This is a genomic window from Streptomyces sp. NPDC058401 (genome assembly GCF_042722885.1).
Classification (GTDB): Bacteria; Actinomycetota; Actinomycetes; order Streptomycetales; family Streptomycetaceae; genus Streptomyces.
Genome location: NZ_JBHXKA010000015.1, coordinates 1 through 98,984, shown reverse-complemented (window position 1 = coordinate 98,984; position 98,984 = coordinate 1). Strand labels below are relative to the sequence as shown.

The window sequence follows — 98,984 nt, the reverse complement described above, 5'->3', positions numbered from 1 at the left end:
AGGAGGGCCCTGCGGGGGCTGTCCCCTACCCGCCCTTCCCCCGTTCCCCGGAGCTTCGCCCCGGACCCGATGCGGGTGCGGCGCCGTAGCCGGGGGCCAGCCCCCGGACCCCCGCGCCTCAAACGCCGGCGGGGCTGAAAATGCAGCCGCTCAGCGCCCCAGCGGCCACGCAACCGTGGCGGGCGCGTGATCCGAGGCACCCGCGTACGTGGCGCACGCGTCCGTGAGGGTTTCCAGCAGGGTCAGCGGATCGACGAGCGGATGCTCCATCCCGCGGAGCCAGCTCACCGCGAGGTCCCCCGGCAGGGCGGCCGGCGGCACCAGGACGTAGCTGCCCCGGCAGTGCCAGCGCAGCCCCGGGTGCTCGTCCATCGTCTCGGGGTGGCAGTCCAGTTCGCAGGGCCACCACTCGTCCTCGTCCTCGGGCGTTCCCCGGGTGGCGGTGAAGAAGAGCATCCGGGCCTGGTCGCCCGTACCGCCGGATTCGGCGACCGGGCCGACCTCGATGCCGGCGGCCAGCAGGCGTTCCAGCGCGCTGTGCCCGGCTTCCAGGGGGACGTCGAGTACGTCGTGGACCATGCCCGTCGCGGTGATGAAGTTGGCCGCGGGCTGGTCGCGGGCCCAGCGTTCGACCTGGGCGCGGTCCGTCGTGGACTGCGTCTGCCAGGCGAAGGAGATGGGGTGTCGCGCGGGCGTCGGACAGCCGATCCGGTCGCACGAACACCGGTAGCCGGCCGGATGTGCGGCGGGCGAGATCGGCATGCCCGCCGCGGCGACGGCCAGCAGCAGGGCTTCACGTTCTTGTGCGGGGTCCGCGGCGTCGGGTTTGGGCTTGCGGCGCAGCCACTGGGAAATCCTGCTCTGCTCGCCGCGTTTGACGCGGCCCGACTCAGACCCCATCTATCCCCTCACCTACAGCGTTGCCCCGGCAGACCCTCACATGTTCCCACCATCCTGGGCGCCGGGTGACCGCACCCCCCGACCAGGACTCCCACATAACCATAGAAATCGGCCATATGTTCTCGGCCATCAGGGGGTCATGACTTATCCCACCCGGCCCCTGCCCCCGCTCCTGCCCCGCCCAGCACCGCGTCCACCAGCGCATCCGCGTACGCGTGCGTCAGCGGCGCCGTGCGCATCAGCCAGCGGTAGGTCAGAGGTCCGACGAGCATTTCGACGGTCAGCCGCAGATCGGTGTCCGGCGGGAGCTGCCCGGCCTCGCGGGCCGACCGCAACCGTTCCTCGTACAGCGCGAGCTGGGGCTCCAGCAGCTGCTCGGTGAAGCGCGCCCCCAGCTCGGGGTCGGTGGCGCCGGCCGCCGTCAGGGCCCGCGCGGGGGCCGCGTACCGCTCGTCGGCGAACTCGTCCACCGTCGCCCGCAGTACGTACTTCAGGTCGGCGGCCAGGTTTCCGGTGTCGGGGAAGCCGGTCCACGCCCCCTCGGACTGCGCGTCCCCGGCGAGCGCGAGCGAGGCGTCGAGCAGGACGGCGGCCTTCGAAGGCCACCAGCGGTAGATCGTCTGCTTGCCGACTCCGGCGCGGGCGGCGATGGCCTCGATGGTCAGCTTGTTGTAGCCGACCTCCCCCACCAGGGCGAGCGCCGCGTCCAGGATGGCCCGCCGCGAGCGGTCGCTGCGGCGCGTGGCGTCCGGGGACCGGGGCGCGGAGACGGGACCCGAACCGGTGCCGGGGTCGGTGCCGGGGTCGGATCCGGGATCGGGGAGGGGGCTGGAGCTCATTTCGGCAACTTATCAACCACGAACCGCTCGTCTTTCAGCCGTTCAGGAAACCACCCAATCAGTTCACTGCGCCGTCCCCGCCGAGGAGAGACGATTCTCTCCTCATCACCGTGAGGAGCCTTCGTTGCGCAGAGACGCCACACCCCGGCGCTACCTGATGTGCCCACCCGCGCACTTCAAGGTCACGTACTCCATCAACCCGTGGATGGACCCCACGAAACCGGTGGACCTGCCCCTGGCCATGGCCCAGTGGGAGGACCTCCGCGACCGCTACCTGGCCCTCGGCCACACCGTCGAGACCCTCGTCCCCGACCGGGGACTGCCCGACATGGTCTTCGCGGCGAACGGCGCCCTCGTCGTCGACGGCAGGGTGCTGGGCGCGCGGTTCGCCTACCCCGAGCGGGCCGCCGAGGCGGAGATCCACCTCGACTGGTTCCGCGGGCACGGCTTCCAGGACGTCCACGAGCCGTCCCACGTCAACGAGGGCGAGGGCGACTTCGCCGTCACCGCCACCTACCTCCTGGCCGGGCGGGGCTTCCGCTCCAGCCCGCTCTCGCACGACGAGGCCCAGGAGTTCTTCGGCCGCCCGGTCATCGGTCTCGACCTGGTCGACCCGCGCTACTACCACCTGGACACGGCCCTGTCCGTGCTCGACGGCGACGAGATCATGTACTACCCGGAGGCCTTCTCCGAGGGCAGCCGGGCGGTCCTGCGCCGGCTCTTCCCCGACGCGCTGATCGCGCGGGCCGAGGACGCGGCGGCCCTCGGGCTCAACGCGGTCTCGGACGGCCGGCACGTGCTGCTCCCGCAGGAGGCGACCGGACTCCTCGCACCCCTGCGGGCGCGCGGGTTCGAGCCGGTCCCGATGGACCTGGGGGAGCTGCTCAAGGGCGGCGGCAGCGTGAAGTGCTGCACGCAGGAGCTGAGGCCCTAGCCGGCCCGGCCGACGGCGGGTTCCGACGGGCCTGGACCCCCTGCGGGTTCAGGCCCCCGGGACATCAGTCCCCCTGCGGGGGCGGCCACTCCTGGCCCCAGTCGACGTTCCGCGCGGCCTTGTACAGGTCGCCGTGGCGCTTGGTCACGTTGACCTTGGTCTGTCCCTCGGCCTCGGGTCCGCACAGTTCCAGCAGGACCAGCCCCTTGCGGATCTGCGGCCTGCGCGTGATCCGGGAGGCGGCCGGCTCCACCGGGAAGCGGGTGGCGGCCACGTAGCTGAACTTCTCGTCCTCGTAGGAGAGGGAGCCGCCCTTGACCTGGCGGTGCAGGGAGGACCGGCTGACCCGGGCCGAGAAGTGGCACCAGTCCTTGCCGACCTCGATGGGGCAGGTCCCGTCGTGCGGGCACGGGGCGGCGACGTGCAGCCCGGCCTCGATCAGCTGGTCGCGGGCCTCGCGGACGCGCAGGTACCCCTCCGGAGTGCCCGGCTCGACCACCACCACGGCCTGACCGGCCCGCGCCGCCTCGGCGACCACCTCGCGGCGGGCCTCCGGGGTCAGTTCGCCCAGCACGTACGAGACCGTCACCAGGTCCGCGGCGGACAGCGCCATCCCCGCCCCGATGATGCTCTGGCGCCACTCGGCGGCCCGCAGCGTGGCGGAGGAGGAGGCCGCGGCCAGCTCCTTGCCGAGCACCAGGGCCGGATCCGCCCAGTCCAGTACCGCCGTCTCGCGCGGCCCGCCCCAGGTGGCGTCCGCCGCCCAGGCCGCCGCGCCGGTGCCGCCGCCCACGTCCACGTGCGAGGCCGGGGCCCAGCCCGGGGCCGCTTCGGCGAGCCCGTCCAGGGCGGACCGTACGGCCTCGAAGGTGGCGGGCATCCGGTAGGCCGCGTACGCGGCCACGTCGGAGCGGTTGCGCAGGACGGGGGTGTTGGTGGGGATGGTCCCGCGGTAGTTGGCGATCAGCCGCTCCACGGCGGCCGTGGCCTGCTTCTGCGGGAGGCCTGCGAGCAGCCCGGTGAGGGCGCTGCGCAGGGTTTCGGCGGTGGTGGTGGCGGTGTCGTTCACCCGCCAAGTTTACGGGGCCGGGGCAGGGCCGGTGCCGGGCCGGTGCCGGGCGCGGGCAGCAGCCCCGGCCCGGCACCGGACGGGTCAGGCCGCCGGCTGCCGTGTCTTCGCCGAGCCGGCGCTCCACGGGCGGCACAGGACGACGAAGCAGAGGACCGCCAGGAAGGAGCAGGTCGCCTGGACCAGGGCCATCGGTACCGCCGTGTCCTCGCCCGCGATGCCGACCAGGGGAGAGGCCACGGCCCCGACCAGGAAGGAGGAGGTGCCGAGCAGGGCGGAGGCCGAGCCGGCCGCGTGCGGGGCGCGCATCAGGGCCTGCGCGTTGGTGTTCGGCATCACCAGGCCCATCGCGGACATCAGGACGAACAGCCCGGCGCAGATCGCGAAGAGCCCGACCTCGCCGAAGACCCCGGCGGTCATGAGGAGCAGGGCGACCGAGGCCGCCGTGATGACCGCGAGCCCGTACCCCAGGACCTTGTCCAGGCTGACCCGGCCGACCAGCAGCTTGCCGTTGATCTGGCCCACCGCGATCAGGCCGAGGGAGTTGACGCCGAACAGCAGGCTGAAGGTCTGGGCCGAAGCACCGTAGATCTCCTGCACGACGAACGGCGAGGCGGAGATGTACGCGAACAGCGCCGCGAAGGCGAAGCCGCCGGCGAGCGTGTACCCGGCGAAGACCCGGTCGGCGAACAGTCCGCGCATGGTCCGCAGTGCGGCGCCGACGCCGCCGGTCTGGCGCCGCTCGGGCGGCAGGGTCTCGCCGAGCCTGCGCCAGACCAGGAGGGTCAGCAGGGCGCCCACGACGGTGAGGACGAGGAACACCCCGCGCCAGTCGGCGAAGCGCAGCACCTGGCCGCCGATGAGCGGGGCGATGATCGGCGCCACGCCGGATATGAGCATCAGGGTGGAGAAGAACCGGGCCATCTCGACCCCGTCGTACAGATCGCGCACGACGGCCCGCGCGATGACGATCGCGGCCGCGCCGGCCAGGCCCTGGAGCAGCCGGAAGGCGATCAGCAGCTCGACGGTCGGGGCGAAGGCGCAGATGGCGGTGGCGAGGACGTAGACGACCATGCCGATGAGGAGGGGGCGCCGGCGGCCCCACTTGTCGCTCATCGGGCCGATCACCAGCTGGCCGAGGGCCATGCCGGCGAGGCAGGCGGTGAGGGTGAGCTGGACCGTCGCGGCCGGGCTGTTCAGGGCCGTGGTCACCGTCGGCAGGGCCGGCAGGTACATGTCCATGGACAGCGGGGGCAGTGCGGTGAGCCCGCCGAGGATGAAGGTGACGAGCAGTCCCGTCCGGCGGGCGGCCGTCAGGGGAGGGGCGGTGGTGAGGGGGGAGGGATTCGTCGTCGACGAGTCCTTCGAGGGCGCTGTCGCGTGGCCTCGCTCCGGCATACGGAACTCCAGTCTTCTTATCGTGACTTCACACCCCCTGATGGGCCCATGTTCTCAGCAATCGGAACATCCCGGGACCGGTGCGCGGTGTGACGTAGCCTGCGGCCCCATGAACGCACGCGTGAAGAAGATCGCCGTAGTGACCGGGGCCGGCTCGGGAATCGGCCGCTCCGTGGCCCTGGCCCTGGCCGCCGCCGGATGGTCGGTGGCCGTTGCGGGCCGCCGGACCGGGCCCCTGGAGGAGACCGCCGCGGCCGCGCGGGCCGCCGCCGCCGGAGCCGACGTGCTCTGCGTCCCGGCCGACGTGAGCGATCCGGACGACGTGGCCGCGCTGTTCGAGACGGTGCGCGAGCGCTACGGGCGGGTCGACCTGCTCTTCAACAACGCCGGCACCTTCGGCCCGGCCGGAGTCCCGCTGGAGGACATCTCCTACGAGGCCTGGCGCTCTGTGGTCGACGTCAACCTGACCGGCTCCTTCCTCTGCGCACAGGCGGCCTTCCGGGTCATGAAGGCCCAGGACCCGCAGGGCGGCCGCATCATCAACAACGGCTCCATCTCCGCCCACGTACCCCGGCCGAACTCGATCGCGTACACCGCGACCAAGCACGCCATGACCGGCCTGACGAAGTCGCTGTCGCTGGACGGACGCCCGTACGGGATCGCGTGCGGGCAGATCGACATCGGCAACGCGGCCACCGAGATGACCGAGCGGATGCAGACCGGGATCATGCAGGCCAACGGACAGCTCGCGGTGGAGCCCGTCATGGACGCGGCCGACGTGGCGCGCACCGTGCTGCACATGGCGGAGCTCCCGCTCGGGGCGAACGTGCAGTTCGCGACGGTGATGGCGACCGCGATGCCGTACATCGGGCGCGGCTGACCCCTTTGGCACCGTCCCGGGGTCCGGCCCCGGGGCCCGTCCCCGGGCCCGTCCCTGTCCCGACCTGCGAATACGCCCCGGATTCGGGAATGCGGGCCCGAGGAGCGCCGTTGAGCCGATCATGACTGACGTACTGCGCTACACCGCCTTCTCCGAAGACCCGGCCGGCGGCAACCCCGCCGGTGTCGTCCTCGACGCCGCGGGCCTCGACGAGGCCGCCATGCTGAAGATCGCCGCCGAACTGGGCTACAGCGAGACGGCCTTCCTCACCGCCCCGCCCGAGGGTCTCGGCGGGGAGCCGGGGCGGGCCTTCTCCGTGCGCTACTTCAGCCCGAAGGTCGAGGTCCCGTTCTGCGGGCACGCCACCGTGGCCACCGCCGTCGCGCTCGGCGAGCGGGTCGGCCCCGGCGAGCTGCTGTTCGCGACCCGGGCGGGCACCGTGCCGGTGTCGGTGACCCGCGAGGGCGGCGGCCTGCGCGCCACGCTGACCAGCGTGGAGCCGCACACCGAGGACCTGGACCCGGCCGACCTCGCCGAGGCCCTGGCCGCGCTGGGCTGGCCGGCCGCCGACCTGGACCCGGCGTTCCCGCCGCGGATCGCCTACGCCGGAGCCCGCCACCTGGTGCTGGGCGCCGCCACCCGGGCCCGGCTCGCGGACCTCGACTACGACTTCGCCCGGCTGGAGGCTCTGATGCGGCGCCTCGACCTGGTCACCGCGCAGCTCGTGTTCCGGGCGGGCCCGGCGCGGTTCCACGTGCGCAACCCCTTCCCGGTCGGCGGCGTCGTCGAGGACCCGGCCACCGGCGCGGCCGCGGCCGCCTTCGGGGCGTACGCGCGCGAGCTCGGCCTGGTCCCGGCCGACGCCGTCCTGACCCTCCACCAGGGCGAGGACATGGGCCGCCCCGGCGTCCTGACGGTCGAGCTCCGGTCCGGGGACTCCCGGGTCCGGGTGGGCGGCGCGGGGGCGCTGATCATCTAGTGCGGACCGAAGCGCGGATCGAGACGTACGAGCCGTACGAGGCCCTGCCCGCCGGGCTCGCCGCGCAGGTGGCGGCCCTGGAGGCGCAGGCCTGGCCCGGGTCGTCCCCCGGGCACGACCCGGCGCTCGCCCCGCGCGCGGTGCTGCTCCTGGACGCCGACGGGCGGGTCGCCGCCTGCCTGGCGATCCTCCACCAGCAGATCCGGCTCGCGGACGGGCACACGTACCGCGCGGCCGGGCTGAGCGGCGTGGTCACCCGGGCCGACCTGCGGGGCCGCGGCCACGGGGGCCGGCTGGTCGCGGCGGCCCGCGCCCTGCTCGACGCCGATCCGGCGGTGGACCTCGCGCTGTTCAGCTGCGACCCGGAGCTGGTCCCGTTCTACGAGGCGGCCGGCTTCGAGGTGCTGCCCGGCACGGTCCTGGTCGGCGGCACCCCCGCGGAGCCCCTCGCCACGGACGCCCCTGGCCTCGGCAAGACGGTGCTGGGGGCGTTCTCCGCCCGCACCGCCCACGCCGGAGGGCCCGGGGACGACGAAGGCCGCGCGGACCGGGTCCGCGCGGCCTTCACCGGCATCCGCGTCCCCCTCTACCCGGGGACGATCGACAGGCTGTGGTGATGCGACAGGCTGTGGTGACTCGACAGCCTGGGGTGAGTCAGGAGTTGCTCGGCTCCGGCTTCGGCTCCGGCGTGGTGGTCTTGGCCCGGGACGGGGCCAGGAACAGGACGAGCACCGGGACCAGGTAGAGGGCCCACACGATGAGCTGGAGCACGGTCGGGTCCGGCTGGAAGTTGAAGGTGCCCTTGAGCAGGGTCCCGTACCAGCTGTCCGGCGGGATCGTCTCGCTGATGTCGAAGGCCTTGCTGGTCAGCCCCGGCAGGAAGTCCGCCTCCTGGAGGTCGTGGACGCCGTACGCGAGCACGCCCGCGGCGACCACGACCAGCATGGCGCCGGTCCACGTGAAGAACTTCGACAGGTTGATCTGCAGAGCGCCCCGGTAGAACAGCCAGCCCAGGACGATCGACGACCCGATGCCGAGCAGCACGCCGATCAGCGGGCCCGCGCCGTTCCCGGCCGCGTGCACCGAGCGCCACACGAACAGCGAGGTCTCCAGGCCCTCCCGGCCGACGGCCAGGAACGCCGTGGTCACCAGCGCGCCGGTGCCCATCGCGAGGGCCGCGTCGAGCTTGCCCTGGAGCTCGGACTTCATGTTGCGCGCGGTGCGCTTCATCCAGAAGACCATCCAGGTGACCAGGCCCACGGAGACGATCGACAGGGTGCCGCCGATCGCCTCCTGAGCCTTGAAGGTCAGTTCCTGCGTGCCGAACTCCAGGCCCGCGCCGAAGGCCAGGGACAGGGCGGCGGCCAGGCCGACGCCCAGCCACAGCGGCGCCAGCTTGTCCTGGTTCTTGGTCTTGACCAGGTAGGCGATGAGGATGCAGACGACGAGGCTGGCTTCCAGCCCCTCGCGCAGTCCGATCAGATAGTTGCTGAACACTTCGGTTCTCCTCGTCCCCTACGCGAACAGCGTCCGGCCCCACCAGTCGTCCTTGTCACGGACGCCCGGCGGGACGGCGAAGACGGCCGAACCCACGTGCTGGATGTATTCGTTGAGGACGTCGGACTTCGCCAGCTTGCGCTGGATCGGTACGAAGCCCTTGCGCACGTCGCGCTGGTAGGCGAGGAAGAACAGGCCCGCGTCGAGGCGGCCCAGCCCGTCCGTGCCGTCGGTGAAGGAGTAGCCGCGGCGCAGGATCGTCGCACCGTCGTTGGAGTCCGGGTGCGCGAGGCGCACGTGCGCCTCCGGCTTCATCGCCTTCAGGAACGGCTCGTCGCGCTCCTTGGACTTGCCGACGGGGGCGCCCTCGCCCTTGTCGCGGCCGAAGATGTCCTCCTGCTCGCCCAGGGACGTGCGGTCCCACGTCTCGATGTTCATCCGGATCCGGCGCGCCACGAGGTACGAGCCTCCGGTCAGCCAGTCGCTGCCGTCGCCGGCGCCGACCCACACGTGCTTGTCCAGGGCCGCCTTGTCGGTGCCCGCGATGTTCCGGGTGCCGTCCTTGAAGCCCATCATGTTGCGCGGGGTCTGCTCGTCGGGCGTGGTCGACGAGGTCTTGCCGAAGCCCAGCTGCGACCAGCGCACCGCCGTCTTGCCGAAGCCGATGCGGGCGAGCTGGCGGATGGCGTGCACCGCGACCTGCGGGTCGTCGGCGCAGGCCTGGACGCACAGGTCGCCGCCCGAGCGGGCCGCGTCGAGGTTGTCGCCGGGGAAGAGCTCCAGGTCGATCAGGGCGCCCGGGCGCTTGCCCTCCAGGCCGAAGCGGCCCTTGGCGAACAGGCCCGGCCCGAAACCGATCGTCAGGGTGAGGCGGGAGGCCTTCAGGCCCAGCGCCTCGCCCGTGTCGTCCGGCGGCGCCTCCGGGAGGCCGCCGTAGCCGCCCTCGCCGACCGGCCGGCCGGCCGTCATCAGGCGGGCCGCCTCGGTCCAGTCCTTGAGGAGCTGGACGAGCTCGGCGCGGTCCTTCGTCTTCACGTCGAAGGCGGCGAAGTGCAGGCGGTCCTGGACGGCACTGGCGATGCCGGCCTGGTGCTCACCGTGGAACGGCACGGCCGCGCCGGCCGAGGCCGCCGGAGCCATGTCGGAGCCGGAGTTCAGGGCGACGGCCGTACCGCCGGCCGCCGCGGCGCCGAGCGCGAGGCCCGCGCCGCCCCAGCCGAGGACGGTCCGGCGCGAGGGCGCACCGGAAACCGCCTGCTCCGACGCGCCGTCGAGCGCGCCCTGTGCCGCGTCCTGCGACGCGGGCTCCTGCCCGGACACCGGCTCGCTCATGTGAGGTCTCCCGCCTGCTCTGCTGTTCCGGACTTACTTCGCGGCCGCGGCGGCGAGCTTCGAGAGCGGCTCGGCCAGCGCGTTGACGCCGTCGGACAGCTCCTTGCGCTCGGCCTCGCCGACCTTGTCGTACGAGGTGAACTCGTAGGCGGCCTTGTTCGGGCGGTACTTCTCCAGCAGGTTGGTCAGCGCCGTGAACTGCTTCTCCAGCTCGGTGGTGAGCGCGGGGTCCGTCTTCGAGGTGATCGGCTTGAGCAGCTCGAACGCCTTCTCCGCACCCTCGACGTTGGCCTTGAAGTCGACCAGGTCGGTGTGGCTGTAGCGCTCTTCCTCACCCGTCACCTTGCCGGTGGCGACCTCGTCGAGGAGCTCCTTGGCGCCGTTCGCCATCGAGGTGGGGGTGATCTCCGCCTGGCCGACCTTCTTCTGCCACACGGTCAGGTCGGCCATCAGGGTCTCGGCGAGCTTCTTGTCCGCGTCGTCGATCTTGTTGCCCTCGAAGAGGGACTTCTCCAGCTTGTGCCAGCCGGTCCAGTCCTTCTCCGGGTCCTGGCCGGCCTCCAGGCCGTCCTCGCGGACGTCGACCTTCGGGTCGATGTCACCGAAGGACTCGGCGACCGGCTCGGTGCGCTCCCAGCCGATGCGCGAGGGGGCGTACGCCTTCTTCGCGGCCTCGACGTCGCCGGCCTTGACCGCGTCCGCGAAGGCCTGCGCCTTGGGGATGGTCTCGTCGGCCTGCTCCTGCACGTACTTGCGGTACGCGGCGACCGCGGCGTCGGCCTCGGGGCTGCGCTTCTCGGTGCCGCCCGCGCCGGTGGCCTTGACCTGCTGGCGGATGCCGTCGCCCTTCATGCCGGGCTTGCAGGCGATCTCGTAGTCGCCCGCCTTGAGCTCGGCGGTGATGGTGGCCTTGGTGCCGGGGCCGATGTTCTCGCGCTCGGCGACGATGCGGTCGTCGGGGAACAGGACGTAGAGCTCGGTGACCTTGGAGCCCTTGTTCTCGACCTCGAAGGCGACCTTGCCCGCGGGGAACTCCTTCGCGGAGACCTCGCAGGCGGAGTCGGAGGCCGCCACCTTGATGGTGCCGTCGCCGGACGCGTCGCTCTTCTCGGAGCAGCCGGTGACCGCGGTGAGGGCGGCCACGACGGCGGCCGCGGTGACGACGGTGAGGCGGACGGGGCGCATAGGGGGCTCCTGGCAGTCTGGCGTTCGGCAGACGGCCGCCCCGATCGGGTGTGAGCGGCCGGTGAGGCGGACCTAACTTAACCGAGGCTTACCTGACCCATACCCGCACGTCCAGTGATTCAGCCCACACATCCCGGGGTCGGACACGGGGCCGTCACGGGTGCCCCACGCCACCCCCATGACCGGGTCAAGCCGAGGTCAAACCCGGGTGGGCGTTCCGTACGGCGGAACGGTCCGCTGCGGGCCGCTCCGGTCCGCCGCCCCGAACGGGGACCACGAGCGGCGCCCCGGTGCGCGGGTGCGGGAGCACCTCCACCGGCTGGCGGTAGACCCGGCTCAGCAGGCCGTCCTCGAACACCTCCGCCGGCGGGCCGTCCACCGCGATCCGCCCGTCGTGCAGCACCGCGACCCGGTCCGCGTACGCCGCGGCCAGGCCCAGGTCGTGCAGGACCACCACGACCCCGTCCCCGGCCGCCGCCCGGTCCCGGCAGATCCGCAGCACCAGCTCCTGGTGGCGCAGGTCCAGGGCCGCCGTCGGCTCGTCGAGCAGCAGCAGCGGGGCCCCCTGGGCCAGCACGCGGGCCAGCGCGACCCGGGCCCGCTCACCGCCGGAGAGCCCCGAGAACGGGCGGGCCGCGAAGTCCGTCACCTCGGTGGCGGCCATGGCGCCGGCCACCGCCTCCTCGTCGTCTTCGGCCGGTCCGGTGCCCGCCCAGGGGGCCCGGCCCATCCGTACGACGTCCTCCACGGGAAAGGGGAAGGCCAGTTCGGCCGACTGGGGGAGCACCGCCCGGCGCAGGGCCAGCTCGGGAGCGGTCCAGCCGCCCACCGGGCGCCCGTCGATCCGCACGTCACCGGAGGTGGCCGGCAGATCCCCGGACAGGGCCGCCAGCAGGGTGGACTTGCCCGCGCCGTTCGGCCCGACCAGGGCCAGCACCTCCCCGGCGCGCACGGTCAGCCCGATCCCGGCGAGCACCTCGCGCCCGCCGAGCCGCAGGCGCAGGTCCGTGACCTCGGCGAGCGGGGCGCCGGGGGCCGGCCGGGCGGGAACGGTGCGCTTGTTCCCGCGGAATGCGGCGAGGCCGGAACGCAGCCGGACGCTCATGCCCAGCCTCCTTGCTTGCGACGGGTGCGGCGCAGCAGCCAGAAGAAGAACGGGCTGCCGAGGAGGGCGGTCAGGACGCCGAGCGGCAGCTCGGCGGGCTGGGCGAGGGTCCGGGCGGCCAGGTCGCCGGCCACCAGCACCACGGCTCCGGCGAGCGCGCTGCCGGGCACCAGGAAGCGGTGCCCCGGACCGTTGGCCATGCGCAGCAGGTGCGGTACGAGCAGCCCGACGAAGGTGATGATCCCGGCCACGGCGACCGCCGCCGCGGTGAGCAGCGCGACGACCAGGATCAGCGCGAGCCGCAGCCGCTCCACGTCGACCCCGAGGTGGCGGGCGGGGCGCTCGCCGAGGGACAGCAGGTCCAGCTTGCCCGCGTAGAAGGGGGCGACGAGCAGGCCGGCGAGGGCGCAGGGCAGGACGGCCAGCACCTTGGGCCAGGTGGCCTGGGCGAGGGAGCCGAGCTGCCAGAAGGTGATCTGGTTGACCTGGCCGCTGTCCGCGAAGAAGACGAACAGGCCGATCAGGGCGCCCGCGAAGGCGTTGACGGCGATGCCGGTCAGGATGAGGGTGACGACCTCGGTCTTGCCTCCGTTGCGGGAGAGCAGGTAGACGGCGCCGACGGTGATCAGCCCCGCGATGAACGCGCAGGCGGTGATGGTCCAGTTGCCGAAGAAGCTCAGGCCCAGCCCGATCGCGGCGACCGCGCCGACGGCCGCGCCCGCCGAGATCCCGATGACCCCGGGCTCGGCGAGGGGGTTGCCGAACACCCCCTGCATCAGCGCCCCGGCGCAGCCGAGGCTGGCCCCGACGAGCAGGGCGAGCACCACGCGCGGCAGCCGTACGTTCCACAGCACGCTCTCCCCGACCCGGTCGAGGGCGGCGCCCCCGAGGCCGAGGCGGTGCTGCACCGACCCGATGACCTCCCCGAGCGGGATCTCGTAGGCCCCCACTCCGGCGGAGACCAGCGCGAGCAGTACGAGTACGGCGGCCAGCGCACCGGTGAGCCAGGCGGAACCCCACCGCCGCCGGGGCGGTGCACCGGCGGCGGTGGGGGCGGCCCGGGGCGCCGCCCGCTCGGGAGCGGGAAGGGGGTCCGCTCCGGGCGGCGTCCCGGGGGCTTCGTAGGAGAGGGGCACGTCAGGAGGCCTTGCCGTAGAGCTGGGTGATGAGGGAGGCCAGCACCTGGTCGGTGCGCGGACCGTAGTTGAGCAGGACCCCGTCGTCGACGGCGACCACCCGCCGGTCCATCCCCGCCGGGGTCTGGGCCACCCCCGGGATCTTGACCAGCCCGTCCACACCGCCGACGGACTCCAGGCCCTTGGACATGACGAGGATGGCATCGGGTGCGGCGGCCGCCAGGGCCTCGCTGGTGATCGGGGTGAAGTCCTTGCCGAGCCCCGACTCCGGTCCCGTGTCCACCGCGCCGGCCGCCTCCAGGAGGGAGCCGGCGCCGGAGTCGGAGCCGCCCATCAGGTATACGGAGGCGGTGCCGCGCAGGTAGAGGAAGGCCACGCGCGGCTTCTTGCCCGAGGCGGGCAGGGTCTTGCGGGCGGCGGCGATGCGGTCGGCGGTGCGCTGGTTGAGCTGCGCACCGGCCTCCTTGACGCCCAGCGCGGCGGCGACCGTGCCGGTCCGCTTCGCCACGTCGTCCAGGGACTTGGCCGGGGCCACCACCAGCAGCGGGATGCCCGCGTCGCGGATCTGCTGGATCGCCTCGGCGGGGCCGGAGGTGGTCTCGGCCAGCACCAGGGTCGGGCGCAGCGACAGCACGCTCTCGGCGGAGACCTCGTGGCCCCGCGTCACCACCGGGAGGTCCGCGGCCTGTTCGAAGGTGGCGGTGATGTCCTTGGCGACGACCTTGGGGCCGAGCCCGAGGGTGTACACGATCTCGCTGAGGCCGCCCGTCAGCGGGATCACCCGGTCCGCGGAGGTGACGGTGACGGGGACGCCGTCCGCCGAGGCCACGGTCGCCGGGAGCGCGGGCACGGGCGCCTGGGCGAGCGGCTCCACCCGGTCCGGGAGGGCCGGGGCACCGGCTCCGGCGGTGGGGGAGGAGGGGGCGGCCGTACCTCCGCAGGCGCTCACGCCGAGGGCCAGGACCACGGAGGTCAGGGCGACGGCGAAGCGGGACATGCGGGTTGACGCGGCGGGCGTAGGCACGAAGGCACCGTCCTGATCGTCCGACTGGAGCGGGAGTGGCGGGAGTGGCGGGAAGCGGGAGTGGCTGGAAACGCGTCCCGGTTCAAGGTTCAAGTTCCGGGTGCCGGGGGGTTTCCCGCCTGGCCGGATGTAGCTTAGGTTAGCCTAACCTCGCTCGCTAGACCCTGGAGGGGACATTCATGTCCGCTGGACCTGCCCGTGCTTCCGCCGTCGCCTTGCTGGCGACCCTGGCGGCCCTGCTGGGAGCCCTGCTCCCGGCGACCGCCGCCCAGGCGGCGGGCCGCACCGTGGAGGGCGGCCGACTCGACTGGGGCATTAAATCCTCCTTCCAGAGTTACGTCACGGGTCCCATCGCGAAAGGCGCGTTCAAGCTGAAGAACGGGGCCGCCACCGCAGGCGGCAGCCTGTTCCGCTTCCACTCCGCCAGCGGCTCCTACGACCCGGACAGCGGCTCCCTGGAAGCCTCCTTCAGTGGCGGCGTCACCTTCCAGGGCCATCAGAAGGCCGACGGCACGTACGAGCTCGACATGAGCGTCAGCCGCCCCACCGTCAAGATCAGCGGCGGCAGCGGCACCCTCTACGTGGACGTCTCCAGCAAGGCCAAGGAGGGCGGCGCGGTCACCACCGCCTCCCAAGTCCCCTTCGCCAAGCTGGGCCTGGGCGGGATCAACATGAAGGGCGGCGGCAGCCCCATCGCCCTCGCCAACATCCCGGCCACCCTCACCGACCAGGGCGCCAAGGCCTTCGCCGGCTACTACGCGGCGGGCGCGGCGCTCGACCCGGTCTCGCTCTCCGTGGACGTCAAGGCCGCGCCGGCCGAGCAGCCCGCCCCGTCCGCCCCGGGCACCCCGGCCGCGGAGACCCCGCAGGCCTCCCCGACCCCGCAGGCCGCCGGGGCGTTCACCGACGCCGCCGTCGACTGGGGCGTACGGCGGACCTTCCGCGAGTACGTCTCCGGCTCCATCGGCCAGGGCAAGTGGGAGCTCGCCGAAGGCGCCCAGGACGGCGGCGCACTGTTCCGCTTCCCGCAGGGCAAGGGCGCGTACGACGGAGCGAAGGGCACCCTCGACGCCGCCTTCGCCGGCTCCGTCCACTTCACCGGGGCCCACCTCGACCTGAAGCTGGCGAAGATCACGGCCAAGGTGGAGAACGGCAAGGGCGTGCTGTCCGCGGACGTCACCACCGGCACGGACACCAAGCCCGCGGTCCCGCTCGTGGAGTTCGATGCCAAGGGCCTCAAGACCGAAGGCGGCCTCGCCACCCTCACCGAAGCCCCGGCCACCCTCACCGAGGGCGGAGCCCAGGCCTTCAACTCCATGTACAAGACCGGCACGGAGATGGACCCCGTCTCCCTCGCGGTCGCCCTCGACACCACCGCGAAGCTCCCTGCCCTCCCGAACCTCGGCTCCACGGCCACCCCCGCCACCCCGCCGGCCCCGGCCCCGGCCCCGGCCGCCGCCGCGAAGGCGGACGAGTCCTCGAACGCCGGGCTGTACGCCGCCCTCGCGGTAGCCGTCCTCATCCTCGCGGGCGGAGCTACCTACCTGGCCCTCCGCAACCGCAACAAGGCCGCGACGGCGGACGCCGGAGCCACGGCGGCGGCTCCGGGCACCGGAACTCCGGCTGGGACGGCGGGCACCGGAACCCCGGCCGCAGCTCCGGCTCCGGGCACCGGAACTCCGGCTACGACGCCGGGCGCCGGAACTCTGGCTGCGACGCCGGGCGCTGGAACCCCGGCCGCAGCTCCGGCTCCGGGCACCGGAACTCCGGCTGCGACGCCGGGCGCTGGAACCCCGGCCGCAGCGCCGGGCACCGAAGCCCCGGCCGCCGGGACGCCCGACTCCCCGGACTCCTCCGGGGGCGACGGGGCCGCTCCGCGCGCCTGACCGGCCGGCCGGCTGACCGGCTGACCGGAGCCCCCGAACCCGCACCGACCGTACGGCCCTTCCGCCGGGCCCCGTAGAGCCCGCACCCGCCGGGCCCCGCACCACCCCGCCGTGTGCGGGCCCGGGTCCGCCCGAACCGCCCGGCCCGCACGCCCCGTACCGCCTCATCCGCACGCCCCGCAGGGACCCGCACGCCCCGTACCGCCTCACGCTCAAGCCCCGCAGGGCCCCTCAGGGGCCCGACCCGCCAGGGCTCGGCTTCGCCGTGCCTTCACGCGCCCCCGCGCCGCCCCCGCCATCACCCCCTTCACCTCCGTCACCCCCGTTTCAGGAGACCCAGTCATGTCATCGATCCGCCGCCCCATCGCCCTCTCCGCCGCCGTGGCCACCGCCGCCGCGATAGCCGCCACCGCGTTCGTCCTGCCCGCCACCGCGGCGGGCAGCGCGGCGGGCAGCGGGCCGGCCGCCGCCGCGGCGCAGGGCGCCCCCGCGACGATCCCGGTCCTCGGCGGCACCCTCGACTGGGGCGTCCTGGAGAGCTACCGCACGTACGTCACGACCATCGCCCAGGGCCGGATCACCGTCGCGGACGGCGCGAAGAAGACCGCCAAGGGCTTCACCTTCGGCTCTGCCACCGGCCAGTACGACCCGGCCACCCACCTGGTGACCGCCGCCTTCAAGGGCAGCGTCACCTTCACGTCGGCGGCGCACCACTTCGAGGTGAAGCTCGCGAACCTGCGCATCGACACCGGCAAGAAGCTGCTGATCATCGACGTCACCCGGGACGGCGTCCTCACCAAGGACGTCGGCTTCGCGAAGGTCGCCTTCGGCGGGCCGGCGATGACCGACCTGGGCACCACGCTGACCGCCGACGCCGCGAAGCTCCTCGGCTCGGACAACTACAAGGACAAGCCGGGCGACCCGCTGACCGCCGTACTGGAGTTCCCGCCGCCGCCCTCCCACAGCCCCTCCCCGTCCGCCTCGGCCTCCGCCTCCGCTTCCCCCTCGCAGAGCGCGTCCCCGTCGGCCTCGGCCTCGGCGTCCCCCTCCCCGTCGAAGCCGGCCTCCCCCTCGCCCTCCGCCTCCACCAGCTCCCCGGCGACCGGCGGCCCGCAGCAGATCCTCGGCGGCAAGCTGGCCTGGGGCATCAAGGAGTCCTTCCGCCAGTACGTCCAGGGCGCGGGCGGCACCGTCACCCCCACCGACGGCGCGGTCGCGAACGGCGACAGCTTCGCCTTCGGCGGCGGCAAGGGCACCCTCGACACCAAGGCGCGGAAGCTGAACGCCACCTTCGCGGGCAACCTCCGCTTCCAGTACGCGGCCCACGGCATCGACATGACCTTCGGCAACGTCCGCATCAACGCCGAGGGCGGCAAGGGAACCCTGATCCTGGACGTGAAGACGGCCGCCGGGACCAAGGCGAACATCCCCTTCGCCACGCTCGACCTCTCGAAGGCCGAGTACAAGACCAAGAACGGCGTGCTCACCCTGAACGCCGTGCGCACCGCGCTCACGGCCGAGGGCTCCGCGGCCTTCGCCAACGACACCACCGGCTCCATGTACCCGGTGGGCACCCGGGCGGACGACGTCAACCTGACCGTCTCCGTGGACAAGGACGCCGTCCTGCCCACGACCCCGGCCGGCACCGGCGGCACCGGCACCACCGGCGGCACCGGCACCACCGGAGGCGGCGGCACGGTCGGCGGCGGCCTCGCCGCGACCGGCTCCGAGATCCCGGCGGGCGCGCTGCTCGGTTCCTCCGCCGCGATCGTCGCCGCGGGCGCGGGCGCCGTGTTCGTCGCGCGCAGGCGCCGCACGGCCCAGAGCTGACCCGTGCTTCAATTCCCGCGTGAACGATCTCGACGTCCTGAGGGTCTTCTGCGCGGGTGACGGCAGCCACGGCAACGTGCTGGGCGTCGTACGCGACGGCCGGTCCTGCCCCGACGACGCGTCGCGGCAGGCGCTGGCCGCCGAACTCGGCTACAGCGAGACGGTGTTCGTCGACGATCCCGAGCGCGGGATCGTCGACATCCGCACCCCCGGCACCCGGATGTCCTTCGCCGGGCACCCGCTGGTCGGTGTGGCGTGGCTGCTCGACATCGAGGAGCTGCAGCCGCCGGTGGGCGCCGTATGGGCGCGCGACGACGGGGAGTTCACCTGGATCACCGCCCGCCCCGAGTGGGTCGAGGGCAAGCACACCGAGCAGTACGCGGACGCCGCCGCGGTCGAAGCGCTGCCCGGCCCGCCCCCGGGCGAGGGCTGGCTGTACGCCTGGGCCTGGGAGGACGAGGCGGCGGGCCGCATCCGGGCCCGCGGCTTCCCGCGCCGCCCCGACGGCGCGATCACCGAGGACGAGGCCACCGGCTCGGCGGCGATCGTCCTGACGGCCGAACTGAACCGCGCCCTGAACATCACCCAGGGCGCTGGCTCCCAGATCCTCACGGCCCCCGGCCCGGACGGCACGGTAGAAGTAGGCGGCCGAGTCCGCTTCGAGTAATCCAGCCCCGCCTGCGCCACACCCAGCCGGGCCTGCGCCACATCCAGCCGGGCTTGCGCCACATCCAGCCCGGCCTGCGCCACATCCAGCCGGGCCTGCGCCACATCCAGCCCCGCCGGAGCCAAATCCAGCCCCGCCGGCGTTTGAGGCGCGGGGTCTGGGGCGGAGCCCCAGAAGCCCAGGCCGCAGCCGCCGTCCCCCTTTGTGCCCGGGGGCGCACCGCAGAAGGGGGGGCGGGCCCGATGGGCCCACCCCCCTTCCCCGTTCAGCCCGCCGCAGGCGTCACGCGCTGAGCGGGAACTGCTCGCCCAGCTCGCGGAAGACCGCGCCGTTGAAGTCGAAGGCGCGCTTGCACTCGTCGATGATGCGCTGCTTCTCCAGGTCGTCCGCGGAGATCGTGTCCAGCAGCTCGCGGTAGGTCCGCTTGAAGGCGGCCGGGTTGGAGATGTCAGCGAAGACGTAGAAGCGCACGCCGTCGCCCTTGCGCTCGAAGCCCCAGGTCCGCTCCGCCTTGTCGCGGATGATCTGGCCGCCGGAGAGGTCGCCCAGGTAGCGGGTGTAGTGGTGGGCCACGTACCCGCCCGGCCAGGTGGCGGCGCATTCGGCCACGCGGTCCGCGTAGGCCTCGGTGGCGGGCAGCGCGATCAGGGACTCGCGCCATTCGGGGCCGCGCAGGTGGGCCAGGTCCCGCTCGATCTCGGCGACGCGCATCAGCTCGGGCTGTATGAACGGGCCGGCGACGGCATCGTCCTTGAGGGCCTCGGCTGCGTCCTCCAGGGCCTTGTAAACGAACCACAGCTGTTCGGTGTAGCGCGTGTAGGCGTCCACGCCGAGCCGGCCGCCGAGCAGGTCGCTCATGAAGGTCGAGGTCTCCGCCTCGGTGTGCTGCTCGTGCGAGGCGACACGGATGACGGTGGAGAAGGCGTCCAAGACGGACCTCCGAGGAATCGGAAGAAAAGGGGGAGCCGGGCGTGGCGGCCGTGCCGCCACACCCGATCCTCCTACTTAGGCTTACCTAAGTCAATGTGTTCCCGACGCCTTGTCGGTAAAAACCTCCGCGGACTGTTCTCCCGGGGTCAGGGCAGCGTCAGGATCTCCGCCCCGGTGTCCGTGACCACCAGTGTGTGCTCGAACTGCGCGGTGCGCTTGCGGTCCTTCGTGACCACCGTCCAGCCGTCCTCCCACATGTCGTACTCGTGGGTGCCCAGGGTCAGCATCGGCTCGATGGTGAAGGTCATCCCGGGCTCGATGACGGTGGTGGCGTGCGGGCTGTCGTAGTGCGGGACGATCAGGCCGGAGTGGAAGGACGAGTTGATCCCGTGACCGGTGAAGTCCCGGACGACGCCGTACCCGAAGCGCTTCGCGTACGACTCGATGACCCGGCCGATGATGTTGATCTGCCGGCCCGGCCGGACGGCCTTGATGGCCCGGTTCAGGGACTCGCGGGTGCGCTCCACGAGCAGCCGCGACTCCTCGTCCACGTCCCCGCACAGGTACGTGGCGTTGTTGTCGCCGTGCACCCCGCCGATGTACGCGGTCACGTCGAGGTTGACGATGTCGCCGTCCCGCAGGACGGTCGAGTCGGGGATCCCGTGACAGATCACCTCGTTGAGCGAGGAACAGAGGGACTTGGGGAAACCGCGGTAGCCCAGCGTCGAGGGGTAGGCACCGTGGTCGCACATGTACTCGTGGGCGACCCGGTCCAGCTCGTCGGTGGTCACCCCCGGCGCGATCAGCTTGGCGGCCTCTTCCATCGCCTGGGCGGCGATCCGGCCGGCGATGCGCATGGCCGCGATGGTCTCGGGCGTCTGCACCTCCGGTCCGGTGTACGGAGTGGGCGCGGGCTTGCCCACGTACTCGGGCCGGCGGATGTTTCCGGGAACGGAACGGACGGGAGTGAGCTCGCCTGGTACGAGCAGCGACTGGCCAGACATACGAGCGAGTGTATCGAGCGGGTATGGGGCAGCATGGCGACAGAGAGAGGAGCCTGACGATGGCCCTGTTCAAGAAGCGCCAGGTGGGCAAACCCGGCGAGTGGTACTACTGCCTGGTCCACAAGAAGGTCGAGGAAGGCCCCGAGTGCCCGGCGAAGGACCGTTTCGGCCCCTACGCCACGCCCGAGGAGGCCACCCACGCCATGGAGACGGCGCAGGAGCGCAACCTCGAATGGCAGAACGACCCCAAATGGAACGACAAGACGCGCGAGACGGAAGAGGGCACCGAGACGCCCTAGCCGACCGGGACCCCCTGCCTACCAGCGGCTGGGCGGCGGCGCGGCCAGCTGGTCGGCCAGCCGCGCCAGCCGGTCCCGGAACCGCTTCGGCCCGCGCTGCACCGGCAGGCTGTTCTCCCCGGCCGCCGCGCTGACCAGGTGCTGCACCGTGTCCAGGTCCAGCTCGGCGGCCCCGTCCGGTACGGACAGGACCTCGTGCGCGAGCGTCTTCAGATCCGCGTCCCCGCCGTCCAGGGACAGTACGGTCGCCCCCGCGCGCCGGGCGTCGTGCACCCGCTCCAGCAGCCCGTCCCCGGGCTGCTCCGGAGCCACCACCAGCAGGGTGTGACCGCGCCGGGCCGCCTCCAGCCGGCTCAGGCCGACCGACAGGTGCGGGGCGTCACCGGGCAGCACCTGGTGGCGTACGAGCGTGGGCGCCAGCTCCGCCAGCCCCGACCAGGCGGCCTCGTCGACCAGGTGCGCCGCCAGGTGCCAGGGCTCGTACTGCTCGGTCCCGACCAGCAGCAGGTTCCCGCCGGCCGGAACCACCGACCGCCGCAGCGTCCCGGCGAACCGGCGCGCGGCGCCGGGCCACTCCGTACCGGCGAGCACCTCGCGCAGCAGCGCGACTCTCACGGCGTCCATATCGGCATCCTGCCGCATGGAAGGGACAAACGGGAGCCGTTCCCCCCATCTCCCGCCCGACCGCCACCCCACCCCCCGCCCACTTCGGCATCTCCGGCCTACTTCGGCATCTCGCGGCGTCCGTGCATTCGACTCTGACGATCTCGCGGCTACCCTCGCCCCCATGACCTCCACAGACAGCACGCAGCAGCCCGCCAAGGCCCCCGCCAAGGACCCGTGGGATCTTCCCGACGTCTCCGGCCTCGTCGTCGGCGTCCTCGGCGGCACCGGCGACCAGGGCCGCGGCCTGGCCTACCGGCTCGCCCGCGCCGGGCAGAAGGTGATCATCGGATCCCGTGCCGCCGACCGCGCGCGGACCGCCGCCGACGAGCTCGGCCTCGGGGTGGAGGGCGCGGACAACGCCGAATGCGCGCGCCGCAGCGACATCGTGATCATCGCGGTGCCGTGGGAGGGCCACGCCAAGACCCTGGAATCGCTGCGCGAGGACCTCGCCGGCAAGCTCGTGGTCGACTGCGTCAACCCGCTCGGCTTCGACAAGCAGGGCGCGTACGCCCTCCAGGTCGAAGAGGGCAGCGCGGCGCAGCAGGCCGCCGCCCTCCTGCCGGACTCCCGCGTCACGGCGGCCTTCCACCACCTGTCGGCGGTCCTCCTCCAGGACGAGTCGATCGAGGAGATCGACACCGACGTGATGGTCCTCGGCGAGGTCCGCGCCGACACCGACATCGTGCAGGCCCTCGCCGCCCGGATCCCCGGCATGCGCGGAGTCTTCGCGGGCCGCCTGCGCAACGCCCACCAGGTCGAATCCCTGGTGGCCAACCTCATCTCCACCAACCGCCGCTACAAGGCCCACGCGGGCCTGCGCATCACGGACGTCTGACCCACAGGCCCCGAGGGGCCACCCACCACGGCCCCCGGGGCCACCCGGACCCGACGGCCCGGGTGGCCCCGGGGCACCCTCAGCCGCGCCGCCCGGCGCGCCCCTCGACCGGGCCCAGCTGCGCCACCACACCGTGGTAGAAGCGCTCCACGGCATCGTCCACGCTGCGGATGAACCCGGACTCCGTGTTCCCCCGCGTGCTCCCCATCCCCTTGAGCAGCGACAGCCGGAAACCGACGACGGCCGAGCCGTCCGCGGGCAGCAGGTCACCCGGCTCGGGCCGCAGCCGCTCCAGCGTCCCGCGCGGCCCGCTCCCCGGCCCCGCCCCGGCACCCGGACCCGCCTCCAGGAGACTCTCCACGTGCAGGTCCGCCGGAGCCCCGTCGAGCAGCTTCAGCAGCCGCTTCACCGTGACCAGCGGGTACGCGCCCTCCGGGGCCGGCACGTCGACGGACGTCCGCACCTTGGAGGTCCTGAGGTCGGCGCTCACCGCGATGACACTGCTGGCCCCGTCGACGCGCAGCTCCGCGTACAGCTTCCCGTCCGCGCACAGCCGCTCCGCCGCCGCCACCCGCCGCGCCTGCGGATCACTGCCCCGCCGGGCCCGCTGCACGGGCAGCGCCTTCTGCCCGAGCTCCCCGCCCAGCCGCAGGCAGACCTGGCGGACGAGCCGCTCCCAGCTCTCCACCACCTCCACGGTCCGGGCGTCCCCGAGACCGAGGGTCTCGTCCTCGATGCCCTTGCGCACGGGCACCCAGGCCGCGCCCATGTTCTGAAACCCGTGACACCCGGACTGCTCGTGCCGCAGGTACTCCAGGAGCTCCTGGAGGAGCCAGGCGTGCGCGGCGTTGCCCACGCCCTCGTGCCGGATCAGCAGCTGCGCCTGGTGGGCGACCTCGGCCCAGGACAGGTGCCAGAGGCTGACCTTGTGCTTGCGCCGGCCGTCGACCTTCACCTCCACCATGGGGCGGCCCTCCAGGGCCACGTCGTTGGAGAGGGTGATCACGGCCTCGTAGCCGCGGCGCGCGGCGATGTCCATGTACGCCTGGACCTGCTCCGCCTTGAGCGGGTTGCCGTTCGTCTTCGTCTCCACGAGCGCCGTCCACAGCTTGCCCGCGCGCTCCACCCGGATCACCCCGTCGGGGCGCCGCGGAGTGTCCCCGTGGGGGAGGGAGACCTCGGTGAAGGTCTGCATCCGGCCGGCGGGCGCGCCGAACCCCGCGGTGAGGCGGCGGCCGAACTCCGGAACCTGCGCCATCACCGACAGCAGGACCGAGGTGGCGCGCACCTCCCGCTCCCGGTCGCTCTTGAGCGAGGGGACGGGGAACAGGCGGGCCTGGCTCCAGGACTCGTTCTCGGCGAGGGACTTCTTGGCCACCTTGGGCAGGGTGACCTTCTTCCTCGTCGTACGGGGACCCCGGCCGCGGGTCTGCGCCGGTACGGCGCCGGGGACGGCGGCCTCGGCGAGCGGTGCGGGGGCCGGTTCGGCCGCGGGTTCGGTCGCCGGTTCGGCCGCGGGTTCGGCGGACGGGTCCTGCGCCGGGGCGGCGGCTTCCACCGGCGCCCTTCCCTCCGCGAGCCCGTTCTCCCCGGCTGCCCCTGTCCCTGCGGCTGCCCCCGCGGCCTCGGCTTCCGCTGCCTCGGCTTCCGCTGCCTCGGCTTCCGCGGTCGCCTCGGTCTGCTCCGCTTCCTCGGAGTCCTCCAGTACCGGGATGCCGAAGTCCGTGGCCAGTCCCGCGAGGCCGGTCTCGTACCCCTGGCCGACCGCACGGAACTTCCACTCCTCGCCCCGCCGGTACAGCTCGCCGAAGATGAAGGCGGTCTCCACGCCCGCGTCGTCGATGGAGTAGCCGACCAGCGGTTCCCCGGAGCGGTCCGCGACCGTCATCCGCAGGTCGTCGAGGTCTCCGAAGCGGGCGCCGGCGTACCGGCTGGCCGCCACGACGATCCGTACGACCCCCTCCGGGACCGCCGTCAGGTCCAGGCCGATGCGGTCCTCGTCGCCGTTGTCGGCCGGTACCTTGCCCAGCAGCTGCACGCTTCCGTCGGCGGCCGCCGGGTTGTTGTAGAAGTAGAAGTCGTTCTCGTCGCGGACCTTGCCGTTCTCGTCCAGCAGCAGCACCGAGACGTCGGCGTCGCCGTCCCCCGAAGCGCTGCTCCAGCCCAGGCTCACGACGACCGCCCCGGCGTCCTCGCTGAGGGCGGTCAGGCTGACGTTCGCGCCCTTCGGGATCTCCTGCATGTCTTCCCCCCGGTCCTTCCGCACCCCCGTGCGCGGTGCGTCTCGGGCGAACCGTAGCGGTGGGAGGAGGAAAAGATCACGGGATGGCGGAAATCAGCAGGACGGGAGCACGCCGGGGCATGGGGGACACTGGAGGGGCTTGAACCGCTCAGTGTCTTCGAGGAGCCCCCGCCATGCCCCGCCTTGCCGTGTTCGCCGTCGTCCTCTGCGTCCTCGCCGTGGCCGCCGCCGTGGTCTCCTTCGTCGAGGGCAGCCTGCTCGGGATCGTGTGGGTGCTGATGGCCGGCATCACGTCGAACATGGCGTGGTTCTACGTGCGCAAGGCGAAGGTCGAGAAGGCCGCGGCAGCGGCCCGCAACGCGGGCTGAGCCCTCTCTCAGGACGCCGTGCAGAAGCCGTTGGTGTCCTGCCAGAACTGGTAGAGGTCGCGGCCGCAGTAGGCCTCCATCTCGCCCACGCCCAGCGCGGACAGCACGCTGTACACCGCGTCGAAGAAGAACGCGTTGATCTCCGGGATCCACAGCAGCGCGAAGACCGCCAGCAGCCCGAACGGCGCCAGCGGCGCCACCTCGCGGCGGACCCGGTGGGAGAGCCAGGGCTCGATGATGCCGTAGCCGTCCAGGCCCGGGACCGGCAGGAAGTTCAGGATCGCCGCCGAGACCTGGAGCAGCGCCAGGAAGCCGAGCGCGAAGCGGAACGGGATCGGGACCCCGTCCAGGGCGTTCAGCCAGAACGGGGCCGTGCAGACGGCCGCGAACGCGACGTTCGTCAGTGGGCCGGCCGCCGAGATCAGGCTGTGCCGCCACCGGCCCTCGATCCGGTCGCGCTCGATGTACACCGCGCCGCCGGGCAGGCCCAGACCGCCCATGATCACGAAGAGGACGGGCAGGACGATGCTGAGCAGCGCGTGCGTGTACTTGAGGGGATTCAGCGTCAGGTAGCCCTTCGCCCCGACGCTGAGATCGCCGCTGTGCAGGGCGGTGCGGGCGTGCGCGTACTCGTGCAGGCACAGGGAGACGATCCACGCCGCCGTGACGAAGAGGAAGACGGCCAGCCCGGTGCTGGTCGAGTACCCCGTCCACACGGCCCACCCCGTCACCGCCATGACGGCGAAGATGCCGAGGAACACGGGACTGATCCGCCGGTCACCCCGGTCGTGCGTGTGGTGCCGGCTGCGGTTCTGACTGCCCTGGGGACCCATACGGCGAACCTATCCCGGAGGCGGCGCCCGGGGGAGCTCCGGGCCGGAGACAATGGGCCGGTGCGTTACGCGATGCTCGGCACCACCCAGGCCATCCGCGACGACGGGAGCGCGGTTCCCGTCGGCGGAGCGCGGCTGCGCGCGCTCCTGACCGCGCTCGCGCTGCGGCCGGGGCGGGCGGTGCCGGCGGCCGCGCTCATCGAAGAGGTGTGGGACGGCGACCCGCCCGCGGACGGGCCCGCGGCGCTCCAGGCGCTGGTGGGCCGGCTGCGCAGGGCCCTGGGGCGCGAGGCGGTGGGCTCCGGGGAAGGCGGCTACTGGCTCGTCGCCGCCCGCGACGACATCGACCTGTACCGCTTCGAGCGGCTGACGCGGGCGGCGGCGCAGGCCTCCCCGGCGGAGGCGGCCGCCCTGTACGACGAGGCCCTCGCTCTGTGGCGGGGCGAGCCGCTGAGCTCCCTGCCCGGTTCCGGGCCGGAGGCCGCCCGCTGGGAGGCCCTACGGCTGGACGCGCGCCGGGGCCGCCTGGACGCGGCGCTGGCGCTGGGGGAGGCGGAGCGGGTCCTGCCGGAGCTGACGGCACTGTGCGCGGGGCTGCCGCTGGACGAACCCCTGCAGGCCCTCCGCATCCGCGCCCTGCGCGACGCGGGCCGCCCGGCGGAGGCACTGGCGGCCTACGAGGCGGTCCGCCGTGACCTGTCCACCCGCCTGGGCACCACCCCGGGCCCCACCCTGCGCACCCTCCACACAGCCCTCCTGAGCCCCCTTCCGCCCACCGCCCCGCGCCCCCACCCCGCCGGGGCGCCGACGGGCGCGGAGAACCCGGCCGGCTCCGACGCCCGCGCAACGACCCCACCGGGCGGCTCCGCCGAGCCGCACCCCGCGGTGCAGCACGTCCCCGGGACCACGGCTGCGGTCCCGTCCGGCCCCGACGGGGCGGCCTCCGGCCCCCCGGCCGGGCTCGGCGGGCCGGACTCCGGCCACCCCGCGGCCCCCGGTGGGCCCGCAGTGGCCGCGCCGGGCGGGTCCGGTGCTCCGGCCGGGACCACGCCGCGCCGGGAGACCCCGGACGGGTCCGACGCCCCGGCCGCGACCGTGTCGGGCGGGGCCGGCGCGCCCGAAGAGGCCATGCCGGGCTCCGCCCCTGCCCCCGCCGGGCCGCACCCCGCCGCGCAGCACGCCCCGGGGAACCCCGCTGTGATCCCGTCCGGCCCCGACCGGGCGTACTCCGGCCACGCGGCCGGCCCCGAGGGGCTTGGCTCCGGCCACCCTGCGGGGCCCGGCGGGCCGGGCTCAAGCCACCCCGCCGGCCCCGACGCACCGGCCTCCGGCCACCCCGCGGCCCCCGGCGGGCCCGGTCCTGCCGGGCAGCCCCGGCCCGCGGACCCGTACGGGGCGGGGGCCGTGGCGGAGTACCCGGCCGGACCGGGCCCGGGTGCGGGCAATCTGCGGATGCGGCTGACCACCTTCGTCGGGCGGGAGGAGGACATCCGGGTCATCGGCGACGACCTCGCCCGGTCGCGGCTCGTCACCCTGCTCGGACCCGGCGGCGCCGGCAAGACCCGGCTGTCGCAGGAGGCCGCCGAGGCCCACGCACGCCCCGCCGCGGCGGGCTCCGCACGCACCGCCGGACCCGGCCGGTCCGCCTGGGCCGACGGGGTGTGGTTCGTGGAGCTGGCCCCAGTGGACGACCCGGAGGACGTCACCGAGGCCGTGCTCCTCGCGCTCGGGGCCCGGGAGACCAAGCTGCGCGGCGGCTCCGCCGAGGAGATGCGGGTGCTCACCGAGCGCGGGGACCGCCCCCTCGACCGCCTCGCGGAGCACTGCGCACGGCGCCGGATGCTGCTCATCCTGGACAACTGCGAGCACGTCGTCGACGCCGCGGCCCGCCTCGCCGAGGAGGTGCTCGCGCGCTGCCCCGGCGTACAGATCCTGGCGACCAGCCGCGAACCGCTCGGCGTGCCCGGGGAGACCCTGCGCCCGGTGGACCCGCTGCCCGACCCCGTGGCGCTCCGGCTGCTCGACGACCGCGGGGCCGCTGCCCGGGCCGGGTTCACCGTGGACGAGGACCCGGCCGCCGCCGTGGAGATCTGCCGCCGGCTCGACGGGATGCCGCTCGCCATCGAACTGGCCGCCGCCCGGCTGCGGCTGCTCACCCCCCGCCAGATCGCCGACCGGCTGGACGACCGGTTCAGGCTGCTGACCGGCGGCTCGCGCACCCATCTGCCCCGCCAGCAGACCCTGCGCGCGGTGGTCGACTGGTCCTGGGACCTCCTCGACGAGCCCGAACGGGCCGTCCTGCGCCGGCTGTCGGTCTTCGCGGGCGGCTGCGACCTCGATGCCGCCGAGGCCGTCTGCGCCGACGCCGCCGAGGGGCTGGACGCCGCCGACCTCCTCGGCTCGCTCGTCGACAAGTCCCTCGTCGTCGCCGCCCCGGACGCCGCCGGCATGCGCTACCGCCTCCTGGAGACCGTCGCCGAGTACGCCTCCGAGCGGCTCGCCGAGGCCGGCGACGACCGCGCCGCCACCGAGCGGCGCCACCTCACCCACTACCGCGAACTCGCCCGCACCACCGAGCCGCTGCTCCGCGGCCACGGCCAGCGCGCGGCCGCCGACCGGATCGTCACCGAGTACGAGAACCTCCGTACGGCCATGCGCCGCGCCGTCGCACTCCAGGACGTGGGCGAAGTGCTCTGCCTGCTGCACTCCCTCGTCTGGTACTGGCAGATGCACGACCTGCGCACGGAGCTGCGGCACTGGTCCGCGGCCGCCGCGGCGCTGGGTCCCGACCCCTTCGCCGCCCCCGTCGTACCCGCCGAGCCCGTCTACGAGCGGGTCGTCGACGCGCCCCCGCCGTACGAGGGCGAACTGCTCACCGAGGCCTGGCGCGGCATCCGGATCATGTGCCTGGCCGCCCAGGACCAGACCGACGTCAGCTGGTCCAGCCCGGAGATCCGCACCACGGTCGACGGCATGCTCGCCGCCTACCGCCCCGGCCTGCCGCAGACCTGCGTGGCCCCCGGGGTCCTGTGGATCTACGCCGTGATGATCGCGGGGGACCCGGTCCTGCTCCGTGAGGTCATCGAGGAGACCGTCGAGACCGCCCGCGGGCTCGGCTACCGCTGGGAGCTGGCCTCCTCCCTCCAGCTGCGCGCCAACGTGCTGGCCAACCGCGCCGACTGGGCCGGCGACGCCGCCCGCGACGCCGAGGAGAGCCTGGCCGTCTTCCGGGATCTCGGCGACGACTGGGGCTGCGCCGAGGCGCTCTCCGCCCGCGCCGAGGCCCGGGAGAAGCACGGCGAGTACGCACTGGCCGCCGAGGACTTCCGCGCCGCCATCGAGCACGCCCGGCGGCTCGGGGCGAAGGCCCAGGTCACGGTCCTGCAAGTGCGGATGGCCGGGACCCTCGTCGAGGACGGCCACATCGAGGAGGCGGAGCGGCTGCTCACCGAACTGCTCCCCACGATCCAGCACGTCGGCAACGAGGCCAGGCCCGCCGCCCGGATGTTCCTCGCCGGGGTGTACGGCCGCACCGGCCGGACCGGGGAGGCCCGGGCGCAGCTCCAGTCCCTGCGCGAGGAGTTCTCCTTCGGCGCGTACGCCGTCTTCGACGGGTTCGTGCTCGGCACGATGGCCTGGCTGGACAACCAGGAGGGCAAGTACGAGAACGCGCTCGTGCTGATCCGGCAGGCCATGGAAGCCGTCGTGGACCCGCTCGCCCTGCTGATGGCCCCCCAGCTCCCGGCCGTCTACCTGCTCACCGCGGCCCTCTCGCACGCCGGACTCGGCGGCCCGCAGCGGTCGTACGAGGCCGCGCGGCTGATCGGCGCCTACCGCGCCCAGCTGCCGCCCCGGCACTTCCCGGTCACCACCGAGCGCGCGGACCTGGAGCAGGCCGAGGGCCTGGCCCGGGCCGCGCTCGGCGACGCCGCGTACGAGGCGGCGTACGCCGAAGGCGGCGGCCTCACCCTGGAGGAGGCCACCGCCCTCGTCTGATCCGGCCGCAGGCTCTCACGGCCCGCCCGGGACGCGATCCGGAGCGGACCGGTCCGCGGATCAGGTCTTCTGGCGGAACTTCCGCACGGCGAGCGGCATCGTCACCAGCGTGATGCCGACCGACCAGGCCAGCGTGATCCACACGGAGTTGCCGAGCGGGGTCCCGTTGATCAGGGCGCGGGCCGCGTCGGCCAGGTTGGACAGCGGGTTGACGTCGGTGAAGCTCTGCAGCCAGCCGGGCATCGTCGTCGGCGGGGCGAAGATCGAGCTGCCGAACTGCAGCGGCATCAGGACCAGCATCGCCACGCCCTGGACCGCCTGGGGGGTCTTCATGGTGAGACCCAGCAGGATGAAGATCCACATCAGCGAGGAACCGAAGATCGCCGACAGCCCGATGGACAGGAACAGGTCGAGCACCGAGGACTTGATGGACAGGCCGAGCAGGAAGCCCATGCCGAGCAGGATCGCGATGGCCACCATCATGCGGCCGAGCTCGACCACGATCTTGGCGATGAGCACGGAGGAGCGGGCGATGGGCATGGACCGGAAGCGGTCCATCACGCCCTTCTTGAAGTCGTCGTTGACTCCGGTGCCCACTCCCATGGCGATGTTCATGCCCATCATCGCCATCAGGCCCGGGACCACGTAGTTGACGTACTCGCCCTGGTTGCCCTTGCCGGAGATCGCGCCGCCGAAGACGAAGACGAACAGCAGCGTGAAGATGATCGGCATGAACAGGACGTCGAACATCGACTCCGGGTCCTGCTTGATCTGCAGGACGTTGCGCCGGGCCAGGGCGCCGATGTGGCGCAGGTTGCCCCGCAGGCCGATCCGGCCCTCGTCCACGGGGACGGGCCCGCCGGCCGGGGCGGCCGCGGTGGGGCTGGGCTTCGTCGTGGTTACGGTGCTCATGCCGCGACCTCCTCGGTCTGCTGGTTGGGGATGGAGTCCTGGACGGTGGGCTTCTGTCCGGTGATGGACAGGAACACCTCGTCCAGGCTGGGCAGGTAGGTGCTGATGTCGGAGATGCCGTACCCGCGGGCGGCCAGCAGGCCCACCACCGCGGTCAGCTGCTCGTCGGCCAGGATCGGCACCAGCAGGGCGCCCTCGTCCGGGACGGCCTGGGAACCGGCCACCCCGTCCAGACCGGCCTCGGCCAGGGCGCGGGCCATGCCCGGGAGCTCGGACGGGTCGGTGGGGCGGATCCGCAGGGTCCGGCCGCCGACGCGGGCCTTCAGCTCGTCGACCTTGCCGTTGGCGATGACCTTGCCCTTGTCGATGACCGTCAGCTCGCTGGCGAGCTGCTCGGCCTCCTCCATGTACTGGGTGGTGAGCAGGACGGTGGCCCCCTCGGCGACCATCCGCTGCACCTCGTCCCACACCTCGTTGCGGGTGCGGGGGTCCAGACCGGTGGTCGGCTCGTCCAGGTACAGCACGGCCGGGCTGCCGATCATGGAGGCGGCCAGGTCGAGCCGGCGCCGCATGCCGCCCGAGTAGGTCATCACGGCCTTCTTGGCGGCGTCCGTGAGGGAGAACCGCTCCAGCAGCTCGTCCGCGCGGCTGCGGGAGTCCTTGCGGGACAGGTCCAGCAGCCGGCCGATCATGTAGAGGTTCTCCCAGCCGGAGAGCTTCTCGTCGACCGAGGCGTACTGGCCGGTCAGGCCTATGGTGCGGCGCAGCTGCCGCGGCTGGCGGACCACGTCGAAGCCGGCGACCCGGGCGGTGCCGGCGTCGGGGGTGATCAGGGTGGAGAGGATGCGGACCAGGGTGGTCTTGCCCGCGCCGTTGGGGCCGAGGACCCCGAGGACGGTTCCCTCGCGGACGTCCAGGTCCACGCCGTCGAGGGCTTTGGTCTCGCCGTAGTGCTTGACCAGCCCCCGGACCTCTACGGCGTTCGAGCCGTTCAGGGGATTCTTGTCGTTTCGCGTCATGTCCACCATGGGACCAGACACCACTGACAAAGCGCCGACAATTAACCGACAGCCCGCCCACAGAGCACCGACAGAACATCGGAGGCCGCGGGCAGGCTGCCGTCAGCCCACCGGACGGACTAGTGGAAAGCGTGCTGCTCCTGCGGGAACGTTCCGCCGACCACGTCCTCGGCGAAGGCCTTCGCCGCGTCGCCCATGGTCGCCCGCAGGTTCGCGTACTGCTTGACGAACTTCGGCATCTTGCCGCCGGTCAGCCCCATCATGTCCGTCCACACCAGCACCTGCGCGTCGCACTCCGAGCCCGCGCCGATGCCGACCGTCGGAATCTGCAGGGACCGGGTGACCTCGGCGGCCAGCTCGGCCGGGACCAGCTCCAGCACCACCGCGAAGGCGCCCGCGTCCTGCGCCGCCTTCGCATCGCGCAGCAGCCGGTGCGCCGCCTCGTCGCCGCGGCCCTGCACCCGGTAGCCCATGGCGTTCACGGACTGCGGGGTCAGGCCCAGGTGGGACATGACGGGGATGCCCGACTGCACGATCAGCTCGGTCTGGGCCAGCGAACGCTCGCCGCCCTCCAGCTTCACCGCGCCGACCCCGGCCTCCTTGACGAGCCGGGTGGCACTGCGCAGCGCTTGTACGGGGCCCTCCTGGTAGGAGCCGAAGGGCAGGTCGCCGATGATCAGGGCCCGGCTGGTGCCGCGTACGACGGCCGCCGACAGCAGGGTCATCTCGTCCATCGTCACCGGGACGGTGGTCTCGTAGCCGAGGTGACAGTTGCCCATCGAATCGCCGACGAGCATGACCGGGATGCCGGCCTCGTCGAACACGCCCGCCGTCATGGCGTCGTAGGCGGTGAGCATGGGCCACTTCTCGCCGCGTTCCTTGGCGAGGGTGAGGTCGCGGACGGTGATGCGCCGGGTGCCCGAGCCTCCGTACAGCGTGGCGGAGGCGGCTTCGCGGGCAGGCGAAACGGCATGCGTCATTGCAACTGCTCCTTGATGTTCATCTCGAGGCGCCCTTACGGCGTCCCCGGACTCACACCCATGGTGGCACTCCCGGGGCCCGGGCGGGAAGTGCCACGGGGCCCGGTTCGCGGCGGCGGGCGCACCACGACCCAATGTGCGCGTTTGGTGACAAGCGGAACCCGGGCCGCTCGCCCGTTCGTCCTCCCGGATGTACGGCCGGGGCAACGGCCGGGGCAATCGGCGCGGAACGCTCCGTGCATCGCCTAGGGTCAAGAGGCGGGGACGGAGCGCGAGCATGGCAGTGAGGGCAGCGGCATGGCACAGGCGTACATGACGGAGACGGGGAGCGACGGCTCGGAGCCCGAGCCCTCCCGAGCTGGTCTCCGGCGCCGGCTGACCGAGCTGCGACGCGATCCGGGCATCTGGCGCCGCGGGATCGTCCTCGCCGCGTTCGCCGTGCTGGTCTCGGGCGTCATGATCTTCCACGCCGAGCTGCCCAACGACATCGGCAACCTCGGCAGCCTCACCGAGACCTTCCTGCCCTGGCTGGGCCTGGCCGTCCCGGTCCTGTTCGCCGCCGCGCTCTTCCGCAAGTCCGCGACCGCACTCATCGCGATACTGCTGACCGCCGCGGTCTGGGTGAACCTCTTCGGCGGACTGGTCACCGACAAGGCGCACGCCGGCGGCAACCTCACGGTCGCCACCCACAACGTCGACGCCGACAACACCGACCCCGGCGGCACCGCCGCCTCCGTCGCCAAGGCCGGAGCCGACGTCCTGGCCCTGACCGAGCTCAAGGGCAGCGCCGTCCCCGTCTACGAGAAGGCCCTCGCGGGCACCTACAAGTACCACTCGGTCGAGGGGACCGTCGGACTCTGGAGCAAGTACCCGCTGGTCGCCAGCCAGCCCGTCGACATCAAGATGGGCTGGACCCGGGCCATGCGCGCCACGGTCAAGACCCCCTACGGAGAGGTGGCCGCCTTCGTCGCCCACCTCCCCTCGGTCCGCGTCAAGCTCAACGCCGGCTTCACCGCCAACCAGCGCGACAACAGCGCCGACGCCCTCGGCGCCGCACTCGCCGCCGAACCGCTGCGCCGGGTCATCCTGCTCGGCGACCTCAACGGAACGGTCAACGACCGGGCCCTGTCCGAGGTCACCTCGCAGCTGCGTTCCACCCAGGGCGCGTCCGGCGACGGCTTCGGCTTCAGCTGGCCCGCGCAGTTCCCGATGGCCCGCATCGACCAGATCCTGGTCCGCGGCGTCACCCCCGAAGCCTCCTGGACCCTGCCCCGCACGGGCAGCGACCACCTCCCGATCGCGGCCCGGGTCACCGTCAGGCCGTAGGGCCGCAGGGCCGCAGGGTCCTAGGGTGCGACGGTGATGATGGTGTCGAGGATCGATCGCGACGCCTGGAGGTCTTCGATGGCGCGGGTGATCCGCTCGCCCTCCCGGCGCAATCGGGCGAGCAGGTCCGGGCAGGTGGGTACGAGGCGCTCGTCGTCCGCCCGGATGCACGGCAGGACCTGGGCGATCAGGGCGGTCGTAAGGCCCGCCGCCAGCAGGCAGCGAATGCGGCGCACCGTCTCGACGTCCGCCTCGGCGTAGAGGCGGTAGCCGCTGGGCAGCCTGTCGGGCGTCAGGAGTCCCTGCTGTTCGTAGTAGCGCAGCAGCCGCTCATGCACCCCGGTGCGCCGCACCATCTCCTTCATGCCGCATGCCGCATGCCGCATGCCTCATTCCCGCGCCCCTTGCCCATGCCGCGACTTGTCGCGGCCGCCGTCGCGGCCGGGCAGGACTCGTTCGCCGTCCTCGGGGAGTCCCTCGGCAGCGCCGTGGCCGTCCGGATCGCCACCCGGCACCCCCACCGTGTCCGCGCCCTCGTGCTCACCGCCGGATTCGCCGCCGCCGACCCCGTCCTTGCGCTCGCCGCCCGGCTGATCACATCCCTGGCGGCCGCGGGTCAGTGGGAGGACGTGGCACGGTTCGCCGTCCTGTCCTGCATGTCCCCGGCGGAGCTGGCGGACCTCGAACCGGCCGCCCTCGACGAACCGGTCGCCCGGACCCTGGCCGCGCTGGCGCCGGGCATGCCGGACCACTTCGACCTGGTGTCCCGCGTGGACGTCCGGGACGACCTGGCGAAGGTGTCCGCCCCCACCCTGGTGGTGGCGCCGACCGGTGACCGGCTGGTGCTGCCCGAGAGCTCGCACCGTCTCGCGGCCGGCATCCCGGGCGCCCGGCTGCTCGAACTGCCCGGCGCCGCCCACGTCCTGAACCCGGCGGACCGGGCGACCTGGCTCCGCCACGTGCGCGCGTTCCTCGCCGCGGGCGTCACGCCTGCTCGCGCCAGCCGTTCGTGATGGGCAGGCGCCGGTCCTTGCCGAAGCCCTTCGCGGAGATCTTCGTGCCCGGCGGGTACTGCCGGCGCTTGTACTCGGCGGTGTCCACCATCCGCAGGGTCTTCGCGACGAGCTCGGGGTCGTAGCCCGCCGCGACGATCGACTCCAGGCCCTGGTCGCGGTCCACGTACAGGGCCAGGATCCCGTCCAGCACGGGGTAGTCGGGCAGCGAGTCCGTGTCCACCTGCCCGGGGCGCAGTTCGGCGCTCGGCGGCTTGACGATGGAGTTCTCCGGGATCGGCGGGGTCTCGTCGCGCTCGGCCGCCGCCCGGTTGCGGTACTCGGCGAGGCGGAAGACGTCCGTCTTGTAGACGTCCTTGATCGGACCGTAGGCGCCCACCGAGTCCCCGTACAGGGTGGAGTAGCCGACGGCCAGCTCCGACTTGTTGCCCGGGGCCAGCACGATGTGGCCCTCCTGGTTGGAGAGCGCCATCAGCAGGGTGCCGCGCAGCCGGGACTGGAGGTTCTCCTCGGCGAGCCCGGTCAGGCCCAGCGCTCCCATGTACGCGTCGAACATCGGCTCGATCGACACGGTCCGGAAGTTCAGGCCGGTCCGTGCCGCCAGCTCGGCCGCGTCGCCCCGGGAGTGCTCCGAGGAGTACTTGGACGGCATCGAGACGCCGTACACGTTCTGCGCGCCGATCGCGTCGCAGGCGATCGCGGCGACCAGCGCGGAGTCGATGCCGCCGGAGAGGCCGATCAGGACCGACCGGAAGCCGTTCTTGCGGACGTACGCGCGCAGACCCACGACCAGCGCGTCGTAGACCTCCTCGTCGTCGTCCAGCCGGTCGGCGTAGCCGCCCGTCACGACCGGCTCGTACGGCTCCACCGGATCCTCGGTGAGGATCACGCGGTCGATGCGCAGGCCGTCGTCCACGATGCCCTCGACGGGGTCGTCCGAGGCCGCGGGCAGGTCCAGGTCGACCAGGACGCAGCCCTCGGAGAACTGCGGGGCGCGCGCGATGACCTCGCCGGCGGAGTCGACGACGATCGAGTCCCCGTCGAAGACGAGCTCGTCCTGGCCGCCGATCATCGCCAGGTAGGCGAGGGTGCAGCCGGCCTCCTGGGCGCGCTTCTGCACCAGCTCCAGGCGGAGGTCGTCCTTGGCGCGCTCGTACGGGGAGGCGTTGACCGAGATCAGCAGCCCGGCCCCGGCGGAGCGGGTCGCGGGGACGCGCCCGCCGTCCTGCCAGAGGTCCTCGCAGATGGCCAGGGCCACGTCCACGCCCCGTACCCGGATCACCGGCTGGGTGTCGCCCGGCACGAAGTACCGGAACTCGTCGAAGACGCCGTAGTTGGGGAGGTGGTGCTTGGCGAAGCGCAGGACGACCTGCCCGCCGTACAGCACGGCGGCCGCGTTCTCCGGGGACCCCGCCGGGCGGCCGAGCCGGGGCGCGGCCTTCTCCGTACGGTCGAGGTAGCCGACGACGACCGGGAGGTCCCCGAACCCTTCGGCCGCCAGGCGCCGGGCGAGGTCGAGCAGCGCCGCGCGGGAGGCCTCGACGAAGGAGCCGCGCAGGGCGAGGTCCTCGACGGGGTACCCGGTCAGCACCATCTCCGGAAACGCCACCAGGTGGGCGCCCTGTTCGGCGGAGTGCCGGGTCCAGTGGACGACCGAGTCGGCGTTGGCGGCGATGTTGCCGACCTGCGAGTCGATCTGATTCAGAGCGAGGCGTAGTTGAGGCACGCGGCCCAGTCTAATCGTCTTTCTGACGCGATGTCCTGGGAGTCGCCGAGCTGCCGAGTCACCGTGTCGCCGCGTCCCCGAGTCACCGCGTCGCCGGTTCAGCCGATGGGGCCGTTCCAGATCGCGTCCTCGCGCTCGACGTCGGGAGCGATCTCGAAGTGCAGGCTCTTGGTGCCCTCGGGCACCAGGAAGGCGAAGGTGCCGGTCATCGATTCCCCGGCCATGACGGAGCCCTTGAACATCTTCGGCACGGAGCTGTCGAAGGCCATCTCGGCCTCGGTGCCCTGGTCGTCGCGGGCGTGCGGCAGGGCCAGGCTGACGTCGAGCGCGGCCCCGGAGTTGTTGACGATCTTGACCGTCACCTTGACCGCGTTGCCGTTGCGGGCCTCGGCCGGGTAGGCCGTCGAGGACGGCTTGTACGGGACCGCGCTCTGCACGGTGACCTGGACCCCGTCCTCGTAGGTGTAGGGCTTGCCCCAGGCGAGGGCCGAGGTCCGGCCCGGGATGTCGGAGGGCGAGGGCTTGGGGGTCGGGCTCGCCGGGGCGCTCGGGGTTTCCGAGCCGTAGCCGTAGTCCTCGTCGTACTCGTAGTCCCCGGAGCGGCTGTCGGCGATGTTCCGGTCGATCTTGTCGATGACGGCCGTGGTGATGAACCAGCCGCCGACGGAAGCGCCGATGCCGAGGATGCCGAGGACGGTGCCGATCGCGGCCATTGTGGCGCGCGGGGCGCCGCGGCGGGACTTGAGGACGGCCGCGATGCCGATGCCGGCGCCGGTCACCGCGAGGAGGGCGCCGGCCCAGAAGAAGAAGGGGACGAGGCCGACGAAGATGCCGAACAGCCCGAGGAGCAGGGCGGCGAGGGCCAGGCCGTTCGTGGCGGGCGGGGGCGCCGGGAACCCGGACGCCTGCGGGCCGCCGGGGTAGCCGCCGGGGTGACCGGCGGCGGGCGTCGCCCAGGGGTTGCCGGGGGTGGGGGCGCCGGGGGCAGGGGCGCCCGGGGCGCCGTACGGGGCTCCCCACGTGTGCGCCGGGGGAGCGGCCGGGGCCGCCGGGCCGGGGGCGACCGGAGCGAAGGCGCCGGGGGCGGGGGCCGCGGGGGCGGCGTCCGCGGGCTGCGCGGGGTCCTCGGTCAGGGCCGGGGCCGGGGTGAGGGGCTGGGGCGGCGTCAGGGCCGGGGGCTTGTCGAAGGACGGAGCCTGGGGCTTGTCGAGGGACAGGGGTTCGGGCTTGTCCGGGGCCGGGGCCGCGGGCTTGTCGAGCGACAGGGGCTGCGCGGGCGCCGGTATGGATGCCGCCTCGGGTACGGGGGCGCCCGCGGGTTCCGTCGGCGGGCCGGACGGGGTGCTGGGCGGGTTCGGCGGGGTGCTCATACCGGCGGGGAGTCCTTCAGGTCGCAATCGGCGCGTGACGATCACCAGCCTGTCATGGAATTCGAGCCCGCCGCCGGGCATTTCAGCCCCCTCCAGGCCCCCTCGGTCGGGCCCTCGGCGCGCGGAACGCGGCGCGCCGAGGGCCCGGTCAGGGGCGGGATCCGGCTAGCGCAGGTAGCCCAGAACGGTCATCATCCCGGCCTCCGAGTGGTACACGTTGTGGCAATGCACCATCCACAGACCGGGATTGTCGGCGTCGAAGTCCACCGTCAGCTTCCCGTTCGGGAGCACCACCGCGGTGTCCTTGCGGGCCCCGCCCGGCCGGCCGCCGAGGGCGAAGGTGTGCCCGTGCACGTGGAGCGGATGCCACATCGTTGTGGAGTTGTTGAACTCCAGCCGGACCCTTTCTCCCGCTTTCACCGGGTGCCGCTGGTCCGGGGTGTACGGCTTCCCGTCGAAGGCCCAGTCGTACTTCGCCATGCCGCCGGTCAGCTCGATCCGCACGGTGCGGTCCGGCTCGCGCGCCGCCAGGGCCACCGGCCGCGCCGCCTTCAGGACGTCCGCCGTCAGCGGCTGCCCGGACAGCTCGGCGGGCCGGGTCGCGGCGGTCGGGGCCGCGCCCGCACCGGTGCGCAGCACCGCGAGCGCCGAGGCCGCGTCCCCCTTGCCCTCGGCGAGCGCGGTCAGCGGGAACACCCCGTCGCCCGCCGTCACCAGGACGTCGTAGCGCTCGCCCATGCCCAGCAGCAGCGAGCGGGCGGCCGCGTGCTCGACGGGGAATCCGTCGGTGTGGGTGACCGTGAACTCGTGGCCGCCCAGGGCGATCCGGAAGGCGGTGTCCCCGCCCGCGTTGATGATCCGGAGCCGGATCCGGTCGCCCGGGCGGGCGGTGAAGACCGAGGGGTCCTCGGAGGTGCGGCCGTTGACCAGGTAGTGCGGGTACGCGACATCGCCCGGGTCCTTGCCGAGGACCTCGCTGACTCCGCCCATGAGGACCCGGGAGGAGCCGCCGCCGCTCGGGGCGGGTGCGGGTGCGGGCGTGGCTGTGGCGCCGGAGCCGGAGCCGGCGCCGGAGCTGTGGCCGGAGCCGTGGCCTGAATGGCCGCCGCCCGGGTTCGTGTCCATGCCCTTGCGGAGTTCGCCGAGCACGGCGTCGGGGGTGGAGCCGTCCACGCCGTCGACCCAGTCGTCGAGTACGACCACCCACTCCTTGTCGTAGGAGAGGGGCTCCTTGGGGTCCTCGACGATCAGCGGCGCGTACAGGCCGCGGTCCTGTTGGACCCCGGAGTGCGGGTGGAACCAGTACGTCCCGGGGTGCGGGACGGCGAACTCGTACGTGAACGAGCCGCCCGGGGGGATGTCCCGCTGGGTCAGCCCCGGTACCCCGTCCATGTCGTTGCGCAGCGCCAGGCCGTGCCAGTGCAGGGAGGTGGCCTCGGGGAGGTTGTTGGCCAGGGTCAGGGCGAGCCGGCCGCCCGCGGTGACCCGGACCTCCTGGCCCGGGAGCTTGTCCCCGTACGCCCACGAGCGGACGGAGCGGCCGGCGCCGAGGTCGAGCGGGGTGGCGGTGGCCGTCAGCCGGACCTCGGTGAGCGGGCCGGTGGCCTTGCGGGCGGCCTCGGCGGCCCGTACTTCGGCGCCGGCCGGGTCCACGTAGCCGCCGGGGGCGGGGGAGGCGGCCCCCTTGCCCGTGGAGCCCGCGCCGTGATCCATGCCGGCCATGCCGGAGCCCGAGCAGGCGGCGAGCAGCCCGGACCCGGCGAGCGCGGCGCCGGCGCCGAGCACGGCGCGGCGGGAGGGGGAGGGCGAGGGTGAGGGTGAGGGCGAGGAAGGGGAATCGGAATCGGAAGTGGAAGCGGAAGTGCGCGGGAAGGAAGAGCGCATGGCGGAACACCTCGTGATGGTGTGAGGCAGGCAGGTGGGCACCGTCTGCCGCCGCCCCGGAGGCATGCGGGGGCGACGACGGAGCCCGGCCTATACGCGCAGTACCGCCAGCAGGGTGAGGAGTTCGCGGGGCGGTGGCGGGTCCGGACCGCCGGACCGGCCCGCGGCGCGTGCCGCACCCCCGAGCGGCGCGGCACGGCGCGGGCCGGCCAGTCCGGCTCCGAGTACCAGCAGGGTGAGGGCGCCGAGCACGGCGAGACACACGGACATGGGGTCCATGCCGGTGTGCGGGGGGCGCGGGGCCTCGGCGGTGGTGCGGGCCGGGGCGCCGGCGGGTTCGGCGTGTGTGACCGCCGCGCCGTGCTCCTCCCCGGACGGCGTATGGCCGGCCCGGGGAACGAAACGGACCGACGGTACGTCGTCCATGGCGTGGGCCGGCGTCGGATGGCCCAGCGTGTGCATGCCCGCGATGCCCAGCAGCAGCGCGGCGAACAGCAGCAGCCGGGGCCACCGGACTGCTGGTCGCTGCGGGCGCGAGGCGGGGCGGGTCATGGGCGGAACCCTACCCGGGGTGGGTATCCGATCGCAGGACCGGCCCGGCCGCATTTAGGATTAGTCGCACTATGTCAACAAAAGACCCGCCCTCGTATTCGCCGAATCCGCTGGTTCCCCGGACCCCCGAGGACGACCCGCTCAAGCACCTGAAACCGGTGAAGTCCCGGAGATCCTGGAAGTCCGTGAACAGCCTCTCCGCCGCGACGGGTTCCGCCCCCGCGTCCCGGGCCGGTGCCCGCGCCGTGGCGCTCCTCGTCGGGCTCGGCGCGGCCGCCTACACCGCGTGGGTCCTCGAAGTCGTCCTCTCCACGGGCCTCAACCCCATCGAGACGTACGTCAGCGAGCTCGCCGCCCAGGACCAGCCGCTCGGCGGCCTGTTCCGGGCCACCGACTTCACCGCCGGGCTCCTCGTCTTCTTCGGCGGCCTCCTGGCCCTGGTCCGCCTCGCGAGACGCGTCGAACCCCGCCGCCTCTGGTCCGTCGCCGGCTGGTCCGGGATCACCCTCTTCGGCGCCGCCACCGCGGCGGACGCCTGGCTGCCGCTGAGCTGCACGCCGACCGTGGACCCCGAATGTGCGGCGCGGGAGACCGCCGGACTGGTCCCCGCCACCCATCAGGCCCACGCCGTCAGCAGCAGTCTGGCCATGACGGGCGCGCTCGTCGGGATCGTGGCCCTCACGCTCGCAGCCAGCCGCTACGGCCGGCTCGCCCCGCTCGCACGGTTCGGGCCCGCGCTCGTCGTGCTCGAACTGCTCGCCACCGCCTGGACCCTGGTCTCCATCGCCCTGTTCACCGCCGGGCACGGCACCTGGGCGCTCGGCGCCGGGCAGCGGCTCCAGGTGCTGTTCGTGGCCGTCTGGCTGGGCCTGCTCGCGTACTCCGTCCACCGGGAACGCCGGACGTGAGCGGCCCGGCCGCCGGGGCCGCTCCCGGGACCGTCGCCGGGGCCGCCGCCGTGACCGCCGCCGGGAGGTTCGTACGCCTCCCCGCCCCCGACGGGGAGGCCCTCCACGTCCTCGTGGAGGGCTCCGGACCCCCGGTCGTCCTCAGCGCGGGGCTCGCCATGGCCTGGTTCGACTGGGACCCGGTGGCGGAGCTGCTCGTCGCCGCCGGCCGTACCGTCGTGCGCTTCGACCGTCCCGGGCACGGGCTGAGCGCCCCCGCCGTGCGCCCGCCGTCCGCCGCCGGGGAGGCGCACCGGATAGCCGGGCTGCTGGACGCGCTCGGTCTGGGCGCCGAACCCGTCACCGTGGCCGGGCACTCCATCGCCGGGTTCCACGCCGAAGCCTTCGCCCGGCTGTACCCGGGGCGCACCGCCGCCCTGGTGCTGGTCGACTCCAGCGTGGAGGAGCGGCCCCGCACCGCCCTGCCCGCCGGGGTGCGCACCGGCGCCGCCCGGGTGCTCGGCCGGGCCGTGACCGCCGTCGGGCTGCCGGCCGCGCTGGGCCCCTGGACCCGGCGGACCGCCGTACGGGCATCCCGCGCCGGCGGCGCGGACCCGGCCCCGCGGGACCTCGTACGCCGCTGCTACCGGACCGGCCGGGTCTGGCGCGGGGCCCTGCTGGAGAACTCCCGTTACCCCGACACGGCCGCCGAGGTGCTGGCCCTGCGCGCGGCGCTGCCGCTGACCGTGCCCGCCACCGTCCTGGCCGGCCACGACCCCGGCGCGCGCCGCCCCGACCTGCGCTGGCTGGGCCGCCAGGCGGCGCTGGCCGACGTACTGGGAGCCCGGTTCGAGGTCGCGGAGCCGGCCGGGCACCTGGTCATGCTGGACCGCCCGCACCAGGTGGCGCGGGCGGTCCTGTACGCGCAGGCCTAAGCCGTGGGCCTATCCGCGGGCGTAGACCTTCTCGGCCCACCCGGCTATCTGCTCGTCCGACAGGTGCTTGGCCAGGTCGGCCTCGCTGATCATCCCGACCAGCCGCTTGTTGTCGATGACGGGAAGCCGGCGGATCTGGTGGCTCTGCATCTCCTCCAGCACCTCGGAGACGTCCGCGCCCGCGTCGATCCAGCGCGGGGTGCCCTGGGCCATGTCGCCGGCCGTGATCTTCGACGGGTCGTGCCCCTTGGCCACACAGCCGATGACGATGTCGCGGTCGGTCAGGATGCCGCAGAGCCGTTCGTTGGAATCGCTGATGGGCAGTGCACCCACATTGAGCCGGCTCATCAGCTGAGCGGCCCGGTCCAGGGTCTCGGTGGCGGGGATCCACTGGGCCCCGCGGTGCATGATCTCTCCGGCGGTGGTCATCGCGTCAACCTCCTGAGCACGCCGTAACGGCCGGACGCGGGTGCGCCCGCCTCGGCGTCCCCATCCTCATTCGCCCGTTCGGCCCACGCGACCCGGCGGGGGCGGGAGGGGGCCGTACGGGTGACCTCCATCCAGCCCCTCCGGCGTTTGAGGAGCGGGGGTCCGGGGGCGGAGCCCCAGGCGGCGGCGCCGCACCCGGACGACGGGTCAACCCGCGGCCGGCGGCTCCGCTCCGCGCTGCTTCAGCATGTCGGCCATCAGCTGGAGCTCCGACTGCTGGGCCTCCACCATGCCCTGGGCCAGCGCCCGCTCGGCCGGGTTCCCGCACGCGTCGGCGCACCCCTGGGCCATGGCGACGCCGCCCTTGTGGTGGTCGGTCATCAGCTGCAGGTAGAGCACCTCGGCGTCCCGGCCCTCGGCGGAGCCGAGCCGGGCCAGGTCCTCCTTGGTGGCCATGCCGGGCATCAGCGCGCCGGGCTTGGTGACGGCCCCGCCCATGGCATGGCCCTCCATCCCGTGCCCGTCGCCGCCGCCCGACCCCATCCAGGACATCGGCGGCTCGTCGGCCACCACCTTCGGCAGGCCCCACATGTCCAGCCAGCCCAGCAGCATGCCGCGCTGGTTGGCCTGGGTGTTGGCGATGTCGTAGGCGAGGACGCGTACCGGCTCGTCCTTCGTGCGGTCCCGCACGATGAAGGACATCTCGACCGCCTGCTGGTGGTGCACCGCCATGTCCCGGGCGAAGCCCGCGTCGGCGGAGTAGAGCCCCGGCGTACGGGAGGCCTCGGGAGCGGAATCGGCTCCCCCCGCGGTGGCGACCGTGGCCCCCACCGCGAAGAGCAGCGCGAGGCCCACGGCCGAGCCCGCGGCCCAGTACGTACGGGCCACGGAACCCCTGCCGGCCGTACGGGTCACTTGTCGGCCAGCCCGTTCGTGCAGGCCGCGCCCGGCTCGGGGGTCTGCGTGCCCTGCACGTACTTGGTGAGGAACGCCGCCACCCGGGCGTCGTCCGCGCTGTCCACGGTCAGCTGCTTGCCCCACGCGCTGAGCATGATCGCGCCGGACTGCTCCTTGACGGGGCTCATCAGCGTGTACGGGCGCTTGGCCACCGAGGCGGCGAGCTTCTCGACGTCGGCCGGGGCGGCCTTCTCGTTGTACGTCACCCACACGGCGCCGTGCTCCAGCGAGTGGACGGCGTTGATCTCGGGGATCGGGTTCTTGTAGACGTCGCCGTTGCAGTTCATCCAGCGGGGGTTGTGGTCCCCGCCGACCGGCGGGTTCATCTCGTACTTCACCGGGGTCTCGACGTGGTTGCGGCCGAGCTTCTTGGCGTCCCAGGTCTGCTCACCGGCGACGGGCGCCTTGGCGAGGGCCTTCTTGGCTTCCGCATCGTTCTGCTGGTCGATCATCACCCACGCGCCGAAGCCGATGAGGCCGGTGACGATGGCGGCCGACGCGGTGATCGCGATGGCCTTGTTCCGCCGGTCGCGCGACTGGTCGGCGCGGCGCATCTCGGCTATCCGCGCCTGGCGGGAGCTGTTGGTTTCGGACTTCCTGCTGGCCATGGCCCTGAATCCTTTGTGCTGAGGGGGGTGGAGGGGAGAACGCGCTGCCTGAGCGCCGTCGAACCGGACCGGTCAGGTCCGCAGCACCTGCAGGGCGTACAGGTCGGGGCCGCGCGCGAGCGCCGAGGGAGGCCGGATCCCCGCCGCCGGCCCGGGGCGCACGGCGGGCGCCGGCTCCGCGCCCGCCACCGGGACCGCGGGCGGCGCCGGGGGCAGGAGCCCCGGGGGAACGTGCGAGAGCGGGGAGCAGCCGGGCCGGTCGTACGGCGCCACGCAGACGGCGCGCTGCGCCCCGGCCGCGTGGGCGGTGTGCCCGGCGCGCGCGCCCGGCCCCGCGGCGGCCGGAGGCTCGGCCCCGGCGGCCCGGCACAGGAACGCCGTACCGGCCAGCACCCCGAAGGCCATCAGGAGGACGGCACGCCGGAGCAGCGGACGTCTCCGACGTCCCTGCTCGTCATGCGCATGGCCCCCCATGGGCGCCGATGGTAATGCTCATGACCGGCCCAAGGTCAGTGCGGGGGTGCCACCGGCTTGGCGGGGTGCGTAATCTGGCGGAAACCACCGCTGGCGATACTGGGGCGGCCCGACTGTGCCCACGCCCCCGCGGCAGTGGTGCACAGGCCGCCTGAACTGCGAGGATGAAGCCATGGACAAGCAGCAGGAATTCGTCCTCCGGACGCTCGAGGAGCGCGACATCCGCTTCGTGCGCCTGTGGTTCACCGACGTGCTGGGCTTCCTGAAGTCCGTGGCGGTCGCGCCGGCGGAGCTGGAACAGGCCTTTGACGAGGGCATCGGGTTCGACGGCTCGGCGATCGAGGGATTCGCGCGGGTCTACGAGTCCGACATGATCGCGAAGCCGGACCCGAGCACCTTCCAGATACTGCCGTGGCGCGCGGAGGCCCCCGGAACGGCGCGGATGTTCTGCGACATCCTGATGCCGGACGGCTCGCCCTCCTACGCGGACCCGCGGTACGTCCTCAAGCGCATCCTGAACAAGACCTCCGACCTGGGCTTCACCTTCTACACCCACCCGGAGATCGAGTTCTTCCTGCTGAAGGACAAGCCGCTGGACGGCACCCGGCCCACCCCGGCCGACAACTCGGGCTACTTCGACCACACCCCGCAGAACGTCGGCATGGACTTCCGCCGCCAGGCGATCACGATGCTCGAATCCATGGGCATCTCGGTCGAGTTCAGCCACCACGAGGGTGCCCCCGGCCAGCAGGAGATCGACCTGCGCTACGCCGACGCCCTCTCGACGGCCGACAACATCATGACCTTCCGCCTGGTCATGAAGCAGGTCGCCCTGGAACAGGGCGTCCAGGCCACCTTCATGCCGAAGCCCTTCTCGGAGTACCCCGGTTCGGGCATGCACACCCACCTCTCCCTCTTCGAGGGCGACCGCAACGCCTTCTACGAGTCGGGCGCCGAGTACCAGCTCTCCAAGGTCGGCCGCTCCTTCATCGCGGGCCTGCTCAAGCACGCGGCGGAAACCGCCGCGGTGACCAACCAGTGGGTCAACTCCTACAAGCGCATCTGGGGCGGCTCCTCGCGCACCGCCGGCTCCGGCGGCGAGGCCCCCTCGTACATCTGCTGGGGCCACAACAACCGCTCGGCCCTGATCCGCGTCCCGATGTACAAGCCGGGCAAGACGGGCTCCTCCCGCGTGGAGGTCCGCTCGATCGACTCGGGCGCCAACCCGTACCTCACCTACGCCGTCCTCCTGGCCGCGGGCCTCAAGGGCATCGAGGAGGGCTACGAACTCCCGGCCGGCGCCGACGACGACGTCTGGGCCCTCTCCGACGCGGAACGCCGCGCGATGGGCATCGAACCCCTCCCGCAGAACCTCGGCGAGGCCATCGCCCTGATGGAACGCAGCGAACTGGTAGCCGAAACCCTCGGCGAGCACGTCTTCGACTTCTTCCTCCGCAACAAGAAGCAGGAGTGGGAGGAATACCGCTCGGAGGTAACGGCCTTCGAACTCCGCAAGATGATGCCGGTCCTGTAGTCCCCGGTACCCGCACCACACACGCCTCCGGGCCGCCGGTCACCGACCGGCGGCCCGGAGGTGTTTGCGGACCTCTGGGGCGGTTGCAGGCGGGGGATCCGCCGTGCCGGGCCGTTCGGCTCGGCGACCGAGTGCTTTGTGTGGGCGCCGCGGGACGAACGCGGCCCGGTGGGGGAGCCCTGAGGCATGGACGAAGGCGGGAACGGATCAGGCGGAGGGAAGTTCGCCCGGCGGGTGGCGTGGTGGGTCGGCGTGCTGGCCGGGCTCGCGGGCATCGCCGCACTCGTGGTGACCCTGACCGACAAGGATGATTTCACCGTGGCGGAATGGTCCCGCGAAGCCGGCGCGGCCTGCGACGTGCTGGAGGGGGAGGTGACGGAGAACCACCGCGTGGCGCAGGAGCTCCTCGCCAAGGTGGAACCCGACGGCCCGGGGGACAAGAGGGACCAGGTGGCGGCGGACGCCTGGACCGCCCTCGCCGGCAGCGAGCGGAAGATCACCGGGGAGATGGGCAGGATCCAGATGCCCGCCAAGCACCAGGACGACGTGCGGAACCTGCTCGACGCGATGAACGACGTCAGCGACGAGGACTACGGCATCGCCGCCGACCTCCGCCGGCTGACGTTCTCCTCGAAGAGCTTCGAGGAGTTCGCGAAGAAGCGAAACGCGTACGTGGCGCAGGTCCTCGGCCACTTGAACCTGCTCGGAGTCGCCCACTGCCTGCCGGGGGAGTGACTACGCCGGCCGTACCGCCGGATGCCAGACCGTGCGGGTGGGGGTCGGGAGGGAGGTGGCTACGTGGAGTTCGGCGTCCAGGCCCAGGACCGTCATCGTCAGGGCGCCGCCCGGTTCCTGGATGCCGGCCGGGGCGCCTGCGTAGAGCATGCGGGACTCCGTCCAGGCTGGGGGGCCGCCGAGGCCCGTGGTGCTGATGGTGCCCGAGTCGGCGCGGCCCGATATGAGGCGGCCCGCCACGCCGACCGCGCCGTAGCCGGCCCGGCCGCCGGCCTCGGTGACGCTGGAGACCGCCGGCTTCGCGGCGCCGGGCGCCGCGGTGACCATGGCGGTGCGTACGACCCCGGAGTCGGGGCGGCGGAAGTAGAGGCGGACGCCCGCCGCCTCCGGGGTGGCGGTGAGGGGGACGGTGGTGGCCGGGAGGCCGGTCGGGAAGGGGCCGGCCAGCGGGGCGCCCGGGGCGGGCTGGATCCAGGCCAGTACCGACTGGGTGGTGGCTGCGTAGACGTGGCGGCGTCCGGCGGAGTCGGTGGCCGACACCGGGTCGGACTGGAGGTCGGCGCCCCCCAGGTGCTGCCAGCCGCCGAAGGCGCCCGAGGGCTCCTGGGTGCGGGCGAGCAGGGCGCGGCGGGAGTCGCGGACGTACACCGTCAGCCGCCCGTCGGGGTCGCTGACGGCCGAGGGTGCGCTGATCGAGGAGGTGCCGGGCTCGTCGCCGGGCTCCGGGGTGCCGAGGGAGACCCACGCCCCGAACGGGCCGCCGGGCACGGACTGGGCGGCGTAGACGATCTCGCGCCGGTACTCCTGCGGCCGGTCGCCGAAGAGGGTGCGGGTGGCGAGGACGGCGACGCGCCCGTCGGGGAGGCGGGCGGTGGTCGCGCCGGGGTCGATGCCGGTGCCCGGGAGTATGGCCGGGCCCTGCCAGGCGGCGCCGGGGCCGGTGCCGGCCCCGCGGTTCCAGACGGCCATCTGGCCGTCGAGGACGGCGAAGGCGTACAGCCGGCCGGTCGTGCCCTGCACCAGCCAGGAGGAGTGGTCGCCGCGCGCGTACCGCAGTGACTGGGCCCAGTTGCGGCCGCTCGGGCTGCCGGCCACCTTGCGGTCGCCGCAACCGGAGGGCGAGCCGCAGTAGTTCTGCTTGTCGTGCCACGCGTACGTCTTCAGGAAGCCGATCTTCGTCTCGGCCGTCTGCGGGTCCAGCGTGTGCGGCAGGGTGCTGTTGTGGTAGCCGAGGTAGTTCTGCACCGTGAAGCGGGGCCGCTGCCCGACCGGGACCCGCGCGGCGTACGAGGCGGCCCCGGCCTGCGCGAACCGCGCCGCGTACATGTGGTCCTGATGGTCGGTGAGCCGCCCGGTGTCGAGGTACCGGCCCGGCGACGGGTCCTGCATGCGTATCGTCGTCGGCTTGTACTGCTCCAGGATCCCCGATATCGCCGCTATCACCTGGTCCTTGGTGTACGTGGACGGCTGCGTGACCGGGGTGCCCGCGGTGAGCTGCGGGGCGAGCGCCGGTATCCGGCCGTTCCACAGGCCGCGCAGGCTGTCCGGGGTGTCGGCGACGGGGGCGCGGGCCTCGCGCATCTGCAGCCAGACCAGGTTGATCTGCGGGTTCGCGAGGAGGACGTCGAGCTCGGCGTGGCCGCCGCCCGCGGTGGGGATGACCGTACGGCGCCACGGGCTGGTGCGGTCGCCGGTGGCCATCTGCGCGTAGGCGGAGCGTATGCCGTTCTGCCGGGCCTCCGCGTAGTGGCCGCGGTCGGCGGGCTGCTGCGGGTCCTTGGCCGCACCGCCGTTGGCCTCGTTGCGGCCGTCGGCCTCGCCGGCGGTGAGGTAGAGGGTGGTGAGCGGGGTGCCGGACGCCAGGGAGCGGCTGAGGTCCGGGTTCATGAAGAACAGGTCGTCGTCCGGGTGGGCGACGATCTGGACGACCGACCCGGCGGTGGCGCTCACCGGGACGACGGCCGAGGAGTCGGTTCCCGGGACGGCCTCGGCCGCGGTCTGCTGGCCGGAGGCGACGGCGAGCGCGCCGGTGACCCCGATGGTCAGCATCGGGACCACGGTCGCGAGGAGGAAGCGTCGGCGGGATACGGGCATCGGCTGCGCCTTGGGGTCGTTCCGGCAGGAAGAACCGGGTGAAACTGTCGGTCGGTCAGTGAGAGGTCGATCCGGGCAAGTTGGTTCACCCGTTTCGCCGATGAGTTCAGATGTGTGGAAATGGCAGCCCGCGTACGCCCCTTGTGGGCGGTTCGTACGTGTCCGCGGTCACAGGGTGGAGGGGAGGCGGGCCGCCGCCCCGCCGCGCGCACCAAAAAACGCCCCCGTGGGGGGCGTTGATGGGTGGCGCAGGTTCGGTGCAGACGCTTACCGGGCCGTCACGGCGAGCCGTTCGGCGGGCCCACCGGCTGCCACGGGGCCAGGTGTGCGTTCGGGTCGTCCGCCGACGAGGTCACGTACAGGCGTCCGTCCAGCCCCATGACCGCCAGGTCCACCGTGCTCCTGCCGTTCATCGTCGAGGAGGGCGCCCCGACGAACATCAGCGGAGACGTCGCCCACGGCCGGCCCGGGCCGAGGTCCGAGCCCAGCTGTCCGCCCGCCGCCCGCCCGGCCAGCAGGTGGCCGCTCGCCGTCACCGAGCCGAAGCCCGACAGCCCGGCCAGGTCGGTGAGTCCGCTCACCTTCAGCCCGCCCTCGCCCGTGAACAGGGCGGTACCGACCCCGCCCGAGTCCGGCTTGCGGAACCACAGCCGTACGCCCTCCTCCCGGCTCTGCGCCGTGATCGGCAGCGCCGGCGCGGGCAGTCCGGTCGCCGTGGCGGGGCCGAGCGGGGCGCCGGCCTTGGGCTGGGCCCAGCCCAGCACGCTCTTGGTGGTCGCGGCCAGGACGATGCGCCGGCCCCCGGCGTCGGTCGCGGCGACCGGGCTGCCGTGCAGGTCGGAGCCGCCGTAGGAGTCCCACGGCCCCCAGGTGCCGGTCGGCGACTGCACCCGCCCGCGCAGGGTGTACGCGCCGTCGCGCACGTAGACCGCGAGCTGCCCGGAGCCGTCGACGGCCACCGCGGGCGCGCTGATGTCGGAGGTCCAGTTCTCGTCGGAGGTCTCCGGTGTACCGAGGGCCGTCCACTCCCCGAACTCCTGGGCGCCGGGCGCCCGCTGCACGGTGTAGACGATCTCGCGCCGGTAGTCGGCGGGCCGGGCGCCGAAGGAGGTGCGGGTGCCGAAGGCGGCGATCCGGCCGTCGCCCAGGGTCACGGTGGAGATGCCCTGGTCCATGATCGTGCCGGCGGCGCCGGGGAGCAGCCGGGGGCCGCTCCAGGCGCCGAGCAGGCCGTCGCGGTGCCAGAGGGCGAGCTGCCCGTCGAGCACCTTGAACGCCCACAGTCCGTGCTCCTTGTCGGAGGTCAGCCAGGAGGTGGCGGTGCCGCGGGCGTAGTTGATGGAGGAGGTCCAGTGGTTGCCGGACGGGTGGCCGGCGACCTTCAGGTCCCCGCAGCCGGCGGCGCTGCCGCAGTGGTTCAGCCGGTCGGTCCAGGCGTAGGTGTCCAGGATGTCCAGCTTGGCCCGGGCCTCGTCCGGGCCGAGGGCGCTGGGGAGCGAGCCGTTGAAGTAGCCGAGGTAGTTCTGCACGGAGAAGTGCGGACGGTCCTTGACCTCCTTCGCGTAGGCGCCGAGCGCGACCTGGACGAAGCGGGCCCCGTAGAAGTGGTCCTGGTGGTCCGTGTAGTGCCTGTTGGCGGGGAACCGGCCGGGCGTCGGGTCCTGGGAGCGGACGGTGGTCGGCCCGTACCGCGTCAGGAGGCCGACGAGGGTCCGTACGACCTGGTCCTTGGTGTACGTGAACTGCTGCTTGACCGGGGATCCGGAGGCGATCATCGACTCCAGCCGGGGAACCTTGCCGTCCCAGAGGCCGTGCAGGCTGTCGGGCCGGTCCGCCCACACGTTGCCGGCCTCGCGCATCTGCAGCCAGACGAGGTTGACCTGCGGCTTCGCCGTGAGGACGTCCACCTCGGCGTGGCCGCCGCCCGCGGTGGGCACGACCGTGCGCCGCCAGGGGCTGTCCCGGTCGCCGGTGGCCATCTTCGCGTAGGCGGCGCGGATGCCGTTCTGGCGGGCCTCGGCGTAGGCGGGCTTGTCGGGCGGGGTGGTGGCCACCTGGGCGTCGTCCGCGTTGATCCCGTCGGCCTCGCCGGAGGTGAGGTACACCGAGGTGACGGGGTGGCCCGCCGCTATCGAATAGCGCAGGTCCGGGTTCATGAAGTAGAGGTCGTCGTCGGGGTGCGCCACGATCTGGAGCACGCGGCCGGGGTCCGCGGGGGCCGCCGGGTCGACGGCCGCGGAGGCGGCGCCCACCGCCTTGCCGTCGCCGGCGGTGTGGTGGGCGAGGGCCTCGACCGCCTCGTTGCCCCGCAGCAGCAGCATCCCCCCGGCGGCGGCCGCCGCACAGAAGCCGACGGCCTTGACGACCCGCCCCCGCCGCCTGCGGGCCACCGCCCGGGCCCGCCGCGCCCGGCGCCCGGCGGGGCCTGCGCCCCGACTGTCGGATCCGGCGGGGCCTTCGCCCCGGCTGCCGTCCCCGGCGGGGCCTTCGCCCCGGCTGCCGGAGGGGCTTTGGTCCCGGCCGGCCGAGGGGCCGCCTCCAGGGCCGCTACCAGGGCCGTCGTTCCGCCGGGCTGATGGTTCGTCGGGCGGGAGTTCGGGGTCGGACACGGGGCTCCTCCTGGCCGGTGTGCGGGGAGCGGGCCCCATTGCGGGACAAGTGTGCCAAAAATCTGACAATCAGTCCCATTGGGCATGCGGTGAGTCGAACGCCTGCTCCGGCTAGGCTCTCCCCGGGCGGAAGCGCGGACCCTGCCGGAGGCGACACCCGCCGCAGGCGGCACCCCGCGAAACCGCCCGGCCAGGGCAGAGGCAACGGCAGGCCGACGTACGCGGGAGGCGGCGGGATGACAGTCCCGGGACGCAGGAGCAGTACCTTCAGCCGGCTGGTGCGCAGCGGGTTCACCGACCCCTCGGCCGCCGCCCGGCTGCTCGACACCGATGCGCTGGCCGCCGTACGCACCGATCCGGTGCTCCTCGACGCCCTCGGGGCCACCGCCGATCCCGACCTCGCCCTCCTCGGGCTGGTCCGGATCGCCGAGGCGCAGGCCCCCGAAGAGCTGCCCGTCCTCCTGGACACCCTGGTCAGCGCCAAACCCCTGCGCGACCGGCTCCTCGGCGTCCTCGGCGCCTCCGAGGCCCTCGGCGACCACCTCGCCCGGCACCCCCGGGACTGGCAGGCCCTCGTCACCTACGAGGCGGCCGATCTGCACCCCGGGCTGCCCGAGTTCGAGCAGGGCCTGGCCGGTGCCCACGACCCCGTCGCCCTGCGCATCGCCTACCGCCGCTGCCTGCTCTCCATCGCCGCCCGCGACGTGTGCGGGACCATAGACGTGGCCCAGACCGCCGCCGAGCTCGCCGACCTGGCCACCGCCACCCTCCGCGCGGCCCTGCGCATCGCGAGCGCCGCCGCCCCCGAGGACGCGGCCGTCTGCCGGCTCGCCGTCATCGCCATGGGCAAGTGCGGCGGCAACGAGCTGAACTACGTCTCCGACGTCGACGTCATCTTCGTCGGCGACGCGGCCCCCGGCGCCGACGAGGGCAAGGCCGTCCAGGCCGCCACCCGGCTCGCCTCCCACCTCATGCGGATCTGCTCCGAGACCACCGTCGAAGGCACCATCTGGCCCGTCGACGCCAACCTCCGGCCCGAGGGCAGAAACGGTCCGCTGGTCCGCACCCTCGCCTCCCACCTCGCCTACTACCAGCGCTGGGCCAAGACCTGGGAGTTCCAGGCCCTCCTCAAGGCCCGCGCCGTCGCGGGCGACGAGACGCTCGGCGCCGAGTACATCGCCGCCATAACTCCCCTCGTCTGGCAGGCCGCCGAGCGCGAGAACTTCGTCCCCGATGTCCAGAAGATGCGCCGCCGCGTCGTCGACAACATCCCCGCCGCCCAGGTCGAGCGCGAGCTCAAGCTCGGCCCCGGAGGCCTGCGCGACGTCGAGTTCGCCGTCCAGCTGCTCCAGCTCGTGCACGGCCGATCCGACGCCACCCTGCACTCCGGCACCACCCTCGACGCGCTCACCGCCCTCGCCGCCGGCGGCTACGTCGGGCGCACCGACGCCGCCCAACTGCACGACGCGTACCGCTTCCTGCGGGCCATGGAGCACCGCATCCAGCTCTACCGGCTGCGCCGCACCCACCTCGTCCCCGAGGACGAGGCCGACCTGCGCCGCCTGGGCCGCTCGCTGGGCCTGCGCACCGAACCGGTCGCCGAACTCAACAAGGCCTGGCGCCGGCACGCCTCCGTCGTGCGCCGCCTGCACGAGAAGATCTTCTACCGGCCGCTCCTCGACGCCGTGGCCCAGCTCGCCCCCGGCGAGACCCGGCTCTCCCCGCGCGCCGCCGGCCAGCGCCTCGAAGCCCTCGGGTACGCCGATCCGGCCGCCGCCCTGCGCCACCTCGAAGCCCTGGCCTCCGGAGTCACCCGCGCCGCCGCCATCCAGCGCACCCTGCTGCCCGTGCTCCTCGGCTGGTTCGCCGACTCCGCCGACCCGGACGCCGGCCTGCTGAACTTCCGCAAGGTCTCCGACGCCCTCGGCCGGACCCCCTGGTACCTGCGCCTCCTGCGCGACGAGGGCGCCGCCGCGGAGAACCTCGCCCGGGTGCTCTCCGCCGGACGCCTCGCCCCCGACCTCCTCCTGCGCGCACCCGAGGCGGTGGCCCTCCTCGGCGACCCCGAAGGCCTGGTTCCCCGTACCCACGAGGCCCTGGAACAGGAGGTGCTGGCCGCCGTCGGCCGCGCCGAGAACCCGGAAGCGGCGGTGGCCGCCGCCCGCGGAGTACGCCGCCGCGAGCTGTTCCGCACCACCGCCGCCGACATCATCGGCTCCTACGGTACGGAGGACAGCCCGGCCGAGGAGGACCACGGAGCCCTGGTCGACCGGGTCGGCCGCGCCGTCTCCGAACTCACCGCCGCCACCGTCGCCGGAGCCCTGCGCGCCGCCGTCCAGGGCCACTGGGGCGACACCCTGCCCACCCGCTTCGCGGTCATCGGCGTCGGCCGCTTCGGCGGTCACGAGCTCGGCTACGGGTCCGACGCCGACGTGCTGTTCGTCCACGAGCCGCGCGAGGGCGTCGACGAACAGGAGGCCGCCAAGGCCGCCCACAACGTCATCGCCGAGATGCGCAGGCTCCTCCAGCTCCCGACCGCGGACCCGCCGCTGCTCATCGACGCGGACCTGCGGCCCGAAGGCCGCTCCGGCCCCCTGGTCCGCACCCTGCCCTCCTACGCCGCCTACTACCGGCGCTGGGCCCTGACCTGGGAGTCCCAGGCCCTGCTGCGCGCCGAACCGGTGGCGGGCGACCTCGAACTCGGCCGCCGCTTCATCGAGCTGATCGACCCGCTGCGCTACCCGGTGGAAGGCCTCGGCGAGGACGCCGTGCGCGAGATCCGCAGGCTGAAGGCCCGGATGGAATCCGAACGCCTGCCCAGGGGCGCCGACCCGACCCTGCACACCAAGCTGGGCCGCGGCGGCCTCAGCGACGTCGAGTGGACCGTCCAGCTGATCCAGATGCGGCACGCCTGGGCCGAACCGGGCCTGCGCACGACCCGGACCCGCGAGGCCCTGGCCGCCGCGCACGCGGCCGGACTGATCCCGACCGAGGAGGCACAGATCCTGGACGAGGCCTGGGTCCTGGCCACCCGGGTGCGCAATGCCGTGATGCTGGTCCGCGGCCGCGCGGGCGACACCTTCCCCTCGGAGGCCCGGGAACTGGCCGCGGTAGGCCGCTACCTGGGCTACGCGGAGGGCACGGTCGGCGACATGCTGGACGACTACCGCCGCATCACCCGCCGCGCGCGGGGCGTGGTGGACGAGCTGTTCTACGCGGGGTAGCCGGACGCGGTCGGGCGTGCGCGGGCGTGCGCTACACGCCCACCGGAACGTCAACTGCCAGGTGTAACAGCCCTGTTGCTCATGTCACGTTTCGCCGCCCTCCGGCCAGGGGATTCGGCCCCCTCGGAGCGGGCTGAAACCGTAGCGGAATCCCATGGATCACCCGATTTCCACCCATCTCGCATAGCGGGATTCCGTAGAGCGCGTGAACGGCGATCCGTAGCGTCCCTGATACCAGAGCCCACGCCCGGAGCGGAATTGAATCACCCGTTTCGTCGCCATTGGCGCCTCGGTGGGTGTGGGGTTCCATGCACGTCCATGGGAAGCACGGGGGAGAGTCAAGATGAAGGTACTTGTGGTCAGCCCGCCGAATTCCAACACCGTTCTGGACGGTGTTTCCTGCACGGTCACCCGGCCCGAGGAGCACACCGACTGGTCCGATTTCCCCAACCTCGGGATCCTCACCCTGGCCTCCGCGCTGCGATCCGTCCCCGGCGTCGATCCGGTGTACATCGACGGGACCGTGATGCCCTGGCCGGAAGTGCTCGCCTACGTCGAGGACAACGCCGGCGACATCCTCGCGCTGTGCGTCAGCGCGCTCACCGCCACCTATGAGGCCGGACTGCACTTATGCGCCGCCGCCAAGCGCGTGAACAGCCGGATCGTCACGATCGTGGGCAACGACCACGTGACGGCGCTTCCCCGCGAGTGCCTGTCCTCGCAACGAGGGGTGATCGACTACGCGTTCATCGGGAACGAGGTCGTCGGCAGCCTCGTCGATCTCATAGCCACCCTCGGCAGCGGCGGTGCGGTGGCGGGTGGCGTCTATCCCGGCCTCGCCAGTTTCGACGGTACGGACATGACGGTGCAGCCGCAGCGGAGCGAGCCCGTCTACACCCGGATCGACTACTCGCTGATCGACGCCGTCTTCGATCACTCGTCTTTGTACGACGGCAATTTCGGCAACCGGGTCGTGCCGACCTTCGAGCACTTGACGGGCCGCAGGGTGACCGCGGGAATGCCCGTCGAGATCGGCCGGGGCTGCATCAAGTTCGCCCGGAACGACGCCTGTTCCTTCTGCTCGATCCAGTTCGGCGGCATGTGGCGCAACTCCGTCCCCGACGGGGAATCGGCGTGGGAAGTGATCCGCGCGGCGCACGCGTCCGGCTACGACTACCTCTACCTGACCGCCGACGAACTGCCCCTCACCTTCGGCAGGCTGCTGCGGGAGATGGTCGCCTCACCGCCCGGATGGTGGGCGGACCTCTCCGAAGACGACCGCCCCGTGATGGTGGGCTACGCCCGGGCGGACGGCCTGTCCGACGAGCGGCACGCCGCCAACCTGCGTGCGCTCGGCGTACGTCAGCTCATGGTCGGGCTCGACGCGGGGACCCCGGTCTCCCTGCAGGCGATGCGCAAACCCCTGGTGTCGATCCGCGAGAACGACTCCCGGTTCCGCGCCGAGAAGATGTTCGACCACAACGTGAAGGCGCTCCAGTCGGCCAAGAACAACGGCCTCCTCCTCAAAGTCGGCTTCGTCATCGGTCATCTGGGCATGGACGTCGCGCTGATGCGGGAGAACATCGACTCCATGAAGGCGCTGCTGGCCTCCGGGGCCGGCGCCATCGCCTCCCTCGACGTCGAAGTGCTGTCCCCCGAGCCGGGATCCCTGGACTTCAAGATGCTGCTCGACCCGGTGCTGGCCCGCGCGAACGCCGACGAGCTCGAACTGTCGATGCCCAGCCGGCAGGAGCACGAGCTGCGTGCCAGGAAGTGGCGGGGCAAGGACATCATCGACAGGGAGGAGGCGATGGCGGACTACGTGGAGTCGGTGATGCCGGGCCTCACCCTGGACGACCTCGCCGGGGCCAGGGCCGAAGTGCGCGACTACGGAAAACAGCTCGGCGTCACCGTCGGCGGCTGACGGCAGAGGCGCCCCGGCGATGACTCTCACCCTGCTGACGGGATTCGCAGGACTCTGCCTGATCCTGGCGATCACGCCGGGGCCGGACACATTCCTGATCCTCAGGTACAGCCTCTCCGGAGCCCGCTACGGCGTCGCCGCCGCGTTCGGATCGGGCATCGGCTCGCTGTTGTGGGCCGCGATCGTGGCGCTCGGCCTGGGCGCCGTCCTCGAAAGGTCGGCATCCGCCTTCTTCGTGGTCAAGGTGATCGGCGGCCTGTACCTGCTCTACCTCGGAGTCACCGGATTCATCGAGTTCGTCCGCGGCGACGAGGTCTCCGCCGCCGCTCCGCCACGAGACGGCCCACCGCCGCCACGAGACGGCCCACCGCCTCCACGCGGCACCCGGGCGGCCCTGAACTCCGGACTGTTCTCGTGCATGTTGAATCCGAAGGTGGGGCTGTTCTTCCTCGCCGTCGTACCGCAGTTCCTGCCCGCCGACGCCGTCGGCTTCGGCTCGATCATGGTCCTCGGCATCATCGACGGCGTGGTCGCGGTCGGCTGGCTGGTGCTCCTGGCCAAGGTGGCGGCCAAGGCGGTCGGATGGCTGCAGAAGCCGAAGGTCACCCGCACGATGGGATGGATCAGCTCGGGCATCCTGGCGCTGTTGGGCGTCGGCACCCTGGTGACGGCGGGCATGTGACCTACCGTCAGCGACACCTGGTCGAGCACGCCCGCTTCCTGTGAGGCACGTCGTTGCGCCTCGCGGATTTCAGTCGGTGCTGCGTGCCGAGGCCACGGCCTCGGCGACCGTCAGGGCCATCGGGGTCGTGGGGCGGCCGATCAGGCGGGAGAGGTCGCCGGAGGTGCCGGCGAGGCGGCCGCGCTCGATGGCGAGGTCCACGTCGACCAGGATCTCGGCGAACGGCGCCGGGACGCCCGCGCCGGTGAGGACGGCCTGGTGGGCCTCGGGGGTCACCGGGTTGTACGCGATCTCCCGCCCGGTGGCCTCGGCCACCGCCGCCGCGAACTCCGCGAAGGACCAGGCCGCATCGCCGCTCAGCTCGTACGCCCGGCCGAGGTGGCCCTCCCCGGTCAGTACGGCCGCGGCCGCCGCCGCGTAGTCGGCCCGCGCCGCCGAGGCCACCCGGCCCTCGCCCGCGTTGGACAGGACGGCCCCGTGCGCGAGCACCGGCGCCAGGTTGCCCGCGTGGTTCTCGGTGTACCAGCCGTTGCGCAGGAAGGTGTACGGCAGACCGGAGGCGAGGATCAGCTCCTCGGTCGCCCGGTGCTCGGCGGCCAGCGCGAAGTCCGCCTCGGGACCGCCCAGGATGCCGGTGTACGCGAACTGCGCCACTCCGGCCTCCTTCGCCGCGTCGATCGCGGCGGCGTGCTGGGGCACCCGCTGTCCGACCTCGCTGCCGGAGATCATCAGGACCCGGTCGCCGGAGCGGAAGGCCCCGGCCAGGGTCCCGGGCACGTTGTAGTCGGCGAGGCGCAGTTCGATGCCCCGGGCGGCGAGCGGGGCGGCCTTCTCCTCGTCGCGGACGACGGCGGCGATCTCCCCGGCGGGGACGCCCCGGGCGAGCAGCTCGTCGATGACGAGACGGCCGAGGGCTCCGGTGGCTCCGGTGACGACGATGCTCATGGCGGTTCACTCCTGGTGCGGTGCTTGTTCCTGCTCCCGTTTTCCGGGCTGTGCACTCACCGTACGGCGGACACTAACCAAACGACAGTACCCACTTTGAAGTAAGGTACTGGCATGGGAGTAAGTGAGATGCGCGAGAAGTGGACCCGGGCCGAGGCGATGTGCCCGCACCGGCTCGTCCTGGAGCACGTCACCAGCCGCTGGGGCGTCCTCGTGCTGGACGCCCTGCTCGACCGCTCGTACCGCTTCAGCGAACTGCGCCGGGAGATCGGATCGGTCGCCAAGGTCAGCGAGAAGATGCTGACGCAGACCCTCCAGACGCTGGAGCGCGACGGCTTCGTACACCGCGACGCCAAGCCCGTCATCCCGCCCCGCGTCGACTACTCGCTCACCCCGCTGGGCCGCGAGGCCGCCGAGCGGGTCCGCGCCCTCGCCCACTGGACGGACCTGCGCATCGCCGACGTGGAGCAGGCCCGCGCGGCCTACGACGCGGCGAAGGAGCGGGCGGCGGCCTTGAACCGGGACCCGTCGTAGCGGGACCTCACGCCCCGATGCGCACCAGCGCGAGCGTGATGTTGTCGGGGCCCCCGGCCTCGATGGCGGCCTTCCACAGCTCGTAGGCGGCCTTGCCGTCGTCGTGCAGCCGCAGCACCTCGCCGATGGCCTCGTCGGGCACCGGGTCGGTCAGCCCGTCGGTGCACACCAGGTAGCGGTCGCCCGTGGACAGCGGGAAGGCCGCCACGTGCGGGGTGAGGACGTGCTCGGCGCGGCTCCCGCCGAGGGTCTGCGTCACGGCCGACGTGGTCCGCTGCCCCGGCGGAAGCGGCGGACTGTCGTCCACGCTGACCTGGCGCAGCCCGTCCTCGGCCACCCGGTACACCTTGCTGTCGCCGACGTTGAACGACAGCAGCGACTCCGGCATGACCAGCATCCCGGCGACGGTGGTCCCCATGGAGGTCAGCTCCGGACGGCCCTCAGTCGCGGAGTGCACCGCGCGGTTGCAGAGGTTCAGCGCGTCCTCGACCGCCTCGGCGCCGTCCAGGGTGGGGCCGAGCAGGGCGAGTTCCCGCACGACCAGCTCGCTGGCGACCTCGCCGGCCGGCTGCCCGCCGAGCCCGTCGGCGACCGCGACGACCAGCGGCCTGCCGAGGGGGAACAGCAGCGTCTGGGGGCTCCGGGTCGTGGTCCCGCACAACGTCCACGGCCCGATGACCAGACTGTCCTCGTTGTGCGCGCGGACCAGCCCGACATGGCTCAGAGCGGTCACCGCTATGTAGGCCACCACGGGCTCCCGCCTCTCCTCAAGGGCAGACGCGTCCGTTCCTCGTCGCCCCCATTGTCCCGCCGCCGGGCGGTTACTGCTCCCGAGCCCCGGGCGGGCCCGGGTCGGCCTCGGCCGCCCCGCCGCGCAGGCGCCGCGCGTACGCCAGGAAGGCCGCCAGGCCCATCTCGAAGGCGGCCTCCGCGCGGCCCGGGCCCTGGGCGGCCAGGGCCCGGGCGAGCAGCGGGGTGCCCGGGGTGGGCTCCCACATGGCGTCCGGGGCCGCGAGGTCCAGGGCCGAGCCCAGGACCAGGTTCTCCAGGCCCGTGAGCAGCGGCATCACCTGCTCCACGGCGAAGCCGGCCCGCAGCAGCAGGGCCACGGCCCGTTCGTACTGCGCGAGCACCGCGGGGGCCCGTACCGGGGTGGTCATCAGCAGCGGGATGGCCCGCGGATAGGCGGCGAAGGCGGCCCGGTACGAGCGGGCCCACGCCTCCAGCGCGCCGTCCCAGGGCTCCGGCGAGGACAGGGTGCCGCCGTCGATCCGGGCGCACACCCGCTCGCGGACCAGCTCGATCACCCCGGCCCGGCCGTCCACGTGGTGATACAGCGACCCGGTTTGCACCCCGAGCGCCCGCGCGATCTGCGGGACGCTGAACTCGCCCTGCTCCGCGAGCAGTTGCAGGGCCGCAGCGCCGATCCGCTCCCGGTCCAGCAGTGGGGTGCGTGGCCGCGCCATCGTATTTCTCCCGCCGTCAGGTCTTCCCGTACGCCAAAACCGGAGGCTACATTGCCGCAAACCGAAAGCCTTTAGGTTTTCGGCTTCCCGCCGCCTGCCGTTCGCAGAAGGGTGCTCCCGCATGCCCGAAACAGCCGAGCCGCCGAGAACGAGTACCGACCTGCGCCGCGGCGCGCTCGGTACCGCCGACATCTCCTTCTTCGTCGTCTCCGCCGCCGCTCCGCTCACCGTCATGGCCGGCGTCGCCCCCGTGGCGATCCTGCTCGGCGGCATCGGCGCCCCCGCCGGCTACCTCCTCGCCGGCCTCACCCTCGCGGTCTTCGCCGTCGGCTTCACCACCATGAGCCGCCACGTCCGGGGCGCCGGCGCCTTCTACGCCTACATCGCCCGCGGCCTCGGCAAGCGCGTCGGCATCGGCGCCGCCCTGCTCGCCCTCATCGGCTACAACGGCATGGAGATCGGCGTCTACGGGCTCCTCGGCACCACCGCCGCCGACACCGGGCACGCCCTCGCCGGCCTCGACGTCCCCTGGCTGCCCGTCTCCCTCGCCGGCCTCCTCCTCGTCTGGTACGGCGGCTTCCGCTCCATCGACTTCGGCGCCAAGCTGCTCGGCGTCCTGCTCGTCGCCGAGACCGGAATACTCGTCCTGCTCGCGGGCGGCGTGCTCATCGAGGGCGGCGCCCACGGACTCTCGGCCGGCTCCTTCGCCCCCGGCGCGGTCCTCGTCCCCGGCACCGCGGCGGTCCTGGCCTTCGCCTTCGCCGCGTTCACCGGCTTCGAGTCCACCGTCATCTACCGCCGCGAGGCCCGCGACCCCGACCGGACCATCCCGCGCGCCACCTACATCGCCGTCGCCTTCCTCGGCCTCTTCTACGCCTTCATCGTCTGGACCGTCATCCAGGCCTTCGGCTCGGCCGAAGTCATCACCGCCGCCGCCGACGACCCCGCCGGCCTCTTCTTCACCGCCATCACCACCTACGTGGGCCCCTGGGCGGCCGACCTGATGCACGTCTTCATCGTCACCAGCGTCATCGCCTCCCTCCTCGCCTTCCACAACGCCATCAACCGGTACGCGCTGGCCCTCTCCGAGGAAGGCGTCCTGCCCGGCGCCCTCGGCCGCATCCACTCGCGCCACGGCTCCCCGTACGTCGCCGGCGCGGCCCAGACCGCCCTCGGCGCCGTCATCGTCCTCGGTTTCGCCCTCGCCGGAGCCGACCCGTACCAGCAGCTCCTGCTCTGGGTGAACACCCCCGGCATGATCGGCCTCATGGCCCTGATGCTGCTCGCCGCCATCGCCGTACCCGTCTACTTCCGCCGCGTCCGCCACGACGAGGGGCCCTGGCGGACCCTGATCGCGCCCGTCACCGCCGCCGTGCTGCTGGCCGTCGCGATCTGCCTGGTCGTCTCCAAGGTGGCCCTCTTCACCATGGCCTCCACCACCGTCAACACCCTCCTCGTGGCCCTCGTACCCGCCGTCTTCCTCGCCGGGCTCGCCCTCGCGCAGCACCTGAAGACCCGCCGCCCCGAGGTCTACGCCCGATTCGCCGAAGAGCCGGCAGCAGGCGTAGAAGCTGTAGAAGCCGCCACCGGAACCACCGGAACCACCGAAGCCCCCCAAGGAGCAGAGCCGTGCCCGCTGCCGACACCGTCCTCACCGGAGCCCGCGTCCGCACCCTCGACCCCGCCCGCCCCGAGGCCCGCGCGGTAGCCGTCCTCGGCGGCGAGATCGTCGCCGTCGGAGCCGAGGCCGACGTCCGCGACTGGCGCGGACCCGGCACCGAGACCGTCGACCTCGGCGGCGCCACCCTCACCCCCGGCCTCACCGACGCCCACAGCCACCCCGTCTGGGGCATCGAGATGGCAGAAGGCACCGACCTCTCCGCCGTCACCGACCTCGACCAGCTCCGCGCCGCCCTGCGCACCGCCGACCGGGGCCCCGGCGGCTGGATCACCGGCTTCGGCCTCGACCACAACGCCTTCGGCGGCCGCCCCGTCGACAAGGCCCTGATCGAGGAGGCCCTCGCCGGAGCCCCCGCCTTCCTGCGGCTCTACGACGGGCACTCCGCGCTCGCCTCCACCGCGGCCCTGGCCGCCGCCGGGATCACCGGCCCGCGCGCCTTCGCCCAGCGCTCCGAGATCGTCTGCGACCCCGACGGGCGGCCCACCGGCCACCTCGTCGAGCACGCCGCGATGGACCTGGTCGGCTCGCTCGCGCCGAAGCCCACGTACACCGAGCGCCGGGAACGCCTCACCGGGCTGCTCTCCGCCATGGCCGCCACCGGCCTGACCGGGGCCCACGTGATGGACCTCGGCGACGGGGACGTACCCGCCCTGCTCGCGACCGCCGAGTACGAGGGCGACCTCCCGCTGCGGCTGAACCTCTCGCCCTGGTGCATGCCCGGAGCCACCGACGAGGACCTGGGGGAGCTGATCGAGCTCCAGCGGCTCGCCGGCCGCCACTGGAAGGTCGGCGGGGTCAAGTTCTTCATGGACGGCACCGTCGAGGGCGGCACCGCCTGGCTGGAGCACGCCGACTGCCACGGCCGGGGCACCGACGCCTTCTGGCCCGACCCGCAGGCCTACGCCGAGGCCGTACGGGTCCTCGACGCGGCCGGGGTGCGCACCGCGACCCACGCCATCGGCGACGCGGCGGTCCGGCACGTCCTGGACACCGTGGAGTCACTGGGCCTGCGGGGCCGGATGCGGCACCGGATCGAGCACATCGAGACGGTCCCGGACGGCCAGCTGAAGCGGTTCGCGGAGCTCGGGGTGATCGCCTCGATGCAGCCGCCGCACACCGCGTACACCCGGGCCGACCACAGCGACGAATGGTCCAAGCGGCTGGGGGAGGAGCGGGCCGGCCGCGCCTGGCGCTGCCGGGACCTGCGCGAGGCCGGCGCGGTGCTCGCCCTGGGCTCGGACTGGCCCATCGCCCACTACGACGCCCGCCAGGTCCTGGCCACCGCCCGCAGCCCGCGCGGCGCGGCCTCGGCCGGTACGGGCGCCTGGACCGGGGCGGCCCTGAGCGGGCTGATGGCCCTGGAGGGCATGACCTCGCACGCCGCGCTGGCGGCCGGGGAGGAAGCGGTGGCGGGGCGGATCGCGCCCGGCTACCGGGCCGACCTGACCGCCTTCGGCCTGGACCCCGTGGACGCCCCGGCGGACGAGCTGACCGGGGCGCCGGTCCGGCTCACCATGTCGGGAGGCCGGATCACCCACCGGGAGGGGTGAGAGGGGCCGCGGCTCAGCGCTGGAAGCGGGCCAGGGCCGGATGGTTCAGGAGGGCCGCCGTCACCGGGTGGCGGCCGGTTTCCTCGGGGCGGCGCGGCAGCCGGTGCGGGAGGGACCCGTACCAGGCACGGGAGACCGCGTACCCGAAGGCCAGGCAGAGCATGCCGCCGACGGCGTCGAGCCAGAAGTGGTTGGCGGTGGACACGATCACGATCAGTGTCGCCGTCGGGTAGAGCAGGCCCAGGATCCGGGCCCAGGGGGCGGAGGCGACCGCGAAGATCGTCAGCCCGCACCAGAGCGACCACCCTATGTGCATGGACGGCATGGCCGCGTACTGGTTCGACATGTGCTTGAGGTTGCCCGAGGCCATGGAGCCCCAGGTGTGGTGGACCAGCACGGTGTCGACGAAGTGCTGCCCGTTCATCAGCCGGGGCGGCGCGAGCGGATAGAAGAAGTAGCCGACCAGGGCCACGCCCGTGGTGGCGAAGAGGACGAGCCGCGTCGCCGCGTAACGCCCCGGATGAAAGCGGTAGATCCAGACGAGCACGCCGATGGTCATCACGAAGTGGAGGGTGGCGTAGTAGTAGTTCATGCCCACCACGAGCCAGGTCACCGAATTGACGGCGTGGTTGATCCGCTCCTCGACGGCGATGCCGAGGGACTGCTCCACCTTCCAGATCCAGTCGGCGTTCGCGAGCGCGGCCGCCTTCTGCTCGGGCACGGCGTTGCGGATCAGCGAGTAGGTCCAGTAGCTGACCGCGATCAGCAGGACCTCGAACCAGATCCGGGGTCGCCGGGGGGCGCGCAGCCTGGAGAGCAGTGCACGCCCGGACGACTCCGGGCGGTCCTGGCTCTCGGTCACGGGGGGTGACGAGACGTCCGTCCGGGTATCCAGTGTCTTCACGCTCGCTTCACCCATAGGAAAAGAGTCTGCCAGATGGGGGACTCGCCTCCGATCATCCCTTGGGACGGTCTTGCGCGCAGCCTCTCCACCTCCCGGACGACCGGAGGCCATACGTCCCTAGGGGAAACGGCAGGGGCGCCCGTCAGGGGCGTGCGGGTCCGCGGCCCTGCTGGGGGCCCGACGCGGTCGAGCCGCGGACCACCAGCTCGGGCAGGAACACGAACTCGCTGTGCGGGGCCGGCGTACCGCCGATCTCCTCCAGCAGGGTCCGTACCGCGGCCTGGCCCATCGCCTGCACGGGCTGGCGGATGGTGGTCAGCGGCGGATCCGTGAACGCTATGAGCGGGGAGTCGTCGAAGCCGACCACCGACACGTCCTGCGGGACCTTCAGGCCCTGCTGCCGGGCCGCCCGGATCGCGCCGAGCGCCATCATGTCGCTCGCGCACACCACCGCCGTGCAGCCGCGCGCGATCAGCGCCGCCGCGGCGGCCTGCCCGCCCTCCAGCGTGTAGAGGGAGTGCTGGATCAGCTCCTCGACCTCGTCCTCGCCGAGTCCGAGCCGCTCCTTCATGCCGAGGCGGAAGCCCTCGATCTTGCGGAGCACCGGCACGAACCGCTTGGGTCCCACGGCCAGCCCGATCCGGGTGTGCCCGAGCGCCGTCAGGTGGGTCACCGCGAGCTGCATCGCGGCCCGGTCGTCGGGGGAGACGAAGGGGGCCTGCACCTTGTCGGAGAAGCCGTTGATCAGGACGTACGGGACGCCCTGCCCGCGGAGTTGGTCGTAGCGGCCCATGTCGGCCGTGGTGTCCGCGTGCAGCCCGGAGACGAAGATGATCCCGGAGACCCCGCGGTCGACCAGCATCTCCGTCAGCTCGTCCTCCGTGGACCCGCCGGGCGTCTGCGTGGCCAGCACCGGGGTGTAGCCCTGGCGGGTCAGCGCCTGGCCGATGACCTGGGCGAGCGCAGGGAAGATGGGGTTGTCGAGCTCGGGCGTTATCAGGCCGACGAGTCCCGCGCTGCGCTGGCGCAGCCGTACGGGGCGTTCGTAGCCGAGCACGTCGAGGGCGGCCAGCACGGATTCACGGGTGCCTGCGGCCACACCGGGCTTGCCGTTGAGCACGCGGCTGACTGTGGCTTCGCTGACCCCCGCCTGGGCTGCGATGTCGGCTAGCCGTGCGGTCACGGGATTGGACTGTACCGGTCGCACGTTCACCATGACCACCACGTGCACGAATCCGGGGGAAGCCGGACGGTTCGGCCGTCCGTCTCCACCGGGGCGCTGGACAGGACGGGACGCCCGGGCGAGGGCAGTTCGAGCGGGACCGGGCGGGTGTTGAGCGTGCACGCGAAGCCCGGACGGGTGAAGAGCAGCACCCCCTCGGGCGCGGGCAGCCACTGCATGCCGGCGGCCCCGGCCTCCTCGGCCCCGGCCCCGGCCTCCTCGGCCCCGGCCGCCGTCCCCGCCTCCGGCGCCCCGAGTCCCGGCATCGCGCGGCGCAGTTCCAGCGCGGCGCGGTAGAGCTCCAGGGTGGAGTGGGGGTCACCGGTCTGCGCGGCGACGCTGAGCCCGCCCCAGCCGGCCGGCTGCGGGAGCCAGCTCCCGGCCGGCCCGAAATCGTACGGCGGCTCCTGCCCGGACCACGGGATCGGTACGCGGCAGCCGTCGCGCAGCCCCTCCTGCCCGGCGCTCCGGGCGAAGGCCGGGTCCTGGCGGACGGAGTCCGGGAGGTCGGTCACCTCGGGCAGGCCGAGCTCCTCGCCCTGGTAGACGTACGCCGATCCGGGCAGCGCCAGCATCAGCAGCGCGGCCGCCCGCGCCCGGGCGAGGCTGCCGTAGCGGGTGCGGTGCCGCACGACGTCGTGGTTGGACAGCACCCAGGTCGTCGGGGCCCCGACGGAGGCGGTGGCGGCGAGGGACTCGTCGATGACGGTGCGCAGCGCGACGGTGTCCCACGGGCAGTTCAGGAAGCGGAAGTTGAAGGCCTGGTGCAGTTCGTCGGGGCGGACGTACAGCGCGAGCCGCTCGGAGGTGGGCGCCCAGGCCTCGGCGACCCCGATGCGCGGGACCTCGTAGGAATCGAGCAGCCGCCGCCAGGAGCGGTGGATCGCGTGGACCCCGTCCTGGTCGAAGAAGGGGAGCGGCTCGATGCCGATGAGGGTGGCCTGCGCGCCGCGGCCGATGTCCGGCAGACCGGGGGCCTTGACCATGCCGTGGGCCACGTCCACCCGGAACCCGTCGACGCCGAGGTCGAGCCAGAACCGCAGGACGGCGGAGAACTCCTCGGCGACCTCCGGGTTCTCCCAGTTCAGGTCGGGCTGCTCGGGGGCGAAGAGGTGCAGGTACCAGGCGCCGTCCGGGGTACGGCTCCAGGCGGGCCCGCCGAAGACCGACTCCCAGTCGTTGGGCGGGAGCTCCCCGGCGGGGCCCCGGCCGGGGCGGAAGTGGTAGCGCTCGCGGGCTCCCGGCTCCCCGGCCAGCGCCGCCCGGAACCAGGCGTGCTGCTCGGAGGTGTGGTTCGGGACCACGTCCACGATGACGCGCAGCCCCAGCGCGTGCGCGGCGCGGATGAGGTCGTCGGCGTCGGAGAGGTCCCCGAAGAGCGGGTCGACGGCCCGGTAGTCGGCGACGTCGTAGCCGCCGTCCGCCTGGGGGGAGACGTAGAAGGGGGTCAGCCACACCGCGTCCACCCCGAGCCGGGCCAGGTGGGGCAGCCGTTCGCGGACCCCGCGCAGGTCGCCGATCCCGTCGCCGTCGCTGTCCGCGAAGGAGCGGACGTACACCTGGTAGATGACGGCATCGCGCCACCAGCCGCCGCCCGCGGTGGCATTGCTGGAAGCGCTTGCAAGCCGGGAAGCGGTCAACTCGTGGGTCATATCGGGTCAACGCGCGTACGCACCCCCTGGTTGCGGGCCCGGACAGTCGAAGAGGGTTCGAACTAACAGCAAGCTGCGGCAACCGTCCGGACACACGGATGTAACGATCACCGCTTCTTGCAGAAAGTTCCCGCAAGGTCTTTCGGTCGGCTTTCAGGCTTGTTACGTTCTCGGCAACTCGGGACCGCGAGGCGCGGCCGGGATCATCGAAGGAGTTCATATGCGGCGTGGCATAGCGGCCACCGCGCTGGTCGCGGCTCTGGCGCTCGCGGCGACGGCTTGCGGCGGTGACACCAAGGACGGCAACGGCAACGGCGGCGCCAAGGCCGACGGGGAGCTCTCCGGCACGGTCACGTGGTGGGACACCTCGAACGACGCCGAGAAGGCGTCCTTCCAGAAGCTCGCCGAGGCGTTCACCGCCAAGCACCCCAAGGTGACCGTCAAGTACGTCAACGTCCCCTACGGCGACGCCCAGAACAAGGTCAAGAACGCCTTCAGCAGCGGCTCCGAGGCCCCCGACGTGATCCGCGCCGACGTGGGCTGGGTCGCCGACTTCGCCTCCCTCGGCTACCTCGCCGAGGTTCCGGCCGAGACGGCCAAGAAGATCGACACCGAGTTCCTGCCCCAGGCCGCGGCCAGCGGCAAGTACGAGGGCAAGACCTACGGCGTCCCGCAGGTCATCGACACCATGGGCCTCTTCTACAACAAGAAGATGCTCGCCGACGCCGGCGTCGAGCCCCCCAAGACGCTGGAAGAGGTGAAGACCGCCGCCGCGGCCATCAAGGCCAAGACCGGCAAGGCCGGTCTCTACCTGCGCGGCGACGACTCCTACTGGTTCCTCCCCCTCATCTACGGAGAGGGCGGCGACCTCGTCGACGCGAAGACCAAGACGGTCACCGTCGACAACGCGGCCGGTGTCAAGGCCTTCAAGGCCGCCCGCGACCTGGTCTCCTCCGGTGCGGCGATCACCAACGCCACCGACGGCTGGACCAACATGCAGACCGCCTTCAAGACGGGCGAGGCCGCGATGATGATCAACGGCCCCTGGGCCGTGGCCGACACCTACGCGGGCGACCAGTTCAAGGACAAGACCAACCTCGGCATCGCCGCGGTCCCGGCCGGCTCCGTCAAGGCGGGCGCCCCGCAGGGCGGCCACGACCTCGCCGTGTACGCGGGCTCCAAGAACATCGCCGCCGCGAACGCCTTCGTCGACTACATGACCTCGCAGGAGGTGCAGGTCCAGTCCGCCAAGGAGCTGAGCCTGCTCCCGACCCGGACGGCCGCCTACGAGCAGCCCGACGTCAAGTCCAGCGAGATGGTGCAGTTCTTCAAGCCGGCCGTGGACAAGGCCGTCGAGCGCGCCTGGATCCCGGAGAACGGATCCCTCTTCGAGCCGCTGAAGGTCGAATACACCAAGGCGATCACCGGGGCCTCGAGCCCGGAGGACGCGGCCAAGGCGGCCGGCGCCGAATTCCGCAAGATCCTCAAGGGTTGGAAGTAGCGAAAAGATGGCTGCTCACACCAGCCAGTCGGTGGCGAAGGCCGCGGGCGGCGAGACCGGTCCTGACGCCGGTTCCGCCGCCCGCGGCCGGAGCCGCAGGACTGACGGCAACGCCGGCGGACGCAACCGCCCCGGACTGAAGCGGGCCCTGGCCACCCACTGGTACGCCTGGGCCATGATCACCCCCGTGGTGCTCGTGCTCGGCGTGATCATCGGCTGGCCGCTCGTCCGCGGGGTCTACCTGTCGCTGACCGACGCCACCGAGCGCAACGTCGGCCGCACCATCGGCGCCAACCACATCGAAGCCACGTACCAGTTCATCGGCCTCGACAACTACGCCGAGGTCCTCGCCGACCCGGTGTTCCTGCAGCGGCTGGTGTGGACGGTGACGTGGACCGTCGCCTGCGTGTCGGTCACCTTCGCGCTGGGCCTGGGCCTCGCCACCGTGCTCAACCGCGAGTTCAAGGGACGCGCCGCCTACCGGATGGCGCTCATCCTGCCCTGGGCCGTCCCCGGATTCGTCTCCGTCTTCGCCTGGCGGTTCCTCTTCAACCGCGACAACGGCATCCTCAACAAGATCCTCGAAGGCGGCGGCATCTCCGCCGTCCCGTGGCTCGACGACCCGACCTGGGCCAAGATCGCCGTCATCGCCGTCAACGTCTGGCTCGGCGTCCCCTTCATGATGGTCGCCCTGCTCGGCGGCATGCAGTCCATCCCCGGCGAGCTCTACGAGGCTGCCGAGATGGACGGGGCGAGCCCCTGGCAGCGGTTCCGCCACATCACCCTGCCGGGGCTGCGGACGGTCAGCATGACCGTGATCCTGCTCTCCACCATCTGGACCTTCAACATGTTCCCGGTGATCTTCCTGCTCACCCGGGGCGGACCCGGGGACAGCACCGAGATCCTGGTGACCCAGGCCTTCCGCGAGGCGTTCGTGACCAGCCCGCGCGACTTCGCCGTCTCGGCGACCTGGGGCGTACTGATCCTCCTGCTGCTCATGATCTTCGCGCTGGTCTACCGGCGCTCGCTGCGCAAGCAGGGAGAGGTGTGGTGACGACCGTGACTACCGACTCCGCGCGTTCCGCGCGTTCCGCGGCCGCCTCGCGTGCGGACTCCGCCTCGCCCGGGAGTTCCCCCCGTCCGCGCGGCAAGCGCTCCGCGCTCGCCTCCGCCGGACTGCACGGCACCCTGGCCGTCGCCGCCGTGATCGCCGTCTTCCCGGTGCTGTGGATCCTGCTGACCTCGCTCAAGCCCGCGAAGCACGCCATCTCCACGGACTTCGTCAAGGAACCCACCCTCGACAACTACCGCTACCTGGTGGAGTCGACCTCCTTCCTCACCTGGTTCGGCAACTCCGTCCTGGTCGCCGGCATCACCACCGTCCTCGGGGTGTTCATCGCCGCCACCACCGGATACGCCGTCAGCCGCTTCAAGTTCCCCGGAATGAAGCCGCTGATGTGGACCCTGCTCATCACGCAGATGTTCCCGATGGCCATCCTCATCGTCCCCCTCTACAACCTCATGGGAGACCTGGGGCTGCTGAACCAGCCGCTCGGGCTGGTCATCACGTACCTCACCATCGCCGTGCCGTTCTGCGCCTGGATGATGAAGGGCTTCTTCGACACCATCCCGGTCGAGATCGACGAATCGGGACGGGTGGACGGGCTCAACCCCTTCGGGACCTTCTGGCGCCTCATCCTGCCGCTGGCCAAGCCCGGGCTCGCCGTCACCGGGTTCTACGCCTTCATCACCGCATGGGGCGAAGTCGCGTACGCCTCCGCCTTCATGGTCGGGGACGAACACCTCACCCTGGCCGGCGGGCTGCAGACCTTCGTCACCCAGTACACCTCCAACTGGGGTGCGATGAGCGCCGCTTCCATCCTCATCGCCATCCCCGCGGCCTTCTTCTTCCTCTTCGCCCAGCGTCACCTCGTCGCCGGGATGACGGCGGGCGCGACCAAGGGCTGACCACCCCGCGCCCCGCCCCGTACCCACCGGCCCGACCTCTTCAAGGACGACATGACCCAGCACCTCGCCGCCGAACCCTCGCTGGACGGCCTCCCCACCTCCGCCGGCACCCTGCCCGGCTGGTGGAGAGAAGCGGTGATCTACCAGGTCTATCCGCGCAGTTTCGCCGACTCCAACGGAGACGGCATGGGGGACCTCGAAGGCATCCGCAGCCGACTGCCCTACCTCAAGGAACTCGGCGTCGACGCCGTGTGGCTCAGCCCCTTCTACGCCTCCCCGCAGGCCGACGCCGGCTACGACGTAGCCGACTACCGGGCCATCGACCCCATGTTCGGCAGCCTCCACGACGCCGACGCCGTGATCCGCGAAGCGCACGGGCTGGGCCTGCGCATCATCGTGGACCTGGTGCCCAACCACTGCTCCGACCAGCACGAATGGTTCAAGCAGGCACTGAGGGAGGGGCCCGGTACGCCGCTGCGCGACCGCTTCCACTTCCGCCCGGGGCGGGGCGCGGACGGGGCGGAGCCCCCGAACGACTGGGAGTCCATCTTCGGCGGACCCGCCTGGACCCGGGTCGCCGACGGCGAGTGGTACCTGCACCTCTTCGCCCCGGAACAGCCCGACTTCAACTGGGAACACCCGGCCGTCCAGGACGAGTTCCGCTCGATCCTGCGGTTCTGGCTCGACCTCGGCGCCGACGGCTTCCGCATCGACGTGGCCCACGGCCTGGTCAAGGCGCCCGGCCTGCCCGACCTGGGGCGGGGAGAGCAGCTGAAACTGCTCGGCAACCAGGTGCTGCCCTTCTTCGACCAGGACGGGGTCCACGAGATCTACCGCTCCTGGCGGAAGGTGCTGGACGAGTACGCCGGCGACCGCATCGGCGTGGCCGAGGCCTGGACGCCCAGCGCCGACCGGACGGCCCTGTACCTGCGGCCCGACGAACTGCACCAGGCCTTCAACTTCCACTACCTGAACACCGGATGGGACGCACCGGCACTGCGCGCCACCATCGACGAGTCGCTCGACGCGATGCGCCCGGTGGGGGCGCCGACCACGTGGGTGCTGTCCAACCACGACGTGGTGCGGCATGTCACCAGGTACGGGGGAGGGGCGGAAGGCATCGCCCGGGCGCGGGCGGCGGCGCTGCTGATGCTGGCGCTGCCCGGATCGGCGTACGTCTACCAGGGCGAGGAGCTCGGCCTGCCGGAGGTGACCGACCTCCCGGACTCCGTCCGCCAGGACCCCGCCTTCGCCCGCGGCGCCGGGCAGGACGGGCTGCGCGACGGCTGCCGCGTACCGATCCCGTGGTCGGGCACCGAGGCCCCGTACGGCTTCGGCGACGGCGGCAGCTGGCTGCCGCAGCCGGCCGCCTGGGCGGGCCTGAGCGTGGCCGCGCAGACCGGGGACCCGGCCTCCACCCTGGAGCTCTACCGGTCCGCGCTGCGGCTGCGCCGCTCGCACCCCGAGCTGGGCGCCGGCGACGGGGTGGAGTGGCTGGAGGCCCCGGCGGGCGTCCTGGCCTTCCGCCGGGGGGACTTCACCTGCACGGTCAACACCACGGCCGAGCCGGTACGGATGCCCGCGCCGGGCACCGTACTCCTGGCGAGCGGGCCCCTGCCCGACCCGTCGGAACTGCCGGCCGACACGGCGGTGTGGTGGCGGGGATGACCTCCCCGCTGCGGCTGACGGACATCGCCGCGCAGGCCGCGGTCAGCGAGGCGACCGTCAGCCGCGTGCTCAACGGCAAGGCGGGCGTGGCGTCCGGCACCCGGCACAAGGTGCTGGCCGCCATGGACCTGCTGGGCTACGAACGCCCGGTCCGGCTGCGCCGGCGCAGCAACGGGTTGGTGGGGCTGCTGACCCCGGAGCTCACCAATCCCATCTTCCCGGCCTTCGCCCAGGTCATCGAGCAGACCCTGGCGGGCCACGGCTACACCCCCGTGCTGTGCACGCAGACCCCGGGCGGGGCCACCGAGGACGAGCTGGTGGAGCAGCTGGAGGAGCGCGGGGTGACGGGGATCGTGTTCCTGTCGGGCCTGCACGCGGACTCCTCCGCCGACCCCTCGCGCTACCAGCGGCTCGCGGCGCGGGGGGTCCCCTTCGTCCTGATCAACGGCTTCAACGAGCAGGTCCAGGCCCCCTTCATCTCCCCGGACGACCGTGCGGCGGCGGACATGGCGGTCCGCCACCTGGAGGACCTCGGCCACCGGCGCATCGGCCTCGCGATAGGGCCGACGCGCTACGTGCCGTCGGCGCGGAAGGAAGCCGGCTTCGTCGCCGCCCTTCCTGCGGCGGCGGCCGAAGGCCTCATCCAGCGCACCCTGTTCACCGTCGAGGGCGGCCACGCCGCGGGCGGAGCCCTGATCGACCGTGGCTGTACGGGCATTGTGTGCGGCAGCGACCCGATGGCCCTGGGCGTCATACGTGCGGCCCGCGAGCGCGGCCTGCGCGTCCCCGAGGACATCTCGGTGGTCGGCTTCGACGACTCCCCGCTGATCGCCTTCACGGACCCCCCACTGACCACGGTCCGCCAGCCGGTCCGCGCCATGGCCACGGCAGCGGTGGGCGCCCTCCTGGAGGCGGTGGCCGGGACCCCGGTCCAGCGGACGGAGTACGTGTTCCAACCGGAGCTGGTGGTCCGGGGGTCGACGGGGCAGGGGCCTGGGGGGTAGGGGTTGGGGTTACGGGGCTTCGCGGGGGCGGGGCTTCTTCCCCCCTCTCACCACCACCCTCAGCCGGTGGTTGCCCACCACCCCCCTCGGTGGCGTAGCGCGGCCCCGACGTCTTGCCGGTCGGGTCGGGGGTGCGCGTGCTGCGGCCCGATCCTTGGCTTTGACAGGGTCCGGTGGGAGCCCGGCAGTCCAGTGTCCTTTCGGTGCGGGCCGGTCCCTCAAGGGCGCTCCCTGCGGTCGCGTCGCTTCGCGATGGCCTTCGGCCACCCTTGACCGACCGACCCACCCCGAAATGCCACAAGACTTCCGGGATCCCCCCGGGGAACGGCCGGGAGGGAGGAGAGGGAGGAGCGGCCTTGCTTCACATGCGCAGCCCTGCTCGGCTGGCTGGAATTCTGGACACGGCCCCGGCAAGACCGTGACCTCGGTCGGAATGGAAGCGCGGGGCGATCAGAGCATCCAAGGCCGGGCGTCTGGACACCCTTCCCGAGACGTCCGAGTGCCACTAGGAGCGAGAGGGGGAAGGGGAAGGTCTCAGGGTCGGGGGGCGCGACAGATCGCTACACAGTCCCACTCGGCTTGGCGACTGCGGACCGGCCGGGGGCTCTCGCAGTCGGCACGGGTGTGGTCAGTAGGTGCTGGCGACAATGACGGCAAGGATTCCGAGGACGATCAGGACGTAGAGGATCTGTCGCAGGCGCTCAGTCACCGGTTACGCGGCCGGATCGGCCGGCACTCAGGATCCGTTCGGTCGTGAGCATGCTGGTCCGGGCGGGCGCCGGACATCGAATGCCCGGGAATCGTCTCGTAGTTCTCGCTCAGGATCGGCCGGTCGCAGAGGCAACAGATCCGCGTTGATGGGCGCTCGGACTCACTGAGAACGGCCTTCGAGGTGCGCGCAATTCTGGCCAGGCCGCGGGCGTGGTTCCAATTGGCGTTCGGTTCGGAAGTCCGTGGGCCTACCGCTGAGGTGTACTCCCATTCCGCGACCGCATTGGAGGCTCGCGCGTCCGGCCGGTTCTGGGGAGGCATTTCACGGCATGGTGGAGTTGATGGCCGCAATCGATGAGGTCGTCGATGAGTCGTGCCACGCGCTCAGCCGACGGGCGTTGCGGATACGGACCAAGGGCCTCGGTGATCAAATCCTGGATGTTGCCGCCTGCTTGCGTCGTCACCGTGTACCTCGGTTCGTCAGCGCGTCCTGTGTTCGTAGATGGATGATTTCGCTTCACGGAGATGGGCGGATAGGCCATCGCATGGCCATTGATGGCCATGTCGCGGCCATGGCCGGGGATATGCGAGATGACACCTCGCGCTGGGGCCATGAGCCACCGAAATGACGCGCTTAGGGCTCCCGGCTTCGGGTCGGATGGCGCAGCATGGATGCCGCTGCTGCGGCGCTAAGCACCCATGGGCAGCGGTTCCTTGATGACCGCTCGTACGCGGTGTCTGCGCGGACATGGCGGCGCTGGGAAGGCGCCAGCCCGGGGTGGCCGTCTGAAGAGACGGCGACACGACCTGGTCGGGACCGTCAGCGCTCAGTTCCAGCTCATCGACAAGCTCGTCCGCAGTGCGAAGGGAGAGACTCGTCGCGGCCTTCTTCGGGTGGGCGCCGCATACGCCGCGCTCGTCGGCTGGCTCTACCAGGATGCCGGAGACCTCGGCGCCGCTGCGTTCTGGCGGGGCGTAACGCAGGAGATCGCGGCGCGTGCCCGGGATCCGCACCTTGTCGGGTATTCGCTCGTCAACCTCGCGCAGGTGCGTACCGACCTTGGAGACGGGTACGGCGTTATCGACTTGTGCTCGGCAGTGCTCGATGGCGACCGCGTTGTTCCCAGAGTGCGGGTCATGGCGATGCAGCAGCAGGCCCACGGTGCCAGTCTCACGGGTGACCTGAGCGCCATCGACCGCCTGATCGACTCTGCGGGTGGGCTCATCTCCCGCGTGGACGACGACCTGCCGTGGGGTAACGCTTGTCGGCGCACTCCGGGCTACCTCGAGGTGCAGCGGGCCACCTGCTACGGCCGTCTTGGCCTGGGCCGGGAGGTGGGGGCGTTGTGGTCGCAAGTCCTCGATGCGGTTCCCGCGACCGCTCGCAGGGACCGCGGTGTGTACCTCGCCCGGCATGCCACGGCGGCCGCTGTGGCCCGGGAACCGGAACAGGCGTTGGAGATCGCTCGTGTGGCTGTGGAGATCGCGACGGAGACGCGGTCGGCACGGATGCTGCGCGAACTGCGCGCTCTGGAGGGGGAGATGAGGCCGTGGCACGATGCCCCGGCAGGCCGGGATCTGGTGGAGGTCCTCGCGCCCGTGAACGAGGGGAGCTGACATGGGCGTACCGAAGCCGTTGTCCGATGAGGAGATCGTCGAGCACCTGGGCGGACTGCCGGGGTGGGAGCGCAAGGGCGATGAGATCACGCGCACTTACGAGATCCGCTACCACGCGGCCGTTGCTGCGATCGTGACCATCGCGGACCGGTCCCGGCGCATCCAGCACCATGCCGACCTGGACCTCCGCATCGACAGTCTGCGTGCGTCGATCACCACGCATGATGCCGGCCACCGTCTGACCCGCGCGGACTTCGACCTCGCACACCGCATCGACGCCATCGTGGCCGCGCACCAGGCGCTCCCGCTGGACTGACGCGGGATGGCCGACGCGCGCGTTGTGGTCAGTTCGCTCGCTTGTTGAACTGGGTGATCAGCGGGGACAGGTCGGCGAGGGTCTCGACGCGGAACGTCGGGAGTTCCCGGGCCTCGGCGGTGTTCCACTGGATGGTGGCCCACGGGCCCCGGCGGACGAGCGCGGTGTGCATTCCTGCGTGCTTGCCGGGGCGGAGGTCGTTGTCGACGCGGTCGCCGACGTAGAGGATCTCGTGCGCCGCGAAGGGGACGGCCTTGGCTACACGGACGAAGAACTCGGGGTCGGGTTTGCTGGCGCCCCAGTCGTCCGAGGTACCGATCAGGTCGACGTCGTCCGTGAAGAGCTCGCGGAGGAGGCCGCCGGCCCGGACGGTCTGGTTCCCGGCGATCCCGAGCCACAGGCCGTGGGCTCGGAGTTGCGCGAACGCGGGGCGGACGTCTGGGTACAGGTCGGACTCGTCGAAGTGTTCCGGCTGGCCGGCGGCGGCGCGGGCCTCGCGCTGTTCGGTGAGGTCGAAGCCGGGGCGGAACTCCTGGAACACCTCGCGATAGTCACGATTCTGTGCCACGACCGCGCCGAACATCGCCGCGGCCTGAAGGCCGGGGGGAGGGGCGCTGTTTCGCGGGGCGAAGGGGGGCTAGTTCGTCGGCTTGATCACCACGGCCGTGCCCACCTTGCGTTCGAGGGTCTGTGTGCCCCAGACGTCCATCGGGTTGTTGTAGAGGATGCCCTGGGCGATCAGGGTGGTGTCCCCGCCGACCCCCAGTGAGAGCGCGTCCTTCGCGCCGAGCCATTTCATGACCTCGGCGGCTTCGTGGAGGGTGACGCCCACGCTGGTCTCGGGGCGGCGGCCGTCGATGGTCACGAGGAGTACTTCCCCCGCGGCCGTCACGCCGGCGAGCGTGCGCGGGTGGCGCTGCACGACGTTGTTGTTGGGCTCGCCCTTGACGTTGGTCATGCCGTTCGCGGTGGTGTTGATGAAGACCTGGCCGTTGCGCACCAGGGCGGGCCCGCCGCCGGCCACGGCCGACAGCGTCGTCGTCGGGCTGGTGACGGACTTGCCTTCGGAGTCCAGGACGCTGGTGGTCGGCGTGAGCTTCGTCTGGGGGAGTGCGTGTGTGCGCAGCCAGGCGGCGCCTGCGCCGATGCCCTGCAGTACTCGGCTTCCCGACGGGATCGGGCCGCCCGCGGGGCTGCGGGTGGACTGGACGACCCAGTTGCCGTCCATGACGACGTCGATGCTGTCCGTCAGTGCGGAGAGTGGCGGGGGAGTCGTGCTTCCCCACTCCGGGCGGAAGACGACCACCTCGTCGGTGTCCGTGCACACCGTGTTGCGCCACGGCGCGAGTGCGGGCACCTTGTCGGGTTCGCGGATGTCACCGCCGATGCCGCCGCAGCCGAGGATCCTGCCCGGCAGCCGGTTGATTCCGTCCACCGCGCGGCTCGCTCCGTCCGCGGCCTTCACCTGGGTCCTGGTCGTGATCTCGGCAACGCGGGCGTGGACGCCCGGGCTTTCCAGGAGGAGGGCCGTGCGGCCGTTGTTGGCCTCGCTGAGCAGGTTGTCGTTCTGCAGGTACAGGCCCTGCGGGTCCCCGTTGTAACCGGGGTGGCCGGGGCCCGTGGAAATGTCGAACTCGGATCCGTTCACGGCGACGAGAGCCTTGCTGAGCTTCGCCATGTCGCGCACGGTCTCGGCCGTCTGGACGTCGGCACCGTGGACGGCTTCCAGGGAGACCGCGGCGCCGGGGGCAACCTTGACCACCCGTACCTCCCAGGGGCCGGAGCTGTCCTTTCCGTCCTCCGCCGTGTAGACGACGCGGCCCGGATAACCCGCGTCCTTCAGCCAGTTCTTGAGCCGTTCGGCTTCGGCCGCCTGCTCCGGTTTGAAATTGCCCACCCGGACCGTGTGTCCCATGGGCTTGAGTTCGGGGGTGTCCGTCGTCGAGGGTGCGTCGAAGGTGGTGACGCGGCCCGCGAATCCCTTGTCCGTCAGTTCTTTGACGAGGCGTTCGGCGTGGCTCTTCTCGCCGACCTGCCAGCTCGACGGTTTCCCGGCTATCGGTATCTCCAGCCACACGGACCAGAAGTCCTTTGCTTCGCCCTGCCAGTACTTCTGGTAGGTGACGCCTTCCGCAAGGGTCTCGGGGGTGCCGGCCTTGGTCTCCAGGGTGCTCGGGCCGAGGGGCATGCGGGCGCTCTGGTCTTCGGCCGAGGCTCCGGCGCTCGGGGACAGGGCGAGGAGGGAGGTCAGGGCGACTGCGGAGACCAGGAGTCTGCGGGGCGTGCGCAAGGGGTGAGCTCGATTCAGGCTGTCGGGCAGGGGAGTCGCGATCGAACCCGTGTTCGTGGCGCTGTCGGGAATCTACCGGACGGGCCTCCCGCGGATGATCACGTCGAGGTCCGGTGCGGGCGATGCCCGCGGCCGCCGGGCCGCCGGACCGCCGAGTCGGCGGTCCCGACTGCGGCTTCGTCGTCCCGCGCCGGTTGTCCGCCGTCCCTGAGGGGGCCGGTGGGCGTTCTCGTGGGAGGTGTCTCCCGGAAACAATTCTGCAATCTCTTGCGCAAGGTCTTGCAGCGGTCCTGTCGGGCACCTACGGTCGCTGCAATCCCCGACTCGGCCGTGACCGGTCCCCACCCGGTCCTGTGCCTCTCCGCCAGGAGGAACACCGCATGCCCACCCGTGCCCGCGCCGTCAGAGCCGCCGCCGCGCTGCTGTCCGTATCCGCCGTCACCGCCGTGGCCGCCCAGGCCGTCGTCGGGGGGACCGCCCCGCAGGCCCGGGCGGCCGCCCCTGGTGAGAAGGACGTCACCGCCGTCATGTTCGAGTGGCGGTTCGATGCCGTGGGCAAGGCCTGCGGGGAGAGCCTCGGGCCCGCCGGGTACGGCTACGTCCAGGTGTCGCCCCCGCAGGAGCACATCCAGGGGGGCCAGTGGTGGACCTCGTACCAGCCCGTCAGCTACAAGATCGCCGGGCGGCTGGGTGACCGTACCGCCTTCAAGGCCATGGTCGACGCCTGTCACGCCGCCGGTGTGAAGGTCGTCGCCGACTCCGTCATCAACCACATGGCGGCGGGGGATGGGGTGGGGACCGGGGGGAGTTCGTACACGAAGTACAACTACCCCGGCCTCTATTCCGGCGGGGACATGGACGACTGCCGGTCCTCGATATCGAACTACGGGGACCGCGGGAACGTCCAGAACTGCGAGCTCGTGCAGCTCGCCGACCTGGACACGAGCGAGGACTACGTCCGCGGACGGATCGCCGGCTACCTGAACGACCTGCTCTCGCTGGGCGTCGACGGCTTCCGGATCGACGCCGCCAAGCACATGCCCGCCGCCGACCTCGCCAACATCAAGTCCCGGATGTCGAACCCGAACGCCTACTGGAAGCAGGAGGCGATCCACGGCGCCGGGGAGGCCGTCTCGCCGAGCGAGTACCTCGGCACCGGGGACGTGCAGGAATTCCGGTACGCGCGGGACCTCAAGCGGATCTTCAAGAACGAGAACCTCGCCTACCTGAAGAACTTCGGGGAGTCCTGGGGGTACATGCCCTCCGGGGAGTCCGCCGTCTTCGTCGACAACCACGACACCGAGCGCGGCGGTGACACACTCAGCTACAAGGACGGCTCCGCCTACACGCTCGCCAGTGTCTTCATGCTGGCGTGGCCCTACGGCTCGCCCGACGTGCACTCCGGCTACGAGTGGACCGACCGGGATGCCGGACCGCCCAACGGTGGCGCCGTGAACGCCTGTTACGCCGACGGGTGGAAGTGCCAGCACGCCTGGCGGGAGATCTCCTCCATGGTCGGCTTCCGCAACTCCGCGCGCGGCCAGGCCGTCACCGACTGGTGGGACAACGGGGGCGACCAGATCGCCTTCGGCCGCGGGAGCAAGGCGTACGTCGCGATCAACCACGAGGGCTCGGCGCTGACCCGGACCTTCCAGACCTCCCTCGCGGGCGGCGACTACTGCGACGTGCAGAGCGGCCGCACGGTGAGCGTGGACTCCGGCGGGCGGTTCACCGCCACCCTCGGCGCCGGGACGGCCGTCGCCCTGCACGTGGGCGCCCGCGGCTGCGGCGCCACCTCCACGCCGACCCCGACCGCGACTCCGTCCTCGACCCCGACCGCCACCCCCACCGCGACGCCCACGGCCGGTCCCACCGCCACCGCCGGTGCCTCCTTCGCCGTGAACGCCACCACCGTCGTCGGCCAGAACATCTACGTCACCGGTGACCGAGCCGAGCTCGGCAGCTGGAACACCGGCGCCGCGCTCAAGCTCGACCCCGCCGCCTACCCCGTCTGGAAGCTCGACGTCACGCTCCCGCCCGGCACGGTCTTCGCGTACAAGTACGTCCGCAAGGACGCCGCCGGGAACGTCACCTGGGAGAGCGGAGCCAACCGCTCCGCCACGGTCCCCGCCAACGGCAAGGTCACGCTGACCGACACCTGGCGCAACTGACCCTCCCGCCCCACCCCGTCCCGCACCCGAGGAGATCCGCCTTGATACGCCCCGCCCTCGCCGGCGCCGCGGGAGTGCTCGCCGCCACCCTGGCCGTGACGCTCCTGCCCGCCCTTCCCGCCGCCGCGGCGGACGCCGCCAAGGCGCCACCGGCCCCGCCCTCGGACGCCAGACTGGCGGGCGAGGCCGCGCGGCACGACCTGACCCGGGAGCAGTTCTACTTCGTGCTCCCGGACCGGTTCGCGAACGGCGACCCGCGCAACGACCGCGGCGGACTGACCGGTTCCCGCCTGGAGACCGGGCTGGACCCGACGGACAAGGGCTTCTACCAGGGCGGGGACCTCAAGGGGATCACCGACCGGCTGGACTACATCAAGGGGCTCGGCACCACGGCCATCTGGATGGCGCCGATCTTCAAGAACCAGCCGGTGCAGGGGACGGGCAAGGACGTCTCGGCCGGTTACCACGGCTACTGGATCACCGACTTCACCCAGGTCGACCCGCACTTCGGGACCAACGCCGATCTGGAGCGGCTGATCGACAAGGCGCACGGGAAGGGGATGAAGGTCTTCTTCGACGTCATCACCAACCACACCGCCGACGTCGTCGACTATCGGGAGGCCTCCTACGGGTACCTGTCGAAGGGTGCCTTCCCCTACCTGACCAAGGACGGGGAGCCGTTCGAGGACTCGGACTACGCGGGCGGGAAGGGGAAGTTCCCCAAGACCGACGGCGACTCCTTCCCCCGCACCCCCTTCGTGCCCGCGGCGAAGAAGAACGTCAAGGTCCCGGCCTGGCTCAACGATCCGACGATGTACCACAACCGGGGCGACTCCACCTTCGCCGGGGAATCCTCCGACCAGGGCGACTTCTTCGGCCTCGACGACCTGTGGACCGAGCGTCCCGAGGTCGTGGAGGGGATGGAGAAGATCTACGAGAAGTGGGTCGAGGAGTTCGACGTCGACGGCTTCCGCATCGACACCGTCAAGCACGTCGACACCGGCTTCTGGACCCAGTGGGCCACCGCCCTCGACGCGTACGCCGCCCGGCACGGCCGCAAGGACTTCTTCATGTTCGGCGAGGTCTACTCCGCCGACACCGCGATCACCTCCCCGTACGTCACCCGCGGCCGGCTGGACGCCACCCTCGACTTCCCGCTCCAGGAGGCGATCCGCTCGTACGCCGCCCAGGGCGCGGGAGCCGGGCGGCTGGCCTCCGTCTTCGGTGACGACTACCGGTACACCACCGACAAGGCGAACGCCTACGAGCAGGTCACCTTCCTCGGCAACCACGACATGGGCCGCTTCGGGACTTTCCTGAAGCAGGACCGGCCGGGGGCGGGGGAGCAGGAGCTGCTGGACCGGTACCGGCTGGCCAACGAGCTGATGTTCCTCTCCCGGGGCAACCCGGTGATCTACTCCGGCGACGAGCAGGGCTTCACCGGCGCGGGCGGGGACAAGGACGCCCGCCAGCCCCTCTTCGCCTCCCGCGCGGCCGACTACCTGGACGACGACCAGCTCGGAACGGTGCGCACGCATGCGAGCGATGCTTACGATCCGGAGCACCCGCTCTACAAGCAGATCAGTGCTCTCGCAAAGCTGACGAAGGCTCACCCGGCCCTCCGCGACGGCGTCCAGAGCGAACGTTTCTCCGACGGCTCGGCCTACGCCTTCGCCCGCACCGACACCCGCACCCGCACCGAGTACCTGGTCGCGGCCAACAACGCCACCGAGCCCCGCACCATCGACCTCGACGCCCCGGCAGGCGTCCAGTACGCCGCCCTCTACGGCGGCACGGCCACCCTCATCCGCTCCTCCGCGGCCGGCAAGCTCACCGTCACCCTCCCGGCCCTCGGCACCGTGGTCCTCCGGGCCACCACCCCCGCCGCCAAGCCCACCACCAAGCCCGCCCTCACCCTCAAGGCCCCGGCCCCCGGCGCCACCGGCACCGTGGAGCTCTCCGCCGAGGTCACCGGCGACCCCCTGAGCCGGGTCGTCTTCGCAGCCCAGACCGGCACCGGCCCCTGGCAGGTCCTCGGCTCCGCCGACCACGCCCCGTACAAGGTCACCCAGTTCATCGACCCGGCCACCGCCGCCGGCACCCCGCTGCGCTACAAGGCCGTGGCCGTCGACTCCGCGGGCCGCACCGCGAGCGCCCTCGCCGCGTCGGCCACCGGGCAGACCCCGCCCGCCGAGGTCCCCACCGCCACCCAGCGCGACTACGCGGTCGTCCACTACAACCGCCCCGACGGCGACTACACGAACTGGCGCCTGTTCGCCTGGGGCGACCTGGCGGAAGGCGAGACCACTCCCTGGCCCGCCGGCCACGAGTTCACCGGCCGCGACGCCTACGGAGCCTTCGCCTACGTCAGGCTGAAGCCCGGGGCGAGCAGCGTCGGCTACCTCGTCATCGACAAGGACGGCACCAAGGACGTCGCCGCCGACCGCACCATCGACGTGACGAAGACCGGCGAGATCTGGCTGGAGCAGGGCAAGGAGCCCGCCCGCACCGAACGCCCCGCCTACCCGCCGCAGGACACGGCGAAGGCCGTCCTGCACTACCAGCGCCCCGACGGCGCCTACGAGGGCTGGGGCCTGCACGTCTGGACCGGGGCGGCGACCCCCACCGACTGGTCCAAGCCGGTCCTCCCCGCCCGCACCGACTCCTACGGCGCCGTCTACGAGGTCCCCCTCGCCGCCGGAGCCACCAGCCTCAGCTACATCCTCCACAAGGGCGACGAGAAGGACCTCCCGTCCGACCAGTCCCTCGACCTGAAGAGCACCGGGCACGAGGTGTGGATGCTGGGCGGCAAGGAGAAGTACCTCCTCCCGCAGCCCGCCGGCAGCGCCGCCGCCCTGGACCTCACCAAGGCCCAGGCCGTCTGGATCGACCGCGACACGGTCGCCTGGAACGCCCCGCCCGCCGCCGCCTCCCTCCAGCTCCTCGCCTCCCGCGACGGCGCCGTCAAGACCGAGAACGGCACCCTGACCGGCCGGGCCCAGTGGCTCCGGCTGGCGAAGACCGAGCTGAGCGCCGCGCAGAAGCAGAAGTACCCGCACCTGGCCGCGTACGCCGCCTACACGATCGACCCGCGCGACCGGGACCGCGTCCGCGAAGCCCTGCGCGGCCAGCTCGTCGCCAGTGCCCGCGCCGCCAACGGCGCCGTCCTCGCCGCCACCGGGGTGCAGCTCGCCGGGGTCCTCGACGACCTCTACGCGACCGGCGCGGAGAAGACCGCCCTCGGCCCCGTCTTCAAGGACGGCCGCCCCACCCTCTCCGTGTGGGCCCCGACCGCCCGGCAGGTCGCCCTCGAACTCGACGGCGGCCGCACCGTCCCCATGCGCCGCGACGACACCACCGGCGTCTGGTCGGTGCGCGGGGACCGCGACTGGGCCGGCAAGCGCTACCGGTACGCCGTCACCGTCTGGGCCCCGAGCACCGGCCAGGTGGTCCGCAACCTGGTCACCGACCCGTACTCCACCGCCCTGACCACGGACTCCGCGTACAGCCTGGCCGTGGACCTCGCCGATCCGAAGCTCGCCCCGCCCGGCTGGCGCGAGCTGAAGAAGCCCGCGCCCGTCCCCTTCACCTCCGCGCAGATCCAGGAGCTGCACGTCCGCGACTTCTCCGTCGCCGACCGCACCACCACCCACCCCGGCCAGTACCTGGCCTTCACGGACACCGCCTCGGCGGGCATGCGCCACCTGCGCGACCTGGCCGCCGCCGGGACCTCGTACGTCCACCTGCTGCCCGCCTTCGACATCGGCACCATCCCGGAGAAGCCCGGGGACCGTACCGAGCCCGCCTGCGACCTGAAGGTCTACGCCCCCGACTCCGAGGAGCAGCAGGCCTGCGTGGCCGCCGCGGCCGCGAAGGACGCCTACAACTGGGGCTACGACCCGCTGCACTACACGGTCCCCGAGGGCTCGTACGCGAGCGACCCGAACGGCACGGCCCGCACGGTGGAGTTCCGCCGCATGGTGCAGTCCCTGAACGGCGCGGGCCTGCGCACGGTCATGGACGTGGTCTACAACCACACGGTCGCCGCCGGCCAGTCCGACAAGTCGGTGCTCGACCGCATCGTCCCCGGCTACTACCAGCGGCTGCTGGCCGACGGCTCCGTCGCCACCTCCACCTGCTGCGCCAACACGGCCCCCGAGAACGCCATGATGGGCCGCCTCGTCGTGGACTCGGTGGTCACCTGGGCCAGGCAGTACAAGGTCGACGGCTTCCGCTTCGACCTCATGGGTCACCACCCGAAGGCCAACATCCTGGCCGTGCGCGCCGCCCTCGACGCGCTGACGCCGCAGAAGGACGGGGTCGACGGGAAGAAGATCGTCCTCTACGGGGAGGGCTGGAACTTCGGCGAGGTCGCCAACGACGCCCGCTTCGTGCAGGCCACGCAGGCGAACATGGCCGGCACCGGCATCGCCACCTTCTCCGACCGGGCCCGCGACGCCGTCCGCGGCGGCGGCCCCTTCGACGAGGACCCGCGCGTCCAGGGCTTCGCCTCCGGCCTGTTCACCGCCCCCAACGCCGCCCCGGCGAACGGCACTCCGGAACAGCAGCGCGCCCGGCTCCTCCACGACCAGGACCTGATCAAGGTCGGGCTGACCGGCAACCTCGCCGGATACGCCTTCACGGACTCCGCCGGACGCGCCGTCAAGGGCTCCGAGGTGGACTACAACGGAGCCCCGGCCGGCTACGCGGCGGCCCCCGGCGACGCGCTCGCGTACGTCGACGCCCACGACAACGAGACCCTCTTCGACGCCCTGGCCTTCAAGCTCCCCGAGGGCACCCCGGCCGCCGAGCGGTCCCGCGCCCAGGTCCTGGCGATGTCCGTCGCCGCCCTCTCGCAGGGCCCGGCCCTCTCCCAGGCGGGCACCGACCTGCTCCGCTCCAAGTCCCTGGACCGCAACTCCTTCGACAGCGGGGACTGGTTCAACGCCGTCCACTGGGACTGCGAGGACGGCAACGGCTTCGGCCGCGGCCTGCCCCCGGCGGCCGACAACCGCGCGAAGTGGCCCTACGCGAAGCCCCTGCTGACCGCGCCCGCACCCGGCTGCGCGGAGATCGGCGGAGCCTCGTCCGCGTACCGGGACCTGCTGAGGATCCGTACGACGGAGCCGGCCTTCGCCCTCACCACCGCCGAGGCGGTCCAGGCGAAGCTGGCCTTCCCCCTCTCGGGGCCCGAGGAGACCCCGGGCGTGATCACGATGACCCTGGGCGACCTGGTGGTGGTCTTCAACGCCACCCCCACGGCCCTGACCCAGCGGGTCCCGGCCCTCGCGGGCACGGCCTACGCCCTGCACCCGCTCCAGTCCTCGGGCGCGGACCCGGTGGTCCGGCAGGCGGCCTACGACCCGGCGAAGGGGGAGTTCGCCGTCCCGGCCCGCACCACGGCCGTCTTCAAGCGGCGGTGACCGCCACGCCGGGCAGGTGAAGGAGGGGCGGGTCAGGCCGGGTTGACCAGGGTGAGCCGGTCCAGCCGCTTCTCCAGCAGGATCACCCCGTACACCCGCCCGTCCTTGCCCTCCTTGTAGGGGAACTCCCCGACCACCCGGTAGCCCGCGGACTGGTAGTACGCGACCAGCCGGGGGTTGGTGGAGACGCAGTCCAGCCGCGCCCGTTCGCGGCCGGTCCTGGCGATGCGCCGCTCGAAGTGTTCGAGCAGCCGCCGGCCGGCCCCGGCGGGCGCGGCCTGGCGTTCGACCATGAGCCGGTGCACGTAGCCGGCCACGGGCGGCTGGATGCCCCAGGCCTCCTCGTCGGACCACCACAGCTCGTACGCCCCGACGGCGTGCCCGTTGCCGTCGGAGGCGATCCACACCTCGCCCTCGCGCATGATCTTCCAGAAGTGCGCGGGATCCTTCTCGCCGGGCTTCCACTGCTCGATCCCGTGGGCGGCCATCCAGTGCGCGGCCTGGTCGTACAGCGCCACCAGCGTGCCGGCGTCCTTCTCCTCGGCCTGCCGGAACACGATCCCGTCGTCAATGATCACGCGGGCATTATTGCGCGCTATTCGATCAAGAGAAGCTGATCAACGCGGACCGGGCACCGGGGGAACGGATCCCGTGGAGCCGCGCTCCGCGGGGACGAGGGCCACCAGCCGCCCCACCAGTTCCCCGAACGGCCCGTCCGCCGGCTCGTCCACGAGGATCCGTACGAGGATGCCCGCCATCTCCGCGTCGTAGGCGGCGCTCACCGCGGCCAGCGCCGCGAAATCGTGCACCAGCTGCAACTCCAGCTCGGCGCGCGGGATCCGCCGGCCGTCCAGCCAGATCAGCGCCGTCGACTCGGCCAGCGACACCCAGGAGCGCACCACCAGTTCCAGCCGGGCGGGCGGAGCCTCACGGTCGACGCCCAGGTGCGCGAGGATCTGCTCGTACGCCGCCTGGCGCACCTCGTCGATCATCGCGTTGGCCCGGCTGCTGCCGACCGCCGGACCGCCCCGCATCAGCGCCGAGAAACCGGGCCCGTGGTCGTCGACGAAGGCGAAGAACCGCCCCATGACCCGGAGCAGCCGGGCCCCGAGCGGCCCCTCCCTGGGCTCCACGAACCGCAGCGCGAGCTCGTCGGCCGCCCGCCGCAGCGCAGCCTCGTAGAGGCTCAGCTTGCCGGGAAAGTAGTGGTAGACCAGCGGCCGCGATATGCCCGCGGCCGCCGCGATCTCGTCGATGGACACATCGTCGGGCGACCGGTGGCTGAACAGCTCCAGCGCCACCCCGATCAGCTGCTGCCGCCGCTCCTCGACACCCATCCTGCGCCGCACCCCGGTTGTCATGCGGCCACCCTACTGCGCACCTCCGCAGGGGCCCCCTACAGGTCCAGGACCAGTCGGTCCGAGGCCGCGCGGGAGACGCACAGGAGCATGGAGTCCTCGCGTTCGCCGTCGGTGAGCAGGGTGTCGCGGTGGTCGATGTCCCCCGACAGCACCCGGTGTTGGCAGGTGCCGCAGAAGCCCTGCTCGCAGGAGTACGGGGTACTGGGGAGCTCCCTGCGGACGGCGGTCAGGGCGGATTCCGTCGCCGCCACCTCCACGACCCGCCCCGAGCGGCGCAGTTCCACCGTGAAGGGCTTCGCGTCCCCGCCCGCGACCGCCGGGGCGAACCGCTCCAGGTGGACCGGGGTGCCCGCCGGCGCCGCCGCCTCGACCGCCGCCATCAGCGGGGCCGGGCCGCAACAGTAGACCGCGGTGTCCGGGCCGAGCGAGGCGCCGAGCGCGCCCAGGTCGGGGAGGCCCGCCTCGTCCTCGGGGACGACCGTGACCCGGTCCCCGTACCGCGCGAGTTCCTCCAGGAACGGCATCGAGGCCCGCGAGCGGCCCCCGTAGAGGAGGGTCCAGTCCGCGCCCGCCGCGGTGGCCGCCCGGAGCATCGGGAGGACCGGGGTGATGCCGATCCCGCCCGCGACGAAGGCGTAGGACGGGGCCGGGACCAGGGGGAAGCGGTTGCGGGGCGGGCGGACCGGGAGTTCCGCACCCTCCACCAGCTGGGCGTGCGCCTCGCGCGAGCCGCCGCGGCCGTCCTCCACGAGCCGGACCGCGATCGTGTAGCGGCCCCGGTCGGCGGGGTCGCCGCACAGGGAGTACTGGCGCACCAGTCCCGACGGGAGCTGCACGTCCAGGTGCGCGCCCGGGGCCCACTCGGGGAGCTCCGCCGATTCCAGGGTGAGGGACAGCACCCCGTCCGCAGGCTCCGTACGGGAGACGATCAGCGCCGGGATCCACCGGCGCGGCGAATACCCGGAGACCGGGTTCTCCAGCGCGGGCAGCGGCCAGAGGGGCGACCCGGAGTCGATGCGCCGGCCGATCGCGCGCTTCGCCAGCCATGCGGCGCCCGCCAGCGCGGTCACCGCGAGGGCGCGCCTCATGCGGGGGCACCGCCGTTCGCGCCGCCCTGGAGACCGCCCTGGGAGCCGCCGTGGAGACCCCCGTTGGCCCCCGGGGAGGAGGCCAGGTAGGCCACGGCCTGGGCCGTCGAGCCCTCCTGCGAGGGGTGGTAGCTGCGCGCGAGGTACGTGGGTATCGACTTCAGCATCGCGCCCGTGGACGGCAGGGTCCCCTTGCGGCCCGAGCGGTAGAACTGCCCCACCGAGGCCCTGGACCCGGGCGGGAGCCCGGGGTCGTGCTCCATGAAGTAGCGCGATCCGCGCTGCCACAGGAAGACCAGCGCCGTGAAGGCCGTGGCCCAGGTGCGCGCCCGGCGGCGGTAGCCGCCGTCGAGGTGCATGAACAGGTCGAAGGCCACCGACCGGTGCTCGACCTCCTCCGCACCGTGCCAGCGCAGCAGGTCCAGCATCACCGGGTCCGCGCCGCGCCGGTCCAACTCCTCGGCGTTGAGCACCCAGTTGCCCAGGAAGGCCGTGTAGTGCTCGATCGCGGCGATCATCGCCACCCGCTCCATCAGCCACCACTTGCGGGGCGCGCCCGGCGGCAGCGTCCGGTCTCCGAGCATCTTCTCGAAGAGCCAGTCGATCTGCGCCGTGTAGGGCGTCGGATCCAGGCCCAGCCGCTTGAGGTGGGGAAGCACGTCGTCGTGCGCGCTCGCGTGCATGGCCTCCTGGCCGATGAACCCGACCACGTCCTCGCGCAGTTGCTCGTCCGTGATGTACGGGAGCACCTGCTTGTAGACGTGCACGAACCAGCGCTCGCCCGCCGGGAGCAGCAGGTGCAGCACGTTGATCGTGTGGTTGGCGAAGGGGTCGCCGGGCAGCCAGTGGAGCGGGGTGTCCTCCCAGGAGAAGGACACGTTGCGGGCCTTCAGCTCTATGTGTTCGGACGCCACGGGGGCGGGCGACGCGGGCGGCGTATTAGACATGGCGTCAATGTACTGATGGGTAGAGGGGAGGGAAACCCCTCTACCACCACTTCCTGCCGCCCCCGGGCCGGTCCGCGACTACCGCAGCACTCCCGCCTTCGAACCGTCCGTGAGCTTGCCCGTCAGTTCCACCTGCGCGCCCGCCGGAGCCTTCACCGCCAGCCGGTTGCCCACCGCGACCCCGCTCACCTGGCCGCCGCCCACGGTCAGCGAGGCGAACTGCGCACTGCCCGCCGCCAGGACGTACCACTGCCCGGCCTTCGACTTCCACAGCACCCCGGCCAGCACCCGCGGCTCCCGCGGCCCGCACGCCGGTGAGCCCTCCGCCTTCGCCGCCTGCGCCGCCAGCGGCGCGCCCGGGGCCAGGAACTGCGCCTGCACCCGGTCCGCCGTGCCCTGCCAGGTCTCCGCCCGGGTGCACAGCCAGGTCGCCGTGCCGTCGCCCTCGGGCAGCGGCTGCTTCGCGTACGTCCACGCGTTGACCGTGCGGACCCCGTGCGAGCGCACCGAAGGCAGCAGGCACGCGATCCGCGACCAGTCGCCCAGCTCCGCGCCCTCCGTCACGTTCCGCTCGGCGCCCGGCGCCCCCGAGGTCAGCCGGGCCGGTGTCAGCTCGCCCAGGTCGGTGATCAGCCGGGTCGCGCCGTCACCGGTCACGGCCAGGGCGCTCCAGCTCGTACAGGTCCCCTCCGGGGCGGGGCTCGGCACCGGCGCGGTGATCCCGTCCGCCGTCAGCTCCAGTCCGGTCGGGGCGTCCCCCGGCTTCAGCAGGTCCCGCTGCGTCGTGGCCGTCACCCAAGGAGCCGTCAGATAGCGGACGTTGCCGTCGACCCGGCTGAGCACCAGGGCCGCCGCCGTGTCCGCCGAGGCCCCGTCGGTCCGGGCGAAGTCGAGGGCGGCGATCTCGGTGCCGGAGCGCGGCTCGGCGTACCGCACCACGCGCAGGCCGTCGTACAGCAGGACCACGACGGCCTGGTCGACGTTCCCGGCGAACAGCAGCTGCGGCGGTCCCATCGGGGGCCCGGACGGGGTGCCCGGGGTGGCCGAGACCACGACCGAGCGGCCCGGCCGGGCCCACACGGCCAGCGCCCGCCGCAGCAGCGCGGCATCGTCGACGCGGTCGCCGCGCGCGGGCCAGCCGGAGTAGTCGGTACGGGAGGCCGTACGCCAGACCGTGGGCGCGACCCGGAGCAGCTGCCCGGGGTCCAGGGCCTGCTCCGCCGCCGCGTTCTTCGCGTAGAGCGGGGCCGCGGCCCCGTCGGCCCCCCACCCGCCGCCGGGCAGCGACAGCAGTACCCCGCACACGGCCAGCGCGATCCCGGCGGCGATCCCGGCCCGCACGAGCCGGCGGCGGCGCAGCAGGTCGGTGGGCCGGGCCTGGAGCACGCAGGGGTCGAACTCGGGGGAGGCGAACAGCTCGTCGGTCGAGGGGTCACCGGACTCCGCGACGGCGGCGGCCGGATTGACCACCCCCGCCTCGGCCAGCACCCGCAGCACCTCCGGCTCGGGCAGCCGCTCCAGCGCCCGCAGGACGCACGCGGCCCGCCCCGGCCCGTCGAGGGTGGCCAGCCACTGGTCGAGCGCCAGCTCCTCGGCCCCGCCCGAGCGCGGGAACAGCCGCAGCCCCCACACCTGGGGGAGCACCGGCGGCAGTTGCGCCCGCCGGGGCATCGCGCGGAACGTCAGCGGGATCCCCGCCTCCAGCGCGGACCGCAGCACGCGCAGCCGTACGTACGCGTACCCGGACTCGGGACCCGCCCCGCCCCGCTGCCCCGGCACCCCGCCCTGCACCGCCGCCTGCGCGGCGGCCGCCCCGTCCCGCCGGCCGCGCGGCAGGGCGCGCTGGGCCAGCGAGTGGGCGGTGAGCACCCGGCGGTTGCGGCCGAGGGCGGGCGGCAGCACCAGGTAGGCCAGCCGCACCAGCCGGGGATAGTGCTCGACGATGGCGGCCTCGGCCTGCTCGACATCGGGGGAGAGGGGGCGGGTGGCGGTATCCGGCGCAGTCACGTTCAGCAGAACGAGCGAATGGTCGGATGGTCACCGGGTCCCAGTGCGCGTGTTCGGGCCGGGACGCCCGGGCGGTCAGACGATCAGGCGGGCGCGCAGCGCCTCGACCGTCTCGTCGGAGACGCCGAGGCCCTCGCGCACGTACTTCTCCATGGAGCCGTAGCGCGTGTTCACCTCGTCCAGGCCGGCCTCCAGGTAGGAGGGGAAGACCCCGATCAGTGCCAGCGCGATGTCCGGGTCGCCGCCGGCCGCCGTGAAGCCCTCGATCATCGGGGCGAAGGCGATCCGTACCGCCGGGTTGACCGACAGGTACTCGCTCATCAGCGTCTCGTCGTCGGCGCCGAGCAGCGACAGCACCACGGTCGCGCCCCAGCCCGTGCGGTCCTTGCCCGCCGTGCAGTGGAAGAGGACCGGCCCGGCCTGCGGATCGGCGAGCTCGGTGAGCAGCAGCCGGTACGCGGACTGCGCGGAGGCGGAGCTGACCAGGGAGCGGTAGAGGCTGGTGAACAGGGCCTGCACCTTGCCGCCGCCCAGGTGCTCCTCCGCCACCACCGGGTCGGACAGGATGTCCTTGAGCTGGGCGGCCGGGATCTTCCCGGGGCCGCCGTCGCCCGTGCTGTCGGCCGCCATCTTGTCGGCCAGGGCGTCGGCTATGAGCAGCCGGGCGCCGGCCGGCACCCGGTCGGGGTGCTGGCCGCGCTCCACGCCGGTGCGGAAGTCGATGACGGTGCCGATGCCCAGAGCGGCCACCGCCGGGTCGACGTCGAGGTCGAGCTGGTCGAGCTGGCCGGAGCGCAGCGCCAGACCCGGGCGGACGCTGCGGCCCCCGGCGAGCGGGGTGCCGCCGAGGTCCCGGAGGTTGGCGACGGTCTTGGCGGTGGTGACGGTCATCGTGGCGGCTCCAACGTGATCAGAGAGACATGATCAGAGAATCGAATGATCAGAGAAGTGGATGGGCTCGGAATGAAGCGCGCTGGGTGACGCGTGTCATCCGTATGATTTTCGGAGATTTCGCTCCGGAAAGGTAATCGGCGGCCAGCGAAACCCCGAGTCCGAGACCCAGGGCCACCAGGTGCCCGGCGTCGGTGAAGGTCCGCTCCCGCCGCAGCACCGGCCGGACGGCGAGCGCCAGCAGACCGGCCCGGGCGGTGGTGCGCACCGGCCCGCGCGGAAGCACCGAGGTCAGCGCCCCGAGCACGGTGTTGAACCCGTAACTGGTGCCCACGTCCACCGCCCGCCGGGTCCGCGGACCGGCCGTCCGGCGGAGCGCCCCGTAGACCAGCAGGGTGGCCGTGACGTGCCCGAACAGGAAGGCTGCCGCCGTCCACCAGGCCCCGTAGGCGTACTCGGCGTACCCGAGGACGGCCGTCAGCAGCAGGGCGTACGGCAGCGGCATCGGCTCCTCGACGAGAAGGGCGCTGGCCGGCAGGGTCTCCCAGCGGCCGGCGTCCAGGTTGTCGGTGTTGGTGGAGCACCGGCGCAGCAGCCGCTCCCGCACCGCCGGATCCAGCCGCTCCAGGGCGTACGCCCCGAGCTGGACCGTGCCCGTGTACACCGCGCTCAGCGGGACCGTCAAGGACAGGGGGCTCATCGGTCCATGATCGGCCACGGGGGTGCCCTACGGCGAGGCGGGGGGCCGTGGCAATATGCGCTGGTCATGTCACACAGCCCCGCGCCGATGCGCGCCCTGCGGGCCGCACTCTTCGCGGCGGTGGCCGTCGCACTGGGTGCGGCGGGGCATTCGTACATGTCCGGTACGGACCTTCCCGCACTGGCCCTTCTGTCCGCATTCGGGCTGACCGGAGGCCTCGCCTGGCTCTCCGCCGGACGCCGCCGCGGACCGCTCCCCATCACCGCGGGACTGCTCGCCGTACAGGCGGTCCTGCACCTCGTCTTCTCCGCCTCCGCCTCCTCGGTTGGTGGCCGGCACGGGGCGGGCGCGGGCATGGGCATGGACACGGACATGGGTATGGGCATGGGCATGGAGGGTGCGGCCGCGGATGCGGCGCACGGGGTGCACTCCGCGCACGGCGTGCACTCCACCATGGACGGCATGAGCGCCGCGGACGGCATGGGCGCCATGGCCGGCATGGGTGACATGGCCGCGGGCCACGCTCACGACGGGCTCGGCATGATCGCCGCGCACGTCCTCGCCGGACTGTTCTGCGCGCTCTGGCTGGCCTGGGGCGAGGCCGCCGTCTTCCGGCTCACCGCCGTCCTCGCGGCCGGGGCGCTGCTCGCCGCCCGACCGCTCTCCCGGGTCCTCGCCCTGCTCCGCACGCGCGGGATCCCCGTACCGCAGGCACCGGCGTTCCGGCCCGCCGGGTACCGGCGGCCGCGCACCCTGCGCGGAGCCGTGCACGCCCACACCGCCGAGCGGCGCGGGCCGCCCGCGCGCGGACGGATCCGTATCACGGCCCCCGGCCGTCCTGCCCGCGCCTGATCGCCCGACCGATCGGCGCACCTCTCGGGGCCTGTCATCAAAGTGCCGCCTGCCGCGAGGCCGCCCATCGGGCGACGACGGCACTTTGACGACAGGCCCCGGCGAGGGGGAGGCGAGACCTGGGGCCGCTCACCCCTGTCTTCGCCAACACCTAGGACACCCATGTCTCTCGACGAGGCCGTCGTCCGCGCAGCGGACCCCGACGCACCCGAAACCGGAACCGGCACCGAGCCCGGAACCGCCCCCGGATCCACTCCCGGATCCGCCCCCGCCCGCACGGCCGGCACCTGGGCCGCCCTGCGGCCCCTGCTCCTGCGCCTGCACTTCTACGCCGGGGTGCTGATCGCCCCGCTCCTGCTCGTCGCTGCCACCACCGGGCTGCTCTACGCCGGCTCCTGGCAGGCCGAGAAGATCCTCTACGCCGACCAGCTGACGGTCGACCGCGTCGGCGCGAGCGCGCAGCCGCTCGGCGCCCAGGTCGCGGCGGCCAAGAACGCCGCGCCCCAGGGCACGGTGTCGGCCGTATGGCCCGCGCCGGAGGCCGAAGCCACCACCCGGGTGATCATGGAGAGCCCGGGACTCGCCGAGGGCGAGACGCTCACCGTGTTCGTCGATCCGTATACGGCCGAGGTCCGCGGGAAGCTCACCACGGTCGGTGACGCGCTGCCGCTGCGGGCCTGGCTGAGCGAGTTCCACTCCAGCCTCCACCTGGGGGAGCTCGGCCGGAACTACAGCGAACTCGCCGCCAGCTGGCTGTGGGTGGTCGCGCTCGGCGGGCTCGCGCTGTGGATCGGCCGCAGGCGTACCCGCAGGGCCGCACTCGTCGTCCCCGACCGCACGGCGACCGGCCGCCGCAAGACCCTGTCCTGGCACGGCTCCGTCGGCGTCTGGATCGTGCTCGGCCTCGTGGGCCTCTCGGCCACCGGCCTGACCTGGTCGCGGTACGCCGGCGAGAACATCGGGGAGCTCAAGGACGGTCTCGGCGGGGGCACCCCGGCCGTGGCCGCCAAGCTCCCCGGCGCCCCGGCCGCCGAGGCCGGCGGCGAGCACGCCGGACACGGCGCGGCCGCCGGTGACCAGGCGGCGGCGCCCGTCCCGGTCGCGCCGGTCGATGTCATAGGCATCGACGGAGCGGTGGCGGCGGCCCGGTCCGCCGGGGTCACCGAGTCGCTGCGGATCACCCTGCCCGCCCCGGGCAAGGGCTACGTGATCAAGGAGCAGGACAAGCAGGTGCCGGTGCACCTGGACACGGTCGCCGTGGACCCCGCCGACGGCCGGGTCATGGACGAACTCCGCTTCGCCGATCACCCGCTGCTGGCCCAGCTGACCCGCTTCGGCATAGACCTGCACATGGGCCTGACCTTCGGACTCGCCAACCAGCTGGCCCTGGCCGCGCTGGCGCTCCTGGTGATGGCCATGGTCGTCTGGGGCTACCGCATGTGGTGGCTGCGCCGCCCGACCAAGGACCGCACGCTCTCGGTCGGCCGCCCCCAGCCGCGCGGGTCCTGGCGCAAGCTGCCGGTGACGGCGCTGCTGCCGCTGGCCGCGGCCGCGGCCCTCGTGGGCTGGTTCGTACCGATGCTGGGCATCAGCCTGCTGGTGTTCCTCGCGGGCGACCTGGCGCTGGGCTTCGCGGCATCGAGGCGCACGGCGAAGGTCTAGGCGGCCGTCGGGCCAGGCCTCCGAGGGGGCCCGGCCCGACCCCCGCTCAGCCCTTCTTCCAGAGGGTCAGCGTGGTGACGTAGTCGGGCATGCGCAGGCTGGACACGTTGTCGAGTACGACGTCGGTGATGTGGAGCATGGCCAGGTTGCCGTCCGTGGTGAGAGTGCAGAGCACGGTCCCCTTCGGGAGCAGCTTGTTCTGCTTCAGCTCGTCTCTCGACACCTTGGAGGCCAGGGTGTTGGTGGCGACGGCCTCCTCGCATTCCTCCGGAGTGCGACCGGGACTCTTGCCCGTGGCCGTCTGGAAGTTCAGGCTCCCGCTGCCGATGTTGTCGTAGGTGAACTCCATTTCCTTGTCGTCACCGATCTTCCCCTCGGGGAGGACCTTCGGAGCATCCAGATCGACGTGGGTCAGGGTGAGGAGCGTCGGAGAGCGCAGGATCAGGGGCTTGTCCTGGAAGACCACCGTGTACGCGGCCTTCGGCGGGGCGGAGGCGGAGGGTTTCGGGGTTGCGGCCTCGGCTGCCGGGGCCGGTGATCCGGGCGCGGCCGGGGTCTCCTGCCGGGCCGCGGGCGCCTTCGCGTCGTCCTTGGAGTCGTCCCCGTCCAGCAGCCAGCCGGGGCTGGCCCCCGCGACGACGGCCAGGACGAGGCCGGCGGCGACGAGCCCGCCGCGGAACCCCTTCTTGGCCGGAGCGGGGTTCGGAGCCGTACTCGGCGCGGGCGTCGGGTGGTTCGCCCGCGGCGGCCCCGGGGGCCGGGGCGGCGCGAACGCCGTGTCGGCGGCGTGCAGCCCGCCGAAGGCGCCGGACGTTCCGGTGCCTGTACCGGCCGGACCGAAACCGCCCGCGCGCGCCGCACCCGCGGCAGCACCCGCGCCCGGGCCGGCGCCCGAGTCCGCCACCGTCGGCACCGGCGGATTCTGCGCGGCCCGCACCCGGCGGGCGATCGCCTGCCCGACCGGCTCCGGGAGCCAGCCGTCGAAGTCGTTCAGCGGTCGCCCGGCGAACAGTTCGCACATCGCGGCGAGCTCGACCGTACCGATCCGCTCCGCCGGGTCCGCCGTCAGGCAGCGCTCCAGCAGCGGCCGCAGTTCCGCCGGGTAGCCGTTCAGGTCCGGAGGCAGCCGGTCGGTGTTGGCGATCCGCACGCCGAGGGCCGTGGCCCCGCCCTCCCCGTACGGATGCCGCCCGGTGGCCGCGACCGCCGCGATGAGGCCGGCCGCGAACAGGTCGCTCGCCGGGGTGACCTCGGCGCCCAGCGCGTGTTCGGGGGACATGTACTGCGGAGTGCCGATGACCCCGCCGGTGCGGGTGAGCTGCGTACTGTCGGCGGCCCGGGCGATCCCGAAGTCGATGACGTACGGCCCGGCCGCACCGAGCAGCAGGTTGGCGGGCTTCAGATCGCGGTGCACGACCCCGGCGGCGTGGATGGAGCCGAGGGCCCGCGCCGTGCAGCCGATCAGCTGGAAGACGGCGGGGAGCGGGAGCGGCCCGTAGGCGCTCAGGGCCTCGTGCAGCGACAGTCCCGGTACGAACACCGAGGCGAGCCAGGGCGAGGCGCCCGTGGTGTCGTGGTCGAGGACCGGGACGAGGTGGTAGCCCTGCACCCGGCGCGCGGCCCGGACCTCCTGCTCGAACCGGCTGCGGAAGTCCGGGTCCTGCCCGAACTCCCGGCGGATCAGCTTCAGTGCGACGGGTTGCCCGCCGCGCGTGTGCGAGAGGTAGACGGTGCCCATGCCGCCCTCGCCGATCCGGGCGATGAGCCGGTAGCCGGCGGTCTCGCGGGGGTCCTGGGGCTCAAGTGGGGCAAGTACGCTGCCGGTTCCGGTGGTCACGTAGAAAAATCCTACGTGAGGGACCGGGCCCGACCAGCGCGTATGTGCGAGGAAATCCCCTGTGCGGCGGCCCGAGTTGGACCGGCGCTGCGCCGGCCCGTCGGGCCGGGCCCGTACTCCCCCACGTGAGTACGGGCCCACCGCGCGGTCCGTCCCGGCGGTCCGGACGTCCTTCCGGACGCCGTTCCGGTCAGGGGGCGTACTTGTAGCCCACCCGGCGCACGGTCTGGATCGCGCCGCGGTGGGCGGCGCCCAGCTTGCGGCGCAGCCGTGCGACGTGCACGTCGACCGTGCGGCCGTCGCCGACGTGGCCGTAGCCCCAGACGGTGGTGACCAGCTGATCGCGGCTGTGCACCCGGTGCGGGTGCGCGACCAGGTGGGCCAGCAGCTCGAACTCCAGGTACGTCAGGTCCAGGACCTCGCCGTCCACCTCGGCGGTGCGCTGCGCGGGGTCGATGCGGACCAGGCTGTCGCCGGTGACGGCCGCGGCGCCGGTGACCGGGGCGGCGGGGACGGACTGGGGGGAGAAGGCGATCGGCGGCTGCTGGTCGGCCGGTACGAGCACCAGGTAGCCGACCATCGGCGGCTGGCCGGGGAGGCTGGGCAGGGTGTGCGCGGGGGCGGGCAGCCAGGTGGCGCCCGGCGGCAGGAAGTCCACGACGCGAGCCACCTCGTCACGGTCCACGGCGCGCAGGCGGTGCCGCGGACTGGGCGGGAAGCTCGGGTAGGTCAGGGGAGAGGTCGCAGCGGAGGCGGCAGAAGCGAAGGAACGGGTGTTCGCCATGAGTGGTCAGCTCTTTCACGCGGAGTAGTCGGCAGGAGACGTACGTAAAGGCGTCGTCTTGTGTCGTACCGCGCAGACCGAAGGCCTGGGGGAGGTCGGTTCGAGGTCCCGGAGGCTTTAGAGGGCCGGCGCGTTCTTCGCGCGGCAACACACCCGGTCGAAATCGTGATCCTGACGGGACGGCCAGAACGGCTCGAGGTCGCTGCGACCTGTCGTCGAGTAGTGCGGGTGGCTGGCCATGGCTCCATTCAAGCAGATACAGGGGCGCCGGGGCAGACCCCGTCTCATTCTATGGAGCGGAATCCCATATTCCGTGATCATGGCGTGAACGGACCATTGCAATCCCGACAATCCGTCACCCACCCAGTGGCCTGCGCCACTCCAATCCGGTCGCCCCGTATCGCATGGTGAGCGAATCCGTCCCAGGCCCTAGGTGTGTTGTCCGGGCAGGTTGGTGACGCGGCTGGCGGGTGTTTGGCCTTGGATGCCGGTGTGGGGTCGGTGGTAGTTGTACCAGTCGATCC

77 protein-coding genes and 3 pseudogenes are annotated in these 98,984 nt (G+C 72.7%); 34 read left to right on the top strand and 46 right to left on the bottom strand.

The window, feature by feature from the left end; all coding sequences use genetic code 11:
* Positions 1-150 precede the first annotated feature (150 nt).
* Together ACFWNV_RS08495 and ACFWNV_RS08490 are read right to left on the bottom strand one after the other, a co-directional pair.
* Positions 151-900, bottom strand: a complete 750-nt coding sequence (locus ACFWNV_RS08495) for a bifunctional DNA primase/polymerase (protein WP_383942494.1) — start codon at positions 898-900, stop codon at positions 151-153.
* A gap of 137 nt (positions 901-1,037) precedes the next feature.
* Entirely contained in the window at positions 1,038-1,739 is a 702-nt protein-coding gene (locus ACFWNV_RS08490) for a TetR/AcrR family transcriptional regulator (protein WP_383942491.1), read from the bottom strand.
* 97 nt (positions 1,740-1,836) lie between these two features.
* Between ACFWNV_RS08490 and ddaH the strand changes: the two are divergent.
* A pseudogene (ddaH, locus tag ACFWNV_RS08485) lies at positions 1,837-2,673 on the top strand (dimethylargininase); the annotation flags it as partial.
* Positions 2,674-2,737: 64 nt separating this feature from the next.
* On the opposite strand, the gene ACFWNV_RS08480 reads toward ddaH, so the two are convergent.
* The gene (locus ACFWNV_RS08480; protein WP_383942488.1) at positions 2,738-3,742 is read right to left on the bottom strand and encodes a small ribosomal subunit Rsm22 family protein; all 1,005 of its coding nucleotides are present in this window, start codon (positions 3,740-3,742) and stop codon (positions 2,738-2,740) included.
* Between the two features lie 84 nt (positions 3,743-3,826).
* Positions 3,827-5,140, bottom strand: a complete 1,314-nt coding sequence (locus ACFWNV_RS08475) for a Bcr/CflA family multidrug efflux MFS transporter (RefSeq protein ID WP_383942486.1) — start codon at positions 5,138-5,140, stop codon at positions 3,827-3,829.
* A gap of 109 nt (positions 5,141-5,249) precedes the next feature.
* Here ACFWNV_RS08475 and ACFWNV_RS08470 point away from each other — a divergent pair, with 109 nt between their 5' ends.
* From ACFWNV_RS08470 to ACFWNV_RS08460, 3 genes are all read left to right on the top strand, one after another.
* Complete coding sequence (locus ACFWNV_RS08470; protein WP_383942483.1) at positions 5,250-6,020, top strand: SDR family oxidoreductase; 771 nt, start codon at positions 5,250-5,252, stop codon at positions 6,018-6,020.
* 121 nt (positions 6,021-6,141) lie between these two features.
* Positions 6,142-6,999, top strand: a complete 858-nt coding sequence (locus tag ACFWNV_RS08465; protein WP_383942480.1) for a PhzF family phenazine biosynthesis protein — start codon at positions 6,142-6,144, stop codon at positions 6,997-6,999.
* A complete protein-coding gene (locus ACFWNV_RS08460; protein WP_383942477.1) occupies positions 6,999-7,616 on the top strand; it encodes a GNAT family N-acetyltransferase in 618 nt (205 codons plus the stop codon). The genes ACFWNV_RS08465 and ACFWNV_RS08460 overlap by 1 nt, the downstream gene beginning before the upstream one ends.
* A 37-nt stretch (positions 7,617-7,653) precedes the next feature.
* Here the strand turns inward: ACFWNV_RS08460 and efeU are convergent, their stop codons facing one another.
* From efeU to ACFWNV_RS08430, 6 genes are all read right to left on the bottom strand, one after another.
* Entirely contained in the window at positions 7,654-8,496 is an 843-nt protein-coding gene (gene efeU, locus ACFWNV_RS08455; protein ID WP_383942474.1) for an iron uptake transporter permease EfeU, read from the bottom strand.
* Between the two features lie 18 nt (positions 8,497-8,514).
* Complete coding sequence (gene efeB / locus ACFWNV_RS08450) at positions 8,515-9,828, bottom strand: iron uptake transporter deferrochelatase/peroxidase subunit (protein ID WP_383942471.1); 1,314 nt, start codon at positions 9,826-9,828, stop codon at positions 8,515-8,517.
* A gap of 33 nt (positions 9,829-9,861) precedes the next feature.
* Complete coding sequence (gene efeO, locus ACFWNV_RS08445) at positions 9,862-11,013, bottom strand: iron uptake system protein EfeO (protein ID WP_383942469.1); 1,152 nt, start codon at positions 11,011-11,013, stop codon at positions 9,862-9,864.
* 187 nt (positions 11,014-11,200) lie between these two features.
* Positions 11,201-12,118: a heme ABC transporter ATP-binding protein gene (locus tag ACFWNV_RS08440; protein WP_383942466.1), complete on the bottom strand. Its 918-nt coding sequence runs from the start codon at positions 12,116-12,118 to the stop codon at positions 11,201-11,203.
* The gene (locus ACFWNV_RS08435) at positions 12,115-13,254 is read right to left on the bottom strand and encodes a FecCD family ABC transporter permease (protein WP_383942463.1); all 1,140 of its coding nucleotides are present in this window, start codon (positions 13,252-13,254) and stop codon (positions 12,115-12,117) included. Before ACFWNV_RS08435 ends, ACFWNV_RS08440 begins: the two co-directional genes overlap by 4 nt.
* 1 nt (position 13,255) lies before the next feature.
* Positions 13,256-14,251: a hemin ABC transporter substrate-binding protein gene (locus ACFWNV_RS08430; RefSeq protein ID WP_383942504.1), complete on the bottom strand. Its 996-nt coding sequence runs from the start codon at positions 14,249-14,251 to the stop codon at positions 13,256-13,258.
* Positions 14,252-14,457: 206 nt separating this feature from the next.
* On the opposite strand from ACFWNV_RS08430, the pseudogene ACFWNV_RS08425 reads away from it, so the two are divergent.
* From ACFWNV_RS08425 to ACFWNV_RS08415, 3 genes and pseudogenes are all read left to right on the top strand, one after another.
* A pseudogene (locus ACFWNV_RS08425) lies at positions 14,458-15,894 on the top strand (HtaA domain-containing protein); the annotation flags it as partial.
* Between the two features lie 612 nt (positions 15,895-16,506).
* Entirely contained in the window at positions 16,507-17,994 is a 1,488-nt protein-coding gene (locus ACFWNV_RS08420; RefSeq protein ID WP_383942460.1) for an HtaA domain-containing protein, read from the top strand.
* A gap of 19 nt (positions 17,995-18,013) precedes the next feature.
* The gene (locus ACFWNV_RS08415; protein WP_383942457.1) at positions 18,014-18,661 is read left to right on the top strand and encodes a PhzF family phenazine biosynthesis protein; all 648 of its coding nucleotides are present in this window, start codon (positions 18,014-18,016) and stop codon (positions 18,659-18,661) included.
* 282 nt (positions 18,662-18,943) lie between these two features.
* Here the strand turns inward: ACFWNV_RS08415 and ACFWNV_RS08410 are convergent, their stop codons facing one another.
* Positions 18,944-19,591: a heme oxygenase (biliverdin-producing) gene (locus ACFWNV_RS08410; RefSeq protein WP_383942454.1), complete on the bottom strand. Its 648-nt coding sequence runs from the start codon at positions 19,589-19,591 to the stop codon at positions 18,944-18,946.
* Positions 19,592-19,737: 146 nt separating this feature from the next.
* Positions 19,738-20,595: a type I methionyl aminopeptidase gene (map, locus tag ACFWNV_RS08405; protein WP_383942452.1), complete on the bottom strand. Its 858-nt coding sequence runs from the start codon at positions 20,593-20,595 to the stop codon at positions 19,738-19,740.
* 59 nt (positions 20,596-20,654) lie between these two features.
* Between map and ACFWNV_RS08400 the strand changes: the two genes are divergently transcribed.
* Complete coding sequence (locus ACFWNV_RS08400) at positions 20,655-20,894, top strand: hypothetical protein (RefSeq protein WP_383942449.1); 240 nt, start codon at positions 20,655-20,657, stop codon at positions 20,892-20,894.
* 18 nt (positions 20,895-20,912) lie between these two features.
* Here the strand turns inward: ACFWNV_RS08400 and ACFWNV_RS08395 are convergent, their stop codons facing one another.
* Positions 20,913-21,518, bottom strand: coding sequence for a hypothetical protein (locus ACFWNV_RS08395; RefSeq protein WP_383942446.1), 606 nt, complete (start codon positions 21,516-21,518; stop codon positions 20,913-20,915).
* A 163-nt stretch (positions 21,519-21,681) separates the two neighbouring features.
* On the opposite strand from ACFWNV_RS08395, the gene npdG reads away from it, so the two are divergent.
* Entirely contained in the window at positions 21,682-22,395 is a 714-nt protein-coding gene (npdG, locus tag ACFWNV_RS08390) for an NADPH-dependent F420 reductase (protein ID WP_383942443.1), read from the top strand.
* Between the two features lie 79 nt (positions 22,396-22,474).
* Here the strand turns inward: npdG and ACFWNV_RS08385 are convergent, their stop codons facing one another.
* The gene (locus ACFWNV_RS08385) at positions 22,475-24,637 is read right to left on the bottom strand and encodes a TerD family protein (protein WP_383942440.1); all 2,163 of its coding nucleotides are present in this window, start codon (positions 24,635-24,637) and stop codon (positions 22,475-22,477) included.
* A gap of 173 nt (positions 24,638-24,810) precedes the next feature.
* Here ACFWNV_RS08385 and ACFWNV_RS08380 point away from each other — a divergent pair, with 173 nt between their 5' ends.
* Entirely contained in the window at positions 24,811-25,005 is a 195-nt protein-coding gene (locus ACFWNV_RS08380; RefSeq protein ID WP_383942437.1) for a hypothetical protein, read from the top strand.
* A gap of 8 nt (positions 25,006-25,013) precedes the next feature.
* Here the strand turns inward: ACFWNV_RS08380 and ACFWNV_RS08375 are convergent, their stop codons facing one another.
* Positions 25,014-25,838 carry a site-2 protease family protein gene (locus tag ACFWNV_RS08375; protein ID WP_383942434.1) on the bottom strand — a complete coding sequence of 275 codons (825 nt, stop codon included), beginning with the start codon at positions 25,836-25,838 and terminating at the stop codon, positions 25,014-25,016.
* 60 nt (positions 25,839-25,898) lie between these two features.
* Here ACFWNV_RS08375 and ACFWNV_RS08370 point away from each other — a divergent pair, with 60 nt between their 5' ends.
* Complete coding sequence (locus ACFWNV_RS08370; protein ID WP_383942432.1) at positions 25,899-29,834, top strand: BTAD domain-containing putative transcriptional regulator; 3,936 nt, start codon at positions 25,899-25,901, stop codon at positions 29,832-29,834.
* Between the two features lie 60 nt (positions 29,835-29,894).
* Here ACFWNV_RS08370 and ACFWNV_RS08365 read toward each other — a convergent pair whose 3' ends face one another.
* The 3 genes from ACFWNV_RS08365 to panB form a co-directional block, all read right to left on the bottom strand.
* Entirely contained in the window at positions 29,895-30,746 is an 852-nt protein-coding gene (locus ACFWNV_RS08365; protein ID WP_383942429.1) for an ABC transporter permease, read from the bottom strand.
* The gene (locus tag ACFWNV_RS08360; RefSeq protein WP_383942426.1) at positions 30,743-31,774 is read right to left on the bottom strand and encodes an ATP-binding cassette domain-containing protein; all 1,032 of its coding nucleotides are present in this window, start codon (positions 31,772-31,774) and stop codon (positions 30,743-30,745) included. The genes ACFWNV_RS08365 and ACFWNV_RS08360 overlap by 4 nt, the downstream gene beginning before the upstream one ends.
* Before the next feature lie 110 nt (positions 31,775-31,884).
* Positions 31,885-32,745, bottom strand: a complete 861-nt coding sequence (gene panB, locus ACFWNV_RS08355; RefSeq protein ID WP_383942423.1) for a 3-methyl-2-oxobutanoate hydroxymethyltransferase — start codon at positions 32,743-32,745, stop codon at positions 31,885-31,887.
* Between the two features lie 297 nt (positions 32,746-33,042).
* Here panB and ACFWNV_RS08350 point away from each other — a divergent pair, with 297 nt between their 5' ends.
* Positions 33,043-34,071 carry an endonuclease/exonuclease/phosphatase family protein gene (locus ACFWNV_RS08350; RefSeq protein WP_383942420.1) on the top strand — a complete coding sequence of 343 codons (1,029 nt, stop codon included), beginning with the start codon at positions 33,043-33,045 and terminating at the stop codon, positions 34,069-34,071.
* Positions 34,072-34,091: 20 nt separating this feature from the next.
* On the opposite strand, the gene ACFWNV_RS08345 is transcribed toward ACFWNV_RS08350, so the two are convergent.
* The gene (locus ACFWNV_RS08345) at positions 34,092-34,436 is read right to left on the bottom strand and encodes a MerR family transcriptional regulator (RefSeq protein WP_383942417.1); all 345 of its coding nucleotides are present in this window, start codon (positions 34,434-34,436) and stop codon (positions 34,092-34,094) included.
* Positions 34,437-34,481: 45 nt separating this feature from the next.
* On the opposite strand from ACFWNV_RS08345, the gene ACFWNV_RS08340 reads away from it, so the two are divergent.
* A complete protein-coding gene (locus ACFWNV_RS08340; protein WP_383942416.1) occupies positions 34,482-35,084 on the top strand; it encodes an alpha/beta fold hydrolase in 603 nt (200 codons plus the stop codon).
* On the opposite strand, the gene ACFWNV_RS08335 is transcribed toward ACFWNV_RS08340, so the two are convergent.
* The 4 genes from ACFWNV_RS08335 to ACFWNV_RS08320 form a co-directional block, all read right to left on the bottom strand.
* On the bottom strand, positions 35,056-36,810 hold the full coding sequence (locus ACFWNV_RS08335) for an NAD+ synthase (protein ID WP_383942413.1): 1,755 nt from the start codon (positions 36,808-36,810) through the stop codon (positions 35,056-35,058). The genes ACFWNV_RS08340 and ACFWNV_RS08335 overlap by 29 nt on opposite strands.
* 98 nt (positions 36,811-36,908) lie before the next feature.
* A complete protein-coding gene (locus tag ACFWNV_RS08330) occupies positions 36,909-38,180 on the bottom strand; it encodes a DUF4352 domain-containing protein (RefSeq protein ID WP_383942410.1) in 1,272 nt (423 codons plus the stop codon).
* A 165-nt stretch (positions 38,181-38,345) separates the two neighbouring features.
* Positions 38,346-39,965, bottom strand: a complete 1,620-nt coding sequence (locus tag ACFWNV_RS08325; RefSeq protein WP_383942407.1) for a multicopper oxidase family protein — start codon at positions 39,963-39,965, stop codon at positions 38,346-38,348.
* A gap of 189 nt (positions 39,966-40,154) precedes the next feature.
* On the bottom strand, positions 40,155-40,616 hold the full coding sequence (locus ACFWNV_RS08320; protein ID WP_383942404.1) for a hypothetical protein: 462 nt from the start codon (positions 40,614-40,616) through the stop codon (positions 40,155-40,157).
* Positions 40,617-40,861: 245 nt separating this feature from the next.
* On the opposite strand from ACFWNV_RS08320, the gene ACFWNV_RS08315 reads away from it, so the two are divergent.
* Together ACFWNV_RS08315 and ACFWNV_RS08310 are read left to right on the top strand one after the other, a co-directional pair.
* Positions 40,862-41,524: a DUF998 domain-containing protein gene (locus ACFWNV_RS08315; protein WP_383942501.1), complete on the top strand. Its 663-nt coding sequence runs from the start codon at positions 40,862-40,864 to the stop codon at positions 41,522-41,524.
* A gap of 50 nt (positions 41,525-41,574) precedes the next feature.
* A complete protein-coding gene (locus tag ACFWNV_RS08310; protein ID WP_383942498.1) occupies positions 41,575-42,438 on the top strand; it encodes an alpha/beta fold hydrolase in 864 nt (287 codons plus the stop codon).
* A gap of 9 nt (positions 42,439-42,447) precedes the next feature.
* Here ACFWNV_RS08310 and ACFWNV_RS08305 read toward each other — a convergent pair whose 3' ends face one another.
* The 4 genes from ACFWNV_RS08305 to ACFWNV_RS08290 form a co-directional block, all read right to left on the bottom strand.
* Entirely contained in the window at positions 42,448-42,867 is a 420-nt protein-coding gene (locus ACFWNV_RS08305) for a CBS domain-containing protein (RefSeq protein WP_383942401.1), read from the bottom strand.
* A gap of 207 nt (positions 42,868-43,074) precedes the next feature.
* Positions 43,075-43,782, bottom strand: coding sequence for a DUF305 domain-containing protein (locus ACFWNV_RS08300; protein ID WP_383942398.1), 708 nt, complete (start codon positions 43,780-43,782; stop codon positions 43,075-43,077).
* The gene (locus ACFWNV_RS08295; protein WP_383942396.1) at positions 43,779-44,432 is read right to left on the bottom strand and encodes a DUF3105 domain-containing protein; all 654 of its coding nucleotides are present in this window, start codon (positions 44,430-44,432) and stop codon (positions 43,779-43,781) included. Before ACFWNV_RS08295 ends, ACFWNV_RS08300 begins: the two co-directional genes overlap by 4 nt.
* A 72-nt stretch (positions 44,433-44,504) precedes the next feature.
* Positions 44,505-44,837 (bottom strand): hypothetical protein, encoded by a 333-nt coding sequence (locus ACFWNV_RS08290; protein ID WP_383942393.1) that lies wholly within the window; start codon positions 44,835-44,837, stop codon positions 44,505-44,507.
* 241 nt (positions 44,838-45,078) lie between these two features.
* Here ACFWNV_RS08290 and glnA point away from each other — a divergent pair, with 241 nt between their 5' ends.
* Together glnA and ACFWNV_RS08280 are read left to right on the top strand one after the other, a co-directional pair.
* On the top strand, positions 45,079-46,440 hold the full coding sequence (gene glnA, locus ACFWNV_RS08285) for a type I glutamate--ammonia ligase (protein ID WP_243329674.1): 1,362 nt from the start codon (positions 45,079-45,081) through the stop codon (positions 46,438-46,440).
* A 186-nt stretch (positions 46,441-46,626) separates the two neighbouring features.
* A complete protein-coding gene (locus tag ACFWNV_RS08280) occupies positions 46,627-47,175 on the top strand; it encodes a hypothetical protein (protein ID WP_383942391.1) in 549 nt (182 codons plus the stop codon).
* On the opposite strand, the gene ACFWNV_RS08275 is transcribed toward ACFWNV_RS08280, so the two are convergent.
* Together ACFWNV_RS08275 and ACFWNV_RS08270 are read right to left on the bottom strand one after the other, a co-directional pair.
* Entirely contained in the window at positions 47,176-49,269 is a 2,094-nt protein-coding gene (locus tag ACFWNV_RS08275) for a PIG-L family deacetylase (protein WP_383942388.1), read from the bottom strand.
* Positions 49,270-49,547: 278 nt separating this feature from the next.
* A complete protein-coding gene (locus ACFWNV_RS08270) occupies positions 49,548-51,659 on the bottom strand; it encodes a PIG-L family deacetylase (protein WP_383942386.1) in 2,112 nt (703 codons plus the stop codon).
* Between the two features lie 455 nt (positions 51,660-52,114).
* On the opposite strand from ACFWNV_RS08270, the gene ACFWNV_RS08265 reads away from it, so the two are divergent.
* The 3 genes from ACFWNV_RS08265 to ACFWNV_RS08255 all read left to right on the top strand — a co-directional run bounded on the left by ACFWNV_RS08265 (position 52,115) and on the right by ACFWNV_RS08255 (position 57,708).
* Positions 52,115-55,102, top strand: coding sequence for a bifunctional [glutamine synthetase] adenylyltransferase/[glutamine synthetase]-adenylyl-L-tyrosine phosphorylase (locus ACFWNV_RS08265; protein WP_383942383.1), 2,988 nt, complete (start codon positions 52,115-52,117; stop codon positions 55,100-55,102).
* 343 nt (positions 55,103-55,445) lie between these two features.
* Positions 55,446-57,026 (top strand): B12-binding domain-containing radical SAM protein, encoded by a 1,581-nt coding sequence (locus ACFWNV_RS08260; protein ID WP_383942380.1) that lies wholly within the window; start codon positions 55,446-55,448, stop codon positions 57,024-57,026.
* 19 nt (positions 57,027-57,045) lie between these two features.
* Entirely contained in the window at positions 57,046-57,708 is a 663-nt protein-coding gene (locus ACFWNV_RS08255; protein WP_383942377.1) for a LysE family translocator, read from the top strand.
* A gap of 69 nt (positions 57,709-57,777) precedes the next feature.
* Here ACFWNV_RS08255 and ACFWNV_RS08250 read toward each other — a convergent pair whose 3' ends face one another.
* Positions 57,778-58,653, bottom strand: coding sequence for an NAD(P)H-binding protein (locus ACFWNV_RS08250; RefSeq protein WP_383942374.1), 876 nt, complete (start codon positions 58,651-58,653; stop codon positions 57,778-57,780).
* A 114-nt stretch (positions 58,654-58,767) separates the two neighbouring features.
* Between ACFWNV_RS08250 and ACFWNV_RS08245 the strand changes: the two genes are divergently transcribed.
* The gene (locus ACFWNV_RS08245; protein ID WP_383942371.1) at positions 58,768-59,187 is read left to right on the top strand and encodes a winged helix-turn-helix transcriptional regulator; all 420 of its coding nucleotides are present in this window, start codon (positions 58,768-58,770) and stop codon (positions 59,185-59,187) included.
* Positions 59,188-59,194: 7 nt separating this feature from the next.
* Here ACFWNV_RS08245 and ACFWNV_RS08240 read toward each other — a convergent pair whose 3' ends face one another.
* Entirely contained in the window at positions 59,195-59,935 is a 741-nt protein-coding gene (locus ACFWNV_RS08240; protein ID WP_383942496.1) for a PP2C family protein-serine/threonine phosphatase, read from the bottom strand.
* A 73-nt stretch (positions 59,936-60,008) separates the two neighbouring features.
* On the bottom strand, positions 60,009-60,653 hold the full coding sequence (locus tag ACFWNV_RS08235; protein WP_383942369.1) for a TetR/AcrR family transcriptional regulator C-terminal domain-containing protein: 645 nt from the start codon (positions 60,651-60,653) through the stop codon (positions 60,009-60,011).
* A gap of 121 nt (positions 60,654-60,774) precedes the next feature.
* On the opposite strand from ACFWNV_RS08235, the gene ACFWNV_RS08230 reads away from it, so the two are divergent.
* Together ACFWNV_RS08230 and ACFWNV_RS08225 are read left to right on the top strand one after the other, a co-directional pair.
* A complete protein-coding gene (locus tag ACFWNV_RS08230) occupies positions 60,775-62,361 on the top strand; it encodes an APC family permease (RefSeq protein WP_383942366.1) in 1,587 nt (528 codons plus the stop codon).
* A complete protein-coding gene (locus tag ACFWNV_RS08225) occupies positions 62,283-63,884 on the top strand; it encodes an amidohydrolase (protein WP_383942363.1) in 1,602 nt (533 codons plus the stop codon). The genes ACFWNV_RS08230 and ACFWNV_RS08225 overlap by 79 nt, the downstream gene beginning before the upstream one ends.
* Positions 63,885-63,897: 13 nt before the next feature.
* Here ACFWNV_RS08225 and ACFWNV_RS08220 read toward each other — a convergent pair whose 3' ends face one another.
* From ACFWNV_RS08220 to ACFWNV_RS08210, 3 genes are all read right to left on the bottom strand, one after another.
* Positions 63,898-64,803: a phosphatase PAP2 family protein gene (locus ACFWNV_RS08220; protein WP_383942360.1), complete on the bottom strand. Its 906-nt coding sequence runs from the start codon at positions 64,801-64,803 to the stop codon at positions 63,898-63,900.
* A gap of 127 nt (positions 64,804-64,930) precedes the next feature.
* Positions 64,931-65,971: a LacI family DNA-binding transcriptional regulator gene (locus ACFWNV_RS08215; RefSeq protein WP_383942357.1), complete on the bottom strand. Its 1,041-nt coding sequence runs from the start codon at positions 65,969-65,971 to the stop codon at positions 64,931-64,933.
* A 26-nt stretch (positions 65,972-65,997) separates the two neighbouring features.
* The gene (locus ACFWNV_RS08210) at positions 65,998-67,662 is read right to left on the bottom strand and encodes an alpha-amylase family glycosyl hydrolase (RefSeq protein WP_383942355.1); all 1,665 of its coding nucleotides are present in this window, start codon (positions 67,660-67,662) and stop codon (positions 65,998-66,000) included.
* A gap of 220 nt (positions 67,663-67,882) precedes the next feature.
* Between ACFWNV_RS08210 and ACFWNV_RS08205 the strand changes: the two genes are divergently transcribed.
* The 7 genes from ACFWNV_RS08205 to ACFWNV_RS08175 all read left to right on the top strand — a co-directional run bounded on the left by ACFWNV_RS08205 (position 67,883) and on the right by ACFWNV_RS08175 (position 76,447).
* Positions 67,883-69,163 carry an extracellular solute-binding protein gene (locus tag ACFWNV_RS08205; RefSeq protein ID WP_383942352.1) on the top strand — a complete coding sequence of 427 codons (1,281 nt, stop codon included), beginning with the start codon at positions 67,883-67,885 and terminating at the stop codon, positions 69,161-69,163.
* A gap of 7 nt (positions 69,164-69,170) precedes the next feature.
* Complete coding sequence (locus ACFWNV_RS08200) at positions 69,171-70,217, top strand: carbohydrate ABC transporter permease (RefSeq protein WP_383942350.1); 1,047 nt, start codon at positions 69,171-69,173, stop codon at positions 70,215-70,217.
* Positions 70,214-71,131: a sugar ABC transporter permease gene (locus ACFWNV_RS08195; protein ID WP_383942347.1), complete on the top strand. Its 918-nt coding sequence runs from the start codon at positions 70,214-70,216 to the stop codon at positions 71,129-71,131. The genes ACFWNV_RS08200 and ACFWNV_RS08195 overlap by 4 nt, the downstream gene beginning before the upstream one ends.
* A 51-nt stretch (positions 71,132-71,182) precedes the next feature.
* A complete protein-coding gene (locus ACFWNV_RS08190; RefSeq protein ID WP_383942344.1) occupies positions 71,183-72,799 on the top strand; it encodes a glycoside hydrolase family 13 protein in 1,617 nt (538 codons plus the stop codon).
* Positions 72,796-73,803, top strand: coding sequence for a LacI family DNA-binding transcriptional regulator (locus tag ACFWNV_RS08185; RefSeq protein ID WP_383942341.1), 1,008 nt, complete (start codon positions 72,796-72,798; stop codon positions 73,801-73,803). The genes ACFWNV_RS08190 and ACFWNV_RS08185 overlap by 4 nt, the downstream gene beginning before the upstream one ends.
* Positions 73,804-75,408: 1,605 nt before the next feature.
* Positions 75,409-76,131: a Twin-arginine translocation pathway signal gene (locus tag ACFWNV_RS08180; RefSeq protein ID WP_383942338.1), complete on the top strand. Its 723-nt coding sequence runs from the start codon at positions 75,409-75,411 to the stop codon at positions 76,129-76,131.
* Position 76,132: 1 nt separating this feature from the next.
* Positions 76,133-76,447: a 4a-hydroxytetrahydrobiopterin dehydratase gene (locus tag ACFWNV_RS08175; protein WP_383942335.1), complete on the top strand. Its 315-nt coding sequence runs from the start codon at positions 76,133-76,135 to the stop codon at positions 76,445-76,447.
* Between the two features lie 28 nt (positions 76,448-76,475).
* On the opposite strand, the pseudogene ACFWNV_RS08170 reads toward ACFWNV_RS08175, so the two are convergent.
* Together ACFWNV_RS08170 and ACFWNV_RS08165 are read right to left on the bottom strand one after the other, a co-directional pair.
* Positions 76,476-77,036, bottom strand: a pseudogene (locus tag ACFWNV_RS08170) (HAD family hydrolase); the annotation flags it as partial.
* 48 nt (positions 77,037-77,084) lie between these two features.
* Positions 77,085-78,737 carry a phosphodiester glycosidase family protein gene (locus ACFWNV_RS08165; RefSeq protein ID WP_383942332.1) on the bottom strand — a complete coding sequence of 551 codons (1,653 nt, stop codon included), beginning with the start codon at positions 78,735-78,737 and terminating at the stop codon, positions 77,085-77,087.
* 380 nt (positions 78,738-79,117) lie between these two features.
* Between ACFWNV_RS08165 and ACFWNV_RS08160 the strand changes: the two genes are divergently transcribed.
* Both ACFWNV_RS08160 and pulA read left to right on the top strand, forming a co-directional pair.
* Positions 79,118-80,908 carry a carbohydrate-binding module family 20 domain-containing protein gene (locus tag ACFWNV_RS08160; protein ID WP_383942329.1) on the top strand — a complete coding sequence of 597 codons (1,791 nt, stop codon included), beginning with the start codon at positions 79,118-79,120 and terminating at the stop codon, positions 80,906-80,908.
* Positions 80,909-80,949: 41 nt separating this feature from the next.
* On the top strand, positions 80,950-86,331 hold the full coding sequence (gene pulA / locus ACFWNV_RS08155) for a pullulanase-type alpha-1,6-glucosidase (protein ID WP_383942327.1): 5,382 nt from the start codon (positions 80,950-80,952) through the stop codon (positions 86,329-86,331).
* Positions 86,332-86,363: 32 nt separating this feature from the next.
* On the opposite strand, the gene ACFWNV_RS08150 is transcribed toward pulA, so the two are convergent.
* From ACFWNV_RS08150 to ACFWNV_RS08120, 7 genes are all read right to left on the bottom strand, one after another.
* Positions 86,364-86,909 (bottom strand): GNAT family N-acetyltransferase, encoded by a 546-nt coding sequence (locus tag ACFWNV_RS08150; RefSeq protein ID WP_383942324.1) that lies wholly within the window; start codon positions 86,907-86,909, stop codon positions 86,364-86,366.
* 39 nt (positions 86,910-86,948) lie between these two features.
* Entirely contained in the window at positions 86,949-87,692 is a 744-nt protein-coding gene (locus ACFWNV_RS08145; RefSeq protein WP_383942321.1) for a TetR/AcrR family transcriptional regulator, read from the bottom strand.
* 35 nt (positions 87,693-87,727) lie between these two features.
* Positions 87,728-88,780, bottom strand: coding sequence for a PDR/VanB family oxidoreductase (locus tag ACFWNV_RS08140; RefSeq protein ID WP_383942318.1), 1,053 nt, complete (start codon positions 88,778-88,780; stop codon positions 87,728-87,730).
* Complete coding sequence (locus tag ACFWNV_RS08135; RefSeq protein WP_383942315.1) at positions 88,777-89,727, bottom strand: metal-dependent hydrolase; 951 nt, start codon at positions 89,725-89,727, stop codon at positions 88,777-88,779. The genes ACFWNV_RS08140 and ACFWNV_RS08135 overlap by 4 nt, the downstream gene beginning before the upstream one ends.
* A gap of 78 nt (positions 89,728-89,805) precedes the next feature.
* Entirely contained in the window at positions 89,806-91,734 is a 1,929-nt protein-coding gene (locus ACFWNV_RS08130; RefSeq protein ID WP_383942312.1) for a hypothetical protein, read from the bottom strand.
* A gap of 75 nt (positions 91,735-91,809) precedes the next feature.
* Positions 91,810-92,625, bottom strand: coding sequence for a tyrosine-protein phosphatase (locus tag ACFWNV_RS08125; protein WP_383942309.1), 816 nt, complete (start codon positions 92,623-92,625; stop codon positions 91,810-91,812).
* Between the two features lie 49 nt (positions 92,626-92,674).
* Complete coding sequence (locus ACFWNV_RS08120; protein WP_383942306.1) at positions 92,675-93,325, bottom strand: rhomboid-like protein; 651 nt, start codon at positions 93,323-93,325, stop codon at positions 92,675-92,677.
* 66 nt (positions 93,326-93,391) lie between these two features.
* Here ACFWNV_RS08120 and ACFWNV_RS08115 point away from each other — a divergent pair, with 66 nt between their 5' ends.
* A complete protein-coding gene (locus ACFWNV_RS08115; RefSeq protein ID WP_383942303.1) occupies positions 93,392-94,177 on the top strand; it encodes a hypothetical protein in 786 nt (261 codons plus the stop codon).
* Between the two features lie 162 nt (positions 94,178-94,339).
* Positions 94,340-95,839: a PepSY-associated TM helix domain-containing protein gene (locus tag ACFWNV_RS08110; protein WP_383942300.1), complete on the top strand. Its 1,500-nt coding sequence runs from the start codon at positions 94,340-94,342 to the stop codon at positions 95,837-95,839.
* Between the two features lie 46 nt (positions 95,840-95,885).
* Here the strand turns inward: ACFWNV_RS08110 and ACFWNV_RS08105 are convergent, their stop codons facing one another.
* Both ACFWNV_RS08105 and ACFWNV_RS08100 read right to left on the bottom strand, forming a co-directional pair.
* Positions 95,886-97,676, bottom strand: coding sequence for a serine/threonine-protein kinase (locus tag ACFWNV_RS08105; RefSeq protein WP_383942298.1), 1,791 nt, complete (start codon positions 97,674-97,676; stop codon positions 95,886-95,888).
* 190 nt (positions 97,677-97,866) lie between these two features.
* Complete coding sequence (locus ACFWNV_RS08100; protein WP_383942295.1) at positions 97,867-98,460, bottom strand: winged helix-turn-helix domain-containing protein; 594 nt, start codon at positions 98,458-98,460, stop codon at positions 97,867-97,869.
* Positions 98,461-98,984: the final 524 nt, after the last annotated feature.

Coding starts and splice junctions, on each gene's coding strand:
- ACFWNV_RS08250 (WP_383942374.1), bottom strand. CDS start 58,653: ATGAGCATCGTCGTCACCGGAGCCACCGGAGCCCTCGGCCGTCTCGTC.
- ACFWNV_RS08345 (WP_383942417.1), bottom strand. CDS start 34,436: ATGAAGGAGATGGTGCGGCGCACCGGGGTGCATGAGCGGCTGCTGCGC.
- ACFWNV_RS08280 (WP_383942391.1), top strand. CDS start 46,627: ATGGACGAAGGCGGGAACGGATCAGGCGGAGGGAAGTTCGCCCGGCGG.
- ACFWNV_RS08395 (WP_383942446.1), bottom strand. CDS start 21,518: ATGGACGCCGTGAGAGTCGCGCTGCTGCGCGAGGTGCTCGCCGGTACG.
- ACFWNV_RS08100 (WP_383942295.1), bottom strand. CDS start 98,460: ATGGCGAACACCCGTTCCTTCGCTTCTGCCGCCTCCGCTGCGACCTCT.
- ACFWNV_RS08265 (WP_383942383.1), top strand. CDS start 52,115: ATGACAGTCCCGGGACGCAGGAGCAGTACCTTCAGCCGGCTGGTGCGC.
- ACFWNV_RS08220 (WP_383942360.1), bottom strand. CDS start 64,803: ATGGGTGAAGCGAGCGTGAAGACACTGGATACCCGGACGGACGTCTCG.
- ACFWNV_RS08245 (WP_383942371.1), top strand. CDS start 58,768: ATGGGAGTAAGTGAGATGCGCGAGAAGTGGACCCGGGCCGAGGCGATG.
- ACFWNV_RS08115 (WP_383942303.1), top strand. CDS start 93,392: ATGTCACACAGCCCCGCGCCGATGCGCGCCCTGCGGGCCGCACTCTTC.
- ACFWNV_RS08490 (WP_383942491.1), bottom strand. CDS start 1,739: ATGAGCTCCAGCCCCCTCCCCGATCCCGGATCCGACCCCGGCACCGAC.
- ACFWNV_RS08125 (WP_383942309.1), bottom strand. CDS start 92,625: ATGACCGTCACCACCGCCAAGACCGTCGCCAACCTCCGGGACCTCGGC.
- ACFWNV_RS08255 (WP_383942377.1), top strand. CDS start 57,046: ATGACTCTCACCCTGCTGACGGGATTCGCAGGACTCTGCCTGATCCTG.
- ACFWNV_RS08110 (WP_383942300.1), top strand. CDS start 94,340: ATGTCTCTCGACGAGGCCGTCGTCCGCGCAGCGGACCCCGACGCACCC.
- ACFWNV_RS08330 (WP_383942410.1), bottom strand. CDS start 38,180: ATGAGCACCCCGCCGAACCCGCCCAGCACCCCGTCCGGCCCGCCGACG.
- ACFWNV_RS08160 (WP_383942329.1), top strand. CDS start 79,118: ATGCCCACCCGTGCCCGCGCCGTCAGAGCCGCCGCCGCGCTGCTGTCC.
- ACFWNV_RS08235 (WP_383942369.1), bottom strand. CDS start 60,653: ATGGCGCGGCCACGCACCCCACTGCTGGACCGGGAGCGGATCGGCGCT.
- map (WP_383942452.1), bottom strand. CDS start 20,595: ATGTCTGGCCAGTCGCTGCTCGTACCAGGCGAGCTCACTCCCGTCCGT.
- ACFWNV_RS08145 (WP_383942321.1), bottom strand. CDS start 87,692: ATGACAACCGGGGTGCGGCGCAGGATGGGTGTCGAGGAGCGGCGGCAG.
- ACFWNV_RS08420 (WP_383942460.1), top strand. CDS start 16,507: ATGTCATCGATCCGCCGCCCCATCGCCCTCTCCGCCGCCGTGGCCACC.
- ACFWNV_RS08380 (WP_383942437.1), top strand. CDS start 24,811: ATGCCCCGCCTTGCCGTGTTCGCCGTCGTCCTCTGCGTCCTCGCCGTG.
- ACFWNV_RS08295 (WP_383942396.1), bottom strand. CDS start 44,432: ATGGCCAGCAGGAAGTCCGAAACCAACAGCTCCCGCCAGGCGCGGATA.
- panB (WP_383942423.1), bottom strand. CDS start 32,745: ATGACGCATGCCGTTTCGCCTGCCCGCGAAGCCGCCTCCGCCACGCTG.
- ACFWNV_RS08475 (WP_383942486.1), bottom strand. CDS start 5,140: ATGCCGGAGCGAGGCCACGCGACAGCGCCCTCGAAGGACTCGTCGACG.
- ACFWNV_RS08430 (WP_383942504.1), bottom strand. CDS start 14,251: ATGTCCCGCTTCGCCGTCGCCCTGACCTCCGTGGTCCTGGCCCTCGGC.
- ACFWNV_RS08340 (WP_383942416.1), top strand. CDS start 34,482: ATGCCGCGACTTGTCGCGGCCGCCGTCGCGGCCGGGCAGGACTCGTTC.
- ACFWNV_RS08305 (WP_383942401.1), bottom strand. CDS start 42,867: ATGACCACCGCCGGAGAGATCATGCACCGCGGGGCCCAGTGGATCCCC.
- ACFWNV_RS08290 (WP_383942393.1), bottom strand. CDS start 44,837: ATGGCCTTCGGGGTGCTGGCCGGTACGGCGTTCCTGTGCCGGGCCGCC.
- glnA (WP_243329674.1), top strand. CDS start 45,079: ATGGACAAGCAGCAGGAATTCGTCCTCCGGACGCTCGAGGAGCGCGAC.
- ACFWNV_RS08200 (WP_383942350.1), top strand. CDS start 69,171: ATGGCTGCTCACACCAGCCAGTCGGTGGCGAAGGCCGCGGGCGGCGAG.
- ACFWNV_RS08205 (WP_383942352.1), top strand. CDS start 67,883: ATGCGGCGTGGCATAGCGGCCACCGCGCTGGTCGCGGCTCTGGCGCTC.
- ACFWNV_RS08385 (WP_383942440.1), bottom strand. CDS start 24,637: ATGCAGGAGATCCCGAAGGGCGCGAACGTCAGCCTGACCGCCCTCAGC.
- ACFWNV_RS08470 (WP_383942483.1), top strand. CDS start 5,250: ATGAACGCACGCGTGAAGAAGATCGCCGTAGTGACCGGGGCCGGCTCG.
- ACFWNV_RS08190 (WP_383942344.1), top strand. CDS start 71,183: ATGACCCAGCACCTCGCCGCCGAACCCTCGCTGGACGGCCTCCCCACC.
- efeB (WP_383942471.1), bottom strand. CDS start 9,828: ATGAGCGAGCCGGTGTCCGGGCAGGAGCCCGCGTCGCAGGACGCGGCA.
- efeO (WP_383942469.1), bottom strand. CDS start 11,013: ATGCGCCCCGTCCGCCTCACCGTCGTCACCGCGGCCGCCGTCGTGGCC.
- ACFWNV_RS08495 (WP_383942494.1), bottom strand. CDS start 900: ATGGGGTCTGAGTCGGGCCGCGTCAAACGCGGCGAGCAGAGCAGGATT.
- ACFWNV_RS08210 (WP_383942355.1), bottom strand. CDS start 67,662: ATGACCCACGAGTTGACCGCTTCCCGGCTTGCAAGCGCTTCCAGCAAT.
- ACFWNV_RS08185 (WP_383942341.1), top strand. CDS start 72,796: ATGACCTCCCCGCTGCGGCTGACGGACATCGCCGCGCAGGCCGCGGTC.
- ACFWNV_RS08350 (WP_383942420.1), top strand. CDS start 33,043: ATGGCACAGGCGTACATGACGGAGACGGGGAGCGACGGCTCGGAGCCC.
- ACFWNV_RS08375 (WP_383942434.1), bottom strand. CDS start 25,838: ATGGGTCCCCAGGGCAGTCAGAACCGCAGCCGGCACCACACGCACGAC.
- ACFWNV_RS08140 (WP_383942318.1), bottom strand. CDS start 88,780: ATGAGGCGCGCCCTCGCGGTGACCGCGCTGGCGGGCGCCGCATGGCTG.
- ACFWNV_RS08365 (WP_383942429.1), bottom strand. CDS start 30,746: ATGAGCACCGTAACCACGACGAAGCCCAGCCCCACCGCGGCCGCCCCG.
- ACFWNV_RS08440 (WP_383942466.1), bottom strand. CDS start 12,118: ATGAGCGTCCGGCTGCGTTCCGGCCTCGCCGCATTCCGCGGGAACAAG.
- ACFWNV_RS08360 (WP_383942426.1), bottom strand. CDS start 31,774: ATGGTGGACATGACGCGAAACGACAAGAATCCCCTGAACGGCTCGAAC.
- ACFWNV_RS08275 (WP_383942388.1), bottom strand. CDS start 49,269: ATGCCCGTATCCCGCCGACGCTTCCTCCTCGCGACCGTGGTCCCGATG.
- ACFWNV_RS08260 (WP_383942380.1), top strand. CDS start 55,446: ATGAAGGTACTTGTGGTCAGCCCGCCGAATTCCAACACCGTTCTGGAC.
- ACFWNV_RS08230 (WP_383942366.1), top strand. CDS start 60,775: ATGCCCGAAACAGCCGAGCCGCCGAGAACGAGTACCGACCTGCGCCGC.
- ACFWNV_RS08175 (WP_383942335.1), top strand. CDS start 76,133: ATGGGCGTACCGAAGCCGTTGTCCGATGAGGAGATCGTCGAGCACCTG.
- ACFWNV_RS08400 (WP_383942449.1), top strand. CDS start 20,655: ATGGCCCTGTTCAAGAAGCGCCAGGTGGGCAAACCCGGCGAGTGGTAC.
- ACFWNV_RS08320 (WP_383942404.1), bottom strand. CDS start 40,616: ATGACCCGCCCCGCCTCGCGCCCGCAGCGACCAGCAGTCCGGTGGCCC.
- ACFWNV_RS08120 (WP_383942306.1), bottom strand. CDS start 93,325: ATGAGCCCCCTGTCCTTGACGGTCCCGCTGAGCGCGGTGTACACGGGC.
- npdG (WP_383942443.1), top strand. CDS start 21,682: ATGACCTCCACAGACAGCACGCAGCAGCCCGCCAAGGCCCCCGCCAAG.
- ACFWNV_RS08135 (WP_383942315.1), bottom strand. CDS start 89,727: ATGTCTAATACGCCGCCCGCGTCGCCCGCCCCCGTGGCGTCCGAACAC.
- ACFWNV_RS08465 (WP_383942480.1), top strand. CDS start 6,142: ATGACTGACGTACTGCGCTACACCGCCTTCTCCGAAGACCCGGCCGGC.